Annotated in this window: 106 protein-coding genes and 3 pseudogenes (2 of these 109 cut by a window edge); 46 read left to right on the top strand and 63 right to left on the bottom strand. The window is 70.0% G+C overall.

Going from position 1 to position 113,317, the window contains the following annotated elements; all coding sequences use genetic code 11:
- The 4 genes from AB0L71_RS15795 to AB0L71_RS15780 all read left to right on the top strand — a co-directional run.
- Window positions 1-293: the 3' portion of a nuclear transport factor 2 family protein gene (locus AB0L71_RS15795; RefSeq protein ID WP_365242791.1), read on the top strand. 73 nt of this gene lie to the left of the window's left edge; only the last 293 of its 366 coding nucleotides appear in the window; its start codon lies beyond the left edge, outside the window; the stop codon is at window positions 291-293.
- Between the two features lie 634 nt (window positions 294-927).
- A complete protein-coding gene (locus AB0L71_RS15790; protein WP_365242789.1) occupies window positions 928-1,887 on the top strand; it encodes a ParB N-terminal domain-containing protein in 960 nt (319 codons plus the stop codon).
- Window positions 1,888-2,022: 135 nt separating this feature from the next.
- Complete coding sequence (locus AB0L71_RS15785; protein ID WP_365242787.1) at window positions 2,023-2,883, top strand: NAD(P)H-binding protein; 861 nt, start codon at window positions 2,023-2,025, stop codon at window positions 2,881-2,883.
- Between the two features lie 48 nt (window positions 2,884-2,931).
- Window positions 2,932-3,903, top strand: coding sequence for an aldo/keto reductase (locus AB0L71_RS15780; RefSeq protein ID WP_365242785.1), 972 nt, complete (start codon window positions 2,932-2,934; stop codon window positions 3,901-3,903).
- 27 nt (window positions 3,904-3,930) lie between these two features.
- On the opposite strand, the gene AB0L71_RS15775 is transcribed toward AB0L71_RS15780, so the two are convergent.
- The 4 genes from AB0L71_RS15775 to AB0L71_RS15760 form a co-directional block, all read right to left on the bottom strand.
- Window positions 3,931-4,680: an isocitrate lyase/phosphoenolpyruvate mutase family protein gene (locus AB0L71_RS15775; protein ID WP_365242783.1), complete on the bottom strand. Its 750-nt coding sequence runs from the start codon at window positions 4,678-4,680 to the stop codon at window positions 3,931-3,933.
- Between the two features lie 73 nt (window positions 4,681-4,753).
- Window positions 4,754-6,154, bottom strand: coding sequence for a lyase family protein (locus AB0L71_RS15770; protein ID WP_365242781.1), 1,401 nt, complete (start codon window positions 6,152-6,154; stop codon window positions 4,754-4,756).
- Entirely contained in the window at window positions 6,151-8,121 is a 1,971-nt protein-coding gene (locus AB0L71_RS15765) for an FAD/NAD(P)-binding protein (protein WP_365242779.1), read from the bottom strand. Before AB0L71_RS15765 ends, AB0L71_RS15770 begins: the two co-directional genes overlap by 4 nt.
- A 300-nt stretch (window positions 8,122-8,421) precedes the next feature.
- The gene (locus AB0L71_RS15760; RefSeq protein WP_365242777.1) at window positions 8,422-8,580 is read right to left on the bottom strand and encodes a hypothetical protein; all 159 of its coding nucleotides are present in this window, start codon (window positions 8,578-8,580) and stop codon (window positions 8,422-8,424) included.
- A gap of 224 nt (window positions 8,581-8,804) precedes the next feature.
- Between AB0L71_RS15760 and AB0L71_RS15755 the strand changes: the two genes are divergently transcribed.
- Both AB0L71_RS15755 and AB0L71_RS15750 read left to right on the top strand, forming a co-directional pair.
- Window positions 8,805-9,734 (top strand): LuxR family transcriptional regulator, encoded by a 930-nt coding sequence (locus tag AB0L71_RS15755; RefSeq protein ID WP_365242775.1) that lies wholly within the window; start codon window positions 8,805-8,807, stop codon window positions 9,732-9,734.
- Between the two features lie 77 nt (window positions 9,735-9,811).
- Window positions 9,812-10,810, top strand: a pseudogene (locus tag AB0L71_RS15750) (histidinol-phosphate transaminase); the annotation flags it as partial.
- 306 nt (window positions 10,811-11,116) lie between these two features.
- Here AB0L71_RS15750 and AB0L71_RS15745 read toward each other — a convergent pair.
- From AB0L71_RS15745 to AB0L71_RS15710, 8 genes are all read right to left on the bottom strand, one after another.
- Window positions 11,117-12,385, bottom strand: coding sequence for an ATP-grasp domain-containing protein (locus AB0L71_RS15745; RefSeq protein ID WP_365242773.1), 1,269 nt, complete (start codon window positions 12,383-12,385; stop codon window positions 11,117-11,119).
- Complete coding sequence (locus AB0L71_RS15740; protein WP_365242771.1) at window positions 12,382-13,752, bottom strand: MFS transporter; 1,371 nt, start codon at window positions 13,750-13,752, stop codon at window positions 12,382-12,384. Before AB0L71_RS15740 ends, AB0L71_RS15745 begins: the two co-directional genes overlap by 4 nt.
- A complete protein-coding gene (locus AB0L71_RS15735; RefSeq protein WP_365242770.1) occupies window positions 13,749-16,358 on the bottom strand; it encodes an ATP-grasp domain-containing protein in 2,610 nt (869 codons plus the stop codon). The genes AB0L71_RS15740 and AB0L71_RS15735 overlap by 4 nt, the downstream gene beginning before the upstream one ends.
- Before the next feature lie 151 nt (window positions 16,359-16,509).
- Window positions 16,510-17,160 carry a DsbA family protein gene (locus tag AB0L71_RS15730; RefSeq protein ID WP_365242768.1) on the bottom strand — a complete coding sequence of 217 codons (651 nt, stop codon included), beginning with the start codon at window positions 17,158-17,160 and terminating at the stop codon, window positions 16,510-16,512.
- Window positions 17,157-18,836, bottom strand: coding sequence for a class I adenylate-forming enzyme family protein (locus AB0L71_RS15725; RefSeq protein WP_365242767.1), 1,680 nt, complete (start codon window positions 18,834-18,836; stop codon window positions 17,157-17,159). The genes AB0L71_RS15730 and AB0L71_RS15725 overlap by 4 nt, the downstream gene beginning before the upstream one ends.
- Window positions 18,837-19,030: 194 nt before the next feature.
- Window positions 19,031-19,927: a prephenate dehydrogenase gene (locus AB0L71_RS15720; RefSeq protein ID WP_365242765.1), complete on the bottom strand. Its 897-nt coding sequence runs from the start codon at window positions 19,925-19,927 to the stop codon at window positions 19,031-19,033.
- Window positions 19,924-22,143, bottom strand: coding sequence for an aminodeoxychorismate synthase component I (gene pabB / locus AB0L71_RS15715; RefSeq protein ID WP_365242763.1), 2,220 nt, complete (start codon window positions 22,141-22,143; stop codon window positions 19,924-19,926). Before pabB ends, AB0L71_RS15720 begins: the two co-directional genes overlap by 4 nt.
- Window positions 22,140-22,421: a chorismate mutase family protein gene (locus AB0L71_RS15710; protein WP_365242761.1), complete on the bottom strand. Its 282-nt coding sequence runs from the start codon at window positions 22,419-22,421 to the stop codon at window positions 22,140-22,142. The genes pabB and AB0L71_RS15710 overlap by 4 nt, the downstream gene beginning before the upstream one ends.
- A 295-nt stretch (window positions 22,422-22,716) precedes the next feature.
- On the opposite strand from AB0L71_RS15710, the gene AB0L71_RS15705 reads away from it, so the two are divergent.
- Complete coding sequence (locus tag AB0L71_RS15705) at window positions 22,717-22,941, top strand: hypothetical protein (RefSeq protein ID WP_365242759.1); 225 nt, start codon at window positions 22,717-22,719, stop codon at window positions 22,939-22,941.
- Between the two features lie 185 nt (window positions 22,942-23,126).
- On the opposite strand, the pseudogene AB0L71_RS15700 reads toward AB0L71_RS15705, so the two are convergent.
- Window positions 23,127-23,381, bottom strand: a pseudogene (locus AB0L71_RS15700) (hypothetical protein); the annotation flags it as partial.
- 314 nt (window positions 23,382-23,695) lie between these two features.
- Here AB0L71_RS15700 and AB0L71_RS15695 point away from each other — a divergent pair.
- Window positions 23,696-23,971 carry a hypothetical protein gene (locus AB0L71_RS15695; protein WP_365242757.1) on the top strand — a complete coding sequence of 92 codons (276 nt, stop codon included), beginning with the start codon at window positions 23,696-23,698 and terminating at the stop codon, window positions 23,969-23,971.
- Between the two features lie 272 nt (window positions 23,972-24,243).
- On the opposite strand, the gene AB0L71_RS15690 is transcribed toward AB0L71_RS15695, so the two are convergent.
- Together AB0L71_RS15690 and AB0L71_RS15685 are read right to left on the bottom strand one after the other, a co-directional pair.
- A complete protein-coding gene (locus AB0L71_RS15690) occupies window positions 24,244-25,380 on the bottom strand; it encodes a Fic family protein (RefSeq protein ID WP_365242755.1) in 1,137 nt (378 codons plus the stop codon).
- 1,035 nt (window positions 25,381-26,415) lie between these two features.
- A complete protein-coding gene (locus AB0L71_RS15685; protein ID WP_365242753.1) occupies window positions 26,416-26,628 on the bottom strand; it encodes a hypothetical protein in 213 nt (70 codons plus the stop codon).
- 27 nt (window positions 26,629-26,655) lie between these two features.
- Here AB0L71_RS15685 and AB0L71_RS15680 point away from each other — a divergent pair, with 27 nt between their 5' ends.
- Window positions 26,656-26,970 (top strand): tyrosine-type recombinase/integrase, encoded by a 315-nt coding sequence (locus tag AB0L71_RS15680; protein ID WP_365242751.1) that lies wholly within the window; start codon window positions 26,656-26,658, stop codon window positions 26,968-26,970.
- Window positions 26,971-27,078: 108 nt separating this feature from the next.
- Here the strand turns inward: AB0L71_RS15680 and ychF are convergent, their stop codons facing one another.
- Window positions 27,079-28,167, bottom strand: a complete 1,089-nt coding sequence (gene ychF / locus AB0L71_RS15675; RefSeq protein WP_365242749.1) for a redox-regulated ATPase YchF — start codon at window positions 28,165-28,167, stop codon at window positions 27,079-27,081.
- A 273-nt stretch (window positions 28,168-28,440) separates the two neighbouring features.
- Here ychF and AB0L71_RS15670 point away from each other — a divergent pair, with 273 nt between their 5' ends.
- Window positions 28,441-29,046 carry a DUF6542 domain-containing protein gene (locus AB0L71_RS15670; protein WP_365242748.1) on the top strand — a complete coding sequence of 202 codons (606 nt, stop codon included), beginning with the start codon at window positions 28,441-28,443 and terminating at the stop codon, window positions 29,044-29,046.
- A gap of 105 nt (window positions 29,047-29,151) precedes the next feature.
- On the opposite strand, the gene ppgK is transcribed toward AB0L71_RS15670, so the two are convergent.
- Together ppgK and AB0L71_RS15660 are read right to left on the bottom strand one after the other, a co-directional pair.
- Window positions 29,152-29,892: a polyphosphate--glucose phosphotransferase gene (gene ppgK, locus AB0L71_RS15665; protein WP_365242746.1), complete on the bottom strand. Its 741-nt coding sequence runs from the start codon at window positions 29,890-29,892 to the stop codon at window positions 29,152-29,154.
- A 117-nt stretch (window positions 29,893-30,009) separates the two neighbouring features.
- Complete coding sequence (locus AB0L71_RS15660; RefSeq protein ID WP_365242744.1) at window positions 30,010-30,990, bottom strand: 4-hydroxy-3-methylbut-2-enyl diphosphate reductase; 981 nt, start codon at window positions 30,988-30,990, stop codon at window positions 30,010-30,012.
- Window positions 30,991-31,072: 82 nt separating this feature from the next.
- Between AB0L71_RS15660 and AB0L71_RS15655 the strand changes: the two genes are divergently transcribed.
- The 4 genes from AB0L71_RS15655 to AB0L71_RS15640 all read left to right on the top strand — a co-directional run bounded on the left by AB0L71_RS15655 (window position 31,073) and on the right by AB0L71_RS15640 (window position 34,894).
- Window positions 31,073-32,443 (top strand): APC family permease, encoded by a 1,371-nt coding sequence (locus tag AB0L71_RS15655; RefSeq protein WP_365242742.1) that lies wholly within the window; start codon window positions 31,073-31,075, stop codon window positions 32,441-32,443.
- 94 nt (window positions 32,444-32,537) lie between these two features.
- On the top strand, window positions 32,538-33,749 hold the full coding sequence (xseA, locus tag AB0L71_RS15650) for an exodeoxyribonuclease VII large subunit (RefSeq protein WP_365242740.1): 1,212 nt from the start codon (window positions 32,538-32,540) through the stop codon (window positions 33,747-33,749).
- 132 nt (window positions 33,750-33,881) lie between these two features.
- A complete protein-coding gene (locus tag AB0L71_RS15645; RefSeq protein WP_365242738.1) occupies window positions 33,882-34,148 on the top strand; it encodes an exodeoxyribonuclease VII small subunit in 267 nt (88 codons plus the stop codon).
- A gap of 155 nt (window positions 34,149-34,303) precedes the next feature.
- On the top strand, window positions 34,304-34,894 hold the full coding sequence (locus AB0L71_RS15640; RefSeq protein WP_365242736.1) for a malonic semialdehyde reductase: 591 nt from the start codon (window positions 34,304-34,306) through the stop codon (window positions 34,892-34,894).
- Between the two features lie 84 nt (window positions 34,895-34,978).
- Here AB0L71_RS15640 and AB0L71_RS15635 read toward each other — a convergent pair whose 3' ends face one another.
- Window positions 34,979-35,497, bottom strand: a complete 519-nt coding sequence (locus AB0L71_RS15635) for a DUF4245 domain-containing protein (RefSeq protein ID WP_365242734.1) — start codon at window positions 35,495-35,497, stop codon at window positions 34,979-34,981.
- Window positions 35,498-35,639: 142 nt separating this feature from the next.
- Between AB0L71_RS15635 and glpX the strand changes: the two genes are divergently transcribed.
- Window positions 35,640-36,671 (top strand): class II fructose-bisphosphatase, encoded by a 1,032-nt coding sequence (glpX, locus tag AB0L71_RS15630; protein ID WP_365242733.1) that lies wholly within the window; start codon window positions 35,640-35,642, stop codon window positions 36,669-36,671.
- A 194-nt stretch (window positions 36,672-36,865) separates the two neighbouring features.
- Here the strand turns inward: glpX and AB0L71_RS15625 are convergent, their stop codons facing one another.
- Both AB0L71_RS15625 and AB0L71_RS15620 read right to left on the bottom strand, forming a co-directional pair.
- Complete coding sequence (locus tag AB0L71_RS15625; RefSeq protein WP_365242731.1) at window positions 36,866-37,249, bottom strand: WhiB family transcriptional regulator; 384 nt, start codon at window positions 37,247-37,249, stop codon at window positions 36,866-36,868.
- 234 nt (window positions 37,250-37,483) lie between these two features.
- Window positions 37,484-38,146 (bottom strand): DUF1707 domain-containing protein, encoded by a 663-nt coding sequence (locus tag AB0L71_RS15620; RefSeq protein ID WP_365242730.1) that lies wholly within the window; start codon window positions 38,144-38,146, stop codon window positions 37,484-37,486.
- 182 nt (window positions 38,147-38,328) lie between these two features.
- On the opposite strand from AB0L71_RS15620, the gene AB0L71_RS15615 reads away from it, so the two are divergent.
- Window positions 38,329-40,005 carry a fumarate hydratase gene (locus AB0L71_RS15615; protein WP_365242728.1) on the top strand — a complete coding sequence of 559 codons (1,677 nt, stop codon included), beginning with the start codon at window positions 38,329-38,331 and terminating at the stop codon, window positions 40,003-40,005.
- Between the two features lie 135 nt (window positions 40,006-40,140).
- Here AB0L71_RS15615 and AB0L71_RS15610 read toward each other — a convergent pair whose 3' ends face one another.
- Window positions 40,141-41,670 (bottom strand): ricin-type beta-trefoil lectin domain protein, encoded by a 1,530-nt coding sequence (locus AB0L71_RS15610; protein ID WP_365242727.1) that lies wholly within the window; start codon window positions 41,668-41,670, stop codon window positions 40,141-40,143.
- A gap of 104 nt (window positions 41,671-41,774) precedes the next feature.
- On the opposite strand from AB0L71_RS15610, the gene AB0L71_RS15605 reads away from it, so the two are divergent.
- The 4 genes from AB0L71_RS15605 to AB0L71_RS15590 all read left to right on the top strand — a co-directional run bounded on the left by AB0L71_RS15605 (window position 41,775) and on the right by AB0L71_RS15590 (window position 47,861).
- A complete protein-coding gene (locus AB0L71_RS15605; RefSeq protein WP_365242725.1) occupies window positions 41,775-43,187 on the top strand; it encodes a class II fumarate hydratase in 1,413 nt (470 codons plus the stop codon).
- 44 nt (window positions 43,188-43,231) lie between these two features.
- Window positions 43,232-43,930 (top strand): DUF402 domain-containing protein, encoded by a 699-nt coding sequence (locus AB0L71_RS15600; RefSeq protein ID WP_365242723.1) that lies wholly within the window; start codon window positions 43,232-43,234, stop codon window positions 43,928-43,930.
- A 398-nt stretch (window positions 43,931-44,328) separates the two neighbouring features.
- Entirely contained in the window at window positions 44,329-46,266 is a 1,938-nt protein-coding gene (locus AB0L71_RS15595) for a SpoIIE family protein phosphatase (protein ID WP_365242721.1), read from the top strand.
- Window positions 46,267-46,391: 125 nt separating this feature from the next.
- A complete protein-coding gene (locus tag AB0L71_RS15590) occupies window positions 46,392-47,861 on the top strand; it encodes a catalase (RefSeq protein WP_365242719.1) in 1,470 nt (489 codons plus the stop codon).
- 83 nt (window positions 47,862-47,944) lie between these two features.
- Here AB0L71_RS15590 and AB0L71_RS15585 read toward each other — a convergent pair whose 3' ends face one another.
- Window positions 47,945-50,149: a transglycosylase domain-containing protein gene (locus AB0L71_RS15585; protein ID WP_365242717.1), complete on the bottom strand. Its 2,205-nt coding sequence runs from the start codon at window positions 50,147-50,149 to the stop codon at window positions 47,945-47,947.
- Between the two features lie 227 nt (window positions 50,150-50,376).
- Here AB0L71_RS15585 and AB0L71_RS15580 point away from each other — a divergent pair, with 227 nt between their 5' ends.
- From AB0L71_RS15580 to AB0L71_RS15560, 5 genes are all read left to right on the top strand, one after another.
- The gene (locus AB0L71_RS15580) at window positions 50,377-51,348 is read left to right on the top strand and encodes an SPFH domain-containing protein (protein ID WP_365242715.1); all 972 of its coding nucleotides are present in this window, start codon (window positions 50,377-50,379) and stop codon (window positions 51,346-51,348) included.
- Window positions 51,345-51,569 (top strand): hypothetical protein, encoded by a 225-nt coding sequence (locus AB0L71_RS15575; RefSeq protein ID WP_365242714.1) that lies wholly within the window; start codon window positions 51,345-51,347, stop codon window positions 51,567-51,569. The genes AB0L71_RS15580 and AB0L71_RS15575 overlap by 4 nt, the downstream gene beginning before the upstream one ends.
- A gap of 114 nt (window positions 51,570-51,683) precedes the next feature.
- Complete coding sequence (locus AB0L71_RS15570; RefSeq protein ID WP_365242712.1) at window positions 51,684-52,208, top strand: PadR family transcriptional regulator; 525 nt, start codon at window positions 51,684-51,686, stop codon at window positions 52,206-52,208.
- Entirely contained in the window at window positions 52,205-52,891 is a 687-nt protein-coding gene (locus AB0L71_RS15565; RefSeq protein ID WP_365242710.1) for an ABC transporter ATP-binding protein, read from the top strand. The genes AB0L71_RS15570 and AB0L71_RS15565 overlap by 4 nt, the downstream gene beginning before the upstream one ends.
- On the top strand, window positions 52,888-55,305 hold the full coding sequence (locus tag AB0L71_RS15560) for an FtsX-like permease family protein (protein WP_365242708.1): 2,418 nt from the start codon (window positions 52,888-52,890) through the stop codon (window positions 55,303-55,305). Before AB0L71_RS15565 ends, AB0L71_RS15560 begins: the two co-directional genes overlap by 4 nt.
- A 59-nt stretch (window positions 55,306-55,364) precedes the next feature.
- Here the strand turns inward: AB0L71_RS15560 and AB0L71_RS15555 are convergent, their stop codons facing one another.
- Window positions 55,365-56,324, bottom strand: coding sequence for a hydrogen peroxide-inducible genes activator (locus AB0L71_RS15555; RefSeq protein WP_365242706.1), 960 nt, complete (start codon window positions 56,322-56,324; stop codon window positions 55,365-55,367).
- 131 nt (window positions 56,325-56,455) lie between these two features.
- On the opposite strand from AB0L71_RS15555, the gene AB0L71_RS15550 reads away from it, so the two are divergent.
- Entirely contained in the window at window positions 56,456-57,010 is a 555-nt protein-coding gene (locus AB0L71_RS15550) for a peroxiredoxin (protein WP_259934020.1), read from the top strand.
- Between the two features lie 12 nt (window positions 57,011-57,022).
- Window positions 57,023-57,556, top strand: a complete 534-nt coding sequence (locus tag AB0L71_RS15545; protein ID WP_365242703.1) for an alkyl hydroperoxide reductase — start codon at window positions 57,023-57,025, stop codon at window positions 57,554-57,556.
- 77 nt (window positions 57,557-57,633) lie between these two features.
- On the opposite strand, the gene AB0L71_RS15540 is transcribed toward AB0L71_RS15545, so the two are convergent.
- A complete protein-coding gene (locus AB0L71_RS15540) occupies window positions 57,634-59,058 on the bottom strand; it encodes an AI-2E family transporter (protein WP_365242701.1) in 1,425 nt (474 codons plus the stop codon).
- A 416-nt stretch (window positions 59,059-59,474) separates the two neighbouring features.
- Here AB0L71_RS15540 and AB0L71_RS15535 point away from each other — a divergent pair, with 416 nt between their 5' ends.
- On the top strand, window positions 59,475-59,792 hold the full coding sequence (locus AB0L71_RS15535; RefSeq protein WP_365242699.1) for a hypothetical protein: 318 nt from the start codon (window positions 59,475-59,477) through the stop codon (window positions 59,790-59,792).
- Between the two features lie 21 nt (window positions 59,793-59,813).
- Here AB0L71_RS15535 and AB0L71_RS15530 read toward each other — a convergent pair whose 3' ends face one another.
- The 4 genes from AB0L71_RS15530 to AB0L71_RS15515 form a co-directional block, all read right to left on the bottom strand.
- Window positions 59,814-59,960 (bottom strand): hypothetical protein, encoded by a 147-nt coding sequence (locus AB0L71_RS15530; protein ID WP_365242697.1) that lies wholly within the window; start codon window positions 59,958-59,960, stop codon window positions 59,814-59,816.
- A 58-nt stretch (window positions 59,961-60,018) separates the two neighbouring features.
- Window positions 60,019-60,717 (bottom strand): lytic transglycosylase domain-containing protein, encoded by a 699-nt coding sequence (locus AB0L71_RS15525; protein WP_365242695.1) that lies wholly within the window; start codon window positions 60,715-60,717, stop codon window positions 60,019-60,021.
- 389 nt (window positions 60,718-61,106) lie between these two features.
- Entirely contained in the window at window positions 61,107-62,429 is a 1,323-nt protein-coding gene (locus AB0L71_RS15520; protein ID WP_365242693.1) for a PhoH family protein, read from the bottom strand.
- Window positions 62,430-62,778: 349 nt separating this feature from the next.
- The gene (locus AB0L71_RS15515; protein WP_365242937.1) at window positions 62,779-63,540 is read right to left on the bottom strand and encodes an isoprenyl transferase; all 762 of its coding nucleotides are present in this window, start codon (window positions 63,538-63,540) and stop codon (window positions 62,779-62,781) included.
- A gap of 195 nt (window positions 63,541-63,735) precedes the next feature.
- On the opposite strand from AB0L71_RS15515, the gene mgrA reads away from it, so the two are divergent.
- Window positions 63,736-64,776, top strand: coding sequence for an L-glyceraldehyde 3-phosphate reductase (gene mgrA / locus AB0L71_RS15510; protein WP_365242691.1), 1,041 nt, complete (start codon window positions 63,736-63,738; stop codon window positions 64,774-64,776).
- A gap of 242 nt (window positions 64,777-65,018) precedes the next feature.
- On the opposite strand, the gene AB0L71_RS15505 is transcribed toward mgrA, so the two are convergent.
- The 4 genes from AB0L71_RS15505 to AB0L71_RS15490 form a co-directional block, all read right to left on the bottom strand.
- Entirely contained in the window at window positions 65,019-65,549 is a 531-nt protein-coding gene (locus AB0L71_RS15505) for a hypothetical protein (protein ID WP_365242689.1), read from the bottom strand.
- Between the two features lie 116 nt (window positions 65,550-65,665).
- Window positions 65,666-66,121, bottom strand: coding sequence for a hypothetical protein (locus tag AB0L71_RS15500; RefSeq protein ID WP_365242687.1), 456 nt, complete (start codon window positions 66,119-66,121; stop codon window positions 65,666-65,668).
- 65 nt (window positions 66,122-66,186) lie between these two features.
- Window positions 66,187-66,990 (bottom strand): class I SAM-dependent methyltransferase, encoded by an 804-nt coding sequence (locus AB0L71_RS15495; RefSeq protein WP_365242685.1) that lies wholly within the window; start codon window positions 66,988-66,990, stop codon window positions 66,187-66,189.
- A gap of 101 nt (window positions 66,991-67,091) precedes the next feature.
- Window positions 67,092-67,901, bottom strand: a complete 810-nt coding sequence (locus AB0L71_RS15490; RefSeq protein WP_365242683.1) for a prepilin peptidase — start codon at window positions 67,899-67,901, stop codon at window positions 67,092-67,094.
- Window positions 67,902-68,006: 105 nt separating this feature from the next.
- On the opposite strand from AB0L71_RS15490, the gene AB0L71_RS15485 reads away from it, so the two are divergent.
- A complete protein-coding gene (locus AB0L71_RS15485) occupies window positions 68,007-68,396 on the top strand; it encodes a DUF192 domain-containing protein (RefSeq protein WP_365242681.1) in 390 nt (129 codons plus the stop codon).
- Window positions 68,397-68,445: 49 nt separating this feature from the next.
- Here AB0L71_RS15485 and AB0L71_RS15480 read toward each other — a convergent pair whose 3' ends face one another.
- Together AB0L71_RS15480 and AB0L71_RS15475 are read right to left on the bottom strand one after the other, a co-directional pair.
- Complete coding sequence (locus tag AB0L71_RS15480; RefSeq protein WP_365242679.1) at window positions 68,446-69,660, bottom strand: hypothetical protein; 1,215 nt, start codon at window positions 69,658-69,660, stop codon at window positions 68,446-68,448.
- A gap of 52 nt (window positions 69,661-69,712) precedes the next feature.
- Entirely contained in the window at window positions 69,713-70,309 is a 597-nt protein-coding gene (locus AB0L71_RS15475; RefSeq protein ID WP_365242677.1) for an XRE family transcriptional regulator, read from the bottom strand.
- A 206-nt stretch (window positions 70,310-70,515) separates the two neighbouring features.
- Between AB0L71_RS15475 and AB0L71_RS15470 the strand changes: the two genes are divergently transcribed.
- The 6 genes from AB0L71_RS15470 to AB0L71_RS15445 all read left to right on the top strand — a co-directional run bounded on the left by AB0L71_RS15470 (window position 70,516) and on the right by AB0L71_RS15445 (window position 78,541).
- Window positions 70,516-71,664: a Zn-dependent alcohol dehydrogenase gene (locus tag AB0L71_RS15470; protein WP_365242675.1), complete on the top strand. Its 1,149-nt coding sequence runs from the start codon at window positions 70,516-70,518 to the stop codon at window positions 71,662-71,664.
- Entirely contained in the window at window positions 71,661-73,091 is a 1,431-nt protein-coding gene (locus AB0L71_RS15465; protein WP_365242673.1) for an APC family permease, read from the top strand. Before AB0L71_RS15470 ends, AB0L71_RS15465 begins: the two co-directional genes overlap by 4 nt.
- A gap of 207 nt (window positions 73,092-73,298) precedes the next feature.
- A complete protein-coding gene (locus AB0L71_RS15460) occupies window positions 73,299-75,293 on the top strand; it encodes a hypothetical protein (RefSeq protein WP_365242671.1) in 1,995 nt (664 codons plus the stop codon).
- A 75-nt stretch (window positions 75,294-75,368) separates the two neighbouring features.
- Window positions 75,369-75,956, top strand: coding sequence for a hypothetical protein (locus AB0L71_RS15455; RefSeq protein WP_365242669.1), 588 nt, complete (start codon window positions 75,369-75,371; stop codon window positions 75,954-75,956).
- Between the two features lie 20 nt (window positions 75,957-75,976).
- Window positions 75,977-76,426, top strand: coding sequence for a DUF3592 domain-containing protein (locus tag AB0L71_RS15450; RefSeq protein WP_365242667.1), 450 nt, complete (start codon window positions 75,977-75,979; stop codon window positions 76,424-76,426).
- A 177-nt stretch (window positions 76,427-76,603) separates the two neighbouring features.
- Window positions 76,604-78,541, top strand: a complete 1,938-nt coding sequence (locus tag AB0L71_RS15445) for a serine/threonine-protein kinase (protein WP_365242665.1) — start codon at window positions 76,604-76,606, stop codon at window positions 78,539-78,541.
- Window positions 78,542-78,845: 304 nt separating this feature from the next.
- Here the strand turns inward: AB0L71_RS15445 and AB0L71_RS15440 are convergent, their stop codons facing one another.
- Window positions 78,846-79,472 carry a hypothetical protein gene (locus AB0L71_RS15440; protein ID WP_365242663.1) on the bottom strand — a complete coding sequence of 209 codons (627 nt, stop codon included), beginning with the start codon at window positions 79,470-79,472 and terminating at the stop codon, window positions 78,846-78,848.
- A 283-nt stretch (window positions 79,473-79,755) separates the two neighbouring features.
- Between AB0L71_RS15440 and AB0L71_RS15435 the strand changes: the two genes are divergently transcribed.
- Window positions 79,756-80,259 (top strand): DinB family protein, encoded by a 504-nt coding sequence (locus AB0L71_RS15435; protein ID WP_365242661.1) that lies wholly within the window; start codon window positions 79,756-79,758, stop codon window positions 80,257-80,259.
- 15 nt (window positions 80,260-80,274) lie between these two features.
- On the opposite strand, the gene AB0L71_RS15430 is transcribed toward AB0L71_RS15435, so the two are convergent.
- Both AB0L71_RS15430 and AB0L71_RS15425 read right to left on the bottom strand, forming a co-directional pair.
- Entirely contained in the window at window positions 80,275-81,090 is an 816-nt protein-coding gene (locus AB0L71_RS15430; RefSeq protein ID WP_365242935.1) for an LLM class F420-dependent oxidoreductase, read from the bottom strand.
- 425 nt (window positions 81,091-81,515) lie between these two features.
- Window positions 81,516-81,689, bottom strand: a complete 174-nt coding sequence (locus AB0L71_RS15425; RefSeq protein ID WP_365242659.1) for a hypothetical protein — start codon at window positions 81,687-81,689, stop codon at window positions 81,516-81,518.
- Between the two features lie 311 nt (window positions 81,690-82,000).
- Between AB0L71_RS15425 and AB0L71_RS15420 the strand changes: the two genes are divergently transcribed.
- Both AB0L71_RS15420 and AB0L71_RS15415 read left to right on the top strand, forming a co-directional pair.
- Complete coding sequence (locus tag AB0L71_RS15420) at window positions 82,001-82,852, top strand: helix-turn-helix transcriptional regulator (RefSeq protein WP_365242657.1); 852 nt, start codon at window positions 82,001-82,003, stop codon at window positions 82,850-82,852.
- 11 nt (window positions 82,853-82,863) lie between these two features.
- Window positions 82,864-83,055, top strand: a complete 192-nt coding sequence (locus AB0L71_RS15415; protein ID WP_365242655.1) for a hypothetical protein — start codon at window positions 82,864-82,866, stop codon at window positions 83,053-83,055.
- A gap of 96 nt (window positions 83,056-83,151) precedes the next feature.
- Here the strand turns inward: AB0L71_RS15415 and AB0L71_RS15410 are convergent, their stop codons facing one another.
- Both AB0L71_RS15410 and AB0L71_RS15405 read right to left on the bottom strand, forming a co-directional pair.
- The gene (locus tag AB0L71_RS15410; RefSeq protein ID WP_365242653.1) at window positions 83,152-83,964 is read right to left on the bottom strand and encodes a hypothetical protein; all 813 of its coding nucleotides are present in this window, start codon (window positions 83,962-83,964) and stop codon (window positions 83,152-83,154) included.
- Window positions 83,965-84,463: 499 nt separating this feature from the next.
- Window positions 84,464-84,862, bottom strand: a complete 399-nt coding sequence (locus AB0L71_RS15405; protein ID WP_365242651.1) for a VOC family protein — start codon at window positions 84,860-84,862, stop codon at window positions 84,464-84,466.
- A gap of 92 nt (window positions 84,863-84,954) precedes the next feature.
- Here AB0L71_RS15405 and AB0L71_RS15400 point away from each other — a divergent pair, with 92 nt between their 5' ends.
- Entirely contained in the window at window positions 84,955-85,944 is a 990-nt protein-coding gene (locus AB0L71_RS15400; protein ID WP_365242649.1) for a YafY family protein, read from the top strand.
- Window positions 85,945-86,038: 94 nt separating this feature from the next.
- On the opposite strand, the gene AB0L71_RS15395 is transcribed toward AB0L71_RS15400, so the two are convergent.
- The 4 genes and pseudogenes from AB0L71_RS15395 to AB0L71_RS15380 all read right to left on the bottom strand — a co-directional run bounded on the left by AB0L71_RS15395 (window position 86,039) and on the right by AB0L71_RS15380 (window position 88,532).
- Complete coding sequence (locus tag AB0L71_RS15395) at window positions 86,039-86,227, bottom strand: DUF397 domain-containing protein (RefSeq protein ID WP_365242647.1); 189 nt, start codon at window positions 86,225-86,227, stop codon at window positions 86,039-86,041.
- Window positions 86,224-87,063: a helix-turn-helix transcriptional regulator gene (locus AB0L71_RS15390; protein WP_365242933.1), complete on the bottom strand. Its 840-nt coding sequence runs from the start codon at window positions 87,061-87,063 to the stop codon at window positions 86,224-86,226. The genes AB0L71_RS15395 and AB0L71_RS15390 overlap by 4 nt, the downstream gene beginning before the upstream one ends.
- Window positions 87,064-87,374: 311 nt before the next feature.
- A pseudogene (locus AB0L71_RS15385) lies at window positions 87,375-87,752 on the bottom strand (recombinase family protein); the annotation flags it as partial.
- Window positions 87,753-87,788: 36 nt separating this feature from the next.
- The gene (locus tag AB0L71_RS15380; protein ID WP_365242645.1) at window positions 87,789-88,532 is read right to left on the bottom strand and encodes a DUF6193 family natural product biosynthesis protein; all 744 of its coding nucleotides are present in this window, start codon (window positions 88,530-88,532) and stop codon (window positions 87,789-87,791) included.
- Between the two features lie 538 nt (window positions 88,533-89,070).
- On the opposite strand from AB0L71_RS15380, the gene AB0L71_RS15375 reads away from it, so the two are divergent.
- Window positions 89,071-90,066, top strand: a complete 996-nt coding sequence (locus tag AB0L71_RS15375) for a MarR family transcriptional regulator (protein WP_365242643.1) — start codon at window positions 89,071-89,073, stop codon at window positions 90,064-90,066.
- Between the two features lie 279 nt (window positions 90,067-90,345).
- Complete coding sequence (locus AB0L71_RS15370; protein ID WP_365242642.1) at window positions 90,346-90,858, top strand: hypothetical protein; 513 nt, start codon at window positions 90,346-90,348, stop codon at window positions 90,856-90,858.
- Between the two features lie 261 nt (window positions 90,859-91,119).
- Here the strand turns inward: AB0L71_RS15370 and AB0L71_RS15365 are convergent, their stop codons facing one another.
- A complete protein-coding gene (locus tag AB0L71_RS15365) occupies window positions 91,120-91,452 on the bottom strand; it encodes a hypothetical protein (RefSeq protein ID WP_365242931.1) in 333 nt (110 codons plus the stop codon).
- A 79-nt stretch (window positions 91,453-91,531) separates the two neighbouring features.
- Here AB0L71_RS15365 and AB0L71_RS15360 point away from each other — a divergent pair, with 79 nt between their 5' ends.
- Window positions 91,532-93,043, top strand: a complete 1,512-nt coding sequence (locus AB0L71_RS15360) for a S1 RNA-binding domain-containing protein (RefSeq protein WP_365242640.1) — start codon at window positions 91,532-91,534, stop codon at window positions 93,041-93,043.
- A gap of 413 nt (window positions 93,044-93,456) precedes the next feature.
- On the opposite strand, the gene AB0L71_RS15355 is transcribed toward AB0L71_RS15360, so the two are convergent.
- Window positions 93,457-94,029, bottom strand: a complete 573-nt coding sequence (locus AB0L71_RS15355; RefSeq protein ID WP_365242638.1) for a DUF4240 domain-containing protein — start codon at window positions 94,027-94,029, stop codon at window positions 93,457-93,459.
- Between the two features lie 194 nt (window positions 94,030-94,223).
- Between AB0L71_RS15355 and AB0L71_RS15350 the strand changes: the two genes are divergently transcribed.
- Complete coding sequence (locus tag AB0L71_RS15350; RefSeq protein ID WP_365242637.1) at window positions 94,224-94,811, top strand: hypothetical protein; 588 nt, start codon at window positions 94,224-94,226, stop codon at window positions 94,809-94,811.
- 248 nt (window positions 94,812-95,059) lie between these two features.
- On the opposite strand, the gene AB0L71_RS15345 is transcribed toward AB0L71_RS15350, so the two are convergent.
- The 14 genes from AB0L71_RS15345 to AB0L71_RS15280 form a co-directional block, all read right to left on the bottom strand.
- Complete coding sequence (locus AB0L71_RS15345) at window positions 95,060-95,710, bottom strand: OmpA family protein (protein WP_365242636.1); 651 nt, start codon at window positions 95,708-95,710, stop codon at window positions 95,060-95,062.
- A gap of 8 nt (window positions 95,711-95,718) precedes the next feature.
- Entirely contained in the window at window positions 95,719-96,330 is a 612-nt protein-coding gene (locus tag AB0L71_RS15340) for a hypothetical protein (RefSeq protein WP_365242634.1), read from the bottom strand.
- 31 nt (window positions 96,331-96,361) lie between these two features.
- The gene (locus tag AB0L71_RS15335) at window positions 96,362-96,976 is read right to left on the bottom strand and encodes a pilus assembly protein TadG-related protein (RefSeq protein WP_365242632.1); all 615 of its coding nucleotides are present in this window, start codon (window positions 96,974-96,976) and stop codon (window positions 96,362-96,364) included.
- Window positions 96,976-97,206: a hypothetical protein gene (locus AB0L71_RS15330; RefSeq protein WP_365242630.1), complete on the bottom strand. Its 231-nt coding sequence runs from the start codon at window positions 97,204-97,206 to the stop codon at window positions 96,976-96,978. Before AB0L71_RS15330 ends, AB0L71_RS15335 begins: the two co-directional genes overlap by 1 nt.
- Window positions 97,207-97,469: 263 nt before the next feature.
- Window positions 97,470-98,591 (bottom strand): response regulator transcription factor, encoded by a 1,122-nt coding sequence (locus AB0L71_RS15325; protein WP_365242628.1) that lies wholly within the window; start codon window positions 98,589-98,591, stop codon window positions 97,470-97,472.
- 61 nt (window positions 98,592-98,652) lie between these two features.
- Window positions 98,653-99,987 carry a histidine kinase gene (locus AB0L71_RS15320; RefSeq protein WP_365242626.1) on the bottom strand — a complete coding sequence of 445 codons (1,335 nt, stop codon included), beginning with the start codon at window positions 99,985-99,987 and terminating at the stop codon, window positions 98,653-98,655.
- Between the two features lie 51 nt (window positions 99,988-100,038).
- On the bottom strand, window positions 100,039-100,926 hold the full coding sequence (locus AB0L71_RS15315; RefSeq protein ID WP_365242929.1) for a DUF5936 domain-containing protein: 888 nt from the start codon (window positions 100,924-100,926) through the stop codon (window positions 100,039-100,041).
- 11 nt (window positions 100,927-100,937) lie between these two features.
- Window positions 100,938-101,876: a type II secretion system F family protein gene (locus AB0L71_RS15310; protein WP_365242624.1), complete on the bottom strand. Its 939-nt coding sequence runs from the start codon at window positions 101,874-101,876 to the stop codon at window positions 100,938-100,940.
- An 8-nt stretch (window positions 101,877-101,884) separates the two neighbouring features.
- A complete protein-coding gene (locus AB0L71_RS15305; protein ID WP_365242622.1) occupies window positions 101,885-103,222 on the bottom strand; it encodes a CpaF family protein in 1,338 nt (445 codons plus the stop codon).
- 66 nt (window positions 103,223-103,288) lie between these two features.
- The gene (locus AB0L71_RS15300; RefSeq protein ID WP_365242620.1) at window positions 103,289-103,669 is read right to left on the bottom strand and encodes a TadE/TadG family type IV pilus assembly protein; all 381 of its coding nucleotides are present in this window, start codon (window positions 103,667-103,669) and stop codon (window positions 103,289-103,291) included.
- 3 nt (window positions 103,670-103,672) lie between these two features.
- Complete coding sequence (locus AB0L71_RS15295; RefSeq protein ID WP_365242618.1) at window positions 103,673-104,155, bottom strand: TadE family protein; 483 nt, start codon at window positions 104,153-104,155, stop codon at window positions 103,673-103,675.
- 3 nt (window positions 104,156-104,158) lie between these two features.
- Entirely contained in the window at window positions 104,159-105,451 is a 1,293-nt protein-coding gene (locus AB0L71_RS15290) for an AAA family ATPase (RefSeq protein ID WP_365242616.1), read from the bottom strand.
- A gap of 7 nt (window positions 105,452-105,458) precedes the next feature.
- Window positions 105,459-106,166, bottom strand: coding sequence for a Flp pilus assembly protein CpaB (cpaB, locus tag AB0L71_RS15285; RefSeq protein ID WP_365242614.1), 708 nt, complete (start codon window positions 106,164-106,166; stop codon window positions 105,459-105,461).
- A 75-nt stretch (window positions 106,167-106,241) separates the two neighbouring features.
- Window positions 106,242-107,108 carry a hypothetical protein gene (locus AB0L71_RS15280; protein ID WP_365242612.1) on the bottom strand — a complete coding sequence of 289 codons (867 nt, stop codon included), beginning with the start codon at window positions 107,106-107,108 and terminating at the stop codon, window positions 106,242-106,244.
- Between the two features lie 826 nt (window positions 107,109-107,934).
- Here AB0L71_RS15280 and AB0L71_RS15275 point away from each other — a divergent pair.
- Window positions 107,935-109,593 (top strand): glycoside hydrolase family 18 protein, encoded by a 1,659-nt coding sequence (locus AB0L71_RS15275; RefSeq protein ID WP_365242927.1) that lies wholly within the window; start codon window positions 107,935-107,937, stop codon window positions 109,591-109,593.
- A 75-nt stretch (window positions 109,594-109,668) separates the two neighbouring features.
- On the opposite strand, the gene AB0L71_RS15270 is transcribed toward AB0L71_RS15275, so the two are convergent.
- From AB0L71_RS15270 to AB0L71_RS15260, 3 genes are read right to left on the bottom strand one after another with little or no spacing between them, the layout of a single operon-like run.
- Window positions 109,669-110,079 (bottom strand): RidA family protein, encoded by a 411-nt coding sequence (locus AB0L71_RS15270; RefSeq protein WP_365242610.1) that lies wholly within the window; start codon window positions 110,077-110,079, stop codon window positions 109,669-109,671.
- A 6-nt stretch (window positions 110,080-110,085) separates the two neighbouring features.
- On the bottom strand, window positions 110,086-110,844 hold the full coding sequence (locus AB0L71_RS15265) for an IclR family transcriptional regulator (RefSeq protein WP_365242608.1): 759 nt from the start codon (window positions 110,842-110,844) through the stop codon (window positions 110,086-110,088).
- Window positions 110,841-112,007: a sugar kinase gene (locus AB0L71_RS15260; RefSeq protein ID WP_365242606.1), complete on the bottom strand. Its 1,167-nt coding sequence runs from the start codon at window positions 112,005-112,007 to the stop codon at window positions 110,841-110,843. The genes AB0L71_RS15265 and AB0L71_RS15260 overlap by 4 nt, the downstream gene beginning before the upstream one ends.
- Window positions 112,008-112,194: 187 nt before the next feature.
- Here AB0L71_RS15260 and AB0L71_RS15255 point away from each other — a divergent pair, with 187 nt between their 5' ends.
- Window positions 112,195-113,317: the 5' portion of an alanine racemase gene (locus tag AB0L71_RS15255; protein ID WP_365242604.1), read on the top strand. The gene runs 164 nt beyond the window's last position; the window shows 1,123 of its 1,287 coding nt (coding positions 1-1,123); the start codon lies at window positions 112,195-112,197; the stop codon falls past the right edge of the window.

Below are 113,317 nucleotides of genomic sequence, written 5' to 3'. Positions count from 1 at the left end.
ACGCCGCCGGCCTTGCCGAGCTGTACGAGAAGGACGCCGTGATGGCCTACCCGCCCGGCAGCACCACGGTGGGCCGCGAGGCGATTCGTGAGCTCTGGGAGAAGGTTCTCGCCCACGGTCCGCACTTCGAGGCGGAGGAGCCGCTCCCCACTCTCGTCTGCGGCGACATCGCCCTGACCGCCACGCCGCCGAAGGACGGTTCGGGTGCCCGCGCCCAGGTGGTCCGCCGACAGGCCGACGGCAGCTGGCAGCGCATCATCGACCAGCCGGAGTTCCGTCCGCCCACCAGCTGACGCAGGCTCGATTCCAGCCATTCGCGGCCCCGTACCACCGGCGCGTCTTTCCGGAAGTGCGGCCCCGTACCACCGGCACGTCTTTCCGGAAGTGACAAACGCCGCGACGGCTGGAAGCTGTGGTCGCCCGCCGCACCGTCCGCGTCAAGCGCGCCGAATCGGCCATCGGCGGACGTCGACGAACCGCTCGCGCCGGATATCGTGCCCGGCAGGTTCGACGTCGGACGGGGGGCTGGCCGTAATGGTAAGCACGCGAACTGGCCACGCGCCCTTCCCCGGCCCGCCCTCCCCCGGCCTGCCCGCCCCTCGCGGCGGTCTCACCCTGGTGCTCCGCGGGTGGCCGGGGTTTCCCATGCCCTCCTGCTGCCGGTGCGCCCTCGACAAGAGCGGCTGACCGGCACCCGCACGTCTCCTCACCGGGCCGGACGGTGCGCCTGGTCGTCCCCTGCGTGCCGTCCCTCCAGTCCTGCGCGTCCATCTCATGTCTGTTCGCCCCAGTACAACGGATCGTTGAAAAAGGAGAATGAGAATGGCTCTGCCCGAATCCCGGCCCGAACCCAGTAGGGCCCCTTCCTCGGCTCCCCCCGCATGTGAGTCGGCCGAGCTCTGGGATGCCCAGGCAGACACACTTCCCGTGGTCAGGGTCGCCCTCGACACACTGGTGACCGACGACTCGCCCCGTCTCGCCGGCGAGAACGAGGAGCACGTACGGCAACTCGCCCAGTGCGTCTCCCCGTTGCCGCCGATCATCGTCCACCGCACCACCTCGCGGGTCGTCGACGGCGCGCACCGGCTGCGCGCCGCCCGGCTCAAGGGCTGGACCCATATCGACGTCCAGTACTTCGACGGCACGGCGGCCGAGGCGTTCCTGCTGGCCGTCAACCGCAACGCCAACCACGGCCTCCCGCTGAGCCGTTCCGACCGCAACGCTGCCGCGCTGCGTATCATCCGCTCCCACCCCGAGTGGTCGGACCGGATGATCGCCGCCGTCGCGGAGCTGTCCCCGAAGACGGTCGGCTCCCTTCGCAGGCGTTCGGCTGACGCGCTTCCTCAGTTGAACGTCCGGATCGGACTGGACGGCAAGTCCCGGTCCGTGGACACCGCGGAGCGGCGCCGGCTGGCGGGCGAGTACGTGCTGGCCCACCCCGACGCCAGCCTGCGGGACATCGCGAGGGAGAGCGGCCTCTCCCTGGCCACCGTCCGTGACGTGCGGGAACGCATACAGAACGGCACCAGCCCACTGCTGCCGGACCGGCGCGGCACCGCACGCGCGCCGCAGGAGCCGACCCCCGACGAGGCCGAAAGCATCGCCTCCTTCGCCATGGCGAAGACGCTGCTCACGCTGAAGCGGGACCCCTCGCTCCGTCTGACCGATCACGGCCGCTTCCTGCTGCGGTTACTGGACACCAACGCCGTGGCCAGCAACCGGTGGGGCGAGCTGGTGGACCAGATCCCGCCACACTGGGTGGGACAGGTGGCCTCCGCCGCCCGCGAGTGCGCCGCCACCTGGCAGCAGGCGGCCCAGCAACTGGAGGAGCGGGCCCGCAGTGTCGCCGACGCCCGGGGCAGAGCCCCCATGGACACCGTCGCCTGACGCCGCTGCCGGGGTCCGGTACCCCGGCAGCGACTCCGCCCGTGGCCGCGTCCGGACGCGGCGCACACGAACGAAGAAAATTCCTCGAAAACAGGCGGGGTTTCCCGGGGGTGGGGAATTCCCTAAACTTCCGCCATGTCGATTCTGGTGACAGGGGCTACCGGAAAAACAGGCCGCCATATCGTGCGAGAACTTCTCTCCGCAAAAGAGAAGGTCCGCATCATGACCCGCCATCCGGAAAATGTCGGGCCGCAGCCCGGACTGACCGTCGTCAAGGGGGACCTGACCGCGCCGGAAACGCTTTCCGAGGCGCTGGACGGGGTGGACACCGCTTTTCTCTTTCCGGTACTCCCCGCCATCGGCCCGTTCGCCGAGGCGGCACGGGCAGCCGGAGTGCGCCGCGTCGTCCTGTTCACCGGTGCCTGGGCGGCCGGACACACCGCGCGCGACCTCGGGTCCTGGGTCCTGCCGCGCTACCGGGCCGCCGAGGACGCGCTGGCCGGCAGCGGACTGGCCGAGTGGACGGTCCTGCGGCCTGCGCCGTTCGCGACGAACGCCCTGTGGTGGGCCGCGTCGGTCCGGGACGAGGGCGTGGTCCGGCTCCCGTATCCGGACGCGGTCTGCCCCGTCATCCACGAGGCGGACATCGCCGCCGCGGTGGTGGCCACCCTCCTCGGGGACGGGTACCACGGCACCCGTCTCACGCTCACCGGTCCCGCGCTCGTCTCCCAGGCCGAACAGGTCGCGGCGATCGGCGAGGCCATCGGCCGCCCCCTGCACATCGAGGAGATCCCGGCACAACGGTGGCGGGCGGACGCGGAGAGGTTCCTCCGCCCCGGCATCGCCGACGACCTGTTGCGCGAGTGGGCCGAGACGGCGAAGGACCCGTCCACCGCCCTGCCGCTGCTGTCGACCGTCACCGAGCTGACCGGGCGGCCCGCCCGGACCTTCACCCAGTGGGCGACGGACCACACCGCCGACTTCACCGCTGCCTGATCCGCCCGTCCCCCACCCCGGTCCGGCCGGCTTCCAGAAGGGCCCACCATGGAGTACACCCAGCTCGGCCGGAGCGGCCTCAGGATCTCCCGGCTCGTCCTCGGCACCATGAACTTCGGGGTACACACCGAGGAGGCGGACGCCCACCGCATCCTCGACACCGCTCTCGACCTGGGCATCAACTGCGTCGACACGGCCGATCTGTACGGCTGGCCCGAGCACCCCGGCCGGACGGAGACCATCATCGGCAACTGGCTGGCGCGGGGCGGCGGTCGCCGCGAGCGCACCGTGCTCGCCACCAAGGTCTACTCGGAGACGGGAGACGGGCCCAACGAGGGCGGCCTGTCCGCGCTGCACATCCGTCGCGCGGTGGAGGCGAGCCTGCGGCGGCTGCGCACCGACCACATCGACCTCTACCAGATGCACCACGTGGACCGCTCGGTCCGCTGGGAGGAGATCTGGCAGGCCCTGGAAGTCCTGGTGGCCCAGGGGAAGATCACCTATGTCGGGTCCAGCAACTTCGCCGGCTGGCACCTGGCGGCGGCCCAGGAGTCCGCGCGCGCCCGCGGCCTGCTCGGCCCGGTCAGCGAACAGTCCGTCTACAACCTGCTGGAACGCAGCGTCGAGCTGGAGGTGGCCCCGGCCGCACAGCACTACGGCATCGGCCTGCTGCCGTGGTCCCCGCTGCACAGCGGGCTGCTCGGCGGGGTGCTGCGGCAGGAACGCAGCGGTATCCGGCGGACCGTCGCCCGGGCGGCCGCCGCGCTGGCGAGCAGGCGCGAACAGATCCAGAGCTACGAGGACTTCACCGCCGAGCTGGGCCATGAGCCGGGGCACGTGGCCCTGGCCTGGCTGCTGGCCCAGCCCGCGGTCACCGCACCTGTGGTGGGCCCCCGGACGCTGGAGCACCTGCACAGCGCGGTCGCGGCGCTGGACGTGCGGCTGGAACCGAAGGCGCTGACCCGGCTCGACCAGATCTTCCCGGGTCACCGGCCCGCGCCGGAGGCCTACGCCTGGTGACCCGGCCGGGCGACGACCGCTGCGGGTTCAGCCGGCCGTCGGGGTCGAGCGGACGATGTCGGCCAGCGCGGCGGTGGCCTGATCGTGGAGACCGCCGCCGAACGTGACACGAGCGGCCCCCAGCCGGCCCAGTGCGGCGGGGTCCGGGCCGCCGGGCCGGTGGAGGGCGTTGAGCGGGACGGTCACCGCACCGGCGAGTTCGGGCAGCAACCCGACGGGCGCCAGGATCGGGTAGACGACCTCGACGCCCGCCTCCACGTAGCGCTTGGCCCGGTCGATGGCCGCGCCCGCGTCAGCGTCCCCGTGCAGAAAGGTGTCCACCCGGGCGTTCAGCACCAGCCCGTCGCCCGCCGCCGCCCTGACCGCGGCCAGGAAGTCCGCCTGCTCCCCCGGATCACGGAGCTGCCCGCGGGAGTGGTCGGTGTCCTCCAGGTTGCAGCCGACGGCTCCCGCTTCGAGCAGCCGCTCCGCGACCTCCTCGGGCGGCAGGCCGTAGCCGGACTCGAAGTCCACGGTGACCGGGACGTCCACCGAGCGGATGATCCGGGTGACGGCGGCGACCATCTCGTCGGCCGGGGTCAGGCCGCCGTCGTCGTAGCCGAGCACCGCGGCGACCGCCGAGCTGGAGGTCGCGAGGGCCGGGAATCCGGCTGCGGCGAAGGCGCGGGCGCTGACCGCGTCCCACACGTTGGGGAGGACCAGCGGGCCGGACCGGCCGGACCGGCCGGACCGGTCGTGCAGGGCACGGAAAGTTTCGACGGGGGTGGGTGCCGGCATCGTCATTCCTCCGGAGCGGGCTGGGCGAGATGGGGGTCGGGGGATGCTTCGGGTGTGGCCGTGCGGTGCGGGTTCATCGTTTCAGAGCACGGTCCACCAGCGCACCGGCCGCTCCGGTGTAGCCGGCCGGATCGGCCAGCGCGGACGCCTCGTCCTCACCCAGCACGGAAGCCACCTCGGGCAGCCCGGCCAGCGCCTCGGTGAGCGGGGCCCCGTCCCGCGCGGCCCGCTCCGCGGCGCGGGTGAGCAGTTCCCGGGCCCGCCCCCGGCCCAGCCTGGGCGCGAGGACGGCCGCGAACCGTTCGGAGACGACCTGCCCCGCGGTGAGGTCGAGGTTGGCGCGCATCCGCCCCGCGTGCACGGTCAGGCCCCGGCTGAGCTCCACCGCCGTGTGCGCGGCGCCCCCGGTCAGCCGCAGCGCCTCCCGCAGCAGCGTCCACTCGGCGTGCCACGCGCCGGCGGACCGCTCGTCCTCGGTGACCGCCAGACACTGCGTCAGGCCCGCCGCCAGCACCGGCACCTGGAGCGCCGCCGAACGGATCAGGGTGGCCAGCACCGGATTGCGCTTGTGCGGCATGGCGGAGGAGGCGCCCCGGCCGGCGGGCGCGGGCTCGGCCACCTCCCCGATCTCGGTACGCGCCAGGACCTGCACGTCCGTCGCCATCTTGCCGAGCGCGGCACAGGTGTGCGCGAGCGCGGCCCCCAGCTGCGCCGACGGGGTCCGCAGGGCATGCCACGGCAGCACCGGACGGGCCAGGCCGGTCTCGTCGGCGAACGCCGTCACGAGCCGGTCCGCGTAGTCGCCGGGCCCGTCGTCGGCGACGCCGTCGAGGCGCGCGTACTCCAGGTAGCCGGCCAGGGTGCCCGCGGCGCCACCGAGGGCGACCGGCAGGCCGGTCGCCCGGATGCGGTCGAGCTGTTCGGCGCCGTCCAGGACGAGCGAGCGCCAGCCCGCCGCCTTCAGCCCGAAGGTGGTGGGGACGGCCTGCAGGGCGAGGGTGCGCCCGGCCATGACGGTGTCGCGGTGTTCCTCGGCGAGCCGGGCCAGCGCCTCGGCGGTCGCGCGCAGGTCCGCGACGATGATCCGCAGGGCCCGGTCGGCGACCAGCATGGCGCCGGTGTCGAGGATGTCCTGACTGGTGGAACCGCGGTGTACGTACTCGGCGGCGGCAGGGTCGACGGCGGCGACCGCTGCAGTGAACTCCCGGACGAGTCCGACCACCGGGTTGGCCGTCTCCCGGGCCGCGAGGGCGAGTGCCCGGGGGTCGGGCAGGCCCGCCGCGGCCGCCCGGGTGATGGCCTCGGCGGCGGAGGCGGGCACGGCGCCGAGCCGGGCCTGGGCCCGGGCGAGTGCCGCCTCGGCGTCCAGCATGGCCCGCAGCCATGCCTGGTCGCCGGTCGCGGCCTCCACCGGCGTCCCGGCCCGCACCGGCGAGAGCAGTCCGCAGTCCAGGGGTGTGCCGGATGTCGTCATGCGTGGACCTCCTCGGTGAGGCCGGTGGCAGCGGCCACGTCGGTGTCCGGGCGGAGCGGGGGCAGCGCCAGCACGGCCCGGGCGATGGCGTCGGAGTCCTCCAGGGTCACCGAGCCGACGCCGGGGCGGATTCCGGCAGCGGTGACCCAGTGCACGGACTCGGTCGGGACACCGTAGGCGAACCGGCGCGGATGGGGGCGGCCCGCCGCGTCGACGAGCCGGTAGGGGCGCTCGGTGACCGCGAGGCCGCCGGTCTCGTAGGAGGTGCCGCAGGTGCCCGCTATGCGGTGGGGCCGGCACTGGCCGGTGTCGAGGAGGTGCCTCAGCAGGGGGTCCGCGGTGCGTCGCAGATCCGGTTCGGGCAGCCGGGCCTCGATGAGGACCGTGCACGGGGGCGCGGCCTGCCCCGTCCGCGGAGTGGCCGCGGTGAAGGCGGGGCCACCGGGCAGGTCCTCGGTGGCGGCGACCTTCAGACCCGGCGGCAGGATCTCCACGACGCCGGCCTCGATCAGCGCGCAGAGCTCCTCGATGCGGGAGGTCGGCGGGCCGATGGAGAGGAAGGCGTTCAGCGGGGTGTACCAGCCGTACAGGTCGTCCCGGTGGGAGTTGCCCTCCAGGCCGCCGTGGTCCACCGCCAGACGGATCTCGTTGCGCAGGTCGCGCAGCACGTCCAGGGCCGCCTTGAGGGGGCCGGAGACGTTCCCGGCCCGGGCCTCGGCCACGTCGCGGTACAGCTGCGGCAGCAGCCAGGTCCGGTACTCGGCCGTCGAGGAGAAGGTCCGGTCCCCGTAGGGGCGGGCGATCCGCTCCCAGTCCCAGCGTTCGCCGGGGGTGATGTCCTCGGCGGTCAGGAGGGCCTCGCACGCGGCGTCGTCGGCGGCGGCCGGATACGCCTTCGTGAACGGTCCGGCGTCCCGGCCGCGGGCGGTCAGCAGCGCGGCGTAGTAGACGCCGGTGACCTCACGGTCGATCAGCGGCCACAGGTCCGTGCCGAAGTGGAGCCAGTCACCGGCGCGCACCCGCGCCCTCATCTCCTCGATCCGGCGGGGCGTCAGCAGGACCGGCTCGTGCCGTCCGTGAGGGCCTTTCTCGTTCTCGCCCCGGGCGTGGTAGGGCACCCCGCGCCGGGAGCCGGCGTACAGGCGCGGCTCGTGTCCGGAGGGCCGGTAGACCAGCCGGTCACCGGCGCGGTCGAAGCGTCCGCCGCGGCCCGTGGTGAACAGCGCCAGGTAGTCGAAGAAGTTCAGACCGAGCCCACGCAGCAGCACCGGCCGGCCGGGCCCGATGCCGTCCAGTTCCACGTCGGCGGGGTTGTCCGGCGGCAGGTACGTCAGTCCGTGCCGGGCGGCGAAGTCGACGAGCCGCCGCTCCCCGGCGGTCGGAAGGGCGGGTACGTGGCCCTGGGCCAGGACCACGGCGTCCAGCCCGGCGAGTTCGGTGCCGTCGTCCAGCAGCAGCGTCTGCGGGCCGTCCGGTCCTGCCGGGTGGTCCAGGGCGACGGCACGCGCGACGTGCGACCGGACGGTGACGTGGGAGGGGGCGGTCGCGAGGAGCCGTCGGCGGACCCACTCCAGGTAGTGCCCGTAGAAGGCGCGGGTGGGGTACGAGTCGGGACCGAGCCGACGGGCCTCCGCGAGCGTCCCGGCGTCGGGTGCGGCGGACTCCTCCTGGCAGGCCAGCTCCCGGGCCCACGCGTACAGGCTGGGGCCTTCCTCGATCGGTCCCTCGACCCGCACGCTGCTGTCGGTGAACAGAGTGACCTGCGAGGCCACGGTGTTCATCAGCAGGTGGGCCGACTGCCGCGTGCGCCAGACCCGGCCGGGGCCGGGCGGGAAGGGGTCGACCAGGTGGACGGTGAGCCGTTCCCGGCGGGGTGATTTGCGTTCCTGTGCGAACAGGCGTTCAAGGACGGACAGTCCGCGGGGTCCGGCCCCGACGACACCGATGTGCGCATGTCTGTTGGTCACGTGCTCTCCGCTCGACTGCCGGAAGGGGCGGCGGTCCTGGTGCCCGGTCGGGCGCCGCCGTGGAAGGAATCGAGGCCGGCGTGAGGCGGGCGGAGGCATCCGGCCACGCACCGACCGGCAGGGGCGTCACCGCATCCCGCGAGGCCCTCCGGGGCGCAGGGAGCGGACCGGTGAGGACAGCGGGCGGCCCGGCGGGGTCATCCGGCGCTCCCGGGCGCGCCGGAGCGACGAGGTGGACGAACCCGTCGGACGGTACGGGGCGGCTCGTGCCGCACCAGGCAACGTCTGCCGCGGCACTCGTCAGACGGCGGGCGCGCCCGCGGGCGCATGACCGGTCGCCGTCAGACGGTTCCAGCCGACGTCGTCGTGGCCGCGGACCGTGGTCGGGCCGACGACGACCGCGGCCCGGCCGCCGCCGTGCCGGGCCGTGCGAATCCGGTATGCGTTTTCCCCGTCCACTGCTCCCACTCTCCGGTAAAGGCCCAGAAAGAACGCCGGACCGCGCAGGAATTCTGTTCGTGGTTGCGGCCCGTACGGCAAATCCATGGGTAACACCGTCGCGGACCCGGACAGGAACTGAGAAGACCTAACATGCCTCGGGTCGGTGCAATGCTGCGAAGCGAGGGATTCAAATGAATGCAGCTCGACAGAAATCGGACATCAAGAAATCAGGATCAGCCCCCTTGCACGAGGCGATCGAACCGATCCGGGGCGCCTGGGACCAGAATCCCGGAACGTTCCCGGGGGACGGGTCCGACTACCGGACCACCATGCGCAACGTCGCGGAGGCACTGAGCGGCCTGTCGCGCGCCGTGGCCGAGCGAGCGGACTGGACCCCTCCCGCGCAGCCGGCGACGGATTCCCCGGCCACCCTCCCCGGAAATGAAACAACCGATTCCGCTTTTCACTACCTGAACGGGCTTCCGGACATCAACCGGGCCATCCAGAATGAACTCAACGTCTCACGGCACGAGATCCTCACCGCCCAGCCGGACGGACCGCGCCCCGATGCCGTCCTGCGGGAGGCACTGGAATCGGTGCGCCGGCAACTGGCGGCGGGGGTAGCGATGCGGACGCTGTACCAGCACAGCACCCGATTCGACGAGCCGACGAAGAAGTACGTCAGGGCGGCGACGGCACTGGGGGCCCGGGTCCGCACCCTGCCGGAGTTCTTCGACCGGCTCATCATCGTCGACCGGGCCGTCGCGTTCATCCCGGGCAACCAGGACCGCACGACGGCGGTGGCCGTACGGGAGCCGGCGGTGGTCGGCTTCCTGGCGGACGTCTTCGCACGGCAGTGGGACCGGGCCGAGCCCTTTCCCTTCGTTCCGGTGCGTGCCGCGGAGGCCGCCACGGAGGTGGTTCCGAACATGCGCGGGGCCATTTTGAAACTGCTGCTCGAAGGCCGTTCGGACCGGGAGATCACCCGGCGTCTGGGACTGAGCCTGCGTTCCCTGCAAGCTCATGTGGCACGGCTCAAGGAGGATCACGGCGCCCTGCACCGCCTGCAATTGGGATATCTGGTGGGGCTGCGCGAACAGGCGTACCGCAGCGAACCGACAGCAGGCACACCGGCCTTTCCGCCGGGCGCACCCACAGCGGGACGCCCCTGAGCCCCCAGCCGTGGTGCCGGACGGCTCCCCCGGCGAATTCACCGTTCAGGAGAACACCCATGCCCGTCACACCCCTGCCCGTCCACGCGCTGGCCGCGAACGAGAATCCGTATCCGCCCCTTCCGGCGGTTCGGAAGTTGCTGGAGGACGCGATCGGCGGGATCAACCGCTATCCGGACCGCGCCGTCACGGAGCTGACCCGCGCCCTCTCCGAACGGCTGGGGGTGCCGGAGTCGCACATCGCGACCGGCGCGGGGTCGGTCGGGGTGACCCAGCATCTGCTGCAGGCGTTGCTCGGTGACGGCGGGGAGGTGGTGTACGCCTGGCCGTCCTTCGAGGCCTACCCCCACCTGACCGAACTGTGCGGAGGCACGTCGGTCCGGGTGCAGCTGCGCGACGAGCGGCACGACCTGGACGCGATGGCCGACGCGGTGACGGACCGCACCGCACTGGTGATCGTCTGCAATCCCAACAACCCCACCGGCACCGCGGTCCACGAGGCGGAGCTGAAGGCCTTCCTGGACGCCCTGCCGGCCGGCGTGCCGGTACTGCTGGACGAGGCCTACCGGGAGTTCGTCACCGATCCCGACGTCCCGGACGGCCTGGCGCTCCACCGCGACCGGCCGGAGGTCGTCGTGCTGCGGACCTTCTCCAAGGCGTTCGGTCTCGCCGGGCTTCGCGTCGGCTACGCGGTGGCGCACGAGGCGATCGCGGCCCGGATACGCGGTGCGGCGGTGCCGTTCGGGGTCAACGCCCTGGCCCAGAGCGCGGCGGTGGCCTCGCTGGCGGCGGAGGACGAACTGCGGGTCCGGGTCGACGCGATCGTCGCGGAACGCGAGCGGCTCACCCGCGAACTGGGCGCACTGGGCGTGTGCTCGAAGGCCGCGGAGAGCCAGGCCAACTTCGTCTGGCTGCGGCTCGGGGAACGCACCGAGGCCTTCGCCGAGGCGTGTGCGGCGGCGGGTGCGGCAGTGCGCGCCTTCCCCGGCGAGGGCGCCCGGGTGACGGTCGGGGAGCCTGCGGCCAACGACATCGTGGTGCGGGTGGCCGCGGCGTTCGCCCCGGGCGCCCCCTGAGCCGCGTACCCCTCAGCGCCGGGTCCGTCCGGTGCCCTCCGGGGCCGGGCGCCGCGGCGCCTCCGGGTCGCCCGGCGTCCGCTCCGCGTCCTCGCCGCGACCGGCGGCGGCCCGGCGGACGGCGGGCCCCATACAGGCGCCCGCCACCAGGCGTCCCTGCCCGCGTCCGGCGCAGGTGCCTTTCCACGGCACCTGGAAGAGTCTGCGCCGCGAGGCTACGGAAGAACACCTTCCACGGCCTTCGCGGCCGAACACCTCAGGGGCCGGCGAGCCGCTCCGGACCCTCTCGACCGGCCCGGTGCGCGCTCACGAGCGAGGAGGACGGCCACCACCGGTGCCGCCCGGGGCTGCTGACGCGGTGTCAGCGGGTGTCACCTGGACGCGCAGGGTCTCCCGTACGAACTTCACGGCGTCCTCCCGCTCCGCCGGCGAGGCCGCGTCGATCAGCACGTGTCCCATGCGCTGCGCGGAGGAGGTGAGCGGGAGAACCCGGTCGCCGGGCCCCTTGCGCAGGCGGACCCGGACCACCGCCGGGTGCTCCTCGGTCTCTCGGACGCCGGTGATCGCGCGGATGGTGCCCGGCGGGGCGGTGGGGAAGACGGTGGCCGCCCAGGACACCGGTTCGCGCGGCAGCTCCGGCACGCTCCGCCCGAGGGAGAGTCGCACCACCGCCTCGTACAGGTCGAATCCGAAGGTGAGTCCGATGGCGTCCGGAAGGTAGTCACCGGGGGTGCGCACGGCGATCTCCATGAGCACCGGGCCGCGGTCCGCCATCCGGAACTCCAGGTGGACCAGGCCGGTCCGCACACCGACGGCGCGCAGCACCCCGCGCGTCACGGTCCGCACCTGCGCGGCGGCCGCCGGGGCGAACTCGTGGCCGCAGTGGTGCGCGAGTTCGACGAAGCAGGGCGGTTCGGTGGTCTCCTTCCGGGTGACGTTCTCGAAGATCACCTCACCGTCCCGGACCAGCGCCTCCCAGCTGTACTCCGGCCCCTCGATCGCCTCCTCGACCAGCAGCTGCCCCTCCCCCGCGCGGCGGGCGAGGACCTCCTCGGCCCCGGCGGCGTCACGGACCAGTTCGACCCCCTCGCTGCCGGCCAGGGTGAGGGGTTTGACGACGACGGGCAGCCGCTCGGTCATCCACTCCCGGGCCTCCGCGATCCGGCCCACGTGCAGGTGATCGGGCTGCGGAAGCCCGTGTGCGGCGAACACGGCGCGCTGGAGGGCCTTGTTGCGGGAGATCACGGCCGCGTGCAGCGACGGCCCCGGCAGACCGGACCGCTCCTGCGCGAGCGCCGCCGCGATGACCTGCGGTTCGGCGAAGCCGATGATCCCGTCGGGACGCCGCTCCGCGACGGCGCGCGCCACGGTCTCCGTCCACGCCTCCTCGCGGGCGCCGTCCACCCGGTAGAACTTCTCCGCCAGGTCGGCCGGACGGCTGTCCCAGGTGGCCCGGGACTCGACGGCCCGGACCCTGAGGCCCATCCGGGCGGCGGCGGCGAGATAGGGCCGGCCCATCGTGCCCACGCCGACCAGCAGCAGTTCCGGGGCCCCGGTGTCGTCGGACGTACTCATGTGCGATTCCCCTTCATGGCATCGGCATCGGCATCGGCGCCGGCGTCCGGGGCGACGGCCCCCTCCGGCCGGACGGTCTCGGTTCCGGCGACGGGCGCGGTTCCGGCAACGGGCGCGTCGGCGACCGGGGACTCCTCCCCGGAGGGGGCCGGCTTCGCCGGCAGCGCCCGGACGACCGGACCGACCAGCAGGGCGGCCAGCGCGAAGACGGCGGCCAGCCCGACCCACCCCACCGGGCCGGCGGCGATCACCACGGAGCCGACGAGGGCCGGCCCCACGATGCGCTGACCGGTACTGCCGAGGCTGAACACCGCGAGGTAGACGTTCTTCCGGTCCTCGGGCGCGTGCTCGTAGCTCAACTCCCAGCCGCCGGTGGCCTGCCACATCTCACCGAACGTCAGCAGCACACAGGCGACGACGAGCAGGGCCGCGGCGGCCCATCCGGAATCGGCCCTCCCGGCCGCGGCGAGCCCCGCGCAGCACACGGTCATCGCCACTCCCCCGAGCCGCAGGGCGCGCGCCGCGCCGCCCTCGCTCTCTGCCCCTCTGGCGATCGGGACCTGGAGCAGGATCGACAGCACGGTGTTGATCAGCACCAGGAACGGCAGCAGTCCGGCGGGCATCGGCGTGGCCTTCAGGGCCCACAGCGGAATCCCCACCGACAGGATGGTCACGTGCAGGCTGAGCACCCCGTTGAGTCCGGCCAGCAGGCCGTAGCGCCAGTCGCGGAAGCGCCGCACGGCCGTCAGCGGTCCCGTCCGGTTCTGCACCTGGTCGGCGCCGTCCAGCCGCAGCCGGGTGAGCATCAGGGCGGACGTGACGAAGGCGCAGGCGGTGCCCAGCACGATGCCCCGGTACGTCCACACCGTGTCGGAGGCCAGCAGGGGCGCGGCCAGCAGGGCACCGAGGGAGAAGCCCGCGTTGCGCACCGTGCGGATGATCGCCATGGTGCGGGTGCGGTCCTCCCCCCGGACCGTCGCGGACGCCACCGCCTGGGTCATCGGCTGGGTCGCCGCCTCGGCCGCGGCCAGGACGCAGGAGACGAGCGTGAAGCCCACGACACCGTGGACGAAACACAGCGCGACGAACCCGCCGGCCCTCCACAACTGCAGCGCGATCAGGGTCCGTCGGGCACCGAAACGGTCGCCCGCGGCCCCGATCGGCACCGTGGTGAGGAAGCCGACCACTCCGGAGATCGCCAGCCCGGTGCCGACCTCGGAGGCCGTCAGGCCGACGGACCGGACGAAGAAGACGGCGGAGGCGGCCAGGTACAGCCCGGTACCGATGGCGTTGACCAGTGAGATGACGGCGAAGGAGCGCCCCTCGGAAGTGGCGGGGACGTACCCGCGCCAGAACGATCCGTTCACCGCTCCCCAGCCTCCCGGCCGGCGGCCGTGGTCACCTCGATCAGTGCGGTGGCACGCTCCGCGTTGCGGGCCGCATCGGCATGGTCCGTGCCGGTGGCGATCACGTACCCGCTTCTCTCCCAGGAACTGGTGACGGCCCGCACCACGGCGCCCGGTTCGACGCCGAGGTGCACCTCGCACACGCCGGGCGAGGTGAGCGCCCGGTCGGCGCCGGTCACCGCCTCGACGCGGCCGGGCGGCGGGGTCAGGAACCGGACGGCGGCGCCCCGGCGGGCGGTCGGCACCTCGGGGGCGGCACCCTCCAGGACGGTCAGCAGCAGGCGCAGGATGTCGGTGTCGTAGGCCAGGTCGATCAGGGCGGTGATACCGCCGCCCGGCATCCGCCCGGCGCACTCGACGAGGTGCGGCCGGCTGTCCGCCCCGGCGAGGATCCACTCGGAATGCAGGATTCCCGAGCCGAAGCCCACGGTCTCGGCGAGCCGGCGGAGCGAGCGGTGCAGAGCGGCCTCGACGCCGGCCGGCAGCGCGGCCGGGACCGTGTGGCCGGTCTCGACGGGGTGCCGGGAGGACTGGACCGTCTTGGCGGTGATGTTGACGAGTCCCAGGTGGCCCTCGTGGACGACCGCCTCGACGCTCACCTCCGGCCCGTGCAGGCGTTCTTCGGCCAGGTACCGGGCCGTTCCGGCGTGGCGGGCGCGTAACGTCGGCTCGTCGGCCGCGGTCGTGAGCTCCCAGGCCGCGTCCAGGTCGTCGCCGGGGCCGAGTATCTGTACGCCCAGACTGGCCTGCCGATTGGCGGGCTTGAGCACCGCCTCGCCGCCGTGCGCGGTGAGGAACGCCGCCAGGTCGCCGGGGCCGGTCACCTCCGACCACGCGGGCTGGGCCAGGTCGGTGCCGTCCAGCGCGGCGCGCTGCAGACCCTTGTCGCGCAGGGCGAGGGCGGCCTTCAGGCCCGCGCCGGGCAGTCCCCACTCCTCGGCCAGTGCCGCCGCCGTCACGACGGCGTACTCGACGACCGGGACGACCGCGCGCACGCCCGGCGGGCGGGACACCGCCCGGACGAGGCGTTCGGGGTGGATGTCGTCCTGGGTGGGGGCGGGCAGCAGACCGGCCACGCAGGCGTGCCGGTCGGCGAGCCCGTCCAGGCCACGGGCCTCGATGACGTCGGCCTCCTCCAGCACCAGGACCGAGTCGGCCGGCAGCAGGTGGTCCAGCTTGCCCAGCATGACCGGGCTGTAGCCCACCAGCACATGGGTGACCGGGTGCGGCGTCGTCGGTTCGTCGGGCGCCGTGTGGAGGGTGACGGCGGCCCGCACCTCTGCCTCCAGCGCGTCGAGGGCCTCGGCATCGGGGGCGTCGATGAGGAAGGAGACCGCGCGCTCCTCCGAGCTGCGGATCTCGCCCAGCCGGGCCCCCCGGTCCTGGTGCACGAGGACGGCGCGCAGAGCGGCCGGGTCGTCGGCGGCGCCGGGCCGCAGCCGCGGCCACAGTCCTCGCTCGCCCACCCAGGTCGGCGCGAGGTCGAAACCGTCGAGGGTGACGTCCCGCAGCACGCCGGGGGTGTGCTCCAGGTAGACCTGCCGGGCCACCCGGCGGGGTGCGGGAAGGGCGGCCGGCTCCCCGAGGGCGATCCGGATGATCTGCTGCTCCAGCGAGGCGCCGGTGGCCAGTTCGTACAGCACGCACAGACCGTCGCCCGGTGTCCGGGCGGCGACCTCCATCAGGATGGGACGCCCGTCGGGGTCGATCCGCCACTCGGCGTGCGCGACGCCGTCGCGGAAGTCCAGGGCGGCCAGCATCCGGGCGTTGGCATCGAGCAGCACCTCGTCGTGCTCGGGACGGTCGCTGGGCACGGTGTGCGACAGCTCGACGAAGCCGCTGGAGTGGGAGTCGGTGGTGTCCTTGCGGGTGACGCCGGCGAACACCGGCCGCCCGCCCTGGACGAGTGACTCGACCGAGTACTCCTGGCCCAGCACGCGGTCCTCGATCAGAAGGGTCTCGTGCGCGGGGTATCCGGCCAGCAGCTCCCGCAGCCGCTCGGGCGTCTCGACGGCCTCCACGCCGGAGCTGGAGTGACGTCCCGTGGGCTTGAGGACGGCCGGGTACGCCACCGCGGCGGTGTCCAGGAGATCCCGCTCCCCGGCCGGCACCACCGTGACGCCGGGGCTGAACTCCGGCAGGTACCAACGCTGGAGGTACTTGCTGCGGCAGGCCCGGGTGGCCCGCAGCCCCGGTGTCGGTACGCCGAGCGCGTCGGCGAGCAGACCGGTCGGCTCGACCTGGGTCTCCCCGACGGCGCACGCCCCCACCAGGGTGTACTTCTCGCGCCACCGGGAGGCGGCGGAGATCACGCCGGGGAGGTAGGAGTTGTCCCGCCCGGGGTCGCCGTCGACGAAGGCGAACTCGGTCACGGCGGAGGCCGGATGGTCCGGGTCGCCGGCCTTCGCCAGTGCCTCCTCACGCCCGCCGGCAGGCGTCACCAGCAGGATCTTCAGGCCGCGCCGGGTCAGCTCCGCCAGATAGGCGGGTGACCGGCACACCACCAGGAAGGACCCGGCGAGCACGAAGGCGTCGGGACGCCCTCTCTCGGGCAGTGACTCGTTCATGTCTCGTTCTCCCCCGGCTGGTCGGTCTCGGTGCGCGGGCGGCGCCCGGCGGCGTTCAGGCCCCAACGGGCCGGTGCGCGGCCCGTACGGAGGGGCGACGCGGATGGCTTCCCGGGGGCCCGCGCGTCGCCGGCCCCCGGGAAGCGGCGGATCAGTCGAAGCGGAGCTCGCCGGACCGGGTCCTCTTCAGTTCGAAGAAGTCCGGGTACGCGGCCATCGCCCGCGCGCCGTCGAAGAGGCGCGCGGCCTCCTCGCCCCGCGGGATCGACTGGAGCACGGGGCCGAAGAACGCGACGTCGTCTATGTGGATGGTGGGCGTGCCCACGTCGTCCCCCACGGCGTCCGCGCCCTCGTGATGGCTCTTGCGCAACCACGCGTCGTGCGCGTCGGTGTCGGCGGCGTCCATCAGGGAGGCCGGAAGACCGACGGCGTCCAGTGCCTCGCGGGCGACGGCCAGGTAGTCCTTGTTGCCGCCGTTGTGGATACGGGTGCCCAGCTCGGTGTACAGGCCGGCCAGCACCTCCTCGCCGTGCTCCTGGGCCGCGGCGGCACAGATCCGGTTCAGCGCCAGCGAGTTGTCCACCAGGGTGCGGTACCAGTCCGGCAGCTCACGGTTCTCGTTGAGCACATACAGGCTCATCAGGCGGAACCGCAGGTCCAGTTGGCGATGCTGCTCCACCTCCAGGATCCAGCGGGAGGTGATCCAGGCGAAGGGGCAGGCCGGGTCGAAGTAGAAGTCGACCTTGGCGGTGGCGTCGGGGGCCGCTGCCGGGGTCGTTCCGGTGTCGGTGGTGCCAGTCATGCGAGGTGCTCCTCATGGGTGGCCAGGGCTCGGCCCTGGGCCTGCTGTACGTAGCTGTCGAGGTCGGCGTACTGCTCCCGGAGCTGCCGCTTGAGGACCTTGCCGGTGACACCGACGGGAATGCCGGTCTCGTCGTGGACGACCTCCAGCAGGCCGAGCGGGGGGTGCCCCGCCGCCTTCAGTGCCTCGTTGGCCTGGGTCAGCAGCTTCTCCGGGTCTGGCTCGGTCCGTGCGACGGTGACGACCGCCACCGGGACGACCTTGCCGTCACGACGGCCGGCGACCACGGCGACGTCGCCGGTGTCCGGGACGTCGTTGAGGATGACTTCCTCCATGAACACCGAGTAGCCGACGCCCTGTTCCGTCTCGATGGCGTCCGCGGCCCGGTCGACGAGGAAGAACTCGCCCCCGGCGTCACGGTAGGCCATGTCACCCGGCAACCAGAAGCCTGACAGCTGATACCGGTAGCTGGTGTCGGAATCTCCCCAGTAACCTGGCGTGATCGCGGGCCCCTTGGCGGCCAGGAAGCCCACCTCACCGACATCGGCACGGCTGCCGTCCTTGCGCAGGACGGCGACCTCGGCGACACCCACCGGCTTGCCGGCGCAGCGGTCGTTGCGCTCGCTGTCCAGGGTGCGCGCCTTGAGCAGTACGCCCCAGCCGAGTTCAGTGGTGCCCAGCCGGTCGAAGAAGGCCGCCGGCTCGAGACCGGGGCTGCGCATCGACAGCACCTTGGTGATGTGGGCCTGGTGCACGGCGTCGCCGATGGACACCCACACCTGCACGGAGTCCAGCGCGCCCGTCTCCGGTTCGGTCTGGGCGAGTTCGGCGTACGCGTGCGCGAAGGACATCACCGAGGTCGGCTGGTACTTGTGCACCGAGGTGGCCAGCGCGCTGCCGCTGCGGTCGTTCAGCGCCACGATCGGGGTGCCGCCGAGCACCGCGTACACGGTGTAGGCGACACAGCCGAGGTGCGACTGGGGCAGCGCGGTCATCATCAGCGCGCCGGGGTGCTCGGTGTGGTCGACGAGCCGGAACTTGGGTCCGGAGACGATCGACTTGTGGGTGTGGATGGTGGGCTTGGGCCGCCCGGTGGTGCCGGAGGAGTGCAGCAGTGCCACCGGGTCGCTGTCGTGGTGGTGCCAGTACGCGGACTCCGGCAGCGGCTCGGCGGGCGGGGCCGGCAGGTCCTCCTCGGTGGTGGTCCACCGCAGGCTGGTGCCCTCGGCCGCGGTGCCCAGGAGGTCCAGCCTGGCCCGGTCCGTGTACAGGCCGACGGGCGTGGTCTGCTCGATCAACGACGCGGCGATCGCCTGCGAGGCGTTGGAGTTGATCAGCAGGGCCACGGCGCCGATCTGGGCGAGGGCGTAGAAGTGCAGGGAGTAGCTGAGGGAGTCCTCCAGCCAGACCGCCACCCGGTCCCGGGTCTTCACGCCCTGGGCGAGGTACCAGGCGGACCAGCTCTGGGCCAGGGCGTCGAACTCGGCGAGGCTGAAGTCGTGCTTCAGCTCTCCGGCCGAGGTGGCGATCGGGCGTGCGGAGTGCAGGAACGGCACCTCGGGGTGCGGGTTGGTGGCCAGCGCGGCGCGCAGCAGGTTCCCTCCGCCCACGGTGTCGTCGGCGGCGAGGGCGGACCGCTGTTCCGGGGTGAGGACGGTCGGGGCGAACGTGTTCATGGAGCGCCTTCCTGAGGGAGACGGACAGGTCGGGATCTGCGGTGCGGGTGCCGGGGTCGGGTACGACGGCCCGGTGCGGGGGCGGGTCGCCTGCCGCGCGTGGTGCGGCAGTTCTCCTCGCGCGGGGCGCCGCCGGAGGTACGGGCCGGGCGGCAGCCGTGGGCGGACCAGGCGGGTCGGCCTCGATCGGTGGGTCAGGTCTTGGCGAACATCCGGGCGCAGGCCTCGCCCAGGGGGGCGAGGTCGGGGCCGAGGTGGCCGCGCAGCTCGTCGAGGACGGCCTCGAAGCCGGCCGGGTCGCCGCGCTCCACGATCTCGGCGACCCGGTGGACCCCGTTCGCCAGAGCCTTGCGCGCCGCCGCCGCCTCCGGGTTGGCGTGCTGGACGTCCCAGTAGACCTCCGGCGTACCGGAGGCGATCCGTGCGAGCAGCGCGAGCAGGGTGGTCGCCGGAGGCGGCGCCAGCGGAAGCAACTGGGCCACGTCCGGGCCGAGTTCACGGAGAGCGAGGCCGAAGCCCAGCACGGCCGCATGGGTCAGCGCCTGCGTCGCACCGGCGATCCGGTCGTGTTCCACGGCGTCGACGCGGACCACGTTCGCCCCCCAACTACCCACCAGACGCAGCACCTTGTCGGCGCCGGGGCCCGGGTTGACGACCACGGCGGCGACCGGCCTGCCCTCGAAGCCGAGGGAGGGGGCGAACATCGGGTTGAGCCCGACCGCCTGGATCCCGGGCGCGTGCTCGCGTACGGCGAGGGTGAACGGCTGCTTGACGGACAGGGTGTCCACCAGCACCGCGTCGGTCCGCAGATGTGGGGCGATCACGGGCAGGGCGGCGAGTGCCACCGGTTCCGGTACGGCCAGCACCACCAGGTCGGCGGCGGCCAGTTCGGCGGCGAGCGCGTCGTCCAGGGCGGTGACGTCGCCGACCGTCCGGCGCACCCCGCACGGCCCGCCGGCGGTGTCGGTGGCGTCGTTGGCACCGGTGGTGTCGACCACGGTCACCTCGCTGCCCGAGCCGAGCAGGCGCTCCGCGAACAGGGTCCCCACGGCGCCGGCTCCGCCGACGACCAGCGCGCGTCCGCCGGTCACCGGACGCTCCCGGCCGGCCCGGACGCAGCGTCCGCGTCGGGGTCGGCGGCCCGGCCCCCGCCGTGGCGTCCGGTCGCGGTGTCGAGCACGGCGGTGACCATGGCCCGGGACTTCACGACCGTCTCCTCGTACTCGTCCTCGGGGTCGGACAGGGCCACGATCGCGCCGCCGACACCGAAGCTCACCCGGTCCTGGGTGGACACCAGGGTGCGGATGACGATGCTCAGATCGGCGGCCCCACCGAGTGAGAACCAGCCCAGGGAGCCCGAGTAGACGCCCCGCGGTCCTTCCTCCAGCCGGTCGATGATCTCCATGGTCCTCAGCTTCGGCGCACCGGTCATCGAGCCGCCCGGGAACGCGGCCCGGACACAGGAGACGGCCGTCTCGTCGGCCCGCAGGGTGCCTCGGACCGTGGAGACCAGCTGATGCACCGGGGCGTACGTCTCCACGTGGAACAGACTCGGAACATGGACCGAGCCGATCTCGCACACGACGTTGAGGTCGTTGCGGATCAGGTCCACGATCATCAGGTTCTCGGCCCGGTCCTTCTCCTGGCCGAGCAGATCTTGGCGCAACGCCTCGTCCTCTTCCGGCGTCGCGCCGCGCGGCCGGGTTCCCTTGATCGGCTTGGACTCCGCGACCCGGTCGGTGCCGACCGTCAGGAAGCGCTCGGGCGAGGCGCTGAGGACCGCCGCTCCGGGGAAGTCCAGCAGGGCGCCGTACGGGACCGGACTGATCTTCCGCAGCCGGGCGTAGGTGGTCAGCGGGTCGATCACGGCGTCCAGCGCGACGGTGTTGGTCAGACACACCTCGTACGTCTCGCCCTGCCGGATCTGCTCAAGGCTTGTCGATATCCGGTCGAGGTAGGCCGTGCGGTCGTGCCGCGGGCTCACCGTGGACTCGGCGACGGGGTCGGTCATGCCGATCGTGGGGCGCGGAGCGGTGCCTTCCTGCCGCACCTCGCCGTGCCGGGGCAGCTGGACGAGTTGCTTCTCGGTCGCCTCCAGCCAGCGCCGCGCGTCGAGGTCGTCCCCGTCGGCGGACAGTGCCAGCAGATAGCTGACGCCCTCGGCGTGATCCACAGCCACCAGACGGTCGACGAAGAGCATCTCGGCGTCGGGCGTGGGTGACTTGTGCACCGCCTGCCCTCCGGTCTCGGCCTTCAGTTCGTAGCCGAGGTAGCCGACGTAGCCGAGGTTGAACGCGAAGGGCAGACCCGCGGGCACGGGGACGGCACGCAGCTTCACCTGCTCGTCGAGGTAGTCGAAGAAGCCCTGCGCGACGATCTCGCCCTCGCTGTCGGAGCGACCGGGCGTACGCACCACGGCGTAGCCGTCCGCGACCTGGTAGGTGACGTGCTCGGCGAGCGGGCCGCGGGCGTCACCGAGGAAGGAGAACCGGGACAGCCCGTCGATCACGGTCCCGCTGTCCAGCCAGAAGCTGGGCGCGCCTTCGCCCGCGAAGAGGGCCCGGTACGCCGCCTCGGTGTCCGGCTGGACGTCGACGCGCCGCACATGCACCTCGTACCGGGGCCGGCCGGCGGCGGCAGGGTTGCCGCCCAGGGACCGGGAGGCTGCGCGGTCACGGTCCAGGGGCGGCCGGGACGCGGCGCGGTCCCCGCCCCGGGACGAGGCGGCGGCGTGGTGTTCCAGGGCGAGATCACGGAAGTTGCGCAGCAGTTCGCGCCCGTACTCGCTGCTGATCGACTCGGGGTGGAACTGGACGCCCCAGATCGGCAGGGAGGTGTGGCGCACGCCCATGACGACACCGTCGTCGGACCAGGCGATGGCGTCGAGTTCATCGGGCAGACCGGTCGCGGCGAGGGAGTGGTAACGCACGACTTCGTAGGGGCTGGGGAGACCGGCGAAGATGTCGACGCCGGTGTGACGCACGGCGGAGACCCTGCCGTGCATGGGCTGGGGCGCGAGACCCACCGTGCCGCCGAACAGATGGGTGATGCCCTGGTGCCCCAGGCACACCCCCAGAAGGGGCAGCCCGCTCTCGGCGATCGCGCGGGCGCTGATCCCGAAGTCGCGTGCGCGGTCGGGGCGTCCGGGTCCGGGCGAGATGACGACCGCGTCGAACTCCTCGATCCGCACCCGCGCCCAGTCGGCACCGTTCTTGACGACGGCGGGCGGCTCCCCGTTCACCTCTCCGAGCAGCTGGTACAGGTTGTAGGTGAACGAGTCGTAGTTGTCGATCAGGAGCGTCCTCACGCTTCCGACCCCCTGATCACCAAGTCCTCGACGCGGCACGTCTCCTCGATGATCATGTCGTACAGCCGGCGCAGGAAGTCCTGGTCGATCCCATGGAGCGCGCCGAACCGCGCGGCCCGCTCCTGCACCATGCCGATACGGTGCGGCTGCATCATGGGGACGTTGTTGTCGCGCTTGAAGTACCCGATCTCCACACACTTCTCGATACGGGCACGCAGCTCTTCCAGAAACCGCTCGTCGATCGCGTCGAGCTCGGCCCTGAGGCTCTCGATGGTCACATCGGTTCCCGACCCACGCCCCACGGTTTCCCCTTCCGCCATGTTCACGGCCCGACTGTGCATGGCACGTCCCGCGACCTGCCACCCGCCCGATAGGTCGCATTGACGCAGTGCACTTACCGGGGGGATCGATATCAGGGCAAACGGAACACGGGGGAAGCAGGGCCCCCGATGAAACACGGACACCCGAGACCGCATCCGGCACAAGGCGGAAGCCGGAGCACCGATCCCCCTCCCCTGCGCCGTCATGGCCATGGGTGCCCGAAGACTTACGTCCACCGGCAGGATCAGCACCATGAGCAGGAGCAGGACGTGCTCGATCAGTCTGCCCGAGGACCTCGCCGAGGCCGTACGCGCCCACGTCGAACCCGGCGGTTTCTCGGCCTGCGTCGAGGCAGCCCTCGAACAGCAGGTCGCCCTGGACAAGCTCCGGGAGATCGTTGCCGACTTCGAGACCGACCATGACGAGCCCACCCGCGGGGAGGCCGAGGCCGCCCGCACGCGCGCTGCCACGCCATGACCACTGTCAGGTCGGAGGGGCTGCCACCTGACGACCGGGACCCTGCTGCTCGACAGCGAAGGCCTCTTGAGGCTCTACTCCACGGAGCAGAATGTCCGCGGCCCGATTCCGACCTGCGACGGAGCCCCATTCGAGCTCGGACTGCTGGACAGCGACAACCCGACCGTCCGCGCATGGGCAGCCCTGGCGAACACCTCGTCGAAGACCTGCCGCGCCCGCTGACGCGCCTGCTCGGCGAGCGGCCCCTTACGAGTCTCGTAGTCCGCCACGTACTCGTCCAGCACCTGGCCGCGCAGCTCACGCTCGACCGCCGCGGCGACGAACGCAGAGAACTCCCGCTTGCCCACCCGCGCACGGATCGCCTCCGCGGTCCCCTTCGGAAGCGACAGGCTCACCCTCGCCGTCGGCCCCTCTCCGATGCCGTACGTCGTCTCAGCCATGACCCAAACGTGTCAAACCAGCAGGAAAACCGCCACGGACCCCACCCGCCCCCTCTCATCACGCACCGCGAGGTGCGCGACTCGGCACGAGAGCCAGCCACCATCCCGGCTGACCAGGCATTTCCGCGTCGGCCTGCGTGTCAACCTTCAGGAGGACGCTGACGCCGCCGCAAGCCGACCATGGGTGCCCTCTCCAGGATCGACCACCAGGGCGTCCTCGCCGAGACGAGAAGTGCACCGGCACGACCCTGGTCCACTTCGGGCGCAGTCTTCACGGCGCACGCTGTCATAGTTTTTCTAAAAGAATTGTGTGCATGAAGTCACCCCGCCCCAGCGGCACGGAGAACATCTCCGTCTCGATGCCCTCGGAACTCCTCGGTGCTCTACGCTCGCGCACCGGCAAGCGCGGCGTGTCCGCCTACGTGACCGCGGCGGTCCGGCATCAACTCGCCATGGACGGCCTCGCCGAGATCGTGGCCGCCTACGAAGCCGAGCACGAACCGTTGAGCGCGGCCGAGGTCCAGGCAGCGCAGCGTGAACTGTTCGGTGACGCTCCGGCGCCGTACGCGTCAGGCGACAACGTCGTATGAAGGCACCCGCGACCAGGCCGACGAAGTGGCGTAGCCGCTCCCCCCGCGTGCCGGAGTCGTCCGGCACACTGCCGAGTCTGCGCGGACAGCAAGGGACGCCCCCCGGTCATCCGCACCGTCTGGCCGCCGATGGCATCCGGTTTCGCCTGAGCCGCCGAATTGCTTTCGAAAAATCTGCCACCCCTCGTCCAGCCCGTTCAAGCGCCGCCGGACGCACCTCCTGGAAGGCGGAGCGAGAAGCGCCGCACAGGTACGGACCCGCGCCGATGCACTCAGTGCGTGTACGGATCGACCAGTGGCAGCGGCGTCCGAGCCGCTTCCAGGGCCGACTCCGGAAAGGCGGGGCCTGCGGTGTAAAAACGGGCACGAGTACGGCCGACCGGCGTCAGGACGTCAGCCGCGACCAGGTCCCGCAGGTCGCGCTGAGCCCGTTGCAGACCCAATCCCTCCGCTCGCTCGTAGCGTGTACGGCGCACCCGCCCGGACATCGCCACGTCATGCAGAGCAGAAACCACCCTGTCCTCCAGCCCCCGACCCTCCACGAACTCACCGAGCAAGACCCACACCCGACTTGAACGATCCAGGCGGCTGCGGACGGTCTGCGCCTGCTGGTGGTACGCAGTGAGGTTGAATCGGACCCAGTCGGAGACGTCCTGGTCGGGGTGGTAGGTCGCCCCCCGGCGCTGCAGCTCGCGGTAGTACTCCCAGGTGTTGCCGGGACGACCCAGCCAAGCCTCGATGGAGGAGAACTCGGGCGCCAGTTCCCCCTCTCTCGCGATCATGAGTGTTTGGAGGGACCGAGACATGCGGCCGTTTCCATCCGCCCACGGGTGGATGGAAACGAGGTGCAGATGCGCCATGGCGGCCCGTACCAGCATGTGAGTACCGTCGCTTGTGTTCAGCCACTCGACCAGCTCACCCGTCAACGCGGGCACGTCGGCCACGTCCGGCGCCGTGTATGCCGCAATGGTGGGGTCGCGGGCGTCCGTCACGTACACCACTCCGCGTCGCCACTGCCCGGCCGGCTTCCGCGGTGTGTGCCGGTGTCCCTGCAGCATCCAGTGAAGCGCGTTGAGCAGCTCCTTGCTGTAGCGGAAGTCCGCGGCATCGTGCAGCGTTTGGATGTAGGTCATCATCCGCTGATATGCAAGCGTCTCCTCGCGGTCCTCCTCGGAGACATCGACGTCCCGCTCACCCTCCAAAAGATCCTCTACATCGACCGTGGACACTTTGAAGCCCTCAATCGAGTTGGAAGCGGCCACGGCATCGGCGGTCAAGAACTTGCGCAGCCCTTCGGTCCACTTCGTCGGAGTAGAGCGGACCTGCAGACGCAACAAGTGACGAAGATCGTCGATCTCACCGAGCACACGCTGGTCCTCGGCACTGAGAGCAGGCGTAGGGAAGAGCATGTCCACACTTTAGAATGACGCAAACATTACGTCAATGCGTCAGCGCTGCGGCCACCCGCCGCCGCATCCGCACCGGAACAGCGAAAGGGTCGAGCCCCGGAGAAGGCTCGACCCAGAATCCGCACACAAGGCCAGTCACGCTAACGCACTGCGCCCCTTCCGCTACACGTTGAAGCGGAACGTCTGCCCGCCGATCCTGACCTGCGGCGGAGACGCACGCAGCACTCTGACCAGGTGTTTCTCCGTTGGCGTGCGTTGGGCCCCGATGGTCACTTACGGGTGTCCTGCGGACTGCCTGCGGACTGAGCACCCAGCTACGCGCCCGACACAATGCTCAGGTGCCCGACTTTGATATCGAGGCGTACCACCCCGAGTGACTGCGCGGCCATGCCGCGCTCACCGCCGCCACGGCGACGGGGGATACCCCTCGACTCGTCGACACACCAGGACCGGCGCCGCTGCCGGTAACCGGTGGGGCGGGTGCGGCTCAATCTCTCCTTCCCATCGCAAAGAAGATGTGGGGTCCGGTTGTTCCGGACCCCACATCAGTTACTTCCGGAACTCTAGCGGGCAGATTCATACGCCTGCGCCGCTGTCGTTCCGCAAATGCAGTGAGAGCGGAAGGAGCAGCGATGGGTGGGGCGGCGAAATCCGGAATCACCCGAACTTCGCTGACCAGTTTTGATCATCAGTGCGGCATTCTCCTGCAACGCCGCCGTTCACTGAATGTGAAAGCGGTACAGATGCTGCCGAAAACCATGAATAACACAAGCATTTGAGAGAGAAATGCGGCGCCACTCCATGGTAAGAGCCAGAAGGAGCGCCAAGAAGACACCGGCAACCAGTCCGGCTGGCATGGGGTGCCGAGCCGCCCAGCGGCGTGATCTTTCGGTTCCCATCACTACCACCTGTCCTAACGGCTGCTGTCCGCTTGTTCGCACCAACGGCTCGACATGGGCCGCAGGACATCACGTTGTTGAATGTCTTGCGACCCATGTCGTTTCCGTTCTTCCGGTGTAGCGTCGCCGCGTCAGTCTATGTGTTGCTGCTTCCTGTCCTGCGCCTCAGCGCAAGGCGAGCCAGGTCGATACCGAGCCATACGGTGCTCCCGATGAAGACGGCGAAGGAAATGTAGGACATGACGCCGTGGTGTTCCACGAGGAATCCGTAGAAGAAGGCGATGGCCCAGAGAATCAGGGATTCCCGGACTGCTTTTCTTCGCTTGTTGATCACCAATGCCCTCTCCACTTGCGGTAACCATAACGGCGAGGCCCCATGGCATTTCCGAGCAGCGACTCAAGGTTCGCGCTGAAACGCCTGGGCTCATGGCGGCCCGCCTGTGCGAAGGCAGGCATAGCCAAGGGCGTCGGCCCACACGCCCTTCGGCATCACTACGCAAGCCTGCTGATCAAGCACGGCGAGCCTGTACGGGTCGTCTCCGAGCGCCTCGGCCACACCAACGCGGCCATGACGCTGAACATCTACACCCACCTGTGGCCCGACTCCGAGGAGCGGACCCGGGCCGCCGTCGACAAGGCGTACGCGGACCGGTCCGCCGATGCCCAGCCGCAGGTCGACGAAGCGGCGTAGCCGCTCCCCCGCGTGCCGGACTCATCCAGCACGCTGCAGACTCCGTGCGGACCGCAAAGGCCGCCCAACCCGCTCCACCGCAGGTCAGACGGCCTTTCGCCGGACGTATCAGACGTTGAAGCGGAACTCCACCACGTCCCCGTCCTGCATCACGTAGTCCTTGCCCTCCATGCGGGCCTTGCCCTTGGCGCGGGCCTCGGGGACCGAGCCGGTTTCGACCAGGTCCTCGAAGGAGACGATCTCCGCCTTGATGAAGCCCTTCTGGAAGTCGGTGTGGATCACACCGGCCGCCTCGGGGGCCGTGGCGCCCTTCTTGATCGTCCAGGCCCTGGCTTCCTTCGGGCCTGCCGTGAGGTAGGTCTGCAGACCCAGGGTGTCGAAGCCGACGCGGCCGAGGGTGGCCAGGCCGGGCTCCTCCTGCCCCATGGACTGGAGGAGTTCGAGGGCCTCGTCGTCGTCGAGCTCGATCAGCTCGGACTCGATCTTGGCGTTGAGGAAGATCGCCTCGGCCGGGGCGACCAGGGCGCGCTGCTCGTTCTTGAATGCCTCGTCGACCAGCTCGTCCTCGTCGACGTTGAAGACGTAGAGGAACGGCTTGGTGGTGAGGAGGTGCAGCTCGTGGAGGAGCTTGGCCTTCTCGGTGCCCGCGGTGATGCCCGCGGCGAAGAGGGTCTGCCCGGATTCGAGGATCTTCTGCGCCTCCTCGACCGCGGCGAGGACCGCGACCTTGTCCTTCTGGAGGCGGGATTCCTTCGTCAGGCGCGGGAGGGCCTTCTCGACGGACTGGAGGTCGGCGAGGATCAGCTCGGTGTTGATCGTCTCGATGTCGTCCTTGGGCGAGACCTTGCCGTCGACGTGGACGACGTTCTCGTCCTTGAAGGCCCGGATGACCTGGCAGATCGCGTCGGACTCGCGGATGTTCGCGAGGAACTTGTTGCCCAGGCCCTCACCCTCCGAAGCGCCGCGGACGATGCCGGCGATATCGACGAAGTCCACGGTCGCCGGGAGCACGCGCTGCGAGCCGAAGATCTCGGCCAGCTTGGTCAGCCGGGCGTCCGGGACACCGACGACGCCGACGTTCGGCTCGATCGTGGCGAACGGGTAGTTGGCCGCCAGCACGTCGTTCTTGGTCAGGGCGTTGAACAGGGTCGACTTGCCGACATTCGGCAGACCGACGATTCCGATCGTGAGCGACACGTTGGCGACTTCCTGAGGAGTGAGAAGGAGAGGTGAGGTGAGGAGAGAGCGGGGCGGGCGGACAGGCGTCGGGCCCGGGTGGGCCGATTCTCCAGTTTACGGGCGAGGGCGGCCGGGCAACCACGGGTCCGGTCCGGGCATCGGGCCGGACCGGGTTCCGGGGTGCCCGGACCGGTTCCGGTTCGGCCGTGTGGCATCGAACTCATCGCCAAGCTCACCCAAAGCGCGTGTCCCGCACCGGTTTCCTCCTGCCCGGCAACCTACGTTGTCGTGGTGGAGCAGCACAGGACACGTCCCCCGCAACGCAGGCAGTCCCCTCAGGCCCCCCTGGCCCCGCAGGGCACCATCGAAGAAGCCGCCGTCTATCCGGTGGTGGACCCGGCGGAGCCGGACGGCCGGTCCAGGCCGGTGCCGCCCGCCGTCCTCGCGCTGCGCAGGCTGCCGAAGCCCCGGCTGACCGCCATCGGCGCAGGGCTCTTCGCGGCTGCCTGCATGTTCGTCCTGGGGTGCCTCGACGAGTGGATCCTCGATGGTTCGTCGACCGTGTTCGGGCTGCTGTTCCTGCCGGTCAGTGCACTGACCGCACTGTGGGTGCGGCCTGCGGACCTGGTGACCGCGCCGATCATCGTGCCCATCGCCTTCGCCATCGGCGTCATCCCGATCTCCGGCGGCACGGACAGCTTCGCCGGCCGGACCATGGCCCTCGTCACCGCGCTCGCCGTGCACGCCGGCTGGCTGTACGGCGGCACGCTCATCGCCGGGCTCATCGCGACGGTACGGAAGGTACGGCTGATGCGGGAGCGACAGCGACAGCGTCGTGCGCTGTCCGCCGCGCAGCCGGCCCGGAACTCGCAGCCGCCCCGTCGCCCCCAGCACTGACCAGGGACGACAGCAGCGACAACGGCGAACGGGCAGGGGCCGACGCCGGGGCCCCACGATCGAGCGGCCCGGCCCAGGCCAGTCAGGCAGGGCGGCGGGCAGGGCCTACGTCACTACCTCCGCCGCCATCGCCGCGCCCACGATGCCCGCGTTGTTCCGCAGTTCCGCCGGCACCATCTCGGCCCGTACGTGCTCGATCAGCGGCAGGAACTTGTCCGCCTTGCGGCTGACCCCGCCGCCGATGATGAAGAGCTCGGGCGAGAACAGCATCTCCACATGCATCAGGTACTTCTGCACCCGGCGCGCCCAGTGGTGCCAGCTCAGGCCCTCGTCCTCCTTGGCCTTGGTGGAGGCGTGCTTCTCCGCATCGTCGCCGTTCAGCAGCAGATGGCCCAGCTCCGTATTGGGGACGAGCTTGCCGTCGACGAAGAGGGCGCTGCCGATCCCGGTACCGAACGTCAGGACGATCACCGTGCCCTTGCGGCCGCGCCCCGCGCCGAACTGCATCTCCGCGAGACCGGCCGCGTCGGCGTCGTTCACGAGCGTGACCGGCAGGCCCAGCCGGTCACCGAGCAGCCCCCGGGCGTCCGTGTCGATCCAGCTCTTGTCGACATTGGCCGCGGTGCGCGTGCACCCGCTCGTGACGACGCCCGGGAAGGTGATGCCCACCGGGCCCGACCAGTCGAAGTGGCCGACCACTTCCGCCACGCTGTCGGCCACGTCCTTGGGCGTGGCCGGGTGCGGTGTCAGTACCTTCTGGCGCTCCTGCGCCAGGTCTCCGCGGTCCAGGTCCACGGGAGCGCCCTTGATCCCGGATCCGCCGATGTCCACGCCGAAGATCTGCATGCATTCCACGGTACGGGCAGGTGGCCCGGCTCACTTCTCGGAATGCGAAGCCGCCGCCGGAAGCCACCGGCGGGCCACCGGCGCGAACCGGCGGCGCGGGTTGTCAGCTCCTCGCCGTCACTTCTCCATGAGCGCCGTGGCCTCGGCGCGCAGGTCGCGGCGGAGCTCCTTGGGCAGGGAGAACGTGATGGACTCCTCGGCCGCCTTCACGATCTCCACGTCCTCGAATCCGCGTTCCGTGAGCCAGGCCAGGACGCCGTCGACCAGGACCTCGGGGACGGAGGCGCCCGAGGTGACACCGACCGTGGAGACGCCGTCCAGCCAGGCCTCGTCGAGCTCCTCGGCGAAGTCGACCAGATGGGCGTCGTTCGCGCCGGCGCCGAGGGCGACCTCGACCAGGCGGACGGAGTTCGAGGAGTTCTTGGAGCCGACGACGATCACGAGGTCGGCGTCCGCGCCCATCTGCTTCACGGCGGTCTGACGGTTCTGCGTGGCGTAGCAGATGTCGTCGCTGGGCGGCGAGACCAGCAGCGGGAACTTCTTCTTGAGGGCGCCGACCGTCTCCATCGTCTCGTCGACCGAGAGCGTGGTCTGGGAGAGCCAGACGACCTTCGAGGGATCGCGCACCTCGACGCCGTCGACGTCCTCGGGGCCGTCGACCAGGGTGATGTGCTCGGGAGCCTCGCCGGAGGTGCCGATGACCTCCTCGTGGCCCTCGTGGCCGATCAGGAGGATGTCGAAGTCCTCCTGCGCGAAGCGGACGGCCTCCTTGTGCACCTTGGTGACCAGGGGGCAGGTCGCGTCGATCGTGGCGAGCTTCCGCTCGGCCGCCTCCGCGTGCACGGTCGGTGCGACGCCGTGCGCGGAGAACATCACGATCGAGCCCTCGGGGACCTCCGCCGTCTCCTCGACGAAGATCGCGCCCTTCTTCTCCAGCGTCTGTACGACGTACTTGTTGTGGACGATCTCGTGGCGCACGTACACCGGGGAGCCGTACTGCTCCAGGGCCTTCTCCACGGCGATCACGGCACGGTCCACGCCCGCGCAGTAGCCACGGGGAGCGGCGAGCAGGACGCGGCGGGGTGTCGTAGCAGTCATGCGCCCATCGTAAGGCCGCGCCGAACGCGCGAAAGATCGGCGGGGTCGCGAGACTGATGCGTACACGATCAACGGAGGGCTCATGGCGGGAACCGGCAGCGGGGACGCGGGGGCGGGCGCGGCTCACCGGGAGGAGGGCGGGCTGCACCGGACGCTCGGCTTCCGGGACCTGGTGGTCTACGGACTCCTGTTCATCGCCCCGATGGCGCCGGTCGGCGTGTTCGGCACCCTCGACGCGAAATCGGGCGGTGCGGTCGCGCTGGTCTATGTCGGGGCGACCGTCGTGATGGCGTTCACCGCGTTCAGTTACGCCCAGATGGTGCGGGTCGCGCCGCTGGCGGGCTCGGTCTTCGCGTACGCCCGCAAGGGGCTCGGGGAGGGGCCGGGGTTCATCGCCGGGTGGATGGCGATGCTCGACTATCTGCTGATCCCCGCGGTCGCCTATCTCTTCTCCGGGATCGCGCTGAACGCGCTGGTGCCGTCGGTGTCGCGGTGGGTGTGGACGGCGCTCGCGGTCGTCATCACCACGCTGCTCAATCTCTGGGGCGTCCGGGCCGCGGCGCGGGTGGGTTTCGCGGTCCTCGCGATGGAGATCGTGGTGCTGCTGGTGTTCCTGGTGTCGGCTGTGGTGGTTCTCGTCCGGGACGGGGCGCAGCGCGGCTGGCTGACCCCGTTCACCGGCGATGCAGGCTTCTCCGCGTCCGCGGTGCTCGGGGCAGTCTCGGTGGCGGTGCTGTCGTATCTGGGCTTCGACGCGATCGCCACCTTTGCCGAGGAGGTGACGGGCGGCTCGGAGAAGGTGGCGCGGGCGCTGCTGTTCTGTCTGGTGCTCGCGGGTGTGCTGTTCGTGGCGCAGGGGTATCTGGCGGCGCTGCTGGAGCCGATGTCGTCGGCGGAGCTGGCCGCCGATCCGGCCGCGCAGGGGTCGGCCTTCTACGACACGGTGGACTCCGCGGCCGGGGCCTGGCTGCACGATCTGGTGGCGGTCAGCAAGGCGATCGGGGCGGCCTTCGCGGCGCTGGCCGGGCAGGCCGCCGCCGGACGGCTGCTGTTCGCGATGGCCAGGGAGCGGCGGTTGCCCTCGCTGCTGTCCAGGGTCGACCCGCGGTCCGGGGTGCCCCGGTTCGCGATCCTGCTGGCCGCGGCGGTGACACTGGTGGCGGCGGTGTGGGCGGCCCGGCGCACCGACGGCCTGGACCATCTGGTGTCGGTCGTCGACATCGGCGCGCTGACGGCGTTCGTCCTGCTGCACGCGTCGGTGGTCGGCTGGTTCGCCGTCCACCGCATGGCGGGGCCGCCCAGCTGGTGGCGGCATGTGCTGGTGCCGGTGGTGGGCGCGGGGGTGCTGATCGTGGTGATCGCGGAGGCGACGGCGAGCGCTCAGCTGGTAGGGCTCTGCTGGCTGGGGGTGGGGCTGGTGGTTCTGGCGATGCAGTGGGGGCGGACGGTCTGAGGCTGCGGGTCCGGTAGCGGGGCGTGACGGCTGTCGGGGCGTGACGGTCGTAGGGCGCCGCTGATTGTCGGTGGCGCCGGATACGCTCGCTCGCATGGCTCTGCAAACGTCCCCGGAAGCTCCGCTGCCCGTCGGTGATGTGTCACGGCTCATCGGCGGATGGATCGACCGGCTCGGCTCCGTCTGGGTCGAGGGGCAGATCACCCAGCTGTCGCGGCGACCGGGTGCCGGCGTGGTGTTCCTGACGTTGCGCGACCCGTCGCAGGACATCTCGGTGAGCGTGACGTGCTTCCGCCAGGTCTTCGACCGGATCGCGGATGTGGTGACGGAGGGGGCCCGGGTCGTGGTCCTCGCGAAGCCCGAGTGGTACGCGCCCCGCGGTCAGCTGTCCCTGCGGGCCGCGGAGATACGGCCGGTCGGCATCGGTGAGCTGCTGGTCCGCCTCGAACAGCTGAAGAAGTCGCTGGCCTCGGAGGGTCTCTTCGCGCTCGACCGGAAGAAGCCGCTGCCGTTCCTGCCGCAACTGATCGGGCTGGTCTGCGGCCGCGCCTCGGCGGCCGAGCGCGATGTCCTGGAGAACGCGCGGCGGCGGTGGCCCGCGGTGCGGTTCGAGGTGCGCAACACGGCGGTGCAGGGGGTGCACGCGGTGAATCAGGTCGTCCAGGCCGTGACGGAGCTGGACGATCACCCGGACGTCGACGTGATCATCGTGGCGCGCGGCGGCGGCAGCGTGGAGGACCTGCTGCCGTTCTCGGACGAACGGCTGATCCGGGCGGTCGCCGCATGCCGTACCCCGGTGGTGTCGGCGATCGGTCATGAGCCGGACTCTCCCCTGCTCGACCTGGCCGCGGATCTGCGCGCCTCCACGCCGACGGACGCGGCGAAGAAGGTCGTGCCCGACGTGGGCGAGGAGCTGGACCGGGTGCAGCTGCTGCGGGACCGGGCGCTGCGGACCGTGCGGGGACTGCTGGACCGGGAGGAGCGGGGGCTGGCGCATGCGCTGGGCCGGCCGGTGATGGAGCAGCCGCGGCGCATGGTGGACGAGCGGGCGTCGGAGATCGACGCACTGGCCGGACGGGGCCGCCGGGTGCTGGGGCATCTGCTGGACCGGGCGGACTCGGAGCTCGCGCACACCCGGGCCCGGGTGGTCGCGCTGTCGCCCGCGGCGACGCTGGAGCGCGGATATGCGGTGCTCCAGCGGGCGGACGGCCATGTGGTGCGGGATCCCGCGGACGCGGGGGCGCCGGGCGACGTGCTGCGCGCACGGGTCTCGGGAGGAGAGTTCGCGGTGCGGGTCGGTGAGTGAGCGGGTGGGCGGCGAGCAGGTGCGTGGGAGCCGGTGGTCCGGCGGGACGACGCCCGGGCCGCCAAGGCGGCCCGACGGTGATGACGGACGAGGCAGAGGGCCCCTGAGGGGGCGGAACGTAGGGTGGGGCGCATGACGGACGACGGGACCACGACCGCCGGTGCCGCGGACACGCTCGGATACGAGCAGGCCCGCGACGAGCTGATCGAGGTGGTGCGCCGCCTGGAGGCGGGCGGTACGACGCTGGAGGAGTCCCTCGCGCTGTGGGAGCGGGGCGAGGAGCTGGCGAAGGTGTGCCGGCACTGGCTGGAGGGGGCGCGCGCACGGCTGGACGCGGCTCTGGCCGGGCCGGCCGGCACCGCGGAGGACGGCGGCGACACGGTGGCGGACAACGGCTGACGCCTTCCGGGGGCTCTCGCCGGTGGCCTGTTCGCACGGGTCCGCACTGTGGAACGGATCACCCCGCTCCAGTTTTAGTTGAAAGTTAACCTACTTCTCGCGTACCGTGGCCCTGTTACTTGATCACCGCGTACGTCCGGAAGGTGCACCGCACGATGTCCCTCGCTCTTGACCCCGCCGCCCAGGACCTCCTCTTCCGCGAGGCCCGCACGGCCAACACCTTCACCGACGAGCCGGTGACCGACGAGCAGGTCCAGGCGATATACGACCTGGTCAAGTACGGTCCGACCGCGTTCAACCAGTCGCCGCTGCGCATCGTCCTGGTCCGCTCCGACGACGCCCGCGCGCGCCTCGTCCAGCACATGGCCGAGGGCAACCGCGCCAAGACCTCCACCGCCCCGCTGGTCGCCATCCTGGCCGCCGACAACGAGTTCCACGAGGAGCTCCCGGCCCTGCTGCCGCACTTCCCGCAGGCCAAGGACGCGTTCTTCTCCGAGCGCCCGGTCCGCGAGTCGTCCGCCGCCCTCAACGCCGCCCTGCAGGCCGCGTACTTCATCGTCGGCGTCCGTGCCGCCGGCCTCGCCGCGGGCCCGATGACCGGCCTGGACGCCGCGGGGATCGAGAAGGAGTTCCTGGACGGCGACCACAAGCTGCTGATGGTCGTCAACATCGGCAAGCCGGGCGAGGACGCCTGGTTCCCGCGCCTGCCGCGTCTCTCCTACGACGAGGTCGTCACCACCGTCTGACCGGCCACCGCACACGGACCAAGGGTCCCGGGGCAGCACACACCGTGCCGCCTCCGGGACCTTTTGCGCATGCCGCGGCGGTGCTCAGGAGGTCGTGAGCGCGGCCGCCATCTCCGCCAGCCGCTCCGGGGACGCGGAACCCGTGACCACCGTGGTCGCGTCCCCGTCCTGGCGCACCAGGGCGTCGTACTTGTCACCCTTCCAGCGCTGCCACGTCTCGCCCGCGACCTGCTGCGTGCGACCGGTGTTCTTGGCGTCCTGGCTGACCTCGGTCACGTACTTCTTCGACGGGGAGGTGGACTGCTCCACGGCGACGTACTTGCCCTCGGGATCGAGGAAGCCCAGGTGCCAGCTGGCGCCGGACTGGTGGTCATACCTGACCGAGGTCGGCTTCCAGTCCTTGCCCAGCCCGTCCGGGGCGGCCACCGGGTACGGTGCCGCGCGCCGCGCCGTCAGGAGCTCCACCCGGTAGTCGACCGCCTTGACCGGGTTGGCGTTCTCATCGTGCGGAACGAAGATGTAAATGAGCCCTGCCGCGGCGGAAATGACCGCCATCGACAGGAGCATGTCCCGCACTGTCTGCTTGCCTCGCTTGCTAGCCACGGCTCCATCGTCGCATTGGACCCGACCGCCCCGACTCCGGGGCAGCCCGCTCAAACGTGACCCGGTCTGCTCATTTTGTCGACCGGGCGATAGAGTCAGAGCACCCTCTTCCGGTCGCCGCCGTACAGAAAGGTGCGCTCCGATGTCCGAGCATCATCTGCCGTCCCAGCTCGAGGTCTCCCCGGAGGCCCCTGACCGCAACCTCGCCCTGGAGTTGGTCCGCGTCACCGAGGCCGCCGCCATGGCGGCGGGGCGCTGGGTCGGCCGCGGCGACAAGATCGGCGCCGACGGCGCGGCCGTGAAGGCCATGCGGACCCTCGTCTCCACCGTCTCGATGAACGGCGTCGTCGTCATCGGCGAGGGCGAGAAGGACGAAGCCCCCATGCTGTTCAACGGCGAGCACGTCGGCGACGGCACCGGCCCCGAGGTCGACATCGCCGTGGACCCGATCGACGGTACGACCCTGAACGCCAAGGGCATGCCGAACGCGATCGCCGTCCTGGCCGCCGCCGACCGCGGCGCCATGTTCGACCCGTCCGCCGTCTTCTACATGGACAAGCTGGTCACCGGCCCCGAGGCCGCCGACTTCGTCGACATCAACGCGCCCGTCTCGGTGAACATCCGCCGGGTCGCCAAGGCGAAGAACTCCGCCCCCGAGGACGTCACCGTCGTGATCCTCGACCGCCCCCGCCACGACGGCATCGTCAAGGAGATCCGGGAGACCGGCGCCCGGATCAAGTTCATCTCCGACGGCGACGTCGCGGGCTCGATCATGGCCGCCCGCGAGGGAACCGGCGTCGACCTCCTGATGGGGATCGGCGGCACCCCCGAAGGCATCATCTCGGCCTGCGCCATAAAGTGCCTCGGCGGCGTGATCCAGGGAAAGCTCTGGCCGAAGGACGAGGCCGAGCGGCAGCGCGCGCTGGACGCCGGGCACGACCTGGACCGGGTCCTGTCCACGGACGACCTGGTCAGCGGCGACAACGTGTTCTTCGTCGCGACCGGCATCACGGACGGTGAGCTGATGCGCGGCGTGCGGTACCGCGCGGAGACGGCGACCACCGAGTCGATCGTCATGCGGTCCAAGTCCGGCACCATCCGGAAGATCGACTCGACCCACCGGCTGTCGAAGCTGCGCGCCTACAGCGCCATCGACTTCGACCGCGCGAAGTAGACACCGTCCCCGGGCTGCAATCCGGGGAGCCGCGTACGAGGAGGCGCCCCCATGTGCGGTGGGGCGCCTCCTCGGGCGTACGAACCCCCTGACACACGGGCCACGCGCACCGGCCCGGCATGCACGGGATGCCGAGCGCACGGATGCGCGGAACGGAAGGCGCCGCTTCGGGCTCCTGAGGGCCGGTCGGCCGGTCAGCCCGCCGCGGCCACGCGGCCGGTCGGCCCGGAGGACGCGGACGCGGCCTTGAGTTCCACCTCGCGCCGCCTGCGACGGGCGAGGACCACGCGGCGTTCGGCGGCGGTGAGGCCGCCCCACACCCCGTACGGCTCCGGCTGTATGAGTGCGTGCTCCTGGCACTCGACCATGACCGGGCAGCGCGCGCAGACCCGCTTCGCGGACTCCTCACGCGCGAGTCTGGCAGCAGTCGGCTCCTTCGACGGGGCGAAGAACAGCCCGGCCTCGTCCCGGCGGCACACCGCCTCCGAGTGCCAGGGGCCGGCCTGTTCCTCCCGCGCCGGGGCGCGCTGGGGAGGAACGGCAGCGACCTGCAGGGGCTGATGCGGCAGTTGCAGCACGGTCTACTCCTGACGACGGCTTCGCGAGCGAGAGACGATGCAGCAGTCCCTACCCGCTGTACGCGCGCCTATGCACTGAGTGGACGCGATTCCGGGCCGCGAAAGGGAGGCCTGTCAGGGATTTGGCTTGTTTTCAAAGAGGTTCGAAGAAGTGCGGAAGAGTTCCGGTCATTCCTGGTCGGTTCCGTGCTCGCGCCGCAGCCGACGACGCCCGCCCGGGATTAAGGGCAGCCCTCAGCCCAGGTATTTGCGCAGCCGGTCCTGCAGATCCGCGATGAACTTCCCGCGCTTGGGCTTCGCCTCCACGCTGCCGAACACCGAATAGCCGTTGACGACGACCACGGGCGCTTCGGGGTCCGCGGATTCCAGCGTGACGACTTCGAAATTGCCGAAGACGCCGGTACCGCTGCCCCGCAGCGAGATGTTCTCGGGGACCTTGATGTCGACGCTTCCGAAGATGGACGTCGCGTTGATCACCGTGAGCCTCTGGCCGAAAAGCGCCTCGGTCAGGTCGATCTCCACACTGCCGAAGAGGGCGAAGGCGTTCGTCCGGCCGCCGACCCGCCAACGCCCCCTGCGGGTGGACCCGCTGAAGATCGCCACCAGGTTCTCGGACGGGCCCTGGGGATCCTGGTGACCAGGGGCGGCCGGTGCGGAGAACGCCTGGGAGGCACCCGGGGAGGCGGGAAGATCGCGCACCAACGGCTCCAGCTCACCCACGGTCTTGGCGCGGTAGACCGCCTCGACCCGCTCGGCATGCTCCTCGGCGGTGAGCCGGCCCTCGGCCAGGGCCTCGCGCAGGATGTCCGCGATCCGGTCGCGGTCCGCGTCGGAGGCGCGGATACCACCGTGTTCCGCCGGGGCCACAGGATGCTGGGGGTGCTTTTGGAGGTCCACCGGCCCAGCGTACCCAAACGCGATAGATCGCGACTAGGGCCTGACCCGCGTCCCGTCTCCGCTGTGTCGCCCTGTCCGGACGCCGAACTGAGCCTTACCTCACAGTTTCGGCGCACCGGCGGCGCTCTACCCTGGTGGATGCGCTGCCCAAGGGAGGTCAGCCACTGTCTGCCGAGTGAGGAATGGCCGTAATGCCAGAGTTTGCGTACTCCGATCTGCTCCCCCTGGGAGAGGACACCACGCCGTACCGTCTGGTGACCTCCGAGGGCGTCTCCACCTTCGAGGCCGACGGTCGTACGTTCCTCAAGGTCGCTCCGGAGGCACTGCGCACCCTGGCCGCCGAGGCCATGCACGACATCTCGCACTACCTGCGCCCCGCCCACCTGGCGCAGCTGCGACGGATCGTGGACGACCCCGAGGCCTCGTCGAACGACAAGTTCGTGGCGCTCGACCTGCTGAAGAACGCGAACATCGCGGCCGCGGGCGTGCTGCCGATGTGCCAGGACACCGGCACCGCGATCGTCATGGGCAAGCGCGGGCAGAACGTGCTCACCGAGGGCGGTGACGAAGAGGCCCTGTCGCGCGGCATCTTCGACGCGTACACCAAGTTGAACCTCCGCTATTCGCAGATGGCTCCGCTCACCATGTGGGAGGAGAAGAACACCGGCTCGAACCTGCCCGCGCAGATCGAGCTGTACGCCACCGACGGCGGCGCCTACAAGTTCCTCTTCATGGCGAAGGGCGGCGGCTCGGCCAACAAGTCGTTCCTCTTCCAGGAGACGAAGGCGGTGCTGAACGAGGCCTCCATGATGAAGTTCCTGGAGGAGAAGATCCGTTCGCTGGGCACGGCCGCCTGCCCGCCCTACCACCTGGCGATCGTCGTCGGTGGCACGTCGGCCGAGTTCGCGCTGAAGACCGCGAAGTACGCCTCCGCGCACTACCTGGACGAGCTGCCCGCCGAGGGTTCCCCCACCGGTCACGGCTTCCGGGACAAGGAGCTGGAGGAGAAGGTCTTCGAGCTGACGCAGAAGATCGGCATCGGCGCCCAGTTCGGCGGCAAGTACTTCTGCCACGACGTGCGCGTCGTCCGCCTCCCCCGCCACGGCGCCTCGCTGCCCGTCGCGATCGCCGTGTCCTGCTCGGCGGACCGGCAGGCCACCGCGAAGATCACCGCGGAGGGCGTCTTCCTGGAGCAGCTGGAGAAGGACCCGGCCCGCTTCCTGCCGGACACCACGGACGAGCAGCTCGACGAGGCGGGTGACGTCGTGAAGATCGACCTCAACCGGCCGATGGACGAGATCCTCACCGAGCTGACCCGGTACCCGGTCAAGACCCGGCTCTCGCTGACCGGCTCGCTGGTCGTGGCCCGCGACATCGCGCACGCCAAGATCAAGGAGCGGCTGGACGCGGGCGAGGAGATGCCGCAGTACCTGAAGGACCACCCGGTCTACTACGCGGGCCCGGCGAAGACCCCCGAGGGGTACGCCTCCGGCTCCTTCGGCCCGACCACGGCCGGCCGCATGGACAGCTATGTCGAACAGTTCCAGGCGGCGGGCGGCTCCAAGGTGATGCTGGCCAAGGGCAACCGGTCCAAGCAGGTCACCGACGCGTGTGCGGCGCACGGCGGTTTCTACCTCGGCTCGATCGGCGGCCCGGCGGCGCGCCTGGCGCAGGACTGCATCAAGAAGGTCGAGGTCGTCGAGTACGAGGAGCTCGGCATGGAGGCGGTGTGGAAGATCGAGGTCGAGGACTTCCCGGCGTTCATCGTGGTCGACGACAAGGGCAACGACTTCTTCACCGAGCCCGCCCCGGCTCCGACGTTCACCAGCATTCCGGTGCGGGGTCCGGGTCTCGCCTGATGGCGTGAACCCTTCCGGTTGGCCGGCCCGGCCGGAAGGCGGGACGGCCGGGGCCGGTCCGGTCAGGGCGGGACGACCAGGTCGTCCCGCCCTTTCCTTCTGCGCGAACCGGAATCAGGTCTGCGCGGACCGGAATCAGGCGAACCGCTGGTTCGCGCTGCCGTCGCAGCTCTGCAGCCTCAGCGGCTCCTTGGCCCCCGCGAGAGTCAGGCACAGCCCGGTCGCGGCAGCCGGTCGCAGCGTGCCCGACCGGGCGACGAACTGCTGGTTGGCCGCGCCCGAGCAGTTCCACAGGATGAGTGCGGCACCGGCCTTGTAGTCGGCGCCCGGGACGTCGAGGCAGCGGTCGTGGCTGAGTTCCGTGTGGATGCTCTGCGTCGCGGAGTCGAGCCACCAGCCCTGGTTGCGGCCACCGTGGCAGTCCCAGCCGGTGACCCCGGTGCCGTTGCGGGTCACCGAGGCGGGGGCGTCCAGGCAGGTGCCCGTGGCCTCGTTCCTCAGTGGCTCGAAGACGTCGTCCCACGCCACCGCCTGCAGCACCGGCTGTCCCGTGCTCGCCGGATCGGCGCAGCTCGCCTCCCGCAGGGACGACTGGTAGATCTGGGTCAGGCAGGAGGCGAAGGCCGCGTGGCCCCGGGCGTTGGGGTGGAAGGACTGCCGTACCGAGTTGGAGTCCGGCGGGAAGTGCGAGAGGTCGATGTAGAGACCGCGGACCCAGGTGCTCTCGCTGCAGACCTCGTGGCCGTGGAAGAGCCGGGAGTTGTCGAGGTAGACGGCCCCGGTGTCGGCGGCGGCGGTGCGCATGCCGCGTTCGAAGGCGGGGACCGCGACGTTGCGGCCCCAGGCGGCGTCGGAGTCGTATCCGGCACAGCCGCCGGGGATCTTGCCCGGGAAGTCGGGGTTGTCGTAGAAGTCCGGGCCGATGGGGCTCGGGTAGCCCATGACCACGAGCTTGTAGTCGTCGGTGGCGTATCCGGCGTCGGTCATGACGGTCCGCAGGTCGCGCACCGTCTTCTCGACCTTGGGGACGAGTCCGTCGACGCGCGCCTGCCAGCCGCTCTCGTACTTCGACTGGCACGCCCCCTGGAGGAGGACCCAGCGCTCGACGCAGTCCGTCATGACCGGGCCGAACTGGAGGTCGTCATTGGCGCCGGCGACGAGCACGATCATCTTGATGCGTGTGTTGCGGGCCTTGATGGCGAGGTTGTCGCTCTGCACCAGTTCGTCGGCGTACTGCTTGGATCCGCCGATCACGATGTTCCCGGTGTACGCGCCGGAGCAGGAGACGTTGTACGTGACGTCGGCCGGGATTCCGGTGCGGTGGATGGCGGAGTCGGGTGAGCGGTGGCACCAGTTGTCCGGGCCGTCGGTGCCCGCTTCGTAGGTGCCGACGCCCTCGCCGGAGATCTCGCTGTCGCCGAGCGAGATCAGCCCGGTCTTGCGGTCGGCGAGCGGACGCTCGGCCGGGTCGCCGTACAGCTGGGTGGCCTCGGCGGCGCGGATGGCCTCCAGCTCGGGTGACAGGGGCGTGGATGCGGTAGTGGTGGTACCGGCCCGCTCAGCCGCTCCGGCCGGCCCTGTTGCGGCGACCGTGCCGCCCCATGCGGCCGCCATGGCCGCGGCTGCCGCGACCGTACAGCGAAGTCTGTGCCTGGTGCGCCTCATTGCGCCTCCCCGGGATGTGGTTACTCCCGGTATTTACTGGTCGGTAGACGACTTGGGAACAGACAGAACAAGACAACTGCTCAACTTTTTCAGGAGGTTGTTCCATGACCGACGCTCAGACCCCCGGGGACGGTACGGAATTCCGCATCGAGCACGACTCGATGGGCGAGGTGAGGGTGCCCGCCGGCGCCAGGTGGCGGGCCCAGACCCAGCGCGCGGTGGAGAACTTCCCGATCTCCGGGCAGCGCCTGGAGCGGGCCCACATCGAGGCGCTGGCCCGGATCAAGGCGGCGGCGGCCAAGGTGAACGCCGAGCTGAAGGTGCTCGACCCGGACATCGCGCGGGCCGTGCAGGAGGCCGCCGAGGAGGTGGCCGAAGGGCGCTGGGACGCCCACTTCCCCATCGATGTCTTCCAGACCGGGTCCGGCACCTCGTCCAACATGAACACCAACGAGGTCGTCGCCACCCTCGCCACCGAACGCCTGGGCCGCGAGGTCCACCCGAACGACCACGTCAACGCCTCACAGTCGTCCAACGACGTCTTCCCGTCCTCCATCCACATCGCCGCGACCGCGGCCGTCACCCACGACCTGATCCCGGCGCTGGACCATCTGGCCGCGTCCCTGGAGCGTAAGTCCGCCGAGTTCGCGGAGGTCGTGAAGTCGGGACGCACGCATCTGATGGACGCGACGCCCGTCACCCTGGGCCAGGAGTTCGGCGGCTACGCGGCGCAGATCAGGTACGGCATCGAGCGGCTGCGCGCCGTCCTCCCCCGCCTCGCCGAGCTGCCGCTCGGCGGCACGGCCGTCGGCACCGGCATCAACACCCCGCCCGGCTTCTCCGCCGCCGTCATCGCCGAGGTCGCCCACGCCACCGGTCTGCCGCTCACCGAGGCCCGGAACCACTTCGAGGCGCAGGGGGCGCGGGACGGTCTGGTGGAGACGTCCGGCCAGCTCCGTACCATCGCCGTCTCGCTCACGAAGATCTGCAACGACCTGCGCTGGATGGCGTCCGGGCCCCGCACCGGTCTGGCCGAGATCAGCCTTCCCGACCTCCAGCCGGGTTCGTCGATCATGCCGGGGAAGGTGAATCCGGTCATTCCCGAGGCCGCGCTGATGGTCGCGGCCCAGGTGATGGGGAACGACCAGACGGTCGCCGTCGCGGGCGCGGCAGGCAACTTCGAGCTCAATGTGATGCTTCCGGTCATCGCGAAGAACCTGCTGGAGTCGGTGCGTCTGCTGTCCCATGTCTCCCGGCTGCTCGCGGACCGTACGGTCGACGGGATCACCGCGCATGTGGAGCGGGCCAGGGAGTACGCCGAGTCCTCGCCCTCGGTCGTCACCCCGCTGAACAAGTACATCGGCTACGAGGAGGCGGCGAAGGTGGCCAAGAAGTCCCTCGCCGAACGCAGGACGATCCGCGAGGTGGTCCTGGAATCGGGGTACGTCGAGCGCGGCGACCTCACCGTGGAGCAACTCGACGAGGCACTGGACGTCTTGCGTATGACCCGCCCGTGACCTGCGGCACCGTCAGCGGAAGCCGGCCGCTCTAAGATCTGTCCATGGCAGGTACCGGAGACATCGAGCACTGGGCACCGGGCGATCAGATCCTGTGGCGCTACCGTGGCAACGTCCTGCCCCGGCAGGACGCCGCACCGGATCGCGCCGCGGGCCCGGTCCACATCTGTCGCCCCGTCACCGTCGTCCAGGACACCGGTGATCTGCTCGCCGTCTGGGTGGCGCCCGGTACCGAGTGCGTGAAGCCGATCCTGGCGGACGGCACCGAGGTGCACGACGAGCCGCTCGTCACCCGGTACACCGCACCGCGCACCACCGCCCGCGCACCCTGGCTGGGCAACGGGGTGCTGAAGCTCGCCCGTCCTGGTGAACCCTGGTCGGTCTGGCTGTTCTGGGAACCGGGCTGGCGGTTCCGCAGCTGGTACGTGAACCTGGAGGAACCGCGCACCCGCTGGGCGGGCGGCATCGACTCCGAGGATCACTTTCTCGACATCTCCGTCTACCCGGACCGCAGTTGGGTCTGGCGCGACGAGGACGAGTTCGCCCAGGCGCAACGGGTCGGTCTGATGACCCCGCAGACCGCGGTGCGGGTACGGGAGGCGGGCCGCGCCGCCGTCGAGGTGATCCGCGACTGGGGCGCGCCGTTCCGGGACGGCTGGGAACGGTGGCGGCCCGATCCGCTCTGGCCGGTTCCGGCACTTCCGGATGACTGGGACCATACCCCCTCGCCCATGCCGTCGTGAGACCCTTGATGCGCCCCAGGGGGGCAACCGTAGGATCGTCCTCCGGACGGCCGCGTCACCCAACCTGCATGCGCGGCACCGAAGCTGACCGCACGTCATGGCACGAGCACGACGCCACGAGCACCACGCCACGAGCACCACGCACTGCGCGAGCTGTATGAGCGGCATGAGTCGTATGAACCGTATGAGCCACTACGAGGGGGTGGAGACATGTTCGCTGTTGCCTGCCCCGTCACCAAAAACGTTGTCACCGGGCCACGGAACGAACAGCCGGTTTCGGCCCCTCTTCCGGGGGCCTGTGGTGACAGCCGTTGTTATCGCCGCCCTCGCCGGGGCAGAGTAGCGCCCCACAAGGTGATTGCCTCATACAACCGGCCCGGACGGACGGAATCCCAAGCGTGACGGAGCACCCCACCTCCCACGAAGGCCGGCAGCCTCTCGCCGCCCGGTCGCAGGAGCACGCCCGGACGCGGCAACAGGATGCCGCGGCGAGCTCCTCCCCTGCCGCCGCGATCCCGGGCCCGGCCACGGCGCCGGGTCCGGGCGCGATTCCCGCGGCCCCGCCGGCTGCGACGGCGGAGGCGCATGCCGCTGCCGGCCCGGACCCGCAGACAGCGGCCCGTCGCGAGGGCGACCGGCTGCGTTTCGTCGGGGCCGCCACCCGGCGGATCGCCCGCGGCATAGACCTGGACGAGATCGTGCTGGGGCTGTGCCGGGCCAGCGTGCCGACGTTCTCCGACGCCATACTCGTCTACCTCCGCGACCCGCTCCCGGTCGGCGACGAGCGCCCGGTCACCCCGTTCGTCCTGCGTCTGCGCCGGTCCGACCGGCTGCGGCTGAACGAGGAGGAGACCGAGCCCGCGTCGGAGATCGAACGGCTGCGGCTGCCCGTCGTCGATCCGTACGGTGATCTGCCCCCGGCGGCCGAGCTGTGCGAGGTCCGTTCGGGCGGCGCGCTCGCCGAGGTGCTGCGCGGGGTGCGGCCGGTGTTCGGCGATTCCGCCGCGGCCCGTGCGGCGCTGCCGGAGCTGCTCGGCACCGGTCGGTCCGCACCCACCGGACACCGTGCGATCCTCGCCCCGCTGCGCGGCCGGCGGCGGGTGATCGGCGCCGCCGTGTTCCTGCGCGGGACCGAACGGCAGCCCTTCGAGGCCAACGACCTGCTGGTCGCCGCCCAGCTGGCGACGCACACCGCGCTCGGCATCGACAAGGCCATGCTGTACGGCCGCGAGGCCTATATCGCCGACGAGCTGCAGCGCACCATGCTGCCCGACTCGCTGCCGCAGCCGACCGGCGTCCGGCTGGCGTCCCGCTATCTCCCGGCCGCCGAGACGGCCCGGGTCGGCGGTGACTGGTACGACGCGATCCCGCTGCCCGGGAGCCGGGTCGCCCTGGTCGTCGGCGACGTCATGGGCCACTCCATGACCTCCGCGGCGATCATGGGCCAGCTGCGCACCACCGCGCAGACCCTCGCCGGGCTCGACCTGCCCCCGCAGGAGGTGCTGCACCACCTCGACGAGCAGGCGCAGCGGCTCGGCACCGACCGCATGGCGACCTGCGTGTACGCGGTGTACGACCCCGTCGCGCACCGCATCACCATCGCCAATGCCGGGCATCCCCCGCCCGTCCTGCTCCACCTGGGCGGCCGTGCGGAGGTGCTGCGGGTACCGCCCGGCGCTCCGATCGGCGTCGGGGGTGTGGACTTCGAGGCCGTCGAGCTGGAGGCGCCCGCGGGGGCCACGCTGCTGCTCTACACCGACGGTCTGGTGGAGTCCCGGCTGCGGGATGTCTGGACCGGGATCGAGCAGTTGCGTGAACGGCTCGCCACCACCGCCGGGCTCACCGGACCGGACCATTCGCCGCCGCTGGAGGCCCTCTGCGACGACGTGCTCGACATGCTCGGTCCGGGCGACCGCGACGACGACATCGCCCTGCTGGCCGCCCGGTTCGACGGGATCGCGCCGAGCGACGTCGCGTTCTGGCACCTGGAGCCGGAAGGGACTGCTCCGGGCCGGGCCCGGAGGCTGGCCCGGCGGGCGCTGAGCCGCTGGGGGCTCGACGATCTCTCCGATTCGGTGGAGCTGCTGGTCAGTGAGGTGGTGACCAATGCGGTGCGTTATGCGGAGCGGCCGGTGACCCTGCGGTTGCTGCGCACCGACGTCCTGCGCTGCGAGGTCGGCGACGACGCGCCACAGTTGCCCCGGCAGCGCCGGGCCCGGGACATGGACGAGGGCGGCCGCGGCCTGTTCCTGGTGAACCGGCTGGCCCGGCGTTGGGGAGCGACGCGCCTTTCGACCGGCAAGGTGGTCTGGTTCGAGATGCCGCCCCGGGGCTGAATGCTGGTAGTGAGAAGAGCCCTGCACGGACGGTAGCCAAATGTTGCCGACCTCCTGTCGGCGGAGTTGACTTCAGTCGTGAACGAGACGGCCTGACCGAAACCCCCACCGACGGGAGGACGCTCGTGCCCGAGGAATCGAAGACCAGGAACACCCCCTACACGACGAACAACGCCGGAATCCCGGTGGAGAGCGACGAACACTCGCTCACTGTCGGGTCCGACGGTCCGATTCTGCTCCAGGACCACTACCTCATCGAGAAGATGGCCCAGTTCAACCGTGAACGGGTCCCGGAACGAGTGGTCCACGCCAAGGGCTCCGGCGCCTACGGCTTCTTCGAGGTGACCAACGACATCAGCCAGTTCACCAAGGCCGACCTCTTCCAACCGGGCAAGCGGACCGCCATGCTCGCCCGCTTCTCCACGGTCGCCGGTGAGCAGGGATCCCCCGACACCTGGCGCGACCCCCGCGGATTCGCGCTGAAGTTCTACACGGAACACGGCAACTACGACATGGTCGGCAACAACACGCCGATCTTCTTCGTGCGCGACCCGATGAAGTTCCAGGACTTCATCCGCTCGCAGAAGCGCCGCCCGGACAGTGCGGTGCGCGATCACAACATGCAGTGGGACTTCTGGACGCTCTCCCCCGAGTCCGCCCACATGGTCACCTGGCTGATGGGTGACCGCGGCATCCCGAAGACGTACCGCCACATGAACGGCTACAGCTCGCACGCCTATATGTGGGTGAACGCGGGAGGCGAGAGGTTCTGGATCAAGTACCGCTTCAAGACGGACCAGGGCATCGACTTCTACACGCAGGACGAGGCCGACCGGATGGCCGGCATCGACGGCGACGTGCACCGGCGGGACCTGCACGAATCGATCGAGCGAGGTGATCACCCGAGCTGGACGCTGTATGTCCAGATCATGCCGTTCGAGGACGCGCCGGACTACCGGTTCAACCCCTTCGACCTCACGAAGGTGTGGCCGCACGGGGACTATCCGGAGATCGAGGTCGGGCGGATGACGCTCGACGAGAACCCGGAGGACTTCTTCGTCCACATCGAGCAGGCGTCCTTCGAGCCGTCGAACCTGGTGCCCGGCATCGGTCCGTCGCCCGACAAGATGCTGCTCGGCCGGCTCTTCTCGTATCCGGACACCCACCGGTACCGGATCGGCCCGAACTACGCGCAACTGCCCCCGAACCGGCCGCGGTTCGGCCGTAACTCGTACGCGAAGGACGGCCCCATGCGGTACGAGCCGACGCGTACCGGAGCGGTCTACGCACCGAACTCGTACGGTGGTCCGGCCGCCGACACCACGCGCTTCGGTGACCCGGCGGGCTGGGCGACGGCGGGCGAGATGGTGCACGAGGCGTACAAGCTGCACAGCGAGGACGACGACTGGGGTCAGGCGGGCACGATGGTCCGCAAGGTCCTCGACGACGCGGCACGCGAGCGGCTGGTGTCGAACATTTCCGGCCATCTGCTGGACGGTGTGAGCGCCCCGGTCCTGGAGCGGGCGCTGCAGTACTGGCGCAACGTGGACAAGGACCTGGGCGACCGGGTCGCCAAGAAGGTCAACGGCGGCTGACCACGCCGTGCGCGACACAGGGGTCAGGGGCGGTGCCGGCCGGCACCGCCCCTGACCCCTGTGTGCTCACTGCTGCGACGTGCTCACTGCTGCGACGCGGTGCCGTCGTCGTTGTTCCCCGGCCGCCCCGTGCCGCTGCCCTCGCCGGGCAGCACCGGGGACTGGCTCGGCAGCTCCACCGGCTGGCTCGGCTCCTCGACGGGCGGCTCGCTGGTCGCGTCGCCGGGTGTCTCGACCGGGCTCTGAGACGGCTGCACGGACGACGAGGAAGGCTCCGGGTCGGGGCTCTGCGACGCCGAGGGGCTCGTCGACGGGCTGGCCGGCAGGGAGACCTCGCCCCGCTCGACGTTCTGCAGGTCGAACCGGGCCGCGGAGCCGCCGTTCAGTGCGGCAAGGGTGTAGTCCGCCCAGATCTGCGCCGGGAAGCCGCCACCGTTGGCCCGGCCGGAGTTGGCGGTGCCGGTCAGGCTGACCTGGCCGCCGCCCTCCTTGGGCGATTCACCGAAGAGCGCCACGACCGTGGCGAGCTCCGGGGTGTAGCCGGCGAACAGGGCGGACTTGTTGTTCTCGGAGGTGCCCGTCTTGCCGGCCGCGTCGTAGGCCGTGGTGTTGGCCGCCCGGCCGGAGCCGCTGTCCACGACGCCCCGGAGGACGGAGGTCACGGTGTCGGCGGATTTGCGGCTGATCACCTGGTCGCCGATGCCCTCGACCGGATCGACCGTTCGGTCGCGGTTCTTGGCGGACTTCACGATGAACGGGGTGACCTTCTTGCCGTGGTTGTCGAGCGTGGCGTACACGCCCGCCATGTCCCAGGTCGAGGCGTTCATGGTGCCGAGCGTGATGGCGGGGCGCTCGGGGAAGTTCTTGTCCGGTACGCCGAGCGCCAGCGCGGTCTTCTTCACCGCGGACGGGCCGACGTCGACCACCATCTGCGCGAAGACCGAGTTGATCGACTTGTTCATCGCGGTCTGCACGGTGACGCTGCCGTAGCTCTGGTCGTCCTCGTTCTCCGGGGCGAACGGGGTGTCGCTGCCCACGACGGGCCGCTTGCTGGTGCCGTCGTACCGGGTGTTGACGCCGATCCGGTCGCCGTCCTGGGTCTTCGCCCCGTTCTCCAGCGCGGAGGCCAGCACCAGCGGCTTGAAGGTGGAGGCGGGCTGGTAGTCCTGGCGCGTGGCGTTGGATATGTAGTGCTTGACGTAGTCCACACCGCCGTAGAGCGCGGCGACCGCGCCGGTCTTCGGGTCGACGGAGGTGGCACCCGCCTGGACGGTCGCGTCGACCTTGTTGCCCTCGCGGTCGAGCCGGGACTCCAGCTGGTTGTCGACCGCCTGCTCCAGTTGCTGCTGCCGCTTCTTGTCGATGGTGAGGGTGAAGGTCCAGCCGCCGGCCTGCCGCATGTCGTCGGTGACGCCCTGCTTGTCCAGCTCCTTGTTGGCGGCCTCGACGAGGTAGCCGGTCTGGCCCTCCAGGCCGCGGGCGGGCTTGGGCTTGTCCGGGACGGGGAACTTCAGGGTGTCGCGCTCGGCCTGGTCGAGCCAGTGCATCTCGACCATGTTGTCGAGCGTGTAGCCCCAGCGTTCCTTGACGAGCTTCTTGCCGGTCGCCGTGGCGGTGGCCCAGTCGTACTGGCTGGGAGCCTGGAGCAGGGCGGCCAGATAGGCGCCCTGGGAGACGTTCAGGTCCTTGGCGTCGACGCCGTAGTAGGCCTGCGCGGCGGCCTGGATGCCGCTCGCGCCGCGTCCGTAGTACGCGGTGTTGATGTACCCGGCGAGGATCTCGCTCTTGCTCATGCGCTGGTCGATCTTGAGCGAGATCACCAGTTCCTTGAGCTTGCGGCTGACCGTCGGGTCCTGGGTCAGGTAGTAGTTCTTCACGTACTGCTGGGTGATGGTCGAGCCACCCTGCTTGCCCTTGCCGGAGACCGTGTTGAGCAGGCCGCGGGCGGTGCCCTTCAGGTCGACGCCCTTGTCCTTGTAGAACGTCTTGTTCTCGGCGGCGACGAAGGTGTGCTGCACCTCCTTGGGTACCTCGGCGAGGTCCACGATCTGGCGGTTGACCCCGTTGCCGGTGCGGGTCAACAGGGTCCCGTCGCTGTACTGGTAGACGTTGCTCTGCCGCTCGGCCAGGGCGTTGGCCTTCGGTATGTCCACGTACAGATACAGGGCCACGAAGGCGCCCATGATCAGCAGGCAGAACCCGAAGAACGCGCCCACCAGCTTCCGCCAGGTGAAGAGCCTGCGTATGCCGCCGCTCTTCGCGGCCCGCCGCGCATCCGCTCGACCCATCGCCGTGTCGCTCCTGTTTCTCTGCTCGACCAGATCAGCTCAGCCAGCTAACACCGTCAGCACGGTCCAAAAGCAAGCGATGTGGTCTTTTCCGGACGTGACAATCAGCACCCACTCTCTAGGGAACCGACTCTCGGGAAGCCGCCAGGGTTGCGAATTCACATAATGTGTAATCACATTGCTAGCACCGATCCGCACCGCTCCACACTCTCGAAACGGGGGATCCCATGCCCGGCACCGGCAGCCCGCACACCGTGTCCACCCTGTCCGCAGACCTCACACCCGACGCTCCCGAGATGCCCGAACCACAGGTGAGGGAGGTGACGGCACACAGCATTCCGGGCGGCCTCGGCCTGCTGCTGACCGTGCTCGGAGTGATCGCCGGCATCGGTCTCGCGATCGCCGGCGGCGTCGCCGAGTCGAACGGGAACGACGGACTGGGCATCCCGGTCCTCGTCCTCGGGATCCTGCTCGCCATCGCCTCGTTCTTCTGCATGACGGGTGTGAAGATGGTCGCACCGGGCGAGGCGCGGGTGATCCAGCTCTTCGGCCGGTATGTCGGCACGATCCGTACCGACGGGCTGCGCTGGATCAACCCGTTCACCAGCAGCCGCAGGATCTCCACCCGGGTCCGCAACCACGAGACCGCGGTCCTGAAGGTCAACGACGCCTACGGCAACCCGATCGAGCTCGCCGCGATCGTCGTCTGGAAGGTCGAGGACACCGCACAGGCGCTCTTCGAGGTCGACGACTTCCTGGAGTTCGTCGCCACCCAGACCGAGGCGGCCGTCCGGCACATCGCGATCGAGTACCCGTACGACGCCCACGAGGAGGGCGGCCTCTCCCTGCGCGGCAACGCGGAGGAGATCACCGAGAAGCTGGCCATGGAGCTCACCGCCCGGGTGCAGGCCGCCGGGGTACGGATCATCGAGTCGCGCTTCAGCCACCTCGCGTACGCCCCCGAGATCGCCTCCGCGATGCTCCAGCGCCAGCAGGCCGGTGCGGTGGTGGCGGCCCGGCAGCAGATCGTCGAGGGAGCGGTCGGCATGGTCGAGATGGCGCTGACCCGGATCGCCGAGCAGGACATCGTCGAGCTGGACGCGGAGCGGAAGGCCGCCATGGTCAGCAATCTGATGGTGGTCCTGTGCGGTGACCGTGCGGCACAGCCGGTGCTCAACACGGGCACTCTGTACCAGTGACGGAAGAGACCCCCGGGCGCAGCCGCCCACCGCAGCGCAAACAGATGCTGCTGCGGCTGGATCCCGCGGTGCACGACGCCCTGGCCCGCTGGGCCTCCGACGAGCTGCGCAGCGCGAACGCCCAGATCGAGTTCCTGCTGCGCAGGGCGCTGGCGGAGGCGGGCCGCCTGCCCGGCACGGCCCGCCCGATCCCGCGCCGGGGCCGCCCGCCGAAGGCGTAGTGACCCCCCGGGGGCCCGTTTCGGGCCCCCGGACCGGCCACGACCGGAAGGGCCGAGCGACTCCGCACCCCCGGGTATACACCAGATGTATACACACCGTGTACAGTGCTCCGCATGTCTATCGGCCACACCCTGCTCGGACTCCTGGAGTCCGGCCCGCGCCACGGCTACGACCTCAAGCGCACGTTCGACGAGAAGTTCGGTCACGACCGCCCCCTGCACTACGGCCAGGTCTACTCGACCATGTCCCGGCTCCTGAAGAACGGCCTCGTCGAGGTCGACGGCATCGAGAGCGGCGGCGGCCCCGAGCGCAAGCGGTACGCCATCACCGAGGCGGGCATCACCGATGTCGCCACCTGGCTCACCCAGCCGGAGAAGCCCGAGCCCTACCTCCAGTCGACGCTCTACACCAAGGTCGTGCTGGCCCTGCTCACCGGCCGCAGCGCCGAAGCCCTGCTGGACACCCAGCGCGCCGAGCACCTGCGGCTCATGCGGATCCTCACCGACCGCAAGCGCAAGGGCGACATCGCCGACCAGCTGATCTGCGACCACGCACTCTTCCATCTCGAAGCCGACCTGCGCTGGCTGGAACTGACCGCCGCCCGACTGGACCGACTCGCCGCGGAGGTGACCGGATGACCCCCGCCGGCTCCCTGCTGAGCGCCGAGAGTCTGTACAAGTCGTACGGCGCCACACCGGCGCTCGACGGCGCCTCGTTCTCCATCCACCCCGGCGAGGTCGTCGCCGTCATGGGCCCCTCCGGCTCCGGCAAGTCGACCCTGCTGCACTGCCTCGCCGGAATCGTCGTGCCCGACCAGGGCACCATCACCTACGCCGGCCGCGAGCTCTCCGCGATGCCGGACGCCGAACGCAGCGCCCTGCGCCGCGCCGACTTCGGCTTCGTCTTCCAGTTCGGCCAGCTCGTCCCCGAACTGACCTGCGTGGAGAACGTCGCCCTGCCGCTGCGCCTGAGCGGCGCCCGGCGCAAGGACGCCGAGCGCACCGCCCGCCACTGGATGGAGCGCCTGGAGGTCGAGGACACCGCGGCCAAGCGCCCCGGCGAGGTCTCCGGCGGCCAGGGCCAGCGCGTCGCCGTGGCCCGTGCGCTGGCCTCGTCCCCGAAGGTGATCTTCGCCGACGAGCCGACCGGCGCCCTGGACTCCCTCAACGGCGAGCGGGTCATGGAGCTGCTCACCGAGGCGGCCAGGTCCGAGAACGTCGCCGTCGTCCTGGTGACCCACGAGGCCCGGGTCGCCGCGTACTCCGACCGTGACATCACCGTGCGCGACGGCCGGGTCCGCGACCTGGAGCGCATCGGATGACCCTGCTCGACCACAACGCCCCGGCCGGTGTCCCGGCCGACGCACCGCCCCGGCCTCCCCGGCCCACCCGCGTCCCCGGCCTGCTGCGCGATCTCGGCCTGGGCATCCGGTTCGCCGTCGCCGGCGGACGCGAGGGCTGGATCCGCACCCTGCTGACCGCCGTCGGTGTCGGCCTGGGCGTGGCGCTGCTGCTGACCGCCGCCTCCGTACCGCACCTGCTCGACCAGCGTTCCGCACGCGAGCAGGCCCGCACCGAGACCAAGATCTCCGAATCGCCCGACGCCTCGGCCGAGAAGTCGGACACCTCGGTGCTCCGCATCGACGCGGAGACCGAGTACCGCGGCCGCGTCATCGGCGGCTACCTGATGCGCGCCGACGGCTCCCACCCCGCCGTCCCGCCGGGCGTGGCGCACTTCCCCGGCGCGGGCGAGATGGTGGTCTCCCCCGCCCTGAAGGAACTGCTCGGCTCCTCCGAGGGCAGCCTGCTCAGGGAACGGCTGCCGTACCGGATCACCGGCACGGTCGCCGACGAGGGCCTGATCTCCCCGAACGAGCTGCTCTTCTACGTGGGCAGCGACACCCTGACCCCCGCGAACGGCGGTCACCGGATCGCCGGTTACGGCGATTTTGGTCCGGGCAAGGAGATGCCGCCGATCCTCATCGTGCTGATCATCATGATCTGCGTGGTGCTGCTGGTACCGGTCGCGATCTTCATCGCGACGGCCGTGCGCCTGGGCGGGGACCGCCGCGACCGCAGGCTCGCCGCACTGCGCCTGGTCGGTACGGACATCGGGACGACCCGCCGGATCGCGGCCGGCGAGGCGTTCTTCGGCGCGGTGCTCGGGCTGCTGACCGGCCTGGTGCTCTTCCTGCTGGGGCGCCGGTTCGTGGGCTCCGTCGTGGTGTGGGACGTCAGCGCCTTCCCGTCGGACCTGGTCCCCGATCCCCTGCTGGCCACGCTGATCGCCGTCGCCGTTCCGGTGGCCGCGGTGCTCGTCACGCTGATCGCCCTGCGCTCGGTGGTGATCGAACCGCTCGGCGTCGTACGCAACAGCGGCAGCCGCAGGCGTCGGCTCTGGTGGCGGCTGCTGCTGCCGGTCGCGGGACTGGTGGTGCTGGCGCTGACCGGAAAGGTCGACGAGTTCACCCCGGTCAATCCGTACCCGATCGCGGCCGGCGCCGTACTCGTCCTGGTCGGGCTCGCCCTGCTGCTGCCCTGGCTGGTCGAGGCGTGCGTGAACCGGCTGCACGGAGGCCCGGTGCCCTGGCAGCTCGCCACCCGCAGGCTCCAGCTGAGCAGCGGGGCGGCCTCCCGTGCGGTCAGCGGCATCACGGTCGCGGTGGCGGGCGCGGTGGCCCTGCAGATGCTGTTCGCCGCGATGGGCGACGAGTTCAACCGGATGACGGGGCAGGACCCGAAGCGGGCCCAGTTCTACACGTTCTCCGAGAACGTGACCGGCGAGGCGGCCACCCGGACCATCAAGGAGTTCCGGGCCGTCAAGGGGGTGGAGGCGGTCATCGGCACGGTCGAGTCGTACGCCGTCAAGCCGGGCACCTACGGGGAGGACGAGGTCCAGCCCACCACCTCGCTGACCATCGGCGACTGCCCGACCCTGCGCGAGATCGCCCGGATCGGCTCCTGCGAGGAGGGCGACGTGTTCGTCGTCCACCCCCAGGACAAGGAGATGGCCGACTGGACGGACAAGGCTGCCCGCAAGGGCAAGGTGCTCGAACTCAACTACGCGATGGGATCGGAACCCGGCGAGAAGTCGAAGCTGTGGACCCTGCCCGCCGACACTCCGACCGTCTCCTCCCGACCGGATCCCATGGGTGAGGAGCACTGGGGCGTCATGGCGACGGCCGGCGCGATCGACCCGGCCACCCTGCCGCACGCACAGACCAAGGCGCAGATCCGGGTCGACGAGAGCGTCGAGGACGTCGGCGAGTACGTGCGGAACGCAGCCGCCCGGATCGACCCCGGCATGCGGGTAGCGACCCTCACCTCGGTGGCCCGCGACAGCCAGTACGCGAGTGTGCAGACCGGTCTCCGGGTCGGCGCGACCGCGACCCTGCTGCTGATCGCCGCCGCCATGCTGGTCGCCCAGCTGGAACAACTCCGGGAACGCAGGCGCCTGTTGTCGGTACTGGTCGCCTTCGGCACCCGGCGGACCACGCTCGGCTGGTCGGTGCTCTGGCAGACCGCCGTGCCCGTGGTCATCGGCCTGACGGTGGCCGTCGCGGGCGGCCTCGGGCTGGGTGCGGTGCTGGTCTGGATGATCGACAAGAAGGTCACCGAGTGGTGGTCGTTCGTGCCCCTGATGGGGGCGGGCGCGGCACTCATCCTGCTGGTCACCCTGGTCTCGCTGCCGCCGCTGTGGCGGATGATGCGCCCGGACGGCCTGCGCACGGAGTGACGCGGTCACAGCGTCCGGGGTGCGGCCCTTTCGGGTCGTGCCCCGGCGCGCGGTCCTCGTCACCCGCCCGCCGTCACCCGTACCGGCAACGCCGCCATCGCCCCCCTGAGCGCCGCCGCGAGCTCCTCGAACTCCTCGTGCCGCGCCGCTCCCGTCCGCATCGCCAGCGCCACCCGGCGCGAGGGGGCGGGGTCCGCGAAGTACCCGGTGGCCAGCGCATTGTTACGGCCGGTCTCGACCGTCAGCGCGGTACGCGGCAGCAGCGTCACCCCGAGCCCACCGGCGACCAACTGCACCAGCGTGGAGAGCCCGGCCGCGGTCGTGGTGACCGGCGCGCCCTCGGTACGTCCGGCTTCCCGGCAGATGTCGAGCGCCTGGTCGCGCAGGCAGTGCCCCTCGTCGAGCAACAGCAGCGGCAGCTCGCGCAGCGCCTCGCGCGGGATGTCGATGCGGCCGCCCAGCCAGTGGTCACGCTCCATCACCAGGACGAAGTCCTCGTCGAAGAGCGGGAGTTCGCTCACCCCCGGCACTCCGAGCGGCACCGCGAGCAGCAGCAGGTCCAGCCTCCCGGCAGCCAGCCCCTCCAGCAGCGAGGAGGTCTGTTCCTCGTGCACCTGGAGGTCGAGTTCCGGGTAGAGCTCGTGGACCAGCCGCAGCACGGTCGGCAGCAGATACGGCGCGACGGTCGGGATCACCCCGAGCCTGAGCACTCCGGTGAAGGGCGCCCGGACCGCCTCGGCCTCCTCCATCAGCTCGGCCACGGCCTCCAGCACCACCCGGGCCCGGACCGCGAGCCGCTCCCCGGCCGGCGAGAGCAGCACCTTGCGCGTCGTACGCTCGATGAGCTGGACGCCGAGGACCTCCTCCAGCGCCGACACGGCTCCGGAGAGGGCCGGCTGGCTCATCCCGATGGCTGCCGCGGCGTCCCGGAAGTGCAGATGCTCGGCAACGGCCGCGAAGGCGCGCAGCTGCGACAGACTGGGCTGTTTGGTCCGGTTGCCCTGATTACCCTGCGCCACTGATAGGCACCTCCGATCATCACGACCGAGTGTAGCTATTTCCGCTATCAATGCATTCTGTGCCAAGGTGGGGGCAGTCCAACCCTCAGGAACTCCCCCAAAAGGGAATTCCTACGCTGCAAGGAGAGCCTGTGCTCACTGTCGGTGACAAGTTCCCGGAGTTCGACCTCACTGCCTGTGTCTCGCTGGAGAGCGGCAAGGAGTTCGAGCAGATCAACCACAAGACCTACGAGGGCAAGTGGAAGATCGTCTTCGCGTGGCCGAAGGACTTCACCTTCGTGTGCCCCACCGAGATCGCCGCTTTCGGCAAGCTGAACGAAGAGTTCGCCGACCGTGACGCCCAGATCCTCGGCTTCTCCGGCGACTCCGAGTTCGTGCACCACGCCTGGCGCAAGGACCACCCGGACCTGACCGACCTGCCCTTCCCGATGATGGCCGACTCGAAGCACGAGCTCATGCGTGACCTCGGCATCGAGGGCGAGGACGGCTTCGCCCAGCGCGCCGTCTTCATCGTCGACCAGAACAACGAGATCCAGTTCACGATGGTGACCGCCGGTTCCGTGGGCCGTAACCCCAAGGAGGTCCTCCGGGTCCTGGACGCCCTGCAGACCGACGAGCTGTGCCCCTGCAACTGGACCAAGGGCGAGAACACCCTCGACCCGGTCGCCCTCCTCTCGGGCGAGTGAGCTGACAGAACCATGGCACTCGACGAACTGAAGGCCGCCGTCCCGGACTTCGCCAAGGACCTGAAGCTGAACCTGGGTTCGGTCATCGGGAACAGCGAGCTCCCCCAGCAGCAGCTGTGGGGCACCGTCCTCGCCTGCGCGATCGCCTCGCGCTCGCCGAAGGTGCTCCGCGAGCTGGAGCCGGAGGCGAAGGCCAACCTCTCCGCGGAGGCGTACACCGCCGCGAAGGCCGCCGCCGCCATCATGGCGATGAACAACGTCTTCTACCGGACCCGGCACCTGCTGTCGGACCCCGAGTACGGGACGCTCCGTGCGGGTCTGCGGATGAACGTCATCGGCAAGCCCGGTGTGGAGAAGGTCGACTTCGAACTGTGGTCGCTCGCGGTCTCCGCGATCAACGGCTGCGGCCAGTGCCTCGACTCCCACGAGCAGGTGCTGCGCAAGGCCGGCGTGGAGCGCGAGACCATCCAGGAAGCCGTCAAGATCGCCTCGGTGATCCAGGCGGTCGGCGTGACCCTCGAAGCCGAGGCCGTACTCGCCGAGTAGGACCAGCGGTACCCCTGGTACGAGAGGGGCCCCGTGGACGATCGACCGACCGACCGTCCGTGGGGCCCCTCTTACGTTCACATGGTCTTCCCGCCATCGCCGACCGGGTCGTCACCGAGGTCTATGTGCTCGGGCGGTGATCCCGGAGCGGGCGTCGGCGCGACGTCGACCGCGGTCGCCCCGTGCGGGGGCGGAGCCTGCCGCAGTGCCTCCTCCTGCCCGTACGACCGCAGATAGCCGACCACGGTGTTGGTGACCGCGACCAGCGGTACCGCGACGACCGCGCCGCCGATGCCCGCGATCATGCCGCCCGCGGCCACGGAGAGCACCACGGCGAGCGGATGCACACGTACCGCGCGCCCCAGGATGAACGGCTGCAGCACATGGCCTTCGATCTGCTGCACGGCCAGCACCACCACCAGCACCATCAGCGCGGTGAACACCCCCTCGGTGACGAGTGCGACGACCACCGCGAGTGCTCCGGAGATCACCGCACCGACCAGCGGGATGAACGCGAAGAGGAAGATGAAGACGGCGAGCGGCACCGCCATCGGTACGTGCAGGAACCAGATCCCGAGCCCGATGAAGATCGCGTCGATCAGTGCGACGACGACGGTGCCCCGCACATAGGCGGTCAGGGTCCGCCAGGCGCGCGGCCCGGCACCCGCGACGCCCGGCCGGGCCTGCGCGGGCACCAGCCTCAGCACCCAGTGCCAGATGCGCTTCCCGTCGTACAGCAGGAAGAGCGTCGAGAACATCGCTAGCAGTGCCCCGGTGAGGAACTCCGCCATCACCGTGACGCCCTGCAGTCCGGCGGAGGTTATCTGCTCGGTGTTGGTGCCGATCGTGTCGCTGAGGCTCTTGGCGACATCGTTGATCTGCTGCTCGGTGACATGGAAGGGGCTGTCGAGCAGCCAGTTCTTCAGGTCTTCGATACCCGCCCGCACCTTGTCGGAGAGGGTGTCGAGGTTGTCCATGACCTGCCAGACGACGAACCAGCCGACCAGGCCCATGACGACGAAACCCAGGATCGCCGTTATCGCGGTGGCCAGTCCGCGCGGCAGACCGTGCCGGCGCAGCCGGGCGACGGTCGGCTGCAGCAGAGCGGTGACGAGCAGCGCGGCGGCGAAGGCCAGAACCACCAGTTGCACGGCGCTGATGACCCGCATCAGCACCCAGAGGGTGCCCGCCAGGACGAGCAGCCGCCAGCCCGCTTCGGCCGCGACGCGCATGCCCCAGGGGATCACCGCGACCGGATCGGGCCGGGCCGCCACCGCGGGGGCGTACGCGGGAGGAGGCGGCACCCGGCCGGCCGCGGCGCCGGGGCTGCTCGCCTCGGCAGATATGTCCCCTGCGGGTGCGACGGCGAGTTCCGGCGGTTCGATCGGCGCGGCGTCGACCCCCTCGGCCCCTTCCGCCTCGGCCCTGCGCTGTTCCAGCCGCTCGCCGAGTTCGGCCAGTTCGATGCCCAGGCGGCCGAGCCACCCCGGAAGTCTCGACATGATCGCTCTTCCCCCCTCTTCTCTCCCCGCCGCTCCCTCGACCAGCCGTACGACCGTACACGCGCGAAGCCCCTGACCGAAGGACGAACGCCGTTGACGAGTCGCGGGCGGGCGCGGCGACGGGATTTCGGCTCTGTGCGCCCGTGGCGGGCAGCTGCCCGTCACGGGCGGCTCGGCGGCCGCGTGGGCTCCACCGGAACATCCACGTCCGAACCACCCGCCGACACCGCCCTGTTGGAACAGAGACCGGTACGGACCGGTGATCGCGTACGGCGGGCAGGACCGCTTCACCTGCTGTTCCCGAGGGGCCTAACATGCCCTGACCGACGCGCAGTCGGCGCCGAGCCCGCAGGAAACCCCGCGGGCGGCAGCCCTGCCTGAAACCCGTTCCAGGCTCCACCGAGAGAGGGTGAACCGTGACGTTCTACTGGGTCTGGATCGCGGCGTACACGGCGGTCCTGCTTCCACTCGCCATCGCGTCACTGCGCGGATGGTCACCCCGCTGGGTCGGCGACAGGAGCGTCCGAGCCGCCAGAGCACGCGGGGTGGCCGCATGCGCGATCTATGCGAGCGGCCTCGCTCCGGCGGTCATGGGACTGGCGGGCGTGCCCGATGACGGAATGCTCGCGCTCCGGATCGCAGCCGGACCGTGCCTCTTGCTCGGGGCCCTCGCCCTGGTGGCGAGGACGTCGGCCGCCGTCCGTCGCGCGCGTCGTACCGCCGCCAAGGACTGAGCCGCTCAGCCGCTCCGGGTCTCAGGCGAATCGGATGTCGCGCGAGGCGGCGGAGGCCGCGGCGAACGCCAGGAGCCGGCCGCGCTCCCCTGTGCCCCGGCACGACAACATGGTGGCGCCCAGCACTCCGCCCCGCTGGATCACATCCAGCGGGGCGGAGTCGGCCAACAGCGTCCGAAGGACGGTGCAGGCTCAGAAAAACGGGGACCTGAACCGGAAGCCGGTTCTAGTACCAGCTGTTGGCCTGCCAGAAGGACCAGGCGCCGCACGGGCTGCCGTAACGGCCGTCCATGTAGCTGAGGCCCCACTTGATCTGGGTGGCCGGGTTGGTCTGCCAGTCGGCGCCGGCGGAGGCCATCTTCGAGCCGGGCAGTGCCTGGACGAGGCCATAGGCGCCGGAAGACGCGTTGGTCGCCCGGTAGTTCCAGCTGGACTCGTGGTTCACGATGTTGCTGAAGCACTGGAACTGGTCGGCAGGCACCATCTGACGTGCCATCGCCTGGACCTCGGCCACGGTGTACGAACTCTGCGTGGCGAACGTGGCAGCGCTGCGGACCTCGGAACGGCTGGCGCGCTCGGCGGCCTTCTTGGCCTCACGCTCCTGCTTCAGCTTGTCCTCGGCCGCCTGCTTCTTCGTCTTGGCGTCCTTGGCGGCCTGGATGCGGGCCGATTCCTCGGCGGACTTCTTCGCCGCCGCGTCGGCCGCGGATGCCTGGGCGTCGGCCTGCTGCGTCAGCGAGGCGGTCTGCACCTGGGCCTGCTGGCCCGCGGGGATGTCGGCGAGAAGCGTCGTGTCGGCTGCAGTCGCCTCGAAGTTGTCGTCGGCAGCGGGAGTGCTGCCCGAGGCGACGCCTACGACGGCGCCGACGGTGGTGACCGCAGTGGCTGATGCCACGGCGAACCCCCGGACCGAGATCCGGCTCACACGGTGTCCTTCCAGCAGCGCCCGCTTAGGTGACCTCGCGGACGCAATCGTGCCCCTGACACTGGCCTCCCTACTGCTTGGGTCACGGGAGGCGCGGGCCCGGTGGGCAACTCCCCGGAGGAAGTGCCGCGTGGTACTCGCGGGCGGCATACGGCCGACGGTTGTTGAGTTGTGTGGTGCGTGGCACCTCGGGAGGTGCGGGTGTGCCGTATGCGGGGCCTGACGGAAGCAAGACTCTGCCGGAACGGCACGCCGGGAAGCAATTCCCGGTTGCGTGGGAAAGCTCACACCACGTTTGGAGCAGATGTTTTGCGAAGGTGCCGCCACAACACGGCGCCGCCCGGCTAAGCTTCTTCGCTCGCCGGGCGGCACTACGGTCACATTCCGGTTCAGATGTGCCCGTCCTCCAACATTTCGGTCACCAGTGCGGCGATCCGCGAACGCTCGGAGCGGGTGAGCGTGACATGCGCGAAGAGCGGATGACCCTTCAGCTTCTCGATCACGGCGACGACTCCGTCGTACCGGCCGACCCTGAGGTTGTCCCGCTGGGCCACGTCATGCGTGAGCACCACCCGGGAATTCGCCCCGATCCGGGACAACACGGTCAGAAGGACGTTCCGTTCCAGTGACTGCGCCTCGTCGACGATCACGAAGGCGTCATGGAGCGAGCGGCCCCGGATATGGGTGAGCGGCAGGATCTCCAGCATGCCGCGCCCCAGCACCTCCTCGATCACCTCGCGTCCGGCGACCGCGGAGAGCGTGTCGAAGACGGCCTGCGCCCAGGGGCTCATCTTCTCGGCCTCGGTGCCGGGGAGGTAGCCCAGCTCCTGCCCGCCGACCGCGTACAGCGGGCGGAAGACCATCACCTTCCGGTGCTGCCGGCGCTCCAGGACGGCTTCGAGCCCGGCGCAGAGTGCCAGCGCCGACTTTCCCGTGCCGGCCCTGCCGCCCAGCGACACGATGCCGACCTCCTGGTCGAGCAGGAGGTCGAGCGCGATGCGCTGCTCGGCGCTGCGGCCGCGGATGCCGAAGACCTCCCGGTCACCGCGGACCAGCCGGACATTGCCCTCGCCGGTGACCCGGCCGAGCGCCTTGCCGCGCTCGGACTGGAGGACCAGTCCGGTGTGCACGGGCAGATCGGCGGCCTCGGGGACATACAGGGTCTCCTCGCTGTAGAGCAGATCCACCTGTTCGGCGGCGAGGGGCAGTTCGGACATGCCCGTCCAGCCGGAGTCGGTGATGGCGAGTTCGGCGCGGTACTCCTCGGCGAGGAGCCCGACCGAGGAGGCCTTGATCCGCAGCGGCAGGTCCTTGGAGACGACCGTGACGTCGTACCCCTCGGCCTGGAGGTTGCGGGCGACCGCGAGGATCCGTGAGTCGTTGTCACCCAACCGGTAGCCGGCGGGCAGCACTCCGGGGTCGGAGTGGTTGAGCTCGACGCGCAGGGTCCCGCCCAGATCGCCGAGCGGGAGCGGGGCATCCAGCCGGCCGTAGCGGGTCCGGAAATCGTCCAGCAGGCGCAGCGCCTTCCGGGCGAAGTACCCCAGCTCCGGGTGGTGCCGTTTGGCCTCGAGTTCCGTGACCACGACGATCGGGAGCACGACTTCGTGCTCGTCGAACCGGGCCAGGGCGTTCGGATCGGCCAGCAGGACGCTGGTGTCGAGAACGTAGGTGCGCCTGTCGGACAAGCGGCGCTTTGTGCTGGTCACCACGGAAGGACGTACCCCCTCGGACGAGGTTGGGGTGCGACGGCGTCGCGGAGCATCCCAATGGGAGAGGACGGACCGGGCTGCGGCCCCGATGCACGGGCCGAGCACCGGCCCTCCGCGTCGGCCGCACTGTGTGTACGGTCCTTCGGGTGCAAAGGGCCTCCCGGGCGAGCGGACTGATGCCGCTCACTTGGACAGGGCGTCCACCTGGCTGGAGATCGGACGCCGACCTGCCAGGGGTATTCCCTCGAACACGCGAAGCCATGCCGTTCCGCACCGGACGGTGGAATGGAAGTGACTCCCCGGGCACTGGGCCGAACGGGTCAGGAGCGCCGCCGCGGCGGCGGCGGGATCAGCCGCCGAAGCGGCGGTGGCGGGCCGCGTAGTCGCGCAGGGCCCGCAGGAAGTCGACGCGGCGGAAGGCCGGCCAGAAGACCTCGCAGAAGTAGTACTCGGAGTGCGCGCTCTGCCAGAGCATGAACCCGGACAGCCGCTGCTCACCGCTGGTACGGATCACCAGGTCGGGGTCGGGCTGGCCACGGGTGTAGAGGTGCTCGGAGATCAGGTCGGTGGAGACGATCTCCGCCAGGTCCTCGAAGGACGTCCCCTTGGCGGAGTGTTCCAGCAGCAACGAGCGGACCGCGTCGGCGATCTCCTGGCGCCCGCCGTAACCGACAGCGACATTGACCAGTATCCCGTCGACGTCGGCCGTGGCCTGCTCGGCCTCCTTGAGGACGGTCTGGGTGCCGGCGGGCAGCAGGTCCAGCGTGCCGACGTGGTGGACCCGCCAGCGCCCGTCCGCCGCGAGGTCGCGCACGGTGTTCTCGATGATGCGCAGGAGCGGGGTCAGCTCGGCCTCGGGCCGGTCGAAGTTGTCCGTGGAGAGCAGCCAGAGCGTGACGACTTCCACATCGGCCTCACTGCACCAGCCGAGCAGTTCCTGGATCTTGTCCGCACCGGCCTGGTGCCCCTGCGCGGCCGTGCCGCCGGACGCTCGCGCCCAGCGGCGGTTGCCGTCGAGGATGACGCCGATGTGCTTGGGCCCCTGGGTGTGGTCGAGGCGGGCCTCCACCCGGCGGGCGTAGAGCCCGTACACCAGGTCGCGCAAGTTCACTGAGTTCACCTCTCGGTTCCGTGCGGGGCCGCCCGCCCCGATGCAGGGGTCCGGGGCGTTCCTGGGAATCACCGCACTACTCCGCAGAGTCCATCGCCCCGCCGCGCCGTGGCAGTCCCTGAGTCGCCACATTACTGCTCAGGCGGCGCAGCGGCCCAACCCGGCCTGTCACAAGTCCGTGATAAGGAGGGAAACGTGACTGATTCTCCTCTTCTCTACCGGGCAGCCGGTTCGCGCTACGACTCCATGGAGTACCGCCGCAGCGGCCGTAGCGGTCTCAAGCTCCCGGCCGTCTCCCTCGGCCTCTGGCACAACTTCGGCGACGACCGCACCCTGGATTCCCAGCGGGCGATCCTGCGCCGCGCCTTCGATCTCGGTGTGACCCATTTCGACCTGGCGAACAACTACGGCCCGCCGCCCGGTTCCGCCGAGCTCAACTTCGGCACGATGCTCCGCCAGGACTTCGCTCCCTACCGGGACGAGCTGGTCATCTCCACCAAGGCCGGCTACGACATGCACCCGGGCCCGTACGGCGAATGGGGTTCCCGCAAGTACCTGCTGTCGTCGCTGGACGCGTCGCTGCGGCGGATGGGGCTCGACTACGTCGACATCTTCTACTCCCACCGCTTCGACCCGGACACCCCGCTGGAGGAGACGATGGGGGCGCTGGCCTCCGCCGTCCAGCAGGGCAAGGCCCTGTACGTGGGGGTGTCCTCCTACAACTCGGAGCAGACCGCCGAGGCCGCCCGGCTGCTCAGGGAGATGGGCGTACCGGCCCTGATCCACCAGCCGTCCTACTCGATGATCAACCGCTGGATCGAGGACGACGGGCTGCTGGACACCCTGGAGACGGCCGGGATGGGCTGCATCTCCTTCGTGCCGCTCGCCCAGGGCCTGCTCACGAACAAGTACCTGACCGGCATTCCGGAGGGTTCGCGTGCCACCCAGGGCAAGTCCCTGGACCCGGGGCTGCTCTCCGAGGAAGTGCTGCGCCGGCTCAACGGGCTGAACGACATCGCCCGGCGGCGCGGCCAGTCACTCGCCCAGCTGGCACTCACCTGGGTGCTGCGGGACAGCCGTATGACCTCGGCGCTGATAGGCGCGTCCAGCGTGCGGCAGCTGGAGGAGAACGTCGCCGCGCTCTCCGGGGCGCCGCTGTCGGCCGAGGAGCTCCACGAGATCGACACCTTCGCGGTGGACACCGCGGGCGCGAACATCTGGGCCGGACGGGGCTGACCCGGGCCGCGGCGCCGCTCACGGAGCGGGTCCGCGGAGGTTCGCGGGGAGGGCTTCGGGGGTCATGGGCTCCGCTCGGCGGGCCCATGAAAAAACGGGCCGGTCCGTGGGGGGGGATACGGACCGGCCCGAGGGGGGGTTTCCACCATAACCCTTCGTAAGGGGTGCTGGATGCCACGCCACTCGAAAATTACTCTCCGAATTCACGATGCTGCGCTGCGGACGCGAAATGAGCCTCGGTCTCAGTGGCCGCCGGCCGGCTTCACGCACCCGGTTCCTTCCAGGTACCTGCCGTGCGCCTCGGCCGTGACGAGCCCGCTGCCCGTGTCGTCCAGGGCCCCGTCCACACAGATCGCACCGATGTCGACCACGAAGGTGACGATCTTGTTGGGTGGGCCGTAGGTCCAGGTGGAGACGGCCTCGCGGGGGTATCCGAGACCGGTGAGCGCCTTGAGGAGCCGGGGCTCGGTGATTCCGCGCCGCTCCGCGATCCCGGCCAGGCCCGCCTTGATCTTCTTCACTTCCTGGTCGCCCTTGGCACGGTCGGCCGCGGACAGTTCGACGGGGAGCTGGAAGGCGTGGTTCTCCCGGTACTTCGCCGCCCCCTCGGGGAGGCCCTGATCGCCGTAGGGGGAGGCGCCCGCGGTGCGGCCACTCCCCGGGGCGCCGGACCCGGAGCCGCCCGACCGTTCCGTGCCGCAGCCGGCCAGGGCGGCGAGGAGGAGCGCCAGGGCGGCGGCGGAAGCCTTCGCTGTACGTCTCACCGAGGTCATGCGCCGAGTATCGGACGGGGCCCGCCGCGAGGGACGGCTGGTTTCCACATCGTGACCACCCGCCCTGCGGCCGTGGCCCCGGACCCGTGTCCGTGCCTGTGTCTGTCCGCGCGGTGCTAGGCGGTCGCCGGTCCGCCCCGGTGGCCGCGGGTGAAGCGGATCGTCACGGTGTCGCCGCCGCCGACCGTGAAGCGTCCGCCCGCGCACCGGATGACGGCCTCATACATCTCGCCGTGCTCGTTTCCGCACTCCTCGGTGCTGATGACGGTCCAGCCGCCGTCGGGGGGAAACGGCAGGTTCGACAGCGGGGCGAACTCCCACTGCCCCGACGGTACGCACCAGTCGGGCAGCGCGGGCCAGGCGCCGGGGCCCACGTGCAGGGTCCCGTCAGAGGCGCAGGTCAGGAGCACCGACTGGCTGTCGTCCAGCAGGAATTCGACGGCTTCCGGCTCCCCCACCTGCCCCTCCGGCCGGTAGAAGACTCCGAGTACCCCGATGATCCGCGCACCGCTGAGCCAGTCGGCCTTCCCCTCCCGGGCGCGCGGTGCTTCCTGTTCGTTCCCCACGTCCATGGCCGGTTCCCTCCCATGCGCTCCCGTCCAGGGTCGCACCTTTCGGACGGAAGTGGCGGAGTCGGCTACTCCGTTCTCCGCAGGCCGGGCTTCCGGGCCTCGATCAGGAATCGGGTGCTGTGGGCGACGAACGGCCCATCGGTCTCGATGAGGTGGTGCAGCCCGGCGAGTTGGGGCCGGTACGCATCGACGGTGAAGCCCGGCACCATCCAGATCACCTTCCGCAGGAAGTAGACGACGGCGCCGATGTCGAAGAACTCGATACGCAGTGTCTCCCTCCGCAGATCGACTACTTCGAGGCCGGCGGCCTCGGCTGCGACCCGCGCCTTCTCCGGGTCGCGGGCGTCGCGCGCCTGCGGCGCCTGTGGACCGAGGAAGTACTCGACGAGTTCGAAAACACTGGCCGGACCGACCTGTTGGGAGAAGTAGGTCCCCCCGGGCGTGAGCACCCGCGCGATCTCCGTCCACCAGGTGGTCACCGGATGCCGGCTGACCACCAGGTCGAACGCCTTGTCACCGAACGGCAGCGGCGGCTCGTCCGCATCGGCGACCACCACCGCGCCGAGCGGGTGCAGAAGGGCGGTGGCACGGGCGATGTTCGGCGGCCAGGACTCGGTGGCGACGGTGAGCGGTGCCGGCTTCGGTACGGAGGCCAGGACCTCGCCGCCGCCGGTCTGGATGTCGAGTGCGGCCCTGGCCCGTCCCATCCGGTCCGCCATGGCGCGGGCGTAGCCCCAGGAGGGGCGCTGCTCGGTGGCCCGGCCGTCGAGCCAGGAGAAGTCCCAACCGTCGACGGAGACCGCGTCGGCCTCCGCGACGAGGGCGTCGAACCGGGCCTGTTCCGCCGCTGCTCCGGGTGTGCCTGCCATGCGGGAAGGGTGGCAGCCGAGGCATGCGCGCCGCGACCGGTTTACGCCCGGCGCGGGCGGCAGGCCTCGCCGGTACCGGCGGCAGGTACGTCGGGCAGGGGTCAGGCGGCAAGGGCCCCGAGGAGGATGCCCAGCAGGGCGCCGGTGAGCATGAACGGTCCGAAGGGGATGCCGGTCTTGCGGCCGGCCCGCCTCAGGACCATCAGGACCAGTCCGTACACCGCTCCGAGCAGGAACCCGGCGAAGCCCCCGGCGAACACCACGCCCCAGCCGTACCAGCCGAGGGCCGCCCCCAGGGACAGGGCGAGCTTGACGTCCCCGAAGCCCATGCCGCTCGGGTTGATGAGGTAGAGCAGGTAGTAGAAGGCACCGAGCCCCGCTCCGCCGAGCAGGGCGGAGCGCCAGGATCCGCCGTGCTCCGGGAGCAGCGCCGCGACGCCCAGGAGGACGGCGGCCGCCGCCGCGGCGGGGAGGGTCAGCCGGTCGGGCAGGCGGTGGACGCGCCGGTCGATGGTCGCGAGGAGCACGCCGACGGGGGCCAGCAGCAGCCAGACCGCGAGCTCGGGTCTGAGTCCGGTGGCCGCGGCGAGCACGACGCAGGCAAGCGCGGTGACGACGGGGACGAGGGCCCCGGGGGCGTAGCGCGCTGGATACTGCCCGGCGTCCTCGCCTCCGTCGCCGCGGTCGGTCGGCCCGGTGCGTACGGCCCTGGGCACCGGCGCCGCCGCGCACATGGCGCATCGGGTCGAGCCGAGCCAGCCACGGGCTGCGCCGGTGAGGGCGTGGCCCGCGGGGCAGGTGTCCCGCCAGGGCTCGTCCGGTTCGACGGAGAACCGGTAGGCGGCGCGCGGGATGAGTGACCCGGACGCGGCGCCCCAGAGCGCGGCGAGCACGATCAGCGTGACGTACACACAGCAGACCCTAGGCGGGTGGCGGGCGTGGGGACATGGGCCCTGGGGCCCACTGCGTGGCGTTCCGGACCCAGCCGCCGCCGTCGGGGCACTAACGTCACGGCCATGAGTCAATGGCGCAATGGGAATGGGACGTTGACGGTCACTGGTCCGCAGGGAGGGGAGGAGGCGGAGATACCGCTGCGGATCGCGGCCACGTACCGGACGCGGAGCCGCGGGCTGCTCGGGCAGGACGGGATCGACGGCGCGCTGCTGATCACCCCGTGCGGGAGTGTGCACACCTTCGGGATGCGGTTCACCATCGATGTGGCGTACCTGGACCGGAAGTTCAACGTGGTCGCCGTCCGCACGATGAAGCCGGGCCGGCTCGGGATGCCGCGGCTGCGGGCCCGACATGTGGTCGAGTCGGAGGCCGGGGCGATGGAGAAGTGGGGGCTGCGGCCGGGGGCACGCGTGCGGATCGCCCCTCAGGAGGGTGGCGGGAGGCGGCGGTGAGCCTCCCGGGGTGCACGCCACCGCCCGGGCGCGGTTGGGGTGTTGGCGGCTACGGCGGGCCGGAGCCCAGCAGCGTCCATGCCCCGTAGGCCGCCGAGGCCACCGCTAGTACGGCGACGATCGTGACCGTGCGGGCCGTGGAGCGCAGCCGCAGCAGCGCGGTGGCGGGCGGCAGCAGAAGCGGGAACGCGGGCATCATCAGCCGGGGCCTGGACCCGAAGTAGCCGGAGCCGATCAGGGCGATGACGACGACGGCGATGCAGTACGTGAGGACGGGGAGCGGCTGGCGCTGCCGTACGCAGAGGAACACCGCCCCGGCCAGGCCGGCGAGTGCGAGGCCCAGTCCGAGCGCGGCGGGCCAGGGCAGTTGGAGGATGAACGAGGCGAGCGCCACGCCTCCGTCGATGCTGTTGCCCCACTGGGCCTGGACGTCGAAGTAGGCGAACGGGCTGCCCTCGTGCACGGCGACGAACACCACGTAGGCGAGCCAGCCGAGCGGTGCGAGTGCGGCGCCGGTCAGCATCCGGGCATTGCGGCGGACGAGGTCCGTGCGGCCGGCCCGGTGCTCCCGTACGAGGGTGACCGCGGCGGTGATCGCGAGGGCGGCGATGAGCGCCGCAGCGGAGGGCCGGGTGAGCCCGGCGAGGGTGCACAGGGTGCCCGCCACGATCCAGCGCCGGGTCAGCACCGCGTACAGCGACCAGGCGGCGCAGGCGGTGAAGAGTGTCTCGGTGTACGCCATCGACTGGACGAACGCCGTCGGGTACACGCCCCACAGCGCGGCCAGCACCACTCCGGTCCGGCGCCCGTGCAGATGTGCCCCGACGGCGAAGATCCCCCAGGCGGCGAAGAGCGCGGCGGTCCAGGAGACCAGCAGTCCGGCGCCCGCGAGGGAGAGCGGGGTCAGCTCCGCGATGCCGCGTTCCAGCGCGGGCAGCAGGGGGAAGAAGGCCAGGTCGGAGTGGATGCCGCCGTCGGGGAGGCGGACGGTGTGACCGTAGCCGTTCTCGGCGATCCGCTGGTACCAGACGGAGTCCCAGCGTTCGCCGAGGAGGTGGAAGGCGCTCTTCCCGGCGCCCGCCGTGGCCGCGGCGAGGACGAGGAGGCCGATCAGGCGCACAGCCGCGTACGCCCCGAGGGCCGGTGCCGCCGCGGCGAGGGCCGTGGCGAGACGGCCGCGGGCGTGGGGCTGCGGCGGTGGCCGGTGGTCGTGTGGGGGCACCGGCCGGGCGAGCGTCGCGGCGGCCGGGTCGTCGTCGGGCATGCCGACGATTATCCCCGCCGCGACTGCCTCGCCGGTCAGGGGTGAGGTCGCCTCACGAGCCGGGCTGCGGCCGGAGCTTGGTGCGGGTGAGCGGCAGGGCGGGGGCGATCGACCAGAGGACCTCGGCCTCGTCCTCGCCGGGGTTGTCCCAGGCGTGTGCGGCGCGGGCGGAGAAGGTCGTCGAGTCCCCGGCCTCCAGGAACCGGGGCTCGCCGTCCACGCTGAGCCGGAGCGTGCCGCGGACCAGATAGGCGAAGACGGTCTCGGCCTCCAGGCTGTACGCGCCGCCCGAACCGCCGCCGGGCCGCAGGATCGTCCGCATGACCTGGACGTGCCGTTCCTCGGCGGGGGTGAGCAGGAACTCCTCGATGCCGTGTCCGCCCATCTCCAGCTTGGCGCCCCGGCCGCCCTTGACGACGTCCTGGTCCGGGTAGTCGAAGAGCGCGGCGATGCCGGTGCCCAGCGCCTCGCAGATCCGGATCAGGGTCGGGACGGAGACCGAGGTCTTGCCGCGCTCGGCGAGGCTGACGAACCCCTTGGTCACGCCCGCGGATTCGGCGACCTGGGCGAGTGTCAGCCCCTGGGCCAGGCGGAGCTCACGCAGCCGCGGACCGATCGTGGACATGTGGCTGTCAGGGGCTTCGGACATGGCGGCCACGCTACCGGTCGAGGAAGTCATGGGCAGTGCCCGGGGAGAAGTGCAGGTCACAAAAGCCTTTACCCATCGAGTTTAGTGCTGTAAAACTCTGACGAAAGTTTAATGGCGCTAAACAAGGCGTCGAGCAGGGCCTTCGGTGACCCCCGCGCTGCCCGCTCCCCTCCCCGCCCCTCCCGCACCACCCGAGGAGTGAGCCCATGAGCTCCCCGTCACCCCACGAGAACACCGCACGCACGGTGCGCGGCGTCGTCTTCCGCTCCCCGGAGCAGGAGGTGACCCTCACCGACGTCACCCTGGCCCCGCCCGGTCCCGGAGAGGTGGAGGTCGCCGTCACCGCGGCCGGCGTCTGCCACTCCGACCTGCACGTCATCCGCGGCGAGTGGGACCACCCCACCCCAGTCGTGCTGGGACACGAGGGCTCCGGCGTGGTCACCGCGCTCGGTGAGGGCGTCACCGGCCTCGAAGCCGGCGACCACGTCGTGCTGTCCTGGGTGCCGTCCTGCGGCGCCTGCCGCTTCTGCCTCGCCGGACGCCCGGCCGCGTGCAGCCTGGTCGCCGAGGTCGTGGCCCCCGGCGGCGTGCTGTACGACGGAACCAGCCGGCTCTCGGTCGACGGCGAGCGCGCCCACCACTACCTGGGTGTCTCCTCGTTCGCCGAGCGTGTCGTCGTACCCGCCTCCGGTGCGATCAAGGTCCGCAAGGACGCGCCTCTCGATGTGATCGCCCTGGTCGGCTGCGCCATCGCCACCGGTGTCGGCGCGGTCCGCAACACCGCGGGCGTCGAGGCCGGGGCCACCGTCGCCGTCATCGGCTGCGGCGGGGTGGGCCTGTCCTGTGTCCAGGGCGCCCGGCTGGCGCAGGCCGGCCGCATCGTCGCCGTCGACGTCGTCCCCGAGAAGCTGGAGCTGGCCCGCCGGCTCGGCGCGACGGACACCGTGGACGCGCGTGACGGTGATGTCGTCGAGGCGCTGCGGACCCTGGTCCCGGAGGGCCTCGACTACGTCTTCGACGCCATCGGCAAGATCGAGACCACCGAGCAGTCCATCGCGGCGCTCGGCCAGGGCGGCGCCGCCGTCATCGTCGGTCTGCCGCCCACCGGCCGCACCGCGCGCTTCGACCCCCTCGCGCTCGCCGAGGCGGACCAGCGCATTCTCGGCTCCAACTACGGCTCGGTGGACGCCGCCCGGGACATCCCGGCCCTGGTGGACCTCGTGGTGTCGGGCGAACTCGACGTGGAATCGATGATCTCGGCGCGGCGTCCGCTGGACGAGGCGGGCGCGGCGCTGGCGGACCTCGCCGCCGGGCACGCCCTGCGTCAACTGCTGATGATGGAGGACCGGACATGAGCACCGACGCACAGCAGGCCGCGCCCGGGCAGCCGGCCGACGGGCTGGCGCACCGCTCCGTCTCGACCTTCGAGGTCGGTGCGCAGAGCGTCGCGAACGTCGCGCCCAGCGCCGTCATCGCGTTCGCCCCCGCCAGCATGGCGGCGTCCGCGGGCAACGGCGCCTGGTTCTCGTTCTTCCTGGCCATGGCCGCCGTCCTGGCCATCGCGTACTGCATCTGCGTCTTCGCCCGCAGGCGCGCCGGCGTCGGTTCGCTGTACGCCTTCTCGCGGCTCTCGCTCGGGGCGTCGGGCTCCTTCGTGACCGGCTGGGCCCTGCTCATCGGCGCGGTGTGCATCGGCTCGGGTTCGCTGGCGGGCGCCGGGTACTACACGGCGCGTGCCCTGGACCAGATCGGTATCGGGATCTTCACCGGTGTCACCGGGCAGATCCTGCTCGACCTGTTGCTGGCCGCCGTCGCGATGCGGCTGACGATCGCCAGTGTGCGCACGGCTGCCCGGGTCGCCTCCGTGCTGGAGGTCGTCTCGATCGTGCTGATCGTCGTGGTGCTGCTCCCCGCCTTCTTCAAAAGCGGGAACATCATCGACACCGATCAGCTGAGCCTGAGCGGTTCCACCCTCGACGGTGTCGTCTTCGCCGTGGTGCTGGGTGTGCTCGGTTTCGTCGGTTTCGAGGGCGCCGCCTCGCTCGGGGCCGAGGCCACCGACCCGTACAAGGCAATCCCCCGCTCGGTGATGGGCAGTGCGGTGCTGGCCGGGGTGCTCTACATGTTCGCGACGTACGCGCAGGTCGCCGGGTTCGGCGGGGCGGACGCCCTGGGCAGGAGCTCCGACCCGATGGACGAACTGGCGGAGATGTCCGGTCTCGGCTTCCTGAAGTTCTTCCTGCACGCGGGCTTCGCGGCATCGTTCGTGGCCGTGGTGATGGCCTGCATCACCGTCGCCGCCCGGCTGCTGTTCGGGATGGCGAACGAGGGCGTCATGCCGGCCCGGCTCGGTGTCGCCCACCCCCGCCACCGGACCCCGTCCGTGGCGATCTGGACCGTCGCCCCGTTCGTGGCGCTGCCCGCGGTGTTCGTGGTCGGTGCCGGGACCGCACCGCTGAACGCGACGTCGTACATCGACACCATCGGCGTCTTCGGCTACATGCTCAGCTACACCCTGGTGTGCCTGGCCGCGCCGCTGTTCGTACGCCGGATCGGGGCCCGCGGGCTGATGGTCACCTGGACGCTGGGGCTGATCGGCGCCGCCGCGATGGTCTACGTCTTCTACCGCAACCTGTGGCCCGTCCCGGCCTCGCCGCTGAACGTGCTGCCGTACGTGTTCGTCGGCGCACTGGTCGTCGGTGTCGCCGGCTTCGCGGTACTGCGGGTCCGGAGGCCGGAAGTCGCCGAACGTGCGGGCACGTTCGCGGACGACCTGGACTGACCTGGACTGACCCGCGCCACTCCTCCCCCGGTGCCCGGCCCGGTCCGCTCCCCCGCGCGGACCGGGCCGGGCACCGTTCGTCGTTGGGCCCGACTTTGGGGCCAAGGGCCCAGGTCAGTCGGTTCGTACCGCCGTACGCTCACGACCGCACCCGGAAGTGGAACTCCGGGTACAGGCAGGGAACATGGGCGTCGGGAAGGAAGAACCGTGACGGGTGGCGGGGGCTGGGGAAGCGGAAGCGCGGGCCACATACCGCCGAGGAGCGGGGGTGGTTCCGGGCCCCGCAGTGGCGTGTTCTTCGCGCTGACGCGTAGCTGGGCGGCCGGTGCCCTCGTCTACATCGCCGCCGGGTATCTGGTGTCGCGCGGGCTCGTCGAACTGCTCGCCACCGACGAGCGGCTCACGTCCTTCGGCTGGCGCCTGGCGCTGCTGCATGTGCCGAACGTCATCACGACCGTGCTCACGGTCCTGGCCTCGGCCCGGGTGCTGCCCGACGAACAGCGCGAGTCCCCGCTGCTGACACTGCTGGCCGCGCTGGGCTTCCCGGTGGCAGCGCTGGTCTACGGCTTCGCCGTGTCCTGGCATCTTCTGGGCTTCGAGGGCGCGTTGATGCCCATCGTCGCGCTGGCGACCGGCGCGGCTGCGGGACTGGCCGTCGACCGGCTGCTGGACGACCGCGAGGAGCGGTCACCCGCGCCGTACCAGCCGTACACCTGGCGCGACAGCGGGGCCACCGCCATGGAGTACCTCGGGGTCGTCGTCCTCGTCGTCACGATGATCGGCGCGATGGCCATGGCCGGGGTCGGCGGGCAGATCGGCGAACGCATCCGCTGCGCGATCAGTTCGCTGGGCGGCGGCGGTGGCGGCTGCTCCACCGGCGGCGGGGACACCACCGCCAAGCCCAAGACGGACGCCGACTACGAGCCGAAGATGTGCCAGGTCTCCAGCGTCTCGGACACCGTCGGCGACAAGGTCAAGATCGGCTGGTTCGAGTGGGGCAACGAGTACGGCTTCCAGCAGAAGGTCAGCCAGGCCAACACGGACGTGAACGAGGACGGCAAGGTCGACGAGAACGACAAGCTGGTCTACATGACGTTCACGGACGCCGCCTCGGCCGGCGCCACCGCCAGCACCCCCGGCGTCAAACTCGGCAAGCTGGGCAAGGCGGATGTGGACATCGGCGGCGGCATCAAGATCACCAACGGTGACACCTGGGTCTTCAAGAGCGAGGACGACGCCAAGAAGATGCGGGACGACATCGAGGAAATGAAGATGTGGGAGACCTCCACGAAGTACAGCGGCGGCTACGGCGGCGGCTGGTACTCCGGGATGAAGTGGGCCGAGAAGAAGGAGGACATCGAGAAGAAGATCGGCGACAAGAAGATCTCCTACTCGACCATCGGTCTCAACGCGTACGCGGACGGCGGTCTCTCGATCAGTGCGGGCGACGAGACCAAGCTCGGTGCCAAGCTCGGCGGCAAGGCCAAGTTCTCCCCCGAGGTGACCATCACCAAGGACGACGTCAACGGCAACGAGTCGTACACATACACCGCCAAGCTGGAGCTGGAGGGCAAGGTCGGCGGCAACGCCGGTCCGCTCGGCGGCACGGCCGCGGCCAAGGACACCCGGACCGGCGCGATCACCGTCACCCGCGACCAGAAGACCGGCAAGATCGTCCGTATCGACATGACGCAGACCTACGAGGGCAGCTCGACCTCCGACAAGGGCGACATCAGCGGCGACAACGGCAAGAAGGACGGCGACAAGCGCGGCGGCAAGATCAGCGGCACCGACTCCTCCGGCGAGACCGGCATCGAGGTCCAGACGAACTCGCTGGTCTTCGGCAAGGACACGGACCAGGCCACCGAGGCCAAGCGGGCCATCGCCGAGCAGTGGCTGGACGGCTCCGGAAACAACACCGCCCCGTTCGAGTACATGTTCGGCGACCACTCGCTGCAGCAGAAGCCGACCGGAACCGACCCGTTCGACCAGCTGATGTTCCAGGACGGGCTGTCGAGCACCATGAAGTACCTCGGTGAGACGGACGCCCAGGAGTTCGGCTTCGAGATCTCGCTCGGTATGAGCCTCGGATTCTCGATCTCGGACGAGCACAAGAAGGAGACGCTGACGGATGCGCAGTTCCTCGGGGCTCCGCAGGGAGACAAGCGCTCGTACCTCCCGTACAGCTACTGCGCCAAGTAGCCTCGCCGGCAGGGAAGGCGGGGACGACAGGGCCGCGCCCGACGGAGACCACGCACGACGACGAGGCGGGAGACGATGACGACGAGGAAGAAGTCCCGGCGGGCGATCGGCACCACGGTGGCCGCCACCCTCGGCCTCGCCCTGCTCACCGGCTGCGGCGGCGACTCCGCCGCCGCGCTCCCGGACGGCTGGGACAGGCTCGACACCAGCAGCCTCTCCGTGGGCTACCCCGCGAGCAAGGGCTACAAGGAACAGTCCGCGGCCGACCGGGCCAAGGCCAACGCCGCCGTCGCGCTGAAGGAGGAGGGCGGGCTGCGCACCGGCATGGTCTCGGTGCAGCTCGACTTCGCCACGGGCGTGGACGACGCCGCTGAGGCGGCCGCCGCGGCGGGCGCGGGCATCGGCCTCGGGGCGACCCGCAAGGAGACCTCGGATGTGCGGCTCGCGGGTGCGGAGAGCGCCCGTGACGCGCGCAGGATCGACTACGAGTTCACGTCGAACGGCAGGGAACAGACCCCGGCACAGGGCACCCGGATGACCGGAGTCCTGGTGGCGGGTGTGGACTCGAAGGATGTGCCGTTCCTGGTCCGGATCAATGCAGTGAAGGGCTCGCTGAGCCGCCAGGACCTCGACGCGTTCGTCGACTCGATCACGGTCAAGTAGCGGATCGGGGGCGCGCGTTCATGCAGGTCATGCCCGGCGGCACGGCCACGTTCCTGCTTCTCTTCGGCCTTCTGCTCGGCGCGTTCGCCGTCCGGTCGGCGCTGCGCCTGCACCGGGTGCTGCGGCTGGTCCGGCACGGCGAACGCGCCGAGGGGCGGTGCGCGGACCGCAGGACCGTCGATCGGGGTGCGGGTATGGACCGGAGTTACGTCACCGAGTACGTCTTCGCCTTCCGTACCCGTGACGGCCGCGAGATCGAGTTCACCGACCATGCCCCGGGCCCGTTCGGCTTCGAGGTCGGGGCGCCGGTCCGGGTCAGCTACGACCCGGCGGCCCCGTCGAAGCACGCCACGGTGGCGGGCCCGGGGGCGTGGGGGCCGGTGGTGATGCCGGCCCTGTTCGCCGTCGTGCTCGGGCTGTTCGCGGTGGGGCTGCTGGCCGGGTTCGCGGCCATGCGGGGATGGCTCTGACCGGAGAGGTCCTCCTTGACGTCCAACACGCCTGCACAGCAGCATGGTTGACGAAACCAAGGCACGGGTCCCGCACGTCCCCCTCCATGCGAAAGGCACCTGAAGCAGCACCGGCGGACGCCGGATTCGGGAACGGGACACCGCCCATCGGGCGGGACGACTGGAGGGCCCCACAGCATGGCGACAGGCGAGTCCGGCGGACAGGACGGCGGGACGGACGACAGGCCGGACGACGGCCGCGACGAAGCGCCCCACGCCACGGTCGGGAGTCTGAGCCCGCTCACCGCCACCGACCCGCAGCGCATCGGCCCGTATCTGCTCCTCGGCAGACTCGGCGCGGGCGGCATGGGCCGCGTGTACCTCGCCCGGTCGGAGGGCGGACGCACCGTCGCCGTGAAGGTGGTGCACGAGGAGCATGTCTCCGACCCGCAGTTCCGGGCCCGCTTCCGCCGCGAGATCGATGCTGCCCAGCGCGTCGACGCGCGGTACACGGCACCCGTCCTCGACGCGGACACCGAGGCGCAGGTGCCCTGGGTCGCCACCGGTTACGTACCCGGGCTCACCCTCGAACAGGCCGTGCGCCACTTCGGCCCGTTGCCCGACGCCTCCGTGCGCGCGCTGGCCGACGGCCTGCTGAAGGCGCTGGAGGACATTCACGCGGCGGGGATCGTCCACCGCGACCTCAAGCCCTCGAACGTCATGCTCACGGTCAAGGGCCCCAAGGTCATCGACTTCGGCATCGCCCGCGCCCTGGAAACCTCGATCGAGTCGCTGCTGACGAGCACGGGCGTGGCCATCGGCTCCCCCGGTTTCATGTCGCCCGAGCAGATCAGGGGGCAGGAACTCGGGCCGAAGAGCGATGTGTTCTCGTTGGGCTGTGTCCTGACGTACGCGGCGACCGGTCAACTGGCCTTCGGGCACGGGGTGACGAACCAGCACGCCATCAACTACCACGCGGTGGTGGAAGAACCCGTGCTGGAGCGGGTGCGGGACGACGCCCTCCGCGCCCTGATCACCCGTTGTCTCACGAAGGACGTGGACGAACGGCCGGATGTGGCGGCCCTCCACGAACAGGACCGGAGCACCAAGGCCCTGCTCACCGGCGGCGCCTGGCTGCCACCGGAGCTCCTCGCTCATCTCGCCGACCACGCCGCACAGTTGCTCGACGTGGACGCGATGCCGCTGCGCGAGGAACCCCGCGACCGGACGACGGTCGGCCTCCGCCCACGGAGCGAGCAGCCCGACCCAGAAGGCCACGCGCCCGAGGAGCCCACGGAGAAGCCCGAGCCCCGGGAACGTCCGGCACGCAGACGCAACTGGTTCGTCGTGCTTCCGGTGGTCGGCGTGATCGTCGTCGGCGGCGGCACCGTCGCGGTGATCCATCCCTGGACGGACAGGAGCGACACCCACGCCACCGGACCGGCCGAGCCGGGCAGCCCGGCGGCGATCGAATCCGGCAGCCCGTCCGGCACCCCGGGCGGCTCGGCGTCCGCCAGCCCCACGGCACACGCGACGTCCTCCCCGACGGGAGGCAAGGACGGGCGCGACGGCAAGGACGGGAGCAACGGGAGCGACGGCAAGCCGTCCACCGGCTCCGATGCGGGCCAAGTCCCCGCCGGCTCCTCCGGCGGCTCTTCTTCCTCCGGCGGCTCGTCCTCCACCAGCGGTTCGTCCTCCACCGGCGGCTCATCCTCCTCCGGCAGCTCGTCCTCCTCGGGCGGCAGCAGCGGCAGTACGAGCTCAGGCTCCGGTTCCGGTTCCGGCTCGTCCGACGGCAACGCGGTCCCCTCGTACTTCCTCGGGGAGTGGAACTACGACGGCCAGGCCTGGAACCTGCCCGCCCGCATCATCGTCTCCCGTGCGGAGCCGGGCGAGAAGGCCGTCCGCTTCATCACCGACATGGTGGGCATGGGGCACTGCGAGGCGGTGGGCCGGCTCGGCGGCGTCAAGAACGGCGGCAGCACCATCGACGTCACCGAGGCCGCGGTGGACAAGGCCAAATCCAACGGCATGTGCTACTCGATCAAGGCGGGAACGCTCTACATCGGCAATGCGGGCGGCATCTACCTTCTCAACGACCCGTCCCAGGGCAACGGCTATCACTACGTGCGCTGAGGGCTGTTGCGGGACGACCCTCGGGGTCCGGCCGGCTGCGCATCCGGACCCGGAATCCGGCCCCGCACCCGTGCATTGCCCCCTGGGGACCTGCGGGCGTGGGCGGTCAGAGCCTTTCCCGGTCGAACGGTTCCGGGAGCGGCTCCAGTGCCCCGGCCGCCCGGAGTTCCCCGTTGACCTCGACGATCGCCCCGACGCTTGACGACGATATACAGCACGGAACTCTCCGTCAGCCTCTCCGACTTCAACCTTCAGTGCTCAGTCCCCGGAACGGCGCCCAGGCGCCGCACGCACTGCCGCAAGTTCAGCTGCTCCGGGGAAGGCGGCCGTCCTGCGTTACCGGCTGAGGTACCTCGCTCCCGAACAGCATCCACGGCGACTCCTCGAAGAACGACACCCCGGCCAACTGCGGTTGGACCTCCGCAATTTCCTCCCGTACCGCGAGCGTGTCCGGCCAACTGTCGAAGCAGGTCGTCCCATTGGCGACGACGCCGCTCCAGTCGGTTGCGGCGGAGGCGCCCTCGCGGTCGACGACGAAGCCGATGCAGAGCACGGAGGGCCGCCCGATCGCTTCCCTGATCGCCCACTCGGCCACCTCCTGTTCGCCGTCCGTCAGCCATCCGAAACCGAACTCGAGCGCAACGACTCCGTCCGCTGTCCGCCGCACGCGCGCGGGAACGGCGGACCCGCTCCCCATCCACAGCGCGAAGTCGACGCTGTCGACCCGTTGCAGGCCGGCCAGGAGGACGAGCTGTTCCCTGGTCACCGACGAAGAGCTGCCCAGCGGGTCCCGTCCCGGGCCGAGGAGGGTGACCTTCCGCGTGATCGGATGACCGAGCCGCAGTCCCGCCGCGTCGAGATCACCGATGAGCGACTCGGCATCCGGACGGCTCCAGCCGAGGTGGTACGAGTAGAAGAAACCGTTGTTCATCAACAGATCACCCCAGGGAACGAATTACGGGTGGAGCGTGCTGATCCACGTGCATCGGGTGCCGTGACCGGCATGAGTGCCCGTCATGGCACCGGGCATGCCGGACAGGCGCCGGTGAGGGCGCCGGGTCGGTGGTGCTCACGATCGGGTCACGGTCGAGCGTAATGAGCCCCGTCCGCCCGGGCGTGGGCCCCCGGGCCCAGGAGTGGACCCCATTGGACGGGGCCAGAGGTCCCGGAAATGAAATGGACAGGACGAATGACCTCACCCATCGTGTATACGGATGACACGCACCGATTCGCCTCCCGCATGGGACGAGCGCACCCAGTTGGCCACCTTCCTCGACTACGCACGCGACACCGCCCGCGCGAAGTGCGAGGGCATCTCGCCGGACAATGCCCGCCGCGCCCCGCTGCCCGGATCGCCCCTGATGACGGTCTCCGGGCTGATCAACCACCTGAGCTGGGTCGAGTACTACTGGTTCGAGGTGGTCTTCCTCGGCGGTGAGGACGAGGGGCCGTGGACGGAGGAGGACCCCGACCGGGAGATGCGCATCGCGGTGGACATGCCGCTCGCCGATGTGCTGTCGGAGTACGAGGAACGGACCACCCGTTACCGCGAACTGGTCGCCGCCCACAGCCTGGACACACCGGCCAAGCGCCCGCGTCTGGAGGGCCGGCACCCGGATCTGCGCTGGATCGTCCTGCACCTGATCGAGGAGACCGCCCGGCACAACGGCCATCTGGACGTGATCCGGGAGATCGTCGACGGGACCACCGGCGTCTGAGGCGTGCACGCCCGGTCACCCGACCGCGGCGAGCCGGGGAAGGATGCGTTCGCCGAGCTGGTGGGTGAAGCTGACCGGGTGCCGGTCCGGCAGGACCTGGATCTCGTCGACGCCCAGGCCCGCATAGGCATCGGCGTCGGCGAGGAAACGGTCGGGGTTGTCCAGCACCGAGCCGTTGTACAGCACGGTCTTCGCGATCGCGTCGTAGTCCCGGCCCTCCGCGGTGCAGTGGGCGCGCAGCACACGGAGCTTGTGGGCCACCTCGTCCTGGTCGGTGGCGAACACATTGCAGGCGTCGCCGTAGCGGGCGGCCAGCAGCAGGGTCTTCTTCTCACCCCCGCCGCCGATCATGATCGGCGGCCGTTCACCGATCGGCTCGGGTACGCAGAGCGTCTCGGCGAGCTGGTAATGACGGCCCCGGAACGGGCCGTTGTCGTCGCTCCACATCTGCAGGCAGATCCGAATCGTCTCCTCCAGACGTTCGAACCGCTCGCTCACCGGGACCACCGGTACGCCGAGTCCGTACTGTTCCCGTTCGTACCAGGAGGCGCCGAGTCCGAGCCTGGCCCGCCCTCCGGACAGCACATCGAGGGTGGTGACGATCTTCGCCAGCAGTCCCGGATACCGGTACATGACACCCGTGACCATGAGCCCGAGGGTCATACGCTCGGTGACCGCCGCCACATAGCCGAGTGCGGTGTACCCCTCCAGCATCGGCTCGTCGGGCTCACTGAGCGGGGTCTCCATCTGGAAGTAGTGGTCCATGAGCGTGAAGGACGCGACCCCGGACTCGTCGGCGATCCGCGCCGAGTCGGCGAGGGTGGGGGCGATGAGCGCGGGGTCGGCTGGTTTCGAGTAGTTCCAGTAGTGCAGACCGAGCTTCACGTCCGACCTCCGCTGGTCAAGGTGCGGGCCGGGGCGGTCTCGTCACCCCGGACGACCGCGACACGGCGTCCGGCCGCGAAGCCAACATAAGCGCCCGGCACCTTCCGGACGGGGACCCCGGGATTGCCCTCGGGCAGGCGCGCCGCGCGCCGATCCGGCAGGATCCCGGCCCTGTGACGACGAGGGGCTCAGGGCGCCGACACCCGAACGCGACGAAAGGCCGCCCCCTCGGAAACGGCGAACGCCCCGTCAGGGACGGGGCGGCGCTTCCTCGGAAGGACGGCCTCATGTGAGCATCGTCACGGCGGCAGCCGAAGTAATCGAGTGTCAGGCGCGCCGGTCGAGACCGCGCACCTCCGGGGCAGCAGCGGTCACCGTACGGCCGAAGCGCGGACCACAGGGGTGTCTGCGGGCGTGACGCCCATGCTGAGCCTGTGCCAGGAACGGCCCTCAGGAAGCAGATGCGCCTCCGGGGACGAGTGCGGGCCCGACGTCTGCGCCGGGGCCACGGCCGGGCAGAGCGCGGTGAGCGGAGATGGGTGCATGGTCTGACTCCCCGGGCGAGGGCGGCACGTTGAACTCTTCTCTCTTTCGCTTGGGCACGCACGAGTGGCTCTCGCGTCGCGGACGAGCAGTGGCTTGTCTCCCTGACGCGGCCCGCCCCTCCCAGGGAAGGAGACTGCGGGCGGAACCGCGCGATGCACTTCCGGCTCGTCGCCGCTGCGTGAGCAGTGCATCACCGAATGTAGGCGATGAAGGGTCAATTTGGCCACCCCTTCCCGAAAAGTTGTCCCTTGCGCCAATCGATCCCCTTCCGCACGGCAGACTTCACCAAGAGGGCCACGGAAGGACTGACATGGCGTCGCGAACCGCCCCGACCGAACGACAGAAGCGGCTGGGAAGCGAGGTCCGGAAGATACGCGTGGCCGCCGAACTCTCCGCCGAGGCCGCGGCACGGCTCCTCGGAGTGGACCGCTCGCGGCTCTCCAACATCGAACAGGGCATCCGGGCCATCAGCGAGGACCGCCTGCGCACCCTCGCCCACGGCTGCGGCTGCCAGGACCAGGCATACGTCGAGGCACTGGCCGGCATGGTGAGGCCCGCCCGGCGCGGGTGGTGGGAACGTTACCGGGGCTCCCTGCCCGACGGACTTCTGGACATCGCCGAGTTGGAGGCCCATGCCCTGCGGATGCGGACGGCCCACTCGGTCCACATTCCGGGCATCCTCCAGACGAGCGACCACGCCCTCGCGGTCTTCCGCGTCGTCGTCCCCGCACTCCCGGAACACGAGGTGGCCCTCCGCCTGGCCCATCGGGTGGAACGGCAGCACCTCCTGGAGAGCGCCACGGCGCCGGACTACGTGGCCGTGATCCACGAGGCGGCGCTCCGGATGCGGTTCGGCGGCCGAGCGGTGGCGCGCGCCCAGCTCGATCACCTGCTGGAGAAGTCCGAGCAGGCGCATGTGACGTTGCTGGTCATCCCCTTCGACGCCGGAGCGTTTCCCGGTGCGGGACAGACCGTCCTGTACGCACAAGGCGCGGTGCCGCAACTCGACACCGTACAGATCGACACCTCGCACGGGCCCGAGTTCGTACACGCGGATGATCAACTGGCCAAATACCGAGCTCAGTTGGAATGGATGGAGGACATAGCGCTGTCATCGGCCGCATCACGGGAATTCATCCACGACATCGCACGCCAACTCTGAGGAGATGACCGATGCCGGACATCCACTGGGAAGACTCGTTCTGCGGCGAGGGGAACTCCTGCTACCGGTTCGGAACCGATGAACAGGGCAACAGCTACATCGCCGTCGCGGGCGCGGAGGAGCACTTCCTGACCGACAGCCGTGAAGCACTCCAGCAACTGATCCGCGCCATCAAGGCCGGCCGGGCCGACCACCTGCTCTGACAGCAACAAGCCCGGCACCGCGACGTGTTCGCGGTACCGGGCCCCTTTTCCGCCCCTTGACCGGCGGGACTCAACGCCCCCTCGGGTCGGCGAGTATCACTGGTGGTCCTCGATGATGCTGACGGCCACGCCGTCCTTGATCGTGACGGTGGCGGTGACGCTGCCCTTCTTCGCCGCGGCTTCGAGCTGCTCCTCGCTGCACGGTGTGGCGGCCTGGCCGTCCGCGTCACCACAGATCTTGCCCGCGCCCTCGATATCGGTGTCCTCGGCGGTGAAGAACGCCCGCTCGGTACCGCCGCTCGCGACGGTGTACTTGCCCGGGGCCAGGTAGCCGAGCTTCCCGGAGAAGGAGCCGGACGCCTTGTTGCTCCCCGATGCACCGTCGCCACCCGTGTTGCTGCTGGTGTGGTCCTCGATGATGCTGACGGCGATGCCGTCCTTGAGCTTGACCGTTGCCCCGAAGCCCTTCTTGGCCGCGGCTTCGAGCTGCTTCTCACTGCACGGTGTGGCGGCCTGGCCGTCCGCGTCACCGCAGATCTTGCCCGCGCCCTCGATATCGGTGTCCTCGGCGGTGAAGAACGCGCGCTCGGTACCGCTGCTCTTGTCCGTGACGGTGTACTTGCCCGGGGCCAGGTAGGACACCGTGCCACCCCAGGTGCCGGTCAGTCCCTTGCTGCCCGATGTGCCGTTCGATCCCTTGCTCGACGCCGCGTTGGTGCCGTCGGTGCCGTTCTCACCGTCGCCGGACTTCCCTTCGGTGGCCGATGTCGAGGCCGAGGCTGCGGCCGAGGACCCGTTCGACGTGCTGCTGCTCTCCGCGTCCCCGTCCTCGCAGGCCGTGAGCAGCAGGGTCGAGGCCATCAGGGCTGCGGCGGCGAGGACGGTCTTGCGGCGGTGATTGCGAAGCATGGCGGGACTCCCCCTGCTGGTCGTGATGGTGCGACCGGTTGGTCATTCCGGCCGGGCTGCGTACTTGGTTGATCATCAGCCTGACCGATGCGGCGATCCCCGGGAAGTGCAGTTACGAGGCCATGACACACCTGAGGTGGGCGCGGGACGGCGCGGGTACGCCCCGGTCACAATTCACATGGTTCAGACATGCTTCTCACAAGATCTTCGAGAGTTCGGGAGCGTGGGCCGGGGTTCGGCGAACGGCACGGCGCCGGCGTCCGGCGGCGATCCGGGGCACAAGCGCAGGCGTCCTTCGAAGGGCAGCGGTGCGTCCCGATGTCCCCTGCTGATGGCGTTCCCGGAATCGGCGACGGCCGCGTTCATCGGGAGCCCTGGGATCTCGGGGTCCCCGCGTGAGCGGCCGTGCGTGAGCGGCCGTGCGTGAGCGGCCGTGCGTGAGCGGCCGTGCGTGAGCGGCCGTGCGTGAGCGGCCGTGCGTGAGCGGCCGTGCGTGGTGTCAACGTGCGAACTTCTCGATGGCTGCGGGGGTGACGGGAGTGAAGAAGTTGATGAGGTTGCCGTCGGGGTCGCGGAACAGCAGCGACCGGTTGCCCCAGGGCATCGTGGTGGGCTCGGTGACGAAGTCGGTGACGAACCCGGCCAGGTTCTGGCGAACACGGTCCACGTCGTCGACGAGGAACTCGGTGATCACGCTGTGGTTGTCCGCCGGGCGGGCGGAGCCCGGGGCGAACAGCGGGACCGTGCGGGTGCCGGCGATCGCGAGGGTTGCGTTCGCGGTCCTGAGTTCGGCGAAGTCTTCGGTGGCCCACGTCGCCCGCGCCCCGGTGGCTCGCTCGTAGAACTCGACGAGGCGCGCTACGTCGCTGGTGATGATGCGGATCGAGACGAAGTCCATGGGATCTCCTTGGCTGTGCTGGAGGCGTGCACGTCGCAGGCTAGGAGAAATAGTGGACAGAATCGGTCCTGTATTCGCGTTAGATTGTGCGTATGCCTCGACCCACTGGCCGCGTGCTGACACTCCTGGAACTGCTGCAGTCGGGCGGCACCCGGACGGTGGCGGAACTCGCCGACCGGCTCGGCGTCGAAGGGCGCACCGTGCGGCGGTATGTGGACCAGCTGATCGACATCGACGTGCCCGTGGAATCGGTGCGCGGCCGCTACGGCGGGTACCGGCTCGCCCCCGGCTACCGCTTGCCTCCGCTCATGTTCAGCGAGGACGAGGCGCTGGCCGTGTTGCTCGGCCTGGTCGCCGGCCGCCGAGCCGGGTGGGCGACGACGGACCGCACGGCAAACGAGACGGCATCGGCGAAGATCCGACGGGTGCTGCCCCAGCACGTCGCCCGTAGGCTCGACCTACTCCTGGAGACTCTCGCCTTCACGGATCTGCCCGGTGAGTTCGCCACTCCGGACGCTGGGGTCCTGCTCACCCTCGCCGATGCGGTGCGCCACCGCCGGCCGGTCTCGATCCGCTACACCGACCGCGACGGACGGCGCAGCGAACGCACACTGCACGCGTACGGGATCGTCGCCCATGCGGGCCGGTGGTACGTCACGGGCAAGGCCGCCCGGATCGGCGAGGACCGAACCTTCCGGCTCGATCGCATCGCCGATGCGAGGACCCTGCCCGGCTCGTTCGAAACGCCCGTGGGTCCCAGTCCGGCACAGCGCGTGTTGTCAGGGTTCGCCACGGCTGAGTACCAACATGAGGTGACCTTGCGGATCCACGGGACGGTTGAGCAGATCCGCGCCCACCTTCCCGCCAGCGTCGCGAGTCTGGAGGAGCACGAACCGGCGGCAGGTCGGGATCGGGCGGCCAAGCGCTGGCTACGCGTCGAGCTACGGGCGGAGCGGCTCGACTGGTTGCCTCCGGTGCTCGCCTCACTCGACCGGCCGTTCATCATCGAGCGCCCCGATGAACTGCGCGACCTGGTCATCGCGCTCGCCGATCGCCTCGCGTCCTCCGCCCGCCAAGCCTGAGAGCGAGAAACCAATGTCACGGGAGGGGAACAGGGCCCAGTGAACGGCGAACGCCCGTACCGGACATATCCGGTACGGGCGTTCGCCGTGAAGGTCAGCCCTGCGCGGCGTAGGTGATGAAGTCGCTCCACGCGGTGCGGGAGAGGGCGAGTTCGGGGCTCCGCTGGTCCTTGGAGTCCCGGACGTGGATCGCCTGCGTACCCTTCGCCACCTCGACGCAGTCGTCACCGTCGGAACCGCTGTAGCTGCTCTTGAACCAAGCCCGTTCGTCGATGCTGCTCATAGCGCTCCTCGAAGTCGCTTCAGCAGGCTCCTGGAATCCTCGGAGTTAAGAGCCTGTGAGCGCAGTCTCGCATACCGCTGGAACATGATGCTGACCTCCTTCGGGTCCAAGATCAGCATGCCGCCACGCTGCCCTTCCGCGTAGCCGAACCACTTGTTGTCCTGCGCTTCGAGAAGCCTCAACGGTCCGTCGAACCCCGCGTGATCCGGCTGATGTCGCGGCATGATCTGCAGCTCGACGTTGAACTTCAACGACCGCTCCAGGAGGCTGTCGATCAACTCCCTCATCACGTCGGGCCCTCCCGTGCCGCGCTCGACAAGTGCCTGCTCGATGATGAAGCTGAACGCGATCGGCGGCCTGCGCTCGAACAGTTGCTGGCGCTCCATCCGAGCCGCCACTTGCTTGGCCACCTGATCCTCGTCCTTCACGGGCGGCACGCTTTCAGTCACGGCTCGCGCGTACCGCTCGGTCTGGAGCAGGCCGGGAATCACTCGGCACTCGTAGGTCCACAGGGTCACCGCATGCGCCTCCAGACAAGCCCACTGCCGGAACCAACTAGCCAGCCCCACCTGCCGCGTGAGATGGGGCGCCGCTTTTCGTAGGGCGCCGGTGTTCCCCAGCGCTGCCTCCGCGCGTTCCACGAAGTCGCGGTCCGGCATCCGGCGGCCCTGCTCGATCGAGGCGACCGTGTGCTTGGAGAAACGCACCTGTTCGCCGAACTCCTCACGCGAGAAGCCCGCGTGCTCCCGCAATGCCTGAACGAACGCACCGAAGGTGCGGAGACTGTCCGACCCCCCGGGCTCGGCGCAGGCTCCCGCGCCCGTTCCTCCCGCCACCGTTTCCGCAGTGTCGTCGTCCGTGTTCTCGTAGGCCACCGTCGGCCACCTTTCGCGTGCACCCGCCCCGCCGTACCGCTTCTGACCTTGCCGCGCCGACCTACCCCGTGACCACGGAATCAGCACTGAGCGTGCACGTACGCTTCCACAGCGTACGCGCAGCGAGGTCGGGTCGTCCCGACGTTCACCCATGCGTGTGCGGCGCGGTCCTGGCCCACGCGGGGAACGACATCGGGCCTGTTGGACTGACGGGGGTCTGTATGCGGCTTCGGGGATCAATCAGACCGTGGTTAGCGGTAAGCCCCTGATGATCAGGGGGCGGTCGTCGCGGCTGTGATGCGGGTGGCGTAGACCCGGTCGGCCTTGCGCTCGGCGGGGCCGGCGGCTTCGGCGGCGGCGACGCCTTCGCGGGTGTTCTCCGAGATCATGTCGCGCTGGAACTCCAGCACGGCGGCGAGGACGTTCACCATCATCTTGGTGCCGGGGTCGTCGGAGGCGAGGTCGACGCCGGACAGCAGGCCGGACTCGACTCGCAGGTGCAGGCCGCGACGGATCAGCACCGGCCGCAGGGCGAGGATGTCGGCAACCGAGCGGAAGAGGCGGGCAGCGTCGGCGATGCTGATGGTGTCGCCGACGGCGGCCTCGTGCAGGAGTCGGGTGAAGCCGACACGGTCGAGGGAGAGTTGGCGTCCCGATCCTTTCCTTCCCGGTCGCCGGTGTCGCTCTCAGGAGTCTTGTGCAGGGTTCTCAGGCGACGTCTGGAGCAGGTCGGCAGGGATCCGGCCGACGGCGATGGCGATCGCTTCGGCCGCGGTGGTGACGTGGTGCAGGGCTGGGCGGTTCCACCGCTCCCTGATGGTGTAGTCGCCGGTTCCCACGGGTGAGTTGATCGAGACGAAGGACGGGGAGAACGGGTAGTCGGGCGTGTTGGAGAAGCTCAGTGCCCAGTGGCTCGTGAAGGGGTAGAGCCTGCGGAGCTTCGGTTCGGCATGGGCGGACTGGATGAGCGCCTGGTACTGCGGCCAGTCGGTGTGATCGGCGTCCTTCAGCAGCCACTGCCACTCTGAGGCGATGACGTCGACGGGGTTGTTGTCGGGAACCTCGAAACGTCCGGTCAGGAGGTCGAAGGTCGCGGCCTGCCTGATCTCGTCGAGGCTGGCCCCCTCTGCCCAGCCGCGGATCACGTGGGGAAGTGCACGTATGTCCTTGGTATTGCCGCAGATCATGGTCCTGTTGTTGGACGAGCCCCCGATGGACCAGCTTCGCTCGTGATGCCGCGCTGCAATGTAGGACGCATGGCGATGCGGGACGACACTGGTGAACGTGGCATGGCGCAGTGGATCGGACGGGGTGACGGCCAGGGGAAGGGACATGCCTTGGTCGGCGGCTGCGGCTTGGAGTGCTGCGGCGAGGCTGCCGTGGGCGGCCACGTCCGGGTAGAGGACGGCTGGGTCTGGTTCGCAACTCATGATGTTCCCATCTTCATGCCTGTGTGGCGCGCCGGGTCGGCCACCATAGGGGACTAAAAGGGGAGCCGGAAGGTGGGGCCTCACCCGGTCGGGGATGCCGAGTTTTACGGGATCTGAGCAGCGCCCCGAAGCTCGGCTCCCGAGTCTCGGGATTCGAGCGTCGCCCACCGCTTCGTCACTCTTTCAGGGGACCGTGAGAGGCATACGGACCGACGCTTGAGCTTCGGGATTCGAGGGTCGAGAACCGAGCTCCGAGATTCGAGCGGTGTTGTTCAACCGGGAGGTAGATAGGGGTGGTTGGGGAAAACCTCCCTCCCTCCCCACCCCGCCACGGCCAGCAAGTATGACTAATCGTGAGCGAGTTGTGGCGGAGGGTCGCGGCTGCTTACGGTGCCCTCAACGAATCGACCCCGACGCGGTGTACTCAGCACCGGCCGGGGTCTCACCCAAGATCGAACACCCAAAGAAAGACGATCTCGTGGCTACTCAGCAGCCTAGCTCCACCCTCCCCGCCCCCGCAGCCCCACGCTCGCCCCGCATGGCCCCCGCCGGCTACGGCAAGCAGTCCGTCCCTAGCCAAAGCCAGCCCGGCGTGGACGACTTCGCCTTTCTGCCGGAGCGTGAGCGGTACGTCGCCGGATACATCGACCGCCTCCCCGAAGGCGCCGCCATGGACATCAAGTCTCTCGCCCAAGACCTGCCCCTGTACGGCCAGATGGGCATCGGTACCGCCCTGCGCGCCCTCGCCGTCGCCGGACACCTGCGCCGCGTACGCTGCCGCGTGAAGCGGGACGACCAGTGCCGCTGGGTAACGGTCACCTACTGGTCACGCACCGCCCACGACAACGAATGGTGGGCCACCCACCTCGCAGGCAGAGCTGCCGCGCCGGAGCAGGCAACCGCACCCGGCGCAGCCCCCGGGCCCGAACCGTTCGTACCCCGGCAACGCACCGCGGAGAGGCCCCTGGAAGAGGACGCTGCCGCCCCCTCCAGCCCGAACGCCCCGAACCCGCAGGTATCCCAGACGCCGCACAAGCCTGGGCCGGTCGCATCCGGCCCTCCCGCTGCTACGGACCCCTCCCCCGCCTACCGCGCCCTGGCCGAACTCGGGCGCCGCGAACCCCGCCTGGCGCTCTCCGCCGCCGACTGCGCCACCCTGGAACCCCTCGCCGCCGCCTGGCTCGCACGCGGCGTCAGCACCGAGTACCTGACCTCGGCGCTGACGGCCGGGCTCCCCGCCCAGGTCGATTCTCCCGTCGGCCTGACGTATCGCCGCCTCACCAAAAAAATGCCGCCTCACCTGCCCACCGCACCCACACCCGGCCCGCCCGGCACCCCCGTACACAGCCTCCTGGTCGAGTGCACCGAATGCGGCCGCCCCGGCCCAGCCGAGGCACTCCCCGACGGCCTCTGCACCCCCTGCCACACCGCCCACCAGAAACCGGAATCACCCGACGTGGCGGCCCCGGAACAAGACGGCCGCGATGTCGCAGCCCGCGTCGCCAACCTCCGCAACCTGATGCACAGCCCCTGACCGGCCCCATGCGCAATTCGATGGGAAGGCCGCGGTGTCGAGCCCCGTCGTCATCGCGGTGGTGGCCCCTCCTCGGCCCACGGGCTCCTGGCGGGACGGCCGGGCAGACGATGCGGATTACCAGTTGTCGGCGGACACCTGGACGTGCACCGGTTGGTACAGCTGTAGGTGAACCAAGGTCTGCAGTGCGGGGGTCCGTCGAGGCATGGATCCGCCCCAGGTAATGTCCGCTTGTTCGAAACGAGCCCAAGGTCAGGGCCCGTGCGAGGGAGGGGAATCATGAGCGGTACGGAACCGATCGACAGCACGTGGGAGCTAAGCAGCAAGGAGGGCGGGAAACTCGCGGGCCGATGGTGGAAGTGGGCGCTGTCCGCCCCGGATGACCTCAGCCCGGTCCGGGACCTGACTGGGGAACACGCTGCGTGGAATCAGCCGAGCGACCTCTGGTTCCTCGCAGGCACCTACGGTGGCCGTGTGGTGCGGCGCTGTGCGGTCCCCTCCGACCGGCCGCTCTTCTTCCCTGTCCTCAACATGCAGCACACCAGGTCGTACTCGAAAGTCCCTCAGTCCCTGACAGTGGCTGAGGCCACAGCATCCCTCAACGGTCTTCCGCTGGCTTTGCAGGAGTTTTCGGCGTCGTTCCGGACGGGGCTGACGCGTCGCTTCGCCTGGGGTATCTGGGGCGGCATCGGGCCCCTGGCTCCCGGCCAGTACGTGCTGGAGATCAGGGGCAAGTCCACGAGCGGCTTCTGGGTCGACACTTTGTATCACCTGGAGGCCAAGGCTTTCTGATCTGTGTCTCGCAGCTGGCCCAGTGCGGCGTGGACGGTCACGCTCACGTGACCGTCCACATGAAAGAGCCTTCAGGGCTCTTCTGCACCCTGATCAAACGCGCTGACCCGGGATACCTGCATGCCTACGGCCCCAGCCCGGAACCGCTGACTGAAGGCATGCTTGGCAGCCTCCTGGGTCAGGTTCAAAAGTTGAGTGGTGTCGGCGGCTCGGACGGCGCGGGGGAGGGTCGGGGTCGTGTCGAGGTGACGCCAAAAGGCCTCAGCAGGCCGGGAGGTCAGCGGGGCCGAAATGCGATCTGCGGAATGCGATCTGCTGACGGGCAGGTCCCCAGGCTTCCTCAAACTCCTCGAAGGTAAGTTGCTCGGGGTCGTGGCCTTCCCATTCCGAGACGGGAAGCTCGGCTGTGATCCCGAACCTGCTGTCGTACTCATCGAGGCGGCCTGCGTCCTGGGCCCGCTGCCATTCTTCGAGAGAAGCTGCCGCGATCGGGGTCGATGCAGGACCCTGGAGTTCGATCTGCCGGGTCACCAAGCCTTCGGCGTCGACCTCAAAGTAGAACCAGATGTCTTCCTCATCCCAGTAACAGCGCATCCATGTGGTCACCAGCCCATGATGCCAAGGGCGTTCTTCCTGCTTGAACCGCATCCGACCCGTACTGGACCATAGGGATGTGCTGCCCTACGTCTATCGCGTCACCAAGTACGACCCTGCCGACCGTGACGACCACGGTCACTACACCGATGCCGAGGAAACGGTCAGCGACCACGGCCAGGTCGAGGAAGCCTATCTTCAAGCGGTCGAGTCCTTCGCCGCAGACACTGGCATCGACCGCCTGGCCGTGCGCGAGCCGCAGGTCCCGTCTCTCGCGCACTTCGGCATCGAGTGGCCGTTGGACGGCTTCGGTCTGAACGGGCTCTTCCCGACTGGCTTGGCCGGCTTCTACGACGGAGCGGAGGTGCCACTCGATATCGGTTTGGAGCTGGTGCGGGCCATGCTGCGCGACAGTGGTGCCTGGTGCCGGCTGGAGGCGGAGGGCGCATTCGCGGTACACGTGGGATGGGACCAGTACCTCTACGTCGGCAGCGTCCGCTCCTGCGAGGATGCGCTGGCCCGGACCCGCGCGCTCGGGCTGTTCCCGGAACGCATCAATGCATCCCCGTACGACATGGAGGTCGACACGGAAGGCGTCCAACGACCGGGCGACGACGACTTCTGGACCGGTCTGCGCTGGGCAGTCGCCGCGTGCCGCGCTGGAATCCTGGAAGAGACATACATCGAAGGCGCCTCACGATGGCACCGCCTCACCCGCGACACCATCGACACGATTCGTGCTGGGATCGCCCCACGGGCCAGGCTTGCCGTGTGGCCGGACTTGTCCACCGACATCGACGCGGTCCTCGACGCACTCCCTACCGAGGGCCTCGTCGAGTGTGTCTGGCAGGACAAGGACGGTTGGATCCGCAGTGCTGTCGCTGACGAGAGCGAATTCGCCGAGATGGCAGCTCAAGTCGCCGAGGCCGACGCTGCAGCGCTCCTGCCCGTATCTGCCGTTGAACGCGTCCCTGTGTGCACTGCTGTCATGCCTGACAGCGATGGAGTGGTACGGGCCCGCTGGCGGACCGAGCCGACACCGAGCGACCGGAATTGGGCGTTCCTCAAGACCCTTCACCGAGGTGAGATCGTCACCGGCAAGGTGACCCAGATCGCCGATTTCTTGGTCACTTTCGTGGATATCGGTGGCTTCGAGGCGGTGATCAACATCCCCGAGCTGTCATGGCGCCCCTTCAACCACCCCTCCGAGGTCGTTGCCGTCGGCCAGGAGATCAGTGCCGAAATTCTCGACGTAGACCCGATCCGCGAACGCGTGTCACTATCGCTCAAGGCCCTGCACGAAGATCCGATGCCACTGCTCGCCGGGCAGATCGGCCAGACCATCGTCGGCCGCGTCACCAAGCTCGTGCCGTACGGCGTGTTCGTACGCATCGAAGAGAAGGAGAACGGCTTCGAGGGAATGGTGCACAACTCCGAACTGGCGGAAAAGTCCTCGGACGACCCGCAGCTCGCCGTCCACGTCGGTGACGCTCTACTGGTCAAGATCCTGGACGTCGACCCGGTCCGGCGCCGCATCGCGCTCTCGCACCGGCAAGCGGTCTCCGCCGATAAGGACGAACCCGGCGCCTGATGGACACATGTCCGGAGCCGGCGCTCGTAGACGCGTCGTCATCCCTGCATTCGCGGGTGTCGACCTTTGGGCGACGCAGTTTCGTCTCACGGTCTTGACCCACTGTGGGTGTGCTCATTCGAGGTGCCGAGACCACCACCCACGATCAGCCAGCCAGTCCCGGAGCCGCTGATGGGCCTACCAACGTGCCATTGGAGACCTCGGCCACGAACGTGCGGTAGGGACCAGGCGGCTGGACTCCATGTGCGACTTCCCATGCCCGAACACTGGGCCAGCCAAGGGGAGGACGACGAAGGTGGTGAGGAAGGGCGTCGCTGAGGGCGGACATCGCGGTGCGGAGCCGCTGCTTGGCGAGGTCTGTCATGAGCCTCCGTTCACGCGGCGGGTCTGCTTCGATTCTAAGTTGTTGCTGCTCACTGCGGGGTGTCGCGGAGATAGAGGGCGGCGAGCCGGGGAAGCCGGCGTCGCATCTCGTTGGGATCGTCGAAGTCGAATTCTTCGCCCATGTCTTCAGAGCCTTGTTCGGGACTGTCACGTGAGGCGCGGTACTTGTCCCATGCCTCATAGAAGTCCTCTTCGTCTCCGGCGATGCGCTTGAAAGCGCCGCTGGCCGCGTAGTTGACGTCCTCGTAGAACACAGCCTCGTCGTTCTGCCCCTCCGCGGCTGCGATCACTGCCGGGTGCTCAGCAAGACTGTCCGGGCAAGCCGCTGCCCTCTCATACCAGTCGCGGCCCAGCGCGATCAGGCCGGCGCGGAAGTCCATGAAGCTGTCGTCCGAGCAGCCGCCGCCGATGAGGTAGGCAGCTGCCCAAACGTCCCATCGGTACACAGCTCCATGCACCTCGTCGAAGCGTTCCTGGTAGCGGAGGATGTCGTCCTTGGCTCGTGTAGCCAACTCATCAACCAGAGCTTCCGCGAAAGGCTTGTCTGCCGTGCTGGCCGAGCGAGCGGCATCGACGATGGTCCAGAACTCGGAGGTGTCCATGGCCGGGTACTCTGCCAGTTGGGTGCGACAACGGCTCCTTCCGGAGCGCCAAGAGGGACAGCAACGACTGGTGAACGCCCACGCCTCCGGGAAGACCCGGGCGTTGAGCAGGCCACCCCCTAAGGCGGCTTTCCGGGTGTGCTGGGGGATCGTCCCGATGGTCCGTACTCAGGCCAGGCAGCGACCGTAGGGGCATGACATCGGTAACCCGCACCACTCGACTGCTCTGTGTTCTCATTCCCCTTCTGCTGCTGTTGTACGGCGTGCTTCGGCTGATCGACGGCATGGACGGCGACCACGGCCCGGGGGTGGCCTGGAACCTCGGCCATGCGTTCTTCCTCGCTTCCTTCCTTCTGCTCGGCGCCTTCGTCGTGGTGCTGCGCAGCCTCGTTCCGGCAGCCACCATCCGGATGAGAACCGCTGCCAATGCCGCCATGGTTGCCGGAGTGTTCGGCGCAGGCTGCTTCGTCTGGGTCATCCTCGGCGACCTGTTCTCCAGCCTCGCCGAGTCCGCCCCGCTGCCCGGCCCTCTCAAGCTCGCAGGGCCGATGGCTTTCCAACTCGGCATGCTCGCCCTGCTGACCATGATGGCGACCGTACGGCCCAGGCAGCTGCAGTGGTGGAGCCCGGCGCTCGTGTTCGTGTTCTTCATCCTGATCTCGGTCAACCTTGACCTGATCCCGCTCGCGGCCATCGTCCTCATGGCCGGCCTCACGCCGTTGGCTCGTAGCCGCACCTCGGATGCCACGCGCGCGCCCGTCAGCGAGGACGCGGTCGGCTGAGCGAGCCACCACTCGACGGCATCCGTGTCGCCGGTCAGCGGAGATCATTTACGGAACACTCTCAGGGGGCCACGGCGTCGGCCTCTTCCCCATGGGTGGTTCGGGCTGTCGCTCGAACCACCCATGAGAGTACGGATCCTGACCTGCAGATCCCAGAACCCTGTTACTTCTTACCTCTTTTGACCATCTCGCCCGAGACTTGGCCAAGAGTCCTGAGGCCCTTCAGCCCCCGTGCGTGTGCGGTCGCCTCAGGAAGAGGTGCCGCGCGGGAAGGAGACCTCCACGCGTCGGTTCTTCTTGCGGCCCTCTTCCGTGCTGTTGCTGGCGATCGGGTACTGCTCGCCGTAACCGCGGATGTCGAAGGTGACGTTCGATCCCAACTGCTTGACCAGCACCGACTGCACGGCGTTGGCACGCTGCTTGGACAGCACGTCACCGTGGGCCGCCGAACCGAGGTTGTCGGTGAATCCGAAGACGCGCACCTTGGTGGCATTCTGCTTCTTGATCTCGTCAGCGATCGCGGCGATACGCGCGTTGGCTGCGGAACTCAGCTTGGCGCTGTCCTTGCCGAAGAGCACCTCGGCCTGGAGTGCGAACTTGACGTTCGCGTTGCTGTCCTCGCGACGCTCGTCACCGCCCTGATCCTCGACCACCTGGACGATGTCTAGGACTTTGGCGGGGGCGAGTGTGCCGCCCTCGGGCATCTTCAGGTCGGGGTCGTTCGCGTCGACCTGGACCGGGGGTACTGACGACGCCTCGGTGCCGGGGGGCACGCTGGGGCCGTCGTCGGCGACCGCCGACGAGGCTCCGAACAGTGTGGCAGTGGCCATCACCATGGCTGATGCAACAGAGATTCCGGCAACGCCCACGGGCTTCAGCCGAGTCCGATTGAGGGTCATGTCAGCCGTCACCCTGAGATCTTCAGGGAAGCCGTCGCGAACGTCGGCAAGGTGAAGTCAACCTCGGTCGTCGTGCTCGGGGGCGCCGGGAACTGCATGAAGACCGGAATCGTCTTTCCGGCCAACAGCGGAGGGATGCTTGTGGTGCAGAGGCATCGGTTCTCCGTGTCACGAAGCACGTAGTAGCGCTTCTTCCCCGCTTTGTCGACCAGCGTGGCGCCGGCAACTGAGTTCGGGTTCTTGGCGACAATCGAACTCTCCGTTCCCGCCCAGGAACTGGTGTTGCGAGTCTGCCCGCTCTCATTCTTGATCTCGCCCTGGACGGTGACAAAGCCGCCGGAGTCACGCTTTACTTGATTGACGATGAGAGTCAGCCCATCGCCCTTAACCTCAGCCAGTTTCACATTCGGGTCCACGTTGTCCCCGGCAGCAGTGTCCTCCTGCTTGTCTCCCTTGTCCCCGTCAGAGGACTGGGGAGGAGCAGAGGACGGCGACGAACCGGCATCGTTCGTCTTTTCACCGCCATCAGCGCCGCAGCCAGCGACAGCCAGGGCCAACGCCGCCGCCAGCGAGACGGCTGCCACTGCCCTTCGGGACTTGGTGGAACGCCGAATGCTCATGGGTTCTTATTCCTTTACTCGTCGTTCGCTGTCAATTGTCGACTAGATGCACGTCGTAGAGAATCTTGCTCACCTGCGACCAGGGCGGCGGACTGCTCGGTCTGATTTCGAGCATCTGGCCACCCTCGCACGTGAAGAAGAAGATGTCCCGAATGCTGTCCTCATTGAGATCCACTGAAGTCCACGAGCAGCGAAATTCGATTACGGCGGTGGCTGAGGCTTTCGCCACCGTCTTCTCCGAACCGGGAAGCACCGACGAGTCCACTGGCTTGCGACCCTTGACGTTAACCTTGATCCGATCCCGATAGCCGCCCGGTATCGCCACACAGCCCCCGGGCATATTGAGATCAGCTTGATTCGCAGAGGCGAGCCCCTGGGCCGCATGGCAGCCAATGACCGGATGACTCTGCAGATAGGCTTCGAGCAAGTCCTCCGGCAGCGAGGCGAGGAACCCCGCCTCGAAGTTCTCACGCGCCTCATTGGCCGCAGCCAGTGCCGCCGCGTCCGCAGCGCCCTGAGCCCCATTACGCAAAGCCGATGCTTTGCCGACGGCAAAGAATGCAAACACGAGGAAGAGCAGGCCCGCCACCATCACAACATAGATGGGGAAAGCCTGCCCTGCATCGTTACGCGAACGACCAATCATCACTGCGCGGTGATGCTGTCCACCAGGCCCTTGATCCGCTCCGAGATCGCGCCACCGATCCCCGTAGCCATGATCGCACCGATGATCGCCACGACCACCAGGATGATGCCCAGGTACTCGAACGCCGTCTGGCCGCGGTCCTTGGCCTCGTAACGCTTCTGGATGGCGCTGACCGCGGTGTTGGCCCAGCCGTTGACGCGGACGGCGGTCTTCGCGGTGAAGTTCGACATGGGATTCCCCTCCGGGTTCGGCCGACCGGTAGCCGGCCGACTCACACGTTTCTCGGGTGTCGCCCGCGGTTCCGGCTTCCTCCTGGCCGGAGCCGCTGGCGACATGAGAAACATACGGCGGAACACCCTGCTCGTCGGAGGGTCCCAGGACCCATTCCCGGGCCCAAAGCGGGAGTTGGGTCTGAGCCGGGCCGTGCTGGGCCGCACGCCCCGCACTCCGCGCACGCACTGCCGCGGTCCGGAGTCCGCCGCCGCTCCCCCGCTCAGCCACGGTATCCACCGGCCCCCCGCGTCCCCGGTCCCGGCGTGGGAGCCGTGCCGAGCCAGCGGGCGATGGCCTCGCTGCGGCTGGTGCTGTGCAGCTTGGTGAAGATGCGGTTGATGTGGTTCTTGACCGTCTTCTCGCTGATGAAGCAGGTGGCGGCGATCTGCTGGTTGCTCATCCCGGACGCGATCAGCTCCATGACCTCCACCTCCCGTGAACTCAGCCCGAACTGTTGTTTGTTGGGAGCCGCACCCGGACCCCCGGCATGGAACGACTGTGCCACAGACGGTTGCATGTGCGAAAGGACCTGCGCGGGATGAACTGGGCGCGCCGCGGGGGGCGCCGGTTGCGCCTCGGGGGCGCGTGCAGGCGCGTGATGGGGCTGGACCGGGGTCGGGGGGTGGCCGTCGTAGCCGGGGTTCTGGTGCGCAACGCCCGTGGTCAGCGCCGTACCGAGCCCTTCGGGGAGGGGTCGGCCCTGGGGGCCGGGGCCCTGGCGCATATGGGCGAGGAGGGCATTGGCCGCGGTGGCGGTGAAGTGGGCCCGGCCGTCTTTGGTGTCGCGAACGGCCTGCACCAGTTGGTCGGCCGTGAACTCGCCATGGACCAGATAGCCGCTCGCGCCCAGACGCAGGGCCTCGTGGACGATTTCACTCTCACGGCTGTAGGTCAGCATCATCACCGGGGCCACCTGAACGAGGTGGGGCAGGGCGGATATGCCGTCGACGCCGGGCATGCGGACGTCGAGCAGGACGACGTCGGGGCGGTGTGCGACGGCCAGGTCGTAGGCCTGACGGCCGTCCGTGGCCTCGCCCACGACGTCGATGTCGTCGCGGCCGGAGAGCAGCACGCCCAGGCCGGCCCGGACCACGGGGTTGTCGTCGGCGACGACGACCCGCAGGGCGCCGGGGGCGGCTGCGGGCGGGCCGGGGAAGGGGGGCAGGGATGCGGATGCCGCGGACTGCTGGGGAACGGCCGCGGGGACGGGTGTCGCGGAGACGGGGAACGCCTGCGGAGCGGGTTCCGAGGTGAGCGGGGTGACGTGCGAGGACGTGTGCGGGGAGGCGTGGTTCTGTGCTGCCCAGTTCTGGCCCGGTGCACGGGAGACGTCGTCCGGCATCTGCGACCTCCTCTCAGGGTGTCATGGGGGGTGAGGGTGGAGTTGGCGCTGTTCAGTCGGATCAGTCGGAGTCAGTCGGATCAGTCGGGGGTTTTTGTTCGGGAGCGGTACCGAGAGCGGCGATCGGGAGTTCCAGGCGTACCTCGGTGCCCTTGGCCGCACGGCCCTTCCCGATCCGGATGCGGGCGCCGATGGACGCCGCGCGTTCGACCATGCCGACGAGGCCGAAGTGCCCGGCACGTCGGAGGTCGTCGAGCGTGGTGCCCGCGGGCAGGCCGCGCCCGTCGTCGTACACGCTGACGCGCAGGACATCGCCCTTCACGCCGACCAGGACGACGAGGTAGGAGGGCTGGGCGTGACGGTGGGCGTTCTCCATCGCCTCGGAGGCGACGGTGAGCAGTTGCCGGGCGACCGCCTGCGGGACGCCCGGAACGGGGGTGTCGTTGAGCAGGCGGAAGGTGGCGGTGAGGGGGTGGCGGCGGGTGAAGTCCTCGGCTCGGGCGCGTAGTTCGCGTACGACGTCGACACCGCTGTCGAGTCCGGACTCGCGGCGCAGGTCCGAGAGGAGTTCGCGGGACTCCGCTGCGGCACGGCGGGCGGCGCGGGCGACCAGTTCGGCCTGGTGCTTGACGGTGTGGGGGTCCAGCCGGTCGGACGAGGCGGCCAGGCCGTCGGCGGCCAGGGCCAGGCCGTGCAGGGTCTTGGCGACCGAGTCGTGCATCTCCCGTGCCAGGCGGGTGCGTTCGCCCTCCACGGCCTCGTTGACGGCGAGGCGGGCCCGGGTCTCGGTGAGGGCCTGGCTGGCCGTGCCGAAGCGGAGCAGCAGGTTGCGCAGGGTGACGCCGAGGGCGCCCGCGATGATGCAGAAGCCGGGCAGCAGTATGGCGGTGGCGTCGTCGGAATGCAGTCTCGGGACGGTGTTGTGGACGCCGAGGACGATGACGATCTGAAGTGCGGCGAAGATTGCCGCCCCCCGCCAGCCGGAGACGAGCCCGGCCAGCAGCGGGGTGCACACGGTGACGTAGGCGAGGGTGGACCCGGGGCCCGCGGTGACGAGCAGCAGGGCGCCGAAGAACGCGTCCAGGCCGAGCAGCCAGGGGTGGCGCAGCAGGACGGGGCCGAAGCGTTCCCAGTCGCGGAAGAGGACGTACGAGCCCATGAAGGTGACGAGGATGGCGGACCCGACCAGCCAGGAGCCCAGGCCCGCGGCGGTGTGGTCGAGGGCGAACGGGGTGGCGATGGCGATCATGGCGAGCCGGAAGCCGAAGACCTGCCGGCACATCGCCTGGAGGGCGTTCAGCTGGATGTCGAACGCCGGTCGCGAACCGGGGTCGGAGATCGCCTCACGCACCTGCGCGTTCAGTCCCGGGTGGATGCTGCCGAGCGGATACGACATGAGCCTGTCACCTCCCTTCACGTGTCTTTTCCACCGTCCACCGTCTTCATCTCACTGGCCGGTGAGGAAGCCGAAGTCGATGTCCGCTCCGTAGACGAAGCCGACCGTCAGCAGGATGAGGGTTCCGGGGAGCAGGAAGGTGGTGACCGCGAAGGTCGCCTTGGGGACGGCCCTGGCCGCCTTGCGGCGCGCGTTCTGGGCGTCGGTGCGGCGCATGTCGTTGGCGATCTGGATCAGTGTGTCGACGATCGGCGCACCGAGCTCCTCGCCCTGCTGGAGGGTGGTGACGAACATGGCCACCTGCTCCGAGTCGTTGCGCTTGCGCAGTTGCTCGAAGGCCTCGCGGCGGCTCATGCCCATGTCCATCTGGCGCAGGGTGATGCGCAGTTCGTCGGCCCAGGGGCCCTCGTACTTCTCGGCGACGCGGCCGAGTGCCTGGCGGAAGCCGAGGCCGGCCGAGACGACGACGGCGAGGACGTCGAGGAAGTCGGGGAGGGTCCGGTCGATGTGGTCGCGGCGGATCCGGACCGCCGAGATGATGCCGACCTCTGCCCAGAAGAGACCGAAGGCGATCAGCACCAGGGCGAGGAAGATCTGGCCGCGCAGGAGCATGGTGAAGGCGCCGAGGAGGCCGAGGCCGCCGTAGACGGCGCGGCGGGCGGCGTAGCGGTCGATGGTCAGACCGCCCGGATTGCCCGCCAGGTCGATCTGGCGGCGCTTCTTGTTGACGGCCTTGGGGCCCATCATCCGCAGGACAGTCGGGGCCCAGCGCATGCCGAGCCGGTCGATGCCGGAGCCGACCGCGCTGGTGCGGGTGGCGCCGACCTCCAGGGCGATCGCGAGGTCTCCGGGGAGCTTCACATCGCGCCGGTACATCCGGATGCCGGCGATGGCTCCGAAGACCGCGAGGCCCATCACTCCGGCGAGCAGCAGGTCCACGTTCCCACCCATCAGACGTCGATCCGGGACATGCGACGGATCACCAGGAATCCGATCGCGTACAGGGCGATGGAGACGACCACCGCGACCTGGCCGATGAAGGCACCGGTCATGCGGTCGAGGGCGCCGGGCATGACGGCGTTCATCAGGAGCATGGCGCCGAGGCCGAAGATCGGGACGGCGTAGGCGGTGACGGTGACCTGGGAGAGCTGGGTCTTGACCTCGCGCCGGGTCTCCTTGCGCTCCTCCAGCGTCTCGGTGAGGTTGCGCAGCGAGCTGACGACCGTACCGCCGGCCCGGTTGGACAGGACCAGGGTGGTGACGAGGACGACGAGTTCGCGGGAGGGCAGCCGGTCGGTCAGCTCGCTCATCGCGTCTTCGAGGGGCTCGCCGACGGCGAGGCGGCGGGACACCCGGGCCAGTTCCTCGCCCGCCGGGTTCTCCATCTCGTCGGCCGCCATGCCGATGGACGTCCGCAGGGCGAGGCCGGCCTGGGTGGCGTTGGCGAGGATGCGGGCGAGCTCGGGCAGCTGGTTGATGAAGCGCTCGGTGCGTTTGGTCCGCTGCCAGTTCAGGAAGGAGTTGGCGGCCCAGAGGCCGATGAGGGCGGCGACCGGGCCGAAGAAGCTCGCGAGCAGGGACGAGGCGATCATCCAGAGGCCGGCCATGGCGGCGAGCGCGTAGACGGCGAACTCGCCCGGGGTGATGTCGAGGCCCGTGGAGGCCAGCTTCAGTTCGAGCTTCCGGCCCAGGCGGGTCTTGCGGAGCCTGCTGTCGAGGCTGCGGAAGCGGCGGTGGCGTCCGGTCTCCGGGAGGTGTCCGGTGTGCGAGAGGCGGTCCACCAGGGCGTCCTGGTCGGCCTTCCCGCCGGAGTAGGCGTGCAGGCCCATGACGCCCGTGACACCGCAGAGCAGGGTGGCGCCGATGGTGAGCAGAGGGAGATTGTTCATGGCAGTACCTAATGGGCCTCTCGGATGGCGAGCTGTTCGGCGGATGCGGCGACCCCGAAGGCCTGCGGAAGGGGTTGGCTGGCCATGTAGAGGCGCTCGGCGGTCCTGCGCGGGATCGGGAGGTACTGGAACTCGCCGTTGATCCGCCCGTCGGCGTCCATCGGCTGGGCATTGAACCGGCAGACGGTCACGATGCGGTAGGGATCGCGGCCGTGCGAATCGAGTACGGCGATCTCGGTGACCTTGCGGGAACCGTCGGCGTGCCGGGTGAGCTGGACGATGACGTCGACGGCGCTGTTGATCTGGTCGTGCAGCGCCTCGAACGGGATCTTGATCTCGGACATCGAGGCCAGGGTCTGCAGACGCATGAGCGCGTCCTCGGCGCTGTTGGCGTGGACGGTGGCGAGCGAGCCGTCGTGACCGGTCGACATCGCCTGGAGCATGTCGAGCGACTCACCACCACGGACCTCACCGACGACGATCCGGTCGGGGCGCATACGCAGGGAGTTGCGGACCAGGTCACGGATGCTGATCTGGCCCTTCCCCTCGACGTTCGCCGGACGGGACTCCAGCCGGATCACATGGCTCTGCTGGAGCTGGAGCTCGGCGGAGTCCTCGATGGTGATGATGCGGTCCCTGTTGGGGATGAGGCCGGAGAGCGCGTTGAGCAGCGTCGTCTTGCCGGTACCGGTGGCGCCGGAGACGATCACGTTGAGTTTGGCCTGGACGAAGCCGGAGAGCAGGATCAGCATCTGTTCGTCGATCGAGCCGATGTCGATCATTTCCTGCAGCGTGAACGCCCTGGGGAACCGTCGGATGGTGAGCGTGGCACCGGTCAGCGCCAGCGGCGGGATGATCACGTTGACACGTTCGCCGCTGGGCAGACGGGCGTCGACCATGGGGTTCGACTCGTCAACGCGGCGGTTGACGGTCGACACGATGCGCTCGATGGTCTGCATCAGTTGTTCGTGCGAACTGAAGCGCATCGGGAGCTGTTCGACCCTGCCGCTGCGCTCCACGAAGATCTGGTCGGGGCCGTTCACCATGATTTCGGTGATGGACGCGTCTTCGAGGAGGGGTTCCAGGATGCCGAGCCCGAGGGCCTCGTCGACGACCCGGCGGATCAGCTGGGTGCGTTCGGCGGTCGAGAGGACCGGTCCCTCACGGCTGATGATGTGGCTGAGCACCCGCTCCAGCCGGGCCCGCCGGTCCGCGGCGGCGAGCGAGGACATCTCCGCCAGGTCGATCTCTTCGAGCAGCTTGGCGCGGTAGGAAGCCACCATGTGGCTGTCCTCCCGCCCCCCGCCGTTCTTGTCGGGGGCGGCGATGCGTGCCCGCAGACTCATTGCGTCACTCCTCGTTGCGACTTACGTGTTGAGCAGCTGGTGGGGCAGCCGTGCGGCGCGCCGGGGTCAGGTGCGGGGCATGGTGGAACTGCGTTCGGCCCGGCCCCAGATGTGGACGCCGGGGAGGATGTCGGGCACTTCGACGCTGACCGTGCAGGTGACTTCGTCGAGGGAGGAGGGCGGCGACAGGGAGAAATCCGCGCGGTCGGCGGTCCATCCGCTCATCGCGGCGAGGCCCGCCTCCCGGTCGCAGCCTCCGTACGACATGCTGGCCGAACGGGCCGCCGCACGGGCCCCGGTGCCCGCCTGGTTGGCCGCGTACGCGGCGAGGCCCGCCTGGATCGCGAGGAGGCCGACCAGGAGCAGCAGGGGGATGAAGCCCAGGTACTCGATGGCGACCTGGCCCCGCTCACGACGGGCGGTACGGCCGGGTGTGTGCGTGGTCATCGCTCAGCCCTCCAGCGGGTACGCGCCGTGGCCGGTGACGCGAAACGGCCAGTTGAGTACACCGGGGACCAGGACGGGCACCTGGAGCTTGACCTCCGCCTGGTACATGCTCCCCGAGGTGTGACACCTCGTCCTCATCGCCTTCTGCCAGGCGTCCGGCAGGTGTTCCTCGGCCGCGTTCCGGCACTCCTGGAACCGCAGGCCTTCCGTGATGGCCCCCTGGTGCGCCGCCTTGTCCGCCGCGTTCCCGGCGAGGGAGAAGGTGTAGCCGATCAGCGCGCACTGCCAGAGCGCGATCATCAGCAGGATGATCAGCGGGGTGACGCCGAGGAACTCGATCGCGGTCTGGCCACGGTCGCGGCCGGGGCCGGGGAGCCTGCCGCGGAGCCGGCCCCGCAGTCCGCCCCGCTGTCGGTCCCGGTCCGGGGAAGGATCAGCGTCGCGCCTTCCCCGTATCTCCGTGTCTGTCGTCTCGGTGAGTGTCATCGGTCAACTTGCCCCCTTGGTCGTCGCCCGGTACCGGGCGTCGTCGTCGCGTCGGCCGACGCGCGGGCGCCCGATCGAGCCTCGGTCGTTCCTGAACTTTCCGGCGCTCTTCTCTCCCTTGTCCGGAACCTTCACGATGCCGAGCTCACCCGCAAGGGCCCAGAGGGCCTGTTTGACGGTGCTCTTGGGGTCGAGTTCATGCAGCCGGCCGGCGTCGACGACACCCTGGAGTTCCTTGAAGTGCGCGGGAACCACCGTGTTCGCCGTCCGGGTTCCGGTGATCTTCTCGATCAGTTGCGGCTGGATCTCGGTGCTGCGGATGAAGCGGTTGACGACCGTGACCGTCTCCTCCGCCTTGCGGATCTGGAGCCGGTCCCACATGCGTACGACGCGCTTGGCGCCGCGCACCGCGATCACGTCGGGGGTGGTGACCAGCAGCGCCGTGTCGGCCATCTCGATGGCGGCGGCGCCGGCGCCCTGGAGCTGACTGCCGCAGTCGATCACCACGACCTCGTGGCGCGACCGCAGGGCGCTGACGACCTGCCGGGCCGAGCGGTCGCTGACCTCCTCGCCGCGTTCGCCGTCGCCCGGTGCGAGGAGCACGGAGAGGCCGGTGCTGTGGCTGAAGACGGCGTCGGCCAGGACCCGCGGCGAGATGTCGGTGATCGTCGCCAGGTCGACGATGGACCGCCGGAACTGCACATCGAGGTACGAGCCGATGTCGCCGGCCTGGAGGTCCATGTCGACGAGGGCCGTGGAACGCCCGGACGCCTGGGCTGCCAGGGCGAGTTGGACGGCGGCGACGGTGGCGCCGACGCCGCCCTTGGCACCGCTGACCGTGATGACCGTACCGCCGGGGCCGGTGAAGACATCGTTCCCGGAGCTCAGGTGGCGGCGGACGCCGACGGACCACTGGGCGGCCGACTGGACCCGGTTGACCAGTTCCTCGTAGCTCAGCGGAAGGGTGACGACGCCGCGCGCACCCGACTCCATGGCGGCCGCGAACAGGCCGGGGGTGACATCGGCGGTGATCAGCACGACCCCGATGGCGGGGAAGCGCAGGGAGACCTCCCGGATGAGTTCCAGCGCCGGCACCGGACCGATCCGCTCATGGACCAGCACCACCTCGGGCAGCTCGTCGAGCGACTCCCCGGCGAGCCGGGCGAGGGTGTCGATGAGCTGGGTCGAGTCGCCGACCGGAGCGGCCGGTTCGGCGTCGGGGAGCTGGCTGAGCAGAGTCGTGACGGATCTGGCCGCGTCGATGTCACCGACGGCCGGGAGGATCCTGGTGGTCATCCCGGCCTCACTTGTCCTTGTCGAGCGTGTAGGTGCGGTCACCCGGGCGGATGGTGCTGTCGCTGCCGGAGGCCAGGAGCGCGAGGCGTACGTGCTCCGCGAAGGATTCGGCGTAGGCGATGCGCTGGGTGTCGAGTGTGTTGAGAGCGAAGGTGATCGGCACGGCCTCGGTGCCCATGTTGGACTTGCCGTCCCGGTCCGGTTCCAGGGCGGTCAGCTTGCCGACGTCCAGCACCTTGGCGTTGGAGACGATGACCTTCGACTGGGAGGGTTCGCCGTCGCGCTCTCCGGCGAAGGTGGCGTAGATGTTGACCGTGGCACCGGGGGTGATCTTGCCCGCGACGCCGGTCGCGGCGTCGATCATGATGGCGATCTCCTGTTCCCCGGGCTGGAGTTCGGGGCGCTTCTGCATCATGTCGGACTGGAGCAGCGAGCCCTTGCGCAGCTGAGTGACGGCGATCTTGCCGTTGACGTCGGAGATGTCGGTGACCGCGTTGGTGGACAGCCAGCGCTTCGGCATCGAGATCTTCTCGAACTGGCCGGTGGACAGGGCCGTGTAGGGGGCCACGTCGGACTTCAGCTGGTAGGCCGAGACCTCGGGGCCGACCTTGGAGTTGACGTCGCTGATCACCGAGAGCACACCGGCGAAGGCGCCGAAGGCGCACAGGACCGACAGGAGCAGGAGTATCACGCCGCGGCGCTGGCGGGAGTTCATGAGCCGGACAACCTCGTTCGATTCGGATGCGTGGGGCAGCGGACAGAAGGGCGTCTACGGAGGAAAGTGGGAGCGCTAGGACCGGGGTGGTGCGAGCGCTCCCTGACTGAGGACACCGGCGGAGTGTGTTCGGTTCTCGGCTGCGGGAAGCGGGGAGGAGCAGAACCCGCAGCGGTCCCCTATGAGTTCCATTCCGCACCAGTGGCAGTTGTCCCGGCGGACCGAGGCAACCAGCTGGTACAGGACGGAGATGTCGGGAAGGTACGCGGCGAATTCCACCAGCTTTCCGGTTCCCCACCAGGCGGAGGAACCGGAAGGGAGTGCCGCTTCGTGAAGGGACTGGACCTGCCATGCGGGTGCGAGGGTCTGGGTGACCCACTCGGACTGTGACTGCCCTTTGGCGACCAGAAGATGCGTGGCGAATTCCGGACCGGTGGGCAGTTCGGCCTTCGGGCCGACCTTGACCAGCTGCGGGTCCGGCCCCGCCACCACGGCGAACTGGGAGCCCGGCACCCAGGACTTGGCGTGCGTCCTGAGATCCACCGGGACTCGGTCGAACCGGGTGACGGAGTGCAGCAGTGCGCCCGCGTGGATGTAGTGGGACAGCAGCCGGGCGGCGGAGGCGACCACCCCGGGGCTGAAGTCACAGATGGACAACTGACGCAGCTGCCGGACGAGCACGGCGACACCCAGAGGAGGGAGGTCCACCTTGAGCAGCGCGATGCGGTCGCTCTCCAGTACCGAGCGCACGGCGTGGAGCCGGCGCTCATGGGCGGGCGCGATGCCGGTCGGATAGACGGCGACGACGTAGCCGTGCTGTTCGAGCAGCATGTGCACGTCGCCGATGGCCATCTCCAGCGACTGGTCGTCGGGGGCCTGCAGCAGGGCGGCCGTCGGTGTCTGCTGGTCGGTCGGAGGAAGGACCAGATCAGCACTGGTCACTGCTATTGCGGTCGGCACGCTGTTCCCCGTTTCGGCTGCAGCCAAACGACGGTCATGACGTCGGCCGCTCTCGCTCCTGCTCCGCGGTCCTGGGTCAGCACTTTAACCACGTCGTACCTGGCAGAGAACACTTTTCGGAGGCCAGTACGACAACGTGCGCGAGCCGCACACACAACGCCGCCGGACCAAATCGGATCAAATAGAGAATCGTTAACTCCTGTACCACTGCGGAGTGTTACGCACCCCTCTCGGATTACCAGCGGCCGGAAATTCATCTCCGCACGTCAGACGCGATTCAGGAGATGCCCCATCGGTCCACGAGAGGGCGAACCCTCACTGTCCGGACACTCGGGCAACATCACCCGCACGAGTTCGCGCGAGGTCAACAAAAAGTCAACACAACGGCACTCCAGGGTTGTTGGCGAGCTTCCGCCGGGTCGTCGCGGGCATTCGCGGGGCCGTCGTGGGGCATCCGCGGGCGGGTTCCGGAACGCCCGGTGGAGCGGACCGACGGGTGCGGTACGCACACCCGCGGACGCCAGAGGTCTTGACAACTCGATTGGTCTGGACCAGCTTTACGGCCAGCGGTGGCCACCGTCGACCCATTCCCCACCTCCTCACTTCCTCACCTCTTCGTCTCCTCTTCGCTCTTCGCATCACGCCCGGACCGCCCGGGTACCGCCGGCCGACCCCGCCGGCTCCCCTCAGGTACCCCGTCGCGCACCCCCGACTCCCCCTACGGAGGCAGCAAGTGGAACCATCCCCCGTCAGCCACCACAGAAACCGCAGGTACCGCCCCCGGCCGCTGCTCGGCGGAGCCCTGGCCGTGCTCACGGCCGGCGCACTGACCCTCACCGGCCTCGCCACCGATGCCGAGGCCGCCGACATCGACGTCGCCAGGAACGGGGGCTTCGAGTCCGGGCTCACCCACTGGACCTGCTCCAACGGCAGCGGCACCACCGTCTCCTCCCCCGTGCACGGGGGCGCCGCAGCGCTCCAGGCCACCCCGGGCAGCCAGGACACCGCCCAGTGCACCCAGACCGTGGCCGTGAAGCCCGGCTCGACGTACACACTCAGCGCCTGGGTGCAGGGCGGCTACGCGTTCCTCGGCGCGAGCGGCACCGGAACCACCGACGTGTCCACCTGGAGCCCCGGCTCCAGCAGTTGGACCCAGCTCACCACCAGCTTCACCACCGGCCCGGCCACGACCTCGGTCACGGTGTACACGCACGGCTGGTACGGGCAGGCCGCCTACTACGCGGACGACCTCTCGCTCACCGGCCCCGACGGCGGCGGAGGCACCGACCCCGCGCCCGAGGTGCCCGCCGCGCCCGCCGGTCTCGCCGTCGGCACGACCACGTCCTCGTCCATCGCCCTGTCCTGGAACGCGGTGTCCGGCGCGACCGGCTACACCGTCTACCAGGACGGCGCGAAGGCCACGACCACCGCCGGGACCTCCGCGACGATCTCCGGACTGAGCGCCGACACCGCGTACCAGTTCGCCGTAACCGCCACCAACGCCGCAGGCGAGTCCGCCACGTCCGCGTCGGTCAGCGGGCGTACGGCCTCGTCCGGTGGCGGCGGCACCCCCGGCACCTCGGTGCCCGCGCACGCGGTCACCGGCTACTGGCAGAACTTCAACAACGGCGCGACCGTGCAGAAGCTCAGCGACGTGCCCGCGAACTACGACATCATCGCGGTCTCCTTCGCCGACGCCACGACCACACCGGGCGCCGTCACCTTCAACCTGGACTCCACGGGCCTGAACGGCTACACCGTGGACCAGTTCAAGGCCGACATCAAGGCCAAGCAGGCCGCCGGAAAGAACGTCATCATCTCGGTCGGCGGAGAGAAGGGGTCCGTCTCGGTCAACAGCGCGGCCTCCGCGACCAATTTCGCGAACTCGGTCTACGCGCTCATGCAGGAGTACGGCTTCAACGGCGTCGACATCGACCTGGAGAACGGCCTCAACTCCGCCTACATGACCCAGGCGTTGCGCTCGTTGTCCCAGCAGGCGGGCTCCGGCCTCGTCATCACGATGGCGCCGCAGACCATCGACATGCAGTCCACCTCGGGCGAGTACTTCAAGACGGCACTCAACATCAAGGACATCCTGACCGTCGTCAACACGCAGTACTACAACAGCGGTTCGATGCTCGGCTGCGACGGCAAGGTCTACTCGCAGGGCTCGGTGGACTTCCTCACCGCGCTCGCCTGCATCCAGCTGGAGGGCGGCCTCGCCCCGTCCCAGGTCGGCCTCGGCGTCCCCGCCTCCACCCGCGGTGCGGGCAGCGGCTATGTGGCGCCCTCGGTCGTGAACGCGGCCCTGGACTGCCTGGCCTCCGGAACCAACTGCGGGACCTTCAAGCCCGCGAAGACCTACCCGGGCATCCGCGGAGCGATGACCTGGTCGACCAACTGGGACGCCACGGCGGGCAACGCCTGGTCCAGCGTGGTGGCCCCGCACGTCCACGCCCTGCCGTGACCGCCGTCCGGTACCGGTGACCCGCAGCGCCGCCGCTCCCCCGGCGGCGCTGCGGCGTACCGGGCGCGGCGTGGATCAGCCGAGGACCGCGAGCGCGTCGATCTCGATGAGCAGGCCCTCGGGGAGGCCGACGTAGACCGTGGTGCGGGCGGCGGGGGGCGCCGTGAGGTTCTGCTCGGCGAAGTAGGCGTTGTAGATCTCGTTCATCTCGGCGAAGTGGTCCACGGCGGTGAGGTAGACGCGCACCATCATCACGTCGTCCCAGCTCGCGCCGCCCTCCTCCAGGATCGCCTTGACGTTGGCGAAGGTCTGGAGGGTCTGCTCGCGCAGGGTCGGGCCGGCCGGCGTCGGGGGCCGGCCCTCGGCGGCGGGGAGGAAGCCGACCTGGCCGGCGACCTGGAGGATGTTCCCCTTCCGCACCCCGTGCGAGAACTTCGCGGGCGGCGTGGTGTGGGTGCTCGGGGTGAGGGCGATCTTTTCGGTCATGACGGTTCAGGCCTTCTCGGGTCGGTCGGTGCCGGAGTATTCCCGGCTGATGGTGTCGGCGGTGCGGCGCACCAGGGGGAGCAGGGCGAGGAGTTCCTCGGCGGTGACGACGACATTGGGTGCGCTGACCGACATCGCGGCGACGACCCGTCCGTCGGCGCCCCGGACGGGGGCGCCGACGCAGTTGATGGACTCCTCGTGGCCGCCGAGGTCGGCGGCCCAGCCCTGTGCGCGGACGGCGGCCAGTTCCGCCAGGAAGGATGCGGCGTCCGGGGTCGAACGGTGCGTGTAGGCGGGGTAGTCGAGCCTTTCGGCGACGGCGCGCCGCTCGGGCTCGGGGAGGTCGGCGAGGAGCAGTTTCGCCACGGCGGCGACGGTGATCGCGACGGGCTTCCCGATCCGTGAGTACATCCTGACCGGGTAGCGGCTCTCGACCTTGTCGATGTAGAGGACCTCGTTCTCCTCGTACACGGCGAGATGGACGGTGTGGCCGCAGTGCTCGTTGAGTGCGACGAGGTGGGGGTGGGCGATCTCGCGTACGTCGAGGTGCTCGACGGCCTGCTGCGCGAGGGCGAAGAGGCGGGCGCCGAGGCGGTAGCGCTGGTCCTGCTGGCGGTGGACGAGCCCGTGCTCGTGGAGCGTACGGAGCAGGCGCAGCGCGGTCGACTTGTGGACGCCGAGCCGCTCGGCGACCTGCCCGAGGTCGGCGGGTCCCTGGGCGAGCAGCGGCAGGATGCTCAGCGCCCGGTCGACGGTCTGGCTCATCCGCGTGCCTCGCTGCCGTCGGCCCGGTGCGCGCCGGAGGCACCCGTCTGGTCGGTTCGCTCGCTCACGTCGTCGGTGACCTCCTGTTCGTGCCCCGTCCAGCCGGGGCCGAGACGAAGTCTCCCCCAGGACGCGTCGTCCAGTGCGGCAAGGACGTCGGCGTGCGCGTGGGGCGCCGGTGCGGCGAGGTCGCCGGGGGCGGTGAGGACGGCGGCGGCCATGAGGTGCCCGTGCCGGGCGCGTTCGCGCAGCGGAAGGCCGCGGAGGGTGGCGGAGAGGAACCCGGCGGCGAAGGCGTCACCGGCACCGACGGGGGCGACGACGTCGACCCGGAGGGCGGGGACATCGACGCGGAGGGCAGTGGCGGCGGTGACGCTGCCGGCTTCGAGGGGGGCGGCGGGGTGCGCGGGGCCCGGCCGGGAGAACACCGTCGCCCCGTCAGCGCCCCGCTTCACGACCAGGACGCCGGGCTCCGGGAGCGCCGCGCGGATCGCCTCGGCCCCCTTCACGCCCCAGGCCGCCAGGGCCTCGTCCTCGCCGACGAAGACCAGGTCGCAGCGGCGGGCCAGGTCCAGCAGCACCTCGGGGGCCGCGTCTGTGTCACGCCAGAGGACCGGCCGGTGGTTGACGTCGAAGGAGAGCAGGGGGCGGCCGGGCCGGGGTGCGGTCAGGTCGTCGAGCAGGGCGCGGCAGCCGGCCGAGAGCGCCGCCGTGATGCCGGACAGATGCAGCACGCGGCCCGCGAACAGCGGCCCGTACGGGACGTTGTCCGGGGACATCTCGGAGGCGGCGGACCCGGCCCGGTAGTAGGCGACCTCGTGCCCGTCGGTGGCCCGGTCGGCCGCCGTACGGAAGTAGATCCCGGTGGGCCGCGCCGGATCGCGGCGTACGGCGGAGGTGTCGACCCCGTACGCGGAGACCGCCGCCACCAGGTGGTCCCCGAAGCCGTCCGTGCCGACCCTGCTGACCCAGGCGGTCCGGTGCCCGGCGGCGGCGAGCACACAGGCGACGTTGGACTCGGCGCCGCCGATCCCACGGCGGAAGGCCGGTACGTCGGCGAGGCGTCCGGGCCGCGACGGCAGGAACGTCACCATGGACTCGCCGAGGCACACCACCTCGGCGCCCTGGAGGGCGTCGGCGGGGCCGGCCGGGGTTCCGGACACTCGGGGCTCCTCGCGGGGTCGGCGGGTCGGTGGTGCCGCGGCTGCTGCGGGGCGCCTGTTCGGGCGCGGGGGCGGGCCGTCGGCTCTCCGCATTGACCCGGCGTCGGCTCGGATGTTAGACAGCGTCAGCACTCTACGCAATGGGCGTTGCACATGATGCAACGCACCCTTCGATCGAGGAGGCACCTTGACCGCCCACCGTGCTGTTGCCGCGCTCGCCGACGAGCTGGTCGACCACCGCTTCAAGGCACTTCCGCCCGACGCGGAGGGCCTGACCGTCGGCGCCCTCGCCGCGCAGCGGCGCAATCTCTTCACGGGCGGCTTCACCACCCCGGTCCTCGCCCTGTCCGCCGAGTCGGTCGAGCACAACCTCGCCCTTCTCCAGACGTACACCGAGCGCCACGGTCTCGCCTTCGCCCCGCACGGCAAGACCTCCATGTCCCCGCAGCTCTTCGCCCGCCAACTGGACCACGGAGCCTGGGGCATCACCGCGGCCGTGCCGCACCAGGCGCGGGTCTACCGGGCCTACGGGATCCAGCGGATCTTCCTCGCCAACGAACTCGTCGACGCCCCGGCACTGCGCTGGCTCGCCGGTGAGCTGGACCGCGACCCGGAGTTCCGCTTCCTCTGCTACGTCGACTCGGTGCGCGGTGTGGAGCTGATGGACGAGACGCTGCGGGAAGCGGGCGCCACCCGGCCCGTGGACGTCGTCGTGGAGCTGGGCGCCGGGGAGGGGGCGCGCACCGGCGCCCGCACCGAGGCCGACTGCGCGGCGGTCGCCGACGCGGTGGCCGCCACCTCCACGCTGCGACTGGTGGGCGTGGCCGGTTACGAGGGCGAGGTACCGGACGCCTCCGGCGAGCGGGTGCGCCAGTGGCTGCACCGGCTCGTCGCGCTGGCCGTCGCCTTCGACCGGGAGGGCCGGTTCGCGGCGGCGGCCGACGAGGACATCGTGATCAGCGCGGGCGGCAGCGCCTGGTTCGACGCGGTGGCCGACGTGTTCGCGGACATCCCGGAACTCTCCCGCCCGGTGCTCAAACTGCTGCGCTCGGGGGCGTACGTCTCGCACGACGACGGCCGCTACCGCCACGTCACCCCGTTCAACCGCATCCCCGAGGAAGGGGCCCTCCAGCCCGCCTTCCGGCTCTGGGCCCAGATCGTCTCCCGCCCCACCCCCGAGCAGGCCTTCCTCAACGCGGGCAAGCGGGACGCGGCGTACGACCTGGACCTCCCGCAGGCGCAGGTCGTACGGTCCGGCCGCGACGGCACGGTGCGCCCCGCACAGGGGATCACGGTCGACCGCCTCTCGG

This window comes from Streptomyces sp. NPDC052052 (genome assembly GCF_040680455.1).
In the GTDB taxonomy this organism is placed as follows: Bacteria; Actinomycetota; Actinomycetes; order Streptomycetales; family Streptomycetaceae; genus Streptomyces.
The sequence above is the reverse complement of the archived record's forward strand: the minus strand, read 5'-3'. Positions and strand labels throughout refer to the sequence as shown.

Bases quoted from the DNA above. Each gene is read 5' to 3' on its own strand.
- AB0L71_RS15785 (WP_365242787.1), top strand. From the start codon at position 2,023: ATGTCGATTCTGGTGACAGGGGCTACCGGAAAAACAGGCCGCCATATC.
- AB0L71_RS15780 (WP_365242785.1), top strand. From the start codon at position 2,932: ATGGAGTACACCCAGCTCGGCCGGAGCGGCCTCAGGATCTCCCGGCTC.
- AB0L71_RS15775 (WP_365242783.1), bottom strand. From the start codon at position 4,680: ATGCCGGCACCCACCCCCGTCGAAACTTTCCGTGCCCTGCACGACCGG.
- AB0L71_RS15770 (WP_365242781.1), bottom strand. From the start codon at position 6,154: ATGACGACATCCGGCACACCCCTGGACTGCGGACTGCTCTCGCCGGTG.
- AB0L71_RS15745 (WP_365242773.1), bottom strand. From the start codon at position 12,385: ATGAGTACGTCCGACGACACCGGGGCCCCGGAACTGCTGCTGGTCGGC.
- AB0L71_RS15735 (WP_365242770.1), bottom strand. From the start codon at position 16,358: ATGAACGAGTCACTGCCCGAGAGAGGGCGTCCCGACGCCTTCGTGCTC.
- AB0L71_RS15730 (WP_365242768.1), bottom strand. From the start codon at position 17,160: ATGACTGGCACCACCGACACCGGAACGACCCCGGCAGCGGCCCCCGAC.
- AB0L71_RS15725 (WP_365242767.1), bottom strand. From the start codon at position 18,836: ATGAACACGTTCGCCCCGACCGTCCTCACCCCGGAACAGCGGTCCGCC.
- AB0L71_RS15705 (WP_365242759.1), top strand. From the start codon at position 22,717: ATGAGCAGGAGCAGGACGTGCTCGATCAGTCTGCCCGAGGACCTCGCC.
- AB0L71_RS15695 (WP_365242757.1), top strand. From the start codon at position 23,696: ATGAAGTCACCCCGCCCCAGCGGCACGGAGAACATCTCCGTCTCGATG.
- AB0L71_RS15690 (WP_365242755.1), bottom strand. From the start codon at position 25,380: ATGCTCTTCCCTACGCCTGCTCTCAGTGCCGAGGACCAGCGTGTGCTC.
- AB0L71_RS15680 (WP_365242751.1), top strand. From the start codon at position 26,656: ATGGCATTTCCGAGCAGCGACTCAAGGTTCGCGCTGAAACGCCTGGGC.
- ppgK (WP_365242746.1), bottom strand. From the start codon at position 29,892: ATGCAGATCTTCGGCGTGGACATCGGCGGATCCGGGATCAAGGGCGCT.
- AB0L71_RS15660 (WP_365242744.1), bottom strand. From the start codon at position 30,990: ATGACTGCTACGACACCCCGCCGCGTCCTGCTCGCCGCTCCCCGTGGC.
- AB0L71_RS15655 (WP_365242742.1), top strand. From the start codon at position 31,073: ATGGCGGGAACCGGCAGCGGGGACGCGGGGGCGGGCGCGGCTCACCGG.
- xseA (WP_365242740.1), top strand. From the start codon at position 32,538: ATGGCTCTGCAAACGTCCCCGGAAGCTCCGCTGCCCGTCGGTGATGTG.
- AB0L71_RS15645 (WP_365242738.1), top strand. From the start codon at position 33,882: ATGACGGACGACGGGACCACGACCGCCGGTGCCGCGGACACGCTCGGA.
- AB0L71_RS15640 (WP_365242736.1), top strand. From the start codon at position 34,304: ATGTCCCTCGCTCTTGACCCCGCCGCCCAGGACCTCCTCTTCCGCGAG.
- glpX (WP_365242733.1), top strand. From the start codon at position 35,640: ATGTCCGAGCATCATCTGCCGTCCCAGCTCGAGGTCTCCCCGGAGGCC.
- AB0L71_RS15615 (WP_365242728.1), top strand. From the start codon at position 38,329: ATGGCCGTAATGCCAGAGTTTGCGTACTCCGATCTGCTCCCCCTGGGA.
- AB0L71_RS15610 (WP_365242727.1), bottom strand. From the start codon at position 41,670: ATGAGGCGCACCAGGCACAGACTTCGCTGTACGGTCGCGGCAGCCGCG.
- AB0L71_RS15605 (WP_365242725.1), top strand. From the start codon at position 41,775: ATGACCGACGCTCAGACCCCCGGGGACGGTACGGAATTCCGCATCGAG.
- AB0L71_RS15600 (WP_365242723.1), top strand. From the start codon at position 43,232: ATGGCAGGTACCGGAGACATCGAGCACTGGGCACCGGGCGATCAGATC.
- AB0L71_RS15585 (WP_365242717.1), bottom strand. From the start codon at position 50,149: ATGGGTCGAGCGGATGCGCGGCGGGCCGCGAAGAGCGGCGGCATACGC.
- AB0L71_RS15580 (WP_365242715.1), top strand. From the start codon at position 50,377: ATGCCCGGCACCGGCAGCCCGCACACCGTGTCCACCCTGTCCGCAGAC.
- AB0L71_RS15570 (WP_365242712.1), top strand. From the start codon at position 51,684: ATGTCTATCGGCCACACCCTGCTCGGACTCCTGGAGTCCGGCCCGCGC.
- AB0L71_RS15565 (WP_365242710.1), top strand. From the start codon at position 52,205: ATGACCCCCGCCGGCTCCCTGCTGAGCGCCGAGAGTCTGTACAAGTCG.
- AB0L71_RS15560 (WP_365242708.1), top strand. From the start codon at position 52,888: ATGACCCTGCTCGACCACAACGCCCCGGCCGGTGTCCCGGCCGACGCA.
- AB0L71_RS15545 (WP_365242703.1), top strand. From the start codon at position 57,023: ATGGCACTCGACGAACTGAAGGCCGCCGTCCCGGACTTCGCCAAGGAC.
- AB0L71_RS15540 (WP_365242701.1), bottom strand. From the start codon at position 59,058: ATGTCGAGACTTCCGGGGTGGCTCGGCCGCCTGGGCATCGAACTGGCC.
- AB0L71_RS15505 (WP_365242689.1), bottom strand. From the start codon at position 65,549: ATGACCTCGGTGAGACGTACAGCGAAGGCTTCCGCCGCCGCCCTGGCG.
- AB0L71_RS15500 (WP_365242687.1), bottom strand. From the start codon at position 66,121: ATGGACGTGGGGAACGAACAGGAAGCACCGCGCGCCCGGGAGGGGAAG.
- AB0L71_RS15495 (WP_365242685.1), bottom strand. From the start codon at position 66,990: ATGGCAGGCACACCCGGAGCAGCGGCGGAACAGGCCCGGTTCGACGCC.
- AB0L71_RS15485 (WP_365242681.1), top strand. From the start codon at position 68,007: ATGAGTCAATGGCGCAATGGGAATGGGACGTTGACGGTCACTGGTCCG.
- AB0L71_RS15480 (WP_365242679.1), bottom strand. From the start codon at position 69,660: ATGCCCGACGACGACCCGGCCGCCGCGACGCTCGCCCGGCCGGTGCCC.
- AB0L71_RS15475 (WP_365242677.1), bottom strand. From the start codon at position 70,309: ATGTCCGAAGCCCCTGACAGCCACATGTCCACGATCGGTCCGCGGCTG.
- AB0L71_RS15470 (WP_365242675.1), top strand. From the start codon at position 70,516: ATGAGCTCCCCGTCACCCCACGAGAACACCGCACGCACGGTGCGCGGC.
- AB0L71_RS15465 (WP_365242673.1), top strand. From the start codon at position 71,661: ATGAGCACCGACGCACAGCAGGCCGCGCCCGGGCAGCCGGCCGACGGG.
- AB0L71_RS15455 (WP_365242669.1), top strand. From the start codon at position 75,369: ATGACGACGAGGAAGAAGTCCCGGCGGGCGATCGGCACCACGGTGGCC.
- AB0L71_RS15450 (WP_365242667.1), top strand. From the start codon at position 75,977: ATGCAGGTCATGCCCGGCGGCACGGCCACGTTCCTGCTTCTCTTCGGC.
- AB0L71_RS15445 (WP_365242665.1), top strand. From the start codon at position 76,604: ATGGCGACAGGCGAGTCCGGCGGACAGGACGGCGGGACGGACGACAGG.
- AB0L71_RS15440 (WP_365242663.1), bottom strand. From the start codon at position 79,472: ATGAACAACGGTTTCTTCTACTCGTACCACCTCGGCTGGAGCCGTCCG.
- AB0L71_RS15435 (WP_365242661.1), top strand. From the start codon at position 79,756: ATGACACGCACCGATTCGCCTCCCGCATGGGACGAGCGCACCCAGTTG.
- AB0L71_RS15425 (WP_365242659.1), bottom strand. From the start codon at position 81,689: ATGCACCCATCTCCGCTCACCGCGCTCTGCCCGGCCGTGGCCCCGGCG.
- AB0L71_RS15420 (WP_365242657.1), top strand. From the start codon at position 82,001: ATGGCGTCGCGAACCGCCCCGACCGAACGACAGAAGCGGCTGGGAAGC.
- AB0L71_RS15415 (WP_365242655.1), top strand. From the start codon at position 82,864: ATGCCGGACATCCACTGGGAAGACTCGTTCTGCGGCGAGGGGAACTCC.
- AB0L71_RS15410 (WP_365242653.1), bottom strand. From the start codon at position 83,964: ATGCTTCGCAATCACCGCCGCAAGACCGTCCTCGCCGCCGCAGCCCTG.
- AB0L71_RS15405 (WP_365242651.1), bottom strand. From the start codon at position 84,862: ATGGACTTCGTCTCGATCCGCATCATCACCAGCGACGTAGCGCGCCTC.
- AB0L71_RS15400 (WP_365242649.1), top strand. From the start codon at position 84,955: ATGCCTCGACCCACTGGCCGCGTGCTGACACTCCTGGAACTGCTGCAG.
- AB0L71_RS15395 (WP_365242647.1), bottom strand. From the start codon at position 86,227: ATGAGCAGCATCGACGAACGGGCTTGGTTCAAGAGCAGCTACAGCGGT.
- AB0L71_RS15380 (WP_365242645.1), bottom strand. From the start codon at position 88,532: ATGAGTTGCGAACCAGACCCAGCCGTCCTCTACCCGGACGTGGCCGCC.
- AB0L71_RS15375 (WP_365242643.1), top strand. From the start codon at position 89,071: ATGGCCCCCGCCGGCTACGGCAAGCAGTCCGTCCCTAGCCAAAGCCAG.
- AB0L71_RS15370 (WP_365242642.1), top strand. From the start codon at position 90,346: ATGAGCGGTACGGAACCGATCGACAGCACGTGGGAGCTAAGCAGCAAG.
- AB0L71_RS15365 (WP_365242931.1), bottom strand. From the start codon at position 91,452: ATGCGCTGTTACTGGGATGAGGAAGACATCTGGTTCTACTTTGAGGTC.
- AB0L71_RS15355 (WP_365242638.1), bottom strand. From the start codon at position 94,029: ATGGACACCTCCGAGTTCTGGACCATCGTCGATGCCGCTCGCTCGGCC.
- AB0L71_RS15350 (WP_365242637.1), top strand. From the start codon at position 94,224: ATGACATCGGTAACCCGCACCACTCGACTGCTCTGTGTTCTCATTCCC.
- AB0L71_RS15345 (WP_365242636.1), bottom strand. From the start codon at position 95,710: ATGACCCTCAATCGGACTCGGCTGAAGCCCGTGGGCGTTGCCGGAATC.
- AB0L71_RS15340 (WP_365242634.1), bottom strand. From the start codon at position 96,330: ATGAGCATTCGGCGTTCCACCAAGTCCCGAAGGGCAGTGGCAGCCGTC.
- AB0L71_RS15335 (WP_365242632.1), bottom strand. From the start codon at position 96,976: ATGATTGGTCGTTCGCGTAACGATGCAGGGCAGGCTTTCCCCATCTAT.
- AB0L71_RS15330 (WP_365242630.1), bottom strand. From the start codon at position 97,206: ATGTCGAACTTCACCGCGAAGACCGCCGTCCGCGTCAACGGCTGGGCC.
- AB0L71_RS15325 (WP_365242628.1), bottom strand. From the start codon at position 98,591: ATGCCGGACGACGTCTCCCGTGCACCGGGCCAGAACTGGGCAGCACAG.
- AB0L71_RS15320 (WP_365242626.1), bottom strand. From the start codon at position 99,987: ATGTCGTATCCGCTCGGCAGCATCCACCCGGGACTGAACGCGCAGGTG.
- AB0L71_RS15310 (WP_365242624.1), bottom strand. From the start codon at position 101,876: ATGAACAATCTCCCTCTGCTCACCATCGGCGCCACCCTGCTCTGCGGT.
- AB0L71_RS15305 (WP_365242622.1), bottom strand. From the start codon at position 103,222: ATGAGTCTGCGGGCACGCATCGCCGCCCCCGACAAGAACGGCGGGGGG.
- AB0L71_RS15300 (WP_365242620.1), bottom strand. From the start codon at position 103,669: ATGACCACGCACACACCCGGCCGTACCGCCCGTCGTGAGCGGGGCCAG.
- AB0L71_RS15295 (WP_365242618.1), bottom strand. From the start codon at position 104,155: ATGACACTCACCGAGACGACAGACACGGAGATACGGGGAAGGCGCGAC.
- AB0L71_RS15290 (WP_365242616.1), bottom strand. From the start codon at position 105,451: ATGACCACCAGGATCCTCCCGGCCGTCGGTGACATCGACGCGGCCAGA.
- cpaB (WP_365242614.1), bottom strand. From the start codon at position 106,166: ATGAACTCCCGCCAGCGCCGCGGCGTGATACTCCTGCTCCTGTCGGTC.
- AB0L71_RS15270 (WP_365242610.1), bottom strand. From the start codon at position 110,079: ATGACCGAAAAGATCGCCCTCACCCCGAGCACCCACACCACGCCGCCC.
- AB0L71_RS15265 (WP_365242608.1), bottom strand. From the start codon at position 110,844: ATGAGCCAGACCGTCGACCGGGCGCTGAGCATCCTGCCGCTGCTCGCC.